The following is a 115343-nucleotide window of genomic DNA, read 5'->3' on the forward strand; positions in this document are numbered from 1 at the left end:
CCGCCACCAAGCTGTTCTCCCATGGCGGCTTCCACACCGCGAGCCTCGCCGATATCGCCGATGCCGTGGGACTGACGCAGGCCGGCCTGCTGCACTATTTTCCGTCCAAGGCGGAACTGCTGCTTGCGGTGCTGCGCCAGCGCGAGGAGCGCGTTCTGGTGGACGAGACCGCCGATGCCGCCAACAAGGGCATCGCCTATGCCGAGGCCTTCGTCGAGACCTTGCGGCGGAACGAGAAGAACCCGGTGATGGTGCAACTCTTCGCGATCCTGTCACACGAGGCGATCTTCACAGACCATCCGGCCCATCCCTGGTTCCGCGAACGATACGCAGCCGTCGTCATCAAGGCGACCGACCAGCTTGCGGCGACGATCGACGAAACGAAGCTGCCGCCCGGCACGACGGTGGAAAGCATCGCCCGGCTGATGATCGCCGCCGCCGACGGGCTGAGACTGCAATGGCTGCTCGATCCGAAAGCGCTCGAACGCCCGAAGGTGATGAACGAGTTCTTCGCTCTCCTCGCCCCCTATATCAAGAAACCGGACTGACGGCCCGTCACGACCGACACCCTCCAGGAGACAATCATGCGCGCCGTCATGGTGATGTTCGATAGCCTCAACCGCCTGTTCCTGCCGGCCTATGGCGCCACGGATGTGGACCTTCCGAATTTCCGCCGGCTGTCAGAGCGCAGCGTGACATTCGACCGTTGCTATGCCGGCTCCATGCCCTGCATGCCGGCGCGGCGCGAGATGCATACCGGGCGCTACAATTTCCTGCATCGCGGCTGGGGACCGATCGAGCCCTTCGACGACAGCGTGCCGGAGATGCTGAGAGGGGCAGGCGTCTACACCCATCTTGTCACCGACCATCAGCATTACTGGGAGGACGGCGGCGCGACCTATCACAATCGCTACTCCACCTACGAATTCTTCCGCGGCCAGGAGGGCGATGCCTGGAAGGGCGAGGTCGCGGATCCCGTGATCCCGGAAACCGTGACCTGGCGCAAGGGCCGGCTCTGGCGGCAGGACTGGATCAACCGCAAATACCTGAAGACCGCCGCCGATTATCCGCAAACGCAGACCTTCGACGCTGGCCTCGGCTTCATGCGAACCAATGCCGATGACGACAACTGGTTCCTGCAGATCGAATGCTTCGATCCGCACGAGCCGTTTTTCACCGACGAGGCCCACAAGGCCCGCACCGGCGCGCAAGAGGCCGGGCTGCATTACGACTGGCCGGACTATCGGCCCGTTCTGGAGGACGCGGAAACGCTCGCCCGCCTGCGCAAATCCTATGCGGCGCTGCTGACCATGTGCGACGACAATCTCGGCCGGGTGATGGACCTCATGGACGCGCAGGACATGTGGAAGGACACGATGCTGATCGTGTGCACTGACCACGGTTTCCTGCTCGGCGAACACGGCTGGTTCGGCAAGAACATCCAGCCCTGGTTCGAGGAAAACATCCACACCCCGCTGTTCCTCTGGGATCCGCGCACCGGGGCGGCGGGGACGCGCTCGGATGCCCTCGTGCAAACGATCGATTTCGGCCCGACATTGCTCGAATATTTCGGCGTCGACCGCACGCCCGACATGCAGGGGCGGCCGATCGCGCCGGTTCTTTCCGGCAGCGAAAAACCGAGGCAGCACGCGCTGTTCGGCGTCTTCGGCGGGCATGTCAACATCACCGATGGCCGCTATGTCTATATGCGCGGGCCGGCGACCCCATCCAACGGCCCGCTTCACGAATACACGCTGATGCCGACGCGCATGGACCATCGCTTTGCCGTCCCGGACCTGCAGGAGGCGACCCTCTCCCCGCCCTTCAGCTTTTCGAAGGGCGTTCCGCTGCTGAAGGTCCGGGGCATGGCGATGGGCAACCCCTATGCCTTCGGCAGCCTGCTCTACGATCTTGAGACCGATCCCGAACAGCGCAATCCGTTGATCGATGACGAGCGCGAGCTCCTGATGGCGCAACGGCTTGTGGAGGCGATGCGCGAGGCCGAAGCGCCGCCCGAACAATATGAACGCCTCGGCCTGCCCGAGACCGGCGATGTCGGCCCCGAACACCTGCTTGTCCGCAAACAGAGAGAACTCTCGCTGGAAACCCTTGAACAGGACTGGACATCCGCGCCGGAAACGGAGTTTTCGCCGGCGCTCAGGCAACCGATGGAGACGCTCGACAAGGTCCTTCTGGAACAGGCCGCCGCAGCCCTTGGCCTCCCCGCCTACGGGCCGTTTATCGAACGCTTCGGTTACCTCTCCCTCTGGCAGATCTCGGTCATGCTGCCGAGCGTCTCGCCGGAACGGTTAAGGGCGTTTGAACGGACACACGGCCGAGGCGTGATGCAACCGGCAAAATGATGGCCGCCTGAACCAATGCATTTCGTCATCATCCGCCGCGCACTGTCCGGCGCGCGGCGGATGATGGTTTTCAGGTCATCAGGCCGGTTCTGACCATTCGGTCTCAAGATCGACGGCCAGACGCTGGCGGATATCGCCGGCATTGGCGGCCACGAGAAGCGCGTAGCGGCCGGCAGGCGCCATCCATCTCTGGCGTTCCACATCGAAATAGGCGAGATCGCGCGGCACGATGCCGAGGCTGGCCGTTCCGCTCTGTCCTGGCTTCAGGGCCAGACGCGCGAAGGCGCGCAGTTCCTTTTCCGGGCGGGCGACAGGAACGTCTTTAGCCATGGCTTCCGGATGGACGTAAAGCTGCACGACCTCGACGCCATCCGCCGCGCCCGAATTGACGATCGGTACGGTGACGGTGACACCGGCATCGGTCATAATCTCGGTGTCTGCGACGGCCTCGCCCCAGGTAAACTGCGTGTAGCCGAGGCCGAAACCGAAGGGAAAGAGTGGCGGTACATTGTGACTGTCGTGATGGCGATAGCCGACGAAAACGCCCTCATCGTAGCGCACATGCCCGTCCTTGCCGGGATAGGTGAGCGCGTCTTCGCTCCAGGCCGAATTGTCCTTCATGCGGCGTGGGAAGGTCTGCGGCAGCCGTCCGCCGGGAGATGCCGCGCCGCTCAGCACATCGGCAATCGCATTGCCGACCTCCTGTCCCGGGTACCAGAACTGGACGACCGATTTCACCTTGTCGAGCCAGGGCATTTCCACCGGCCCGCCGGTCTGCAGAACCACGACCGTGTTCGGATTGACGGCGGCAACGGCCTCGATCAGTGCATTCTGCCTGCCGGGCAGGGTCATGTCCGGCAGATCATACCCCTCGCTGTCCCATTCCTCCTGGCGGCCGACGAACAGCACCGCCACATCCTGCTCCGCCGCAAGCCTGACGGCATCATCGATTTCCGGCTGCCCCATCGTCTTTTCAATCCCGAACCTGAGCGCGCGGACGGTGATGCCGTTATCGGCGGTTGCCGGGGAACAATAGTCGATGACCAGCTGATAGGTGGTCCCGGCCTGAAGTTCGATATCCGCCAGCCTCTCATCATTGGCCGTGCCGAAAAAGTTCTGTCCGTGCGCCCAGTCGCTCTCGCCGTCGATCAGCAGTTCGCCATCAAGATAGGCGCGCGCAAGGCCGGCATTGGTCATTCCGGCGCGGTAGGTCCCGCTCTCCTCCGGAGTGAAGGTGGCGACGGCCCGCACGGAAAAATCGTTCTGGTCCAGTTCCGGTGCGGGCAAGTCGAACCAGAAGCAGTTGAGCGCCTCCTCGGTTGCGATGTGAGCGGGCTTGCCTTCAAGCCGGCGGCCGTGATGGAACCGAAGCTCGATATCGCCCTGCAGGACCTGCGTCAGCCTGTTGTTGGTGCAGCCCTTGGCATGGGAAACGCGATTGTCACCGAAGGCGGCCTTCAGTCCCTCCACCGGCGTCACCCGGTAGGGCGCGTTGATCTGCGCCGATCCGCCGCCCATCAACCGCGCCACGCCGGCATTGGGTCCGAGGGCCGCGATCGATACGGTGTTTTCCAGCGGCAGCAGGTCGCCTTCATTCTTCAGAAGAACGGCGCCTTCCGCACCGAGGCGACGGATCAGCGCACGGGTCTCCGGCGCATCACGCGACGTTTCCGCCTCGGGACCTGCGCTGTCGAAGGCGCCGACACGCTCGAACAGGACGAGCAGGCGCCGCGTTGCGGCACGGATCGTCTCGGGATCAACCTCCCCGGCCTTCACCGCGTCAAGAAGCCTGGTGCCGCGATAGCGTGCCGGCCCCGGCATTTCGAGGTCGTGCCCGGCATTGACCGAGCTCGCGACCGAATTCGTGCCGAACCAGTCCGACATGAAGATGCCGTCATAGCCGAACTCACCCCGCATCACGTCCTGCAGCGCCCATTTGTGGCTGTCCATATGGATGCCGTTGAGCCGGTTATAACCGGTCATCACCGCCCAGACGCCCGCCTTCTTGACCGCGGCCTCGAACGGCGGCAGGTAGATTTCGCGCAGCGTCCTCTCGTCGACATCGGAGGACACCGTCTGCCGGTCGATTTCGGAATCATTGGCGACGAAATGCTTGATCGTCGCCCCGACTCCATTGTCCTGCAGGCCCTTGATATAGGCGACGGCCAACATGGATGTCAGCAGCGGGTCTTCCGAATAGCATTCGAAATTGCGCCCGTTGAGGCCCGAGCGGTGTATGTTGACCGTCGGTGCCAGCAGCACGCGCGCCCCCTTCGAACGCGCCTCGGCGGCGAGCGTCGCCCCCATTTCATAAGCCGCGTCGCTGTTCCAGCTCGCGCCAAGCGCGATGGCGCAGGGGAAGGCAGCGGCCGGCGTGCCGTTGGTCAGCCCGCCCGCGCCGCGTGCGCCATTGGGGCCATCGGAGACCTTCACGGCCGGGATGGCGAGGCGCGGGATCGGAACGGTGGTCCAGAAATCCGCGCCCGCCATCAGCGAGACCTGCTCCTCCAGGGTCAATTCGTCCAGAAGTTGCTCGATATTGACGGCAGCGCCGCGCGTCTGCTCGCTGTTCATACTCGCCTCCCTTGATATCCGGCATGCTCGTTCCTGACCGACAACCACCCGGTCGGCGTGGCGTCGATCACTGTCGCGACACGAAATCATAAAAATCTACCAATTACTAGGTTTTTAAATCGGGCGCATTTCGTGTAATCTGAGAGCCGAATGGAGACGCCATCGCATGCCGAGGAAAAACCTGACGCAACCCGCCCCTCAAAAGCCAGAGAGCCGTGCGCGCGGCCCATATGGAAAGGGCCGGCAGCGGCGTGCGGAAATCGTGAAAGCGGCAGTTCGGGTGTTCAGCCAATCGGGCTATCAGAATGCGGCCATTGCCACCGTCGCCGCGGAGGTGGGGCTGACGCTTCCCGGCCTGCTGCACTATTTCCCGAGCAAGACCGATTTGCTGCTGGCTGTCCTGGAACAGCGCGATGAAGTCACCGCCGACATGCTGCCGAAGGAGAGCGCCGACTGGCGCACATTCCTCGGTTCGCTGGTGGACATCGTCCGGTATAACGAGACGATCCCGGGCGTGATCCGCGCCTTCGCGCTTCTGTCGGTGGAAAGCCTATCGGCCGACCATCCAGCGGCGGACTGGTTCGCGGACCGATCGGCAAAGACGCACGCCATGATCGCCAGAGCGCTCAGATCCGGACAGGCCGAGGGGACATTCGACCCGGCCGCCGATGCGGGCGCCCTCGCCTTCGAAATCATCGCCATGATGGACGGCCTGCAGGAGCAATGGCTGCGCTCGGGCGAAACCATCGACATGGCCGGCATCTTCGAAACCTACATCAACCGGCTTGCTGCGCGATACAGCCGCTGATCGCTCGCGATTTGGGCCGTCCAGCGATCGCGCTGAATGACACTGGAAACCATCGCCACAATGAGCGTTGATTCCAAAATCAGCCTGCCCGCGGCGAGCTGGTCCGTTTCCGGCTCGAGAGCCCCTCAGCGATTACGCTATGTGGTGTAGCTTGGACGACCACGTTTGGACGGAGGCGATGGTGACATTGTCGCCTCTCTGACAACAGACTTATCTGGATTGCTGAACGCGTCGACGAGGCCGGACCGGAATTGCTCCGGAAGCTCCCGGGCGGTCAACCGATCGACTTGACCAGCCGTTTCAACCCCGGGAGTGCGGTCAGCACCAGAAGCAGGACCGAAATCGCGATCATGACGGCACTGCCCGGTCGCTGGAGGAAGATCATCGGGTCGCCGCGTGACAAAAGCATGGCCCGGCGCAGATATTCCTCCATCATGGGCCCGAGGATGAAGCCGATCAGAAGCGGCGCGGGTTCGTAGCGGTAAAGCCTCAAGACATAGCCGAGCAGGCCGAAGCCGAGCATGGTCCAGACATCGAAGAGCGAGTGATCAAGGCTGTAGACGCCGATCGAGATCAGGACGACGATCGTCGGATAGAGGAAATAATGCGGAATACGCAGCAGCCTCACCCAGATGCCGATCAGCGGAATGTTGAGCACCAGCAGGAAAAGATTGCCGAACAGGAAGGAGACGATCAGGCCCCAGAACAGCGCCGGGTGATCGGAGATCAGGCGCGGCCCGGGGGTGACGCCGTGGATCATCAGGGCGCCGATCATCAGCGCCATCGTCGTGGATCCCGGTATGCCGAGCGTCAGCGTCGGGATGAAGGCGGTCTGGGCTGCGGCATTATTGGCCGATTCCGGCACCACCACTCCCTCGATCGCGCCCTTGCCGAAATTGGCGCGGTTGGGCGAGACGCGCTTTTCCACGGCATAGCCGATCGAAGAGGCGACCGTCTGGCCAGTGCCCGGCAATGTGCCGAAAAAGCTGCCGATCAGGCTGCCGCGAAGCGCCGGGCCGAGGCAACGCAGCCATTCGCCGCGCATCGGCAAGAAACGCTGCCAGGAGACCTTTTCCATGGCATAGGAGGCCGATGCCCCGCGCGCGGAAAACATCGCTTCGGAGACGCCGAAGAGCCCCATGGCGACGACCACGAGATTGATGCCGTCGCGGAGATCCTGAACGCCGCCGGTAAAGCGGGTGGCGCCGCTGTTGACGTCGACGCCGATCGTGCCGAGTAGAACGCCCAGCGTCACCATCATCACGCCGCGCAGCGTGCCGGAACTGGAGACCACGGATGCCGCGACAAGGCCGAGCAACATCACCGCGAAATAATCCGCCGGTTCCAATAGAAGCGCGAAATCCGCGAGCAGCGGCGCGAGCGCGGCAATCACCAGAATGCCGAAAACGCCGCCGAAGAACGAGGCAAGCGCGGTGACCAGAAGGGCGACGCCGGCGCGGCCCTCGCGCGCCATCGGATAGCCGTCGAGGCAGGTGATCGAGGAGGACGGCGTGCCCGGAATATTGAGCAGGATGGAGGCGATCGAGCCGCCATATTCCGCGCCGTAATAGACCCCGGCGAGCATGACGAGCGCGGTTTCCGGCGGCAGGTAGAAAGAGACCGGCAGCAGCATCGCAACCGCCGCCAGCGGACCGAGGCCAGGCAGAACGCCGATAAAGGTGCCGAGAAACGTACCGAGGAAACAGTAAAGAAGGTTGGAAACCGTGGTGGCGGTGGCAAAGCCGAGGGCGAGATTGTCGAGCATGGTTCAAAATCCCCGGAACGCTTCAAGCGGCAGCCTGAGACCGAAAATGAAGACGAGCCAGACGCCGAAAACGGCGCCGAGGACGAAACCCGCGCGTCGCAGCGGGGAGAGCGCGTCGACCGCGAAGCTGGCGATGAGGACGCAGACGCCAGCGCCCGGCAGCACGCCGAAGCGTGGTGTGACCAGCGCAAAACTTCCCACCGCAAGCACGATCGGAACGACCGCGCGCCAGTCGACCTTCTGATGTTCGGCGCGGTCCTTCATGTCGCCGACAAAGGCGACGGCTGCAAGGATGACGAGAATGCCGCCGGCTATCAGCGGAAAGGCGCCGGGACCCATGCGCCGCGGCGTGCCTAGGTCGAGCACGGTCAGCGAACCGAAGATAAAAACGAGGGCGATCGCGCCGATGAGAAGCGTGCCCGCCTGCGCCGAAAGCTTCTTCAGCATCGCCCGGTCTCCGTTTCAGGTTCGAACTCCGCCCCGTCATAGGTCTCGGAAACGATGATGCTGCGATCGCGGATAGCCCCTGCGGCGGTAGCGACCCGTTCGGCGACGGCATCAGGAACATCCGCGCCGAGCGCAAGCGAAGCATAATCGCCTTCCGAAAGACCCAAAATGACCGGTGCCCGTGGCAGCCTTCCCGCCGCGACATCGGCAATGGCACGCTCCACGCCAAGATCGATCCGCGCCAGTGCCGAGGCGACAAACACATCAGGCGCCAGCGCCGTCCAGTCGAGCGCATTGCCGATCTGTAAAGTGCCGGCGGCCCGGCAGGCCTCGATCGCGCCCTGTCTGGCGCCGTTCAGCATGGTGAAGATGATGTCTGCACCGGCCTTGATCTCGGCATCGGCCCAGCGCCGGGTGATCGCATTATCGTCCTGCGAGCCGCAGAAGACCGTCAGAACGTGGACGGCGGGATCGGTCTCCATCACGCCCTGCACGAAGGCGGCGCGACCCTTCAGGCCCGGTCGGACGCGGTGACCGGAAAGATGGCCGACCGTGCCGGTCTTCGTCATCAGCGCCGCCAGGCATCCGGCAAGATAGGCCGAATGCTCCTGCGCGACATCATAGCTTGCCAGATTTTCCGCATGGGCGTGGCCCTGGACGATGGCGAAGGACTTTTCCGGCCAGTCGAGCGCGAGCACAGGCATGACCCGATCGCCCTGCCCACCGATGAAAACCAGCCCGTCGAAATCCGGCAGTATTCCGCCGAGGCTTTCGAGGATTTCGGCCGTGTCATAGGCAAGCCCGTCGACAATGCTGATCCGGCCCTTGCCCGCACGCGCCGCCTGGCGCGCGCCGGCAAGACCGCTGGCATTGAAGCCCGCATCCTCCGCCTCGCCGATGACGACGACGGCGATCTGCGGCAAGTCGGGTTGCTCCGCGGCAAGCGGCCTGATGCGCATCACTGGTTCGCCTGCTTGACGAGCGGGGCCCATTCGGCAACGCCTTCCGCGACATAGTCTGTGAATTCTTCGCTCGTCATCTTGCCGCCGACAATACCCCATGTGTCGAACTGGGCGACGACATCATCGGAGGCGAGCGCCGTGTCGAGCGCGTCCTGAAGCGTGGAGACGACCTCGGGGTCGACGCCGGCCGGACCGGAAATACCGAGCCAGTTCTCCGCAACGATATCATAGCCGAGTTCGGTAAAGGTCGGGGTATCGGGCAGGGTTTCGAGCCGTTCTGGCGAGGAGACGGCGAGCGGGAGTGCTGTCCCATCCTCAACGGCCGGCAGGTTCTGCGGCACGGCATCGAAGATCACCGGGATAACGTTCGCGCGGAAATCGAGCCGCATCGGGCCGGAGCCCTTGTAGGGAATGTGCGAGAGTTCGACGCCTGCCTCGTTCTCGAAGGCAACGGCCACGACATGGCCCCACGAGCCGACGCCGGAGGAGCCGTAGTCCAGCATGCCGGGCTCGGCCTTTGCCTTTTCGACAAAGGCGGCCATATCCGGCGTCTCAAGCTCGGGCGAGACGAACATGCCGAGATGGACGGCGCCGATATAGCCGATATGGGTGAAGTCTTCGACCGGATCATAGGGCGTATCCGGGAAGCTCGTCGGCGCGACATTGAAGGGCGTCAAGTTGGAGAGCATCAGCGTGTAGCCGTCACTGTCGGCATTCTTCAGCTCGGTTGCGGCGACCGTGCCGGCAGCGCCCGGCTTGTTCTCGACAACGAATTGCTGGCCAAGCGCGGCCCCGAGCTTTTCGGTGAGAAGGCGGGCGACGAGGTCGCTCGAACCACCCGGCGGGAAGGACACCAGGATACGAACGGGCCTTTCGGGATATTCCGCGGCAAGTGCCGCGGGCGCGAGCGCAGCAAGGGCGGTGGCGGCGAGGATCAAGGATTTCAGCGGACGGGCCGGCATGTCGGGACTCCAGTTTCTGCTGTCGTGGGTCGGGGCGAATGCATTGACGAAATTCAAGTTCCAACAAAAGAAACTACAGTTTCAAAAATCACGCAAGTAAAAAATAGGCATATATCGCAATTGATTATTATTTAGGCAATTTGAATTTTCCTTGAGCACTTGAAGCAGCAAAAAGCCCGCAGATACGGCACTTTCCCGCGGCCGTTTACAAAACGCCGCACTGAAATCATGATTTCGAAAACGCGCTGCTTGCATTTTCCGCCATGCAATCATTAATGAGAATCATGAAATCAGAATTTCAAAACCCTGCCGACGACGCTCCTTTTCTCACCCGCGTGCAACGGGTGTTGCCGCAGTTGAGCCCCGCCGAGCGTCGGCTGGGTGAGTTCCTGCTGGATTTTCCCGGCGAGCTCGGCAGTTATGACGCGCAGGAGCTGGCCCGGCTTTGCGATGTCTCGAAGGCGACCGTTTCGCGCTTTATTCGCAAGCTCGGCTTTGCCAGCTATGACCAGGCGAAAAAGGCGGTGCGCGATGAGCGCCAGACCGGTTCGCGCGTGTTCTTCGCCCATGCCGAGCCGGAAGCCAATGCCGCAGCGCTGGCCCTCGACATGCGTGAGGACAAGGACAATCTCGACTGGACCTTCGCCAATCTCGATCCGAGCGAGCTGGAAGCGCTCGCCGCTGCCGTGGTCGATAGCCGAAAGGTCTGGATCACCGGCCAGCGCATCAGCCAGTCCTTTGCCCATTACATCTACTGGCAACTGACCAAGATCGTCGGCGAGGTCGCGGTTTTCCCGCAAGGCGGCGAAACGCTGGGCGAGCATGTGGCCCGGATCGAGGAAGGCGACCTGGTGATCGCCATCACGCTGCGCCGCCGCATTGCCGGCACGCGGCAATTGCTGGATTCGATTGCGGAAAGCGGCGCGCGCCTTGCCTTGATCTCGGATGAGACCATGGCCCGTCATCCCGCCGCCCGCTGGCATTTTCCCTGCCGGATCCATTCCGACGGGCCGCAGTTCAACCATGCGGCCGTGCTGGCGCTCTGCCACCAGATCGTGGTGCGCGCGACGCTGAAGGCCGGGCGCACGGGCCGCGATCGGCTAAGAAGAGTCGACGCGGTCAACGAAAAGCTGGCGCAGTACGAGTAGGCTGGCAGAGATCAGCCGGGCGCCCTGCCGAGCGCAAAGGCGACATCGGGGTTGTCGTTACGCAGGCCTTCGGGGCCTGGGACGAGGGCGCCTGCGTTGCGACAAGAAACTTCAAAACCGCTCTTCTGGCAGGCACGAAACCGAAAGCAGGCAATCGGTCTTTGGCCGCCCGGTGCCCGGCTGCAAACCCGATCCAGCGCGACCACGACATGTCACGCCTTGATCACGGTCAATTTTGGACCGCCGACTTCAATGTAGATTGAATGCCGAAGATGGTCTGTTTCGCACCATGCGGCAGAACCGGACAGCAGGCCGACTTCCGTTGCGCAGACGCAAGGTCTGGACCGCCGTTCCGGCCACGGTGTGTATCTGATGAGGAGGAGAGATCGGATGAAACGCAGGGAATTCCTCGGCCTGGCAGCCCTCGGCGGCGCTGCGGCCGCACTGCCGGTGACCGAGGCAAAGCCAGCCCGGGCGCAGGTGTCAACCTCGGCCAGTATCGTCATCGTCGGGGCCGGGGCCGCCGGCACGGCGCTGGCCAACCGGCTGAGCGAACGGCTCGCGGGCGCCCGGATCACGATCATCGATCCGCGCACCACGCATCTTTATCAACCCGGCCTCACGCTGGTGGCAACCGGACTGAAGCCGGCCTCCTACGTCACATCGGACGAAAGCCGCTGGTTACCCAAGGGAATAGACTGGATCAGGGAAAAGGTCGCCGCCGTGGATGCCGAGGCCAGGACGGTCTCGACGGAAAGCGGGCGGACCATCGATTATGACTGGCTGGTGCTCGCCCCCGGCCTGGTTCTGGATTACGGCGCAATCGAAGGCTTTTCCGTGGACATGATCGGCGAGAACGGCATCGGCGGACTTTATGGCGGACCGGAACAGGCCGCGCGCACCTGGCAGGCGGCGCGGAAATTCACCGAGGAAGGCGGCATCGGGATATTCACCCGTCCCGCGACCGAGATGAAATGCGCCGGCGCTCCGCTCAAGCACACCTTTCTGATCGACGATATCGCCCGCCGGGCGGGCAATACCGGCAAGATGAACATGATCTATACCGCGCCGCAATCCTCCCTCTTCGGCGTGCCGATCGTGGCCGAGAAGGTCCGGATGCTTTTCGAGGACCGCGGCATCAACACGATCATGCAGCGCACGTTGACGGCGGTGGACGCCGGCGCGAAACGCGCGACCTTCGCCACCGGCGACGGTAACGAGGAAATCGATTACGACTATATTCACGTCATCCCGCCGCAGCGCGCGCCGGACTTCATTCGCCGGTCGGGCCTGTCCTGGTCCGACAAATGGACCGACCAGGGCTGGGTCGAGGTCGACATGCATACCCTGCGTCATTTGCGCTACCCGGACATTTTCGCGCTTGGCGACGTGGCGGGCGTGCCCAAGGGCAAGACCGCGGCGAGCGTGAAGTGGCAGGTCCCGGTGGTCGAGGATCATCTCGTCGCCGCCATCGACGGCCGCGAGGGCACCGCGAGCTATAACGGCTACACCTCCTGCCCGCTGATTACCCGGATCGGCCGGGCCATGCTGGTCGAGTTCGACTACCGCAACAATCTGACGCCCTCTTTTCCCGGTATCATCGCCCCGCTGGAGGAACTCTGGATCAGTTGGCTGATGAAAGAGGTTGCGCTGAAGGCGACTTACAATGCAATGTTGCGCGGACAGGCCTGAGGAGGATCGGACATGAAAGACATGACGCTCTCGACGCTGATCGCCGTTCTCGAGGAAATTTTCGGCCGGGGCGTGTTCTGGGCCATGGTCGCCGCTGCGGCAATCGTTACGCTCGCCTATTTCTACGTTCTCGTTCGCGACCGCTCGGTCAGTTGGAAAAAATTCCTGCTGGCGCAGCTTTCCATGCCGGTCGGCGCCATCGCCGCGGTCTGGTTTCTGATGGTCATGACCCATTCGCGCCTGTCCGACATGGGCGGGCCGATAGACGTCATCGTCCTGCTTTGCGTAGCCGCGGCCGGCGCCATCGGCATGGCGATCCTCGTATACACCGTCGAAGCGCTCATCGGCTCCGACCGGACCACGGACGAGGGCAAGTGAGAACAAGTCAGGATCACGAAGGAGGAAGCCGCAAGCAGGCATCCGCCATGGAGGGAATTCGCCATGCAGATCAACGTAACCTTGCAGACGTCGCATGCCGCCCCTTGCTCGGCGGTCGATGCCTATGCCGCGCTGCGCCCGAAACAGGCCGTAAGACGGGCCGTCAAGGGTCGCACCGTCGTGCAGGAGTCCGACTACGCCGCCCATTCGATGTTGCTGTTGGACGGCTGGGCGGCCCTTTCCAAGACAATGCCCGAAGGCGAGGTACAGATCATCGACGTGATGCTGCCCGGTGATTTTGCGCTGGTCGGCGCGGAGGTCGCCCCCGTCGCTGCCTTCACTGTCGAGGCACTGACCGATATCAGCTATCTCGCCGTACCGCTCGAGCACGTCAATGGCCCGGGCCCGGAACACGCCGAGCTGCGCCGGCTGTTCACGGCGTTGCTCGTGACGACACAGGCCCGCATGTCCGAACTCCTGTTGCGAATGGGGCGAAGCGGTGCGTGCCGCGTAGCCTATACCCTGCTGGAGCTTTATGTCCGGCTGGAGCAGATCGGTTTGATCCGGAACGGGCGATTCCGCCTGCCCATGAACCAGCACAAGATCGGAGAATTCACCGGCCTCAGCAACGTACATGTGTGCCGCACCATGCGCCGGTTCGCGCGCGACGGGCTGATCACGAATTTCGACAATCAGGAGATTTCCCTCAACGATCTGAACGCCCTGAGCGACTTTGCCGGGGTTGACCTCACGCGGCTCCGTAAGGAAATCTTTCTGCGCAGACCGCAATAGAGCATTTCGCGGACCTGGGACGATCCAGCTTGGCCGCGCCATGCTTCAGCGCGTCTCGACCACCTCTCCGAGCGTTTGCCCCGCAAGTTCCTCATCGGCGTCGTTGGCGATGTCGCCCAGCGACATGATGCCCGCAACAGCGCCCGCGTCATCGACGACGACCAACCGGCGAATTTGAAGATCGCCCATGCGGTGCGCCGCTTCGCGGACCGTCTGTTCGGGGCGACAGGTGGCAACGTCGCGTGTCATGATCGCGGCGATGGGCCCATCGGACACAGCGTTGGGAAGATAGCGCGTCACGATGTCCCGGTCGGTGACGATGCCGACAACCTTCTCCGCCTCGCAGATCACGACGGCGCCTATGCCGCACTCCTTCATGAGCGCCGCTACCGCCCGGACGGATGCCGCGGGACCAACGGTGGTTACGGGGCGGCGCATGATGGATTTGACAAACATCTCCAATCTCCACATCGGAAACTAACCCTGGTTGCTGGCATTGCATTGCGGGCCTTGCCTACTGTTAACGCAACCAGCGCCGAAACGGATCCTTTGGTCAGGATTTTAGCCCGAAGGGCTTTACCCCCGCCGGTCAGCTATCCTTATCGTCGCTCCGTTTGGTGCGATGCGATTTCAACGCCTCGAAACCGATGATGACATCAAGCAGTTCGGTGGTGATCTCGCTCTGCCGCAGCTGGCGCATTTCTCCGGCGAGTTCCTCGCGCCGGTCATCGATCGCGCGTTCGGCCTGCTGCATGCGGGCCAGACGCGCGGCGTTTTCGGTTACCAGCGCCTCGGCCGCTGCGAGAAAGAGTTCGGTGAAAAGAAAGCTTCGCACAAGCGCGGCGAGCATATGCCCGGGCGAAAGAGAAAAGGTCGGCAGGCTGCGCGATGCCCAGGGGCGCGCGGCCAGCGCCCCGGTCATGGCCGGGTCGAGCGGCAGCAGCCTGCGCGTCACCGGCGCCTGCCGGCCATGCTCGACCCGCTGCATGAACACCAGCGACACCGTCATGCCGGCACCGCCCCTGGCGCCCTGGATATCGTCGATGAGGGTGATCAGCCTTCCGGCAAGCCGGCCCAGCCCGTCGACATTCGCTGGTGGCAGAAGGGCGGTATCGGCGGAGATACCCTGCCCCGCCAGCGCGTCCTCCAACTGCGCGCCGATACAGATCACCCGCGTCGGGGCTTCATCGCCCGGGCCGCGCTGAACCTCTTTCGCCAGCAATTCATTGTAATTGCCGCAAAGCCCGTGATCGGAGCCGAAGGCGATCGTGACCCGCTCCGCGGCGTTTTCGGAAACTTCGGGCAAAGGTCCCTCGACAGTGAGGAACGCGTGCAGACCGTCCAGAACCGTGGCGCGATAGGCCTCGATGGCGTGAGCGGCCTGCTCGTAAGGCGCGGCGTTGATCGCCGACATCGTTTTCATTGTGCGCACGATACCGCGAATGCTGTCCATGGTTTCGGCGCGGCGGGTGAGAAGCTCAAGCGTCTGCGTCATCGCCTTTTCCCATCGCTTCGACAGCTTGGCGCGCCCTGGCCGTGACACCCGCGCGAATCTCGTCCGTCAGGGCCTCGTCGGCTTCGAGGCTTGCCGCAAGTCCGGCATCGTCTTCGCGCACGGCGCGGCGGATCGCCGCCATTGCAAGCAGCGTATGCACCTCGTCCAGTCCGTCCAGCAGCCCCTCCATCGCGGCAAGCAGGATGGCAAGCTGTTCGGCTGCCGGCATCGGATCGCGCTCGGGCTGGCGCAGCGCCGCGCGCACCGCCGCCCCGCGCGCCAGACGCGCGCGCGTATCCTCGTCCAGCCTTGTGCCGAAGCGGGCGAATTCCTCAAGCTCCTCGAATTGCGACAGCGTGACGCGCAGATTGCCCGCGACCGCGCGAAAGGCCCGCGCCTGCGCCTTGCCGCCGACGCGGCTGACCGACACGCCGAGATCGACCGCCGGGAACTGGTTGCGCCGCACAAGGCGCGGTGACAGGTAGATCTGCCCGTCGGTAATCGAGATCAGGTTGGTCGGGATATAGGCCGAAAGGTTCTCGGCCTGCGTCTCGACCACCGGTAGGGCGGTGATCGACCCGCGCCCCTCACCGAACTGGCCGGCGCGTTCCAGAAGCCGGGCATGGATGAAGAAGATGTCGCCGGGAAAAGCCTCGCGTCCCGGCGGACGGCGCAAAAGAAGCGACAGCTCGCGATAGGCGCGGGCGTGATGCGTCAGGTCGTCCAGCACCAGAAGCACGTCCTGCCCCCTGGCCGCAAACGCTTCGGCCATCGCCATCGCGGCATAGGGCGCGACATAGACAAGGCCGGGCGCATCCTCGTCGCCTGCCGCCATGATGACGGTGCGCTCCATCATGCCGCCCTCGCGGATCGCGCCGATGACCTTGGCCACGGCATCGCCCCTTTGGCCGATCGCGCAATAGATGCAATGCACCCCGGTCGTGCGCTGGTTGAGGATCGCATCCACCGCGATCGAGGTCTTGCCGGTCTGCCGGTCGCCGATGATCAGTTCCCGCTGGCCCATGCCAACGGGCACCGCCGCGTCCACCGCCTTCAGCCCGGTGGCGAGCGGTCGCGACACCGCCCGCCGGTCGAGAATTCCCGCCGCCGGCCATTCTATGGGGCGGTGATGGTTCGTCTCGATCGGCCCCTGACCGTCCCGCGGCCGGCCGATCGGATCGACGACCCGCCCCAGAAGCGGCGCGCCGACCGGCACGCTCACCACCTGGCGGGTGCGCCGCACCGTCTCTCCCGGCGTCAGACGTTCCGTCGGGCCGAGCAGAACGACGCCCAACCGGCCCGGCTCCAGATCGAACACGATGCCCTTCACGCCCGAGGCGAATTCCAGCACTTCATCGGCCAGCGCCGAGCCAAGACCGGTGACGATCGCGACGCCATCGGCGGCTTCCTCCAGACGACCTATCTCGCTGACGCGCGGAGGCGGCGCGGGCGCATCCAGGAGTTTGCGAAGCAACGCGCCCGCACCGGTTTCGGCAGCGCCTTCATCCGTCATCGCGCGCGCTCCCGGCCGGCAGGTCGTCCATTGCCTTGTCGAGCATCGCCTCGAGGTCCTCGAGATAGTCGCTGATCGTCCAGTCTATCTGCACGCTGCCCAACTTCAGGCTAAGGCCCGGCGACCGCGTCTCATCGGTCTCGAAACTGAGCTGCGCGCCCGGCGCAAGCCTGTTCAGCGCATCGCGCAGGCCGGCGCGCACATCCTCGGGCAGGGGATTGCGGGTCACGGCCACCGCGTATTGAGGCTCGCCATGCAGCCTGTCGGCCACCTCGGGCAGGCGCGCAACGGCGCGGGCCACGATGCGGCTCTCCAGCGTCTCGTCGGCCAGGTCCGTCAACGCCTTCCGGGTCAGCGACAACAGCGCCTCGGCACCGGTTTTCTGCAACTCGGCCCGGTAGGCGCGCGCATCCTCGGCGCGTTGCGCGGCCCGCTCCGCCTGTTCGCGGTCTATTTTCCGGCGGGCCTCGGCCAGCATTTCGCGGCGCTCCTTCTCGGCCGCCTCCCGCGCCGCTTCCAGCGTTTCGGCGCGGCTGGCCTGCAACGCCTCGATCCGCGCTTCATATTCGGCCTTCTGCTTCTCAGCCGCCGCCTCGACCCGGGCGGCTTCGCCCATGCGCGTGGAGATTTCCCGCTCGCGCGCGTCGATGCCGTCGAGAATGGGCCGGTACAGGAAGCGCTTCAGCAGCCAGACCAGGACCAGGAAATTGCCGATCTGCGCGCCGACCGTGATCCAGTCGATCGACATGGCGTCAGCCCCCGGTCCCGCGCGCCGCCGCCTCAAGCGCCGCGTTCCAGAACGGGTTGGCGAACAGCAGGATCATGGCGACAACGAAACAATAGATGGCCGTCGATTCGATCATCGCGAGACTGACGAAAAGGGTGCGCGACAGGGTCGATGCGGCATCGGGCTGCTGCGCGATGGCGCTGAGAGCGGTCGAGGCGGCGCGCCCTTCGCCCAAAGCGGGTCCGAGCGCGCCGAACGAAACCGTCAGACCGGCGGTCAGGATCGAGATGAAGGCGATGATGGAAAGGTCAGTCATGGGGTATGTCCTTGTTGTCGTCGGCGGCATCGGAAACGGCGGTGGCCGAGGAAATGTAGACGGTCGCCAGAACGGCGAAGATGTAGGCCTGGATGACGCCCGTGAGCAGGCCGAGCATGTCCATCACCACCGGAAAGAAGAACGGCGCGATGGACAAGAGGATGGCGGCGATGACGGCGCCGCTCATGATGTTGCCGTAAAGGCGGATGGCGAGCGAAACCCCGCGTGACGCCTCGCTGACGACGTTGAACGGCAGCATGATGATCGAGGGCTCAGCATAGGTCTTCAGGTAGCCGCCAAGCCCCCGGCTGCCGATGCCAAAGACCGGAACCGCCACCAGCACGGAGATTGACAGCGCCACCGTGGTCGAAAGCGACGCCGTCGGCGTGTCGAAACCGGGCACGACCATGAGAAGGTTCGCGGTCACGATGAACAGGAACAGCGTGCCGACGAAATAGAGAATGCGCGGGTCGCGCCGCTGCGTCACCTCGGCGATCTGGCCGACGATGCCGCTGACGATAACCTCGAGCGCGGTGCGCCAGCGGCTCGGCGGCACATCCGGGCGCAGGCGGCGCGTGACCAGCGCCGACGCCCCGACAAGCAACGCCATGATGATCCAGGTATTGACGACCGTGGCGTTGATGCCAATGCCGAGGATGGTGAAGACGATCGTGTCGTCGGGCGTCAGTTGCATCTCGGCGCCTCGCCCGATCGCACCACCGCCACAATGATCGTCCGCGTGAGGAGAAAGCCGATGGCGAAGGCCGCGATCGCCTGGAGACCCAGCCCCGCGACCCACCAGCCAAGCCCGAGCAGTGCCGCCATGCGCAGCGCCGCGCTGAGAAACAGCACCAGCGCCGGGCTCTGCCGGCGCAGGGCAAACCGGATGCCGAGCGCCAGGCCGCCGAGAAACAGGGCAGCCGCCACGGCGCCGGCCAGAAAGCCCGGCACAACCAATGTCCAGTCAAGAGCGATCATCGTCATTTCCTTCCTTCAACACCCAGCCCCAGGCGATGAACACGCCAATGACAACGCCGCCGAGCAGGAGCGCCAGCGTCCACGAAAACCCCTGCGGCGCAACGCGATCCAGCCAGAGACCCAGCAGCGCGCCGCCCACCGTCGGCACGGCAACCGACCAGCCGATCATGCCGAAGGTTCCAAAGCCTCTGAGCGGGCTCGGACCCGGCTTGTCGCGCGCGTTCTTCATCCGGCCGGCGCGGCGGCCGATCTCGCTGGCGGCGCGGTCGTCCTCGTCGTTCATGGCTGCATCTTTCTCAGGCTGGCGAAGCGGCGCACCATCTCGGCCTCGAGCCGCGACAGGGCGGTGCGCGCCACGCGCTCCTCGTCCTCGATTTCGGCGAAGCTGCGGACCACGCGCGCGCGCAGGCTGTCCAGATCGTCGCTCTCGATCCCGCGGTGCACCGCGACGTCGACGGCATGCCCCTTCTTGACCAGAAGCCCTTCATCGATGCCGAAGAACCGTTCCCGCCCGTCCGGCTCGCTCAGCAGGAGAACCGACGGCACCAGGGCCGTGACGAAATCCACATGGTTGGGGAGAATGCCGAAGCCGCCATCCTCCGCCTCCGCCCTGAGGCGCGTGGCCGCGCCGTCAAACAGCACACTGGAGGGCAGGCGCAGGTGAACCTGCATTTGCGAGGCCGTGCTCATGCCGCCGCCTCCCCGAGCTCTTTCAGGCTGCCGATCATGTAATAGGCGCTTTCCGGGCGGTCGAAACTCGTTTCCGACAGGATCGCCTCGCAGCCCTCCAGCGTCTCGGCGATGGAAACGAGCCTGCCCGTGGTGCCGGCCGAAGCGCCGACGGTGAAGAAGGGCTGGGTCAGGAACCGCTCGAGCCGCCGGGCGCGGGCGACGACGGCGCGGTCATGCGCCGACAGTTCCTCGATGCCGAGCATGGCGATGATGTCGCGCAGATCCTCGTATTCGGCAAGCGTCCGGCGCACCGCGCGGGCGACATCGTAATGGCGCTGCCCCACCACGTTCGGCGTCAGCATGACCGAGGTGGAGGCCAGCGGATCGACCGCGGGGTAGAGTCCCTCGCTCGCGCGCTTGCGCGACAGCACAACCGAGGCGGAAAGATGCGAGAAGATGTGGGCCGCGGCCGGATCGGTGAAATCATCAGCCGGGACATAGACCGCCTGGATCGAGGTAATCGCGCCCTTGCGGGTCGAAGAAATCCTCTCCTCCAGTTCCGCAAGCTCCGTCGCGAGCGTCGGCTGATAGCCCACGCGACTCGGCATCCGGCCCAAAAGCCCGGAGAGTTCCGAGCCCGCCTGCACGAAGCGAAAAATGTTGTCGATCAGCACCAGCACGTCCTGGCCGCGCGTATCGCGGAAATATTCGGCCATCGTCAGGGCGGATTTTCCGACGAGATAACGCACGCCCGGGGCTTCGTTCATCTGGCCGAACAGCATCACCATCTTGTCGCGCACGCCGGCCTCGCCCATCTCGCGCCAGAGTTCCTCGGCCTCGCGCGAGCGCTCGCCGATGCCGCAGAACAGGCTGACGCCGTGATGATGCTCGACCGTGTTATGGATGAGCTCGCTCAAAAGAACCGTCTTGCCCACGCCCGCGCCGCCGAAAAGCCCGGTCTTGCCGCCGCGCTCGATGGGAGACAGCAGGTCGATCGCCTTGATGCCGGTTTCCAGCACCTCGGCGCGCAGCACCCGGTCCGACAAATGCGGCGGCGCGGCGTGAATCGAACGGCGATCCTCGGCCTCCGGCGGGGGCAAGCCATCGAGCGGCCTGCCGAACATGTCGAGCATCCGCCCCAGAACCGCCTCGCCCACCGGAACGGCGATGTCGCCGCCGGTATCGCTCACCGCAGCGCCGAGCGCCAGGCCGCCGACGACGCCGAGCGCAATGCAGCGCACGGTGCGCTCGCCCACCAAGGAGGCAACCTCCATCGGAATGTCGCCAGCCATAAGAAGACTGTTGATGCCCGGAACCCTCTCCGAAAACGCCACATCGATGATCCCGCCCCGGATCGCCACGACGGTCCCGCGGGCTTCTCCGGCATCCACGACGCCTTCATCCGCCGTTACATCCTGCATGGGCGCTCTCCCGGGCGACGTTCGGTCATCACGTTGCGGCCATGCCTCCGTCCACCGGATATTGCGCGCCGGTGATGAAAGCGGATTCATCGGAAGCAAGGAACAGCACGAGATTGGCGATATCCGCGCTTTCGCCATAACGGCCCAAAGGAATGGTGGAGGCAAGCTGATTCTTGATCTCCTCGCCATGGCCGGGGCTGAACCCGTCTTCGAGCGAGCGCATCATGCGCGTGTTGACCGGCGAGGGATGCACGGAATTGACCCGCACATTGGCCGCCGCCGCCTCGACCGCGGCCGCGCGCGTCAGGCCGACCACCGCATGTTTCGAGGTGATGTAGGGGGCGACATTGGGGCTGCCCTTCAAGCCGGCAATCGACGACATGTTGACGATGCTACCGGATTTCTGCTCGATCATCACCGGCAGAACATGTTGCAGGCCCAGGAAGGGACCGCGCACATTGACGGCGATCACGCGGTCGAAATCCTCGATCTTCTGCTCGGTCAGCGGAGCGACCTTGCCCTCGATCCCGGCATTGTTGAAGAAAATGTCGATGCGGCCGAACCGCTCCACGGTTTCGCGGACGTAGCGCGCGCTGTCCTCCGGCGAGGACACGTCGGCCGCTACCGTCAGAACATCGGACGAGCCGAGACTTTCGGCCGCCGTCTTCAGATCCTCCTCGCGCAGGTCGACCAGCGCCACGCGCGCGCCCTCCTGCAGGAAGAGCCGGGCGGTCTCAAGCCCGATCCCGGCGGCCCCGCCGGTAATGAGCGCGATCTTGTCCTTCAAACGAGGCATGGTCTTCCTTTCCTTATCTTCCATCTTTGACGATGCGGGTCCCGGCCCGCTTTTCCAGAATTGCGGTGGCCTGGTCGAGCCGGCCGATCCCGGCCAGTCCGCCATGGCTTGCGAAATCCGCCGCGGCCTTGATCTTCGGCCCCATTGACCCGGCCGGCAAATCGAGCGCACGGGCTTCCTCGCGCGTAAGTTCTGCAATCGCCGCCTCGTCCGGAGTGCCGAAACCGCGATAGACCGCGTCGACATCGGTCAGCAAAAGCAGGGCATCGGCCCCGAGTTGTTGCGCCAGAAGGGCGCTGGCGGCGTCCTTGTCGATCACCGCCTCGATGCCGGTCATGCTGCCATCGGGCAGGCGCAGCACGGGAATACCGCCGCCGCCGGTGCAGATCACGATCACGCCCTGATCCAGCAGCAGCCGCAGCACGCGGATATCCGGGATTTCCTGCGGCGCGGGCGACGGCACGACCCTCCGCCACTTGTCGCCATCCTGCGCAATCGTCCAGCCGGCCGCCTTGGCGCGCGCCTCGGCCTCCTCGCGATCATAGACCGGCCCGATGAATTTTGTCGGCTTGCCGAAAGCCGGGTCGCGTGCGTCGACGACGACCTGGGTCAGGAGCGTGGCGACCGGCTTTGCACGATCGAGCGCGTTCTCCAGCTCCTGCTCTATCATATAGCCGATCATGCCGCCGGTTTCCGCGCCGAGCACGTCCAGCGGATAGGCCTCGTCCGGCTTGTAGGCAGCACCCTGCAGCGCCAGAAGGCCCACCTGCGGGCCGTTGCCATGGGTGACGACCAGACGGTGGCCGGCCCTGACGATGGCGGCCAGCGCCTGCGCGGCCTCGCGGACATTGGCGCGCTGGTTTTCAGCCGTCAGAGGTTCGCCCCGTTTCAGGAGCGCATTGCCGCCCAGTGCCGCCACGACAAGCATGGTCAACCTCCCAGCGTGGCGACGAGAACCGCCTTGATGGTGTGCATCCGGTTTTCCGCCTGATCGAAAACGATCGATGCCGGGCTTTCGAACACTTCCTCGGTGACCTCCATCGCATCGAGGCCGAACTGTTCCATGATTTCCTTGCCGACGCTGGTATCGGTGTTGTGGAAGGCCGGGAGGCAATGCATGAATTTCGTGCGCGGATTGCCGGTCTTTTCCATGACCTCCTTCGTGACCTGATAGGGCTTGAGAAGATCGATACGCTCGGCCCATTTCTCCTTGGCTTCGCCCATGGAGACCCAGACATCGGTGTAGAGGAAATCCGCGCCCTTCACCGCCTCGTCCACATCCTGCGTCACGGTGATGCGCGCGCCGGTTTCCGCCGCGATACCTTCCGCCTCCTTGCGGATCGCCGCCGTCGGCCACAGGCTTTCCGGCGCGCAAAGCCGCACATCCATGCCCATCTTGGCCCCGCCGATCAGCAGGCTGTCACCCATATTGTTGCCGGCATCGCCAAGGAAGCAATAGGAGACCTGATGCAACGGCTTTTCGGCGTGCTCCTGCATGGTCAGGAAGTCGGCGAGAATCTGCGTCGGATGGAACTCATCCGTCAGTCCGTTATAGACCGGCACACCCGACCATTTGGCGAGCGTCTGCACCACTTCCTGCCCGAAGCCGCGATATTCGATCGCATCATAGACGCGGCCGAGCACCCTTGCGGTGTCCTTGACGGTTTCCTTGTGGCCCATGTGATTGCCGGACGGGCCGAGATAGGTGACCGTCGCCCCCTGATCATGGGCCGCCACTTCGAAGCCGACGCGGGTGCGGGTGCTGTCCTTTTCGAAGATCAGCGCGATTTCCTTGCCCTTTAGCGTCGGCACCTCGGTGCCTGAATATTTCGCGGTCTTCAGATCGGCCGCGAGCTTCAGAAGGAAGGCGATTTCCTGCGGGTTGAAATCGCGCAGGGTCAGGAAATGGCGGTTCTTCAGATTGTAAGCCATGGTTTATCTCCTCAGGCCGGATCGCGCATCGTCGGGCAGGACATGCAGCGGCTGCCGCCGCGCCCGCGCCCGAGTTCCGCGCCAGGCAGCTCGATCACCTCGATGCCTTCGGCGCGCAGCGCCGCATTGGTATCGTCGTTGCGGTCATAGCCCATCACTACACCGGGCCGCAGCGCCAGCACGTTGTTGCCGTCGTTCCACTGCTCGCGCGACTGCTCGAACGGATCGCTGCCGCCGGTGGGAATGACCTTCAGCCGCTTGAAGCCCATCGCATCGGCCACGACCTCGAACAGCGGGCGGGTGTCATGGCGCATGTCGATCGGCTTGCCGCCCTCGCCGGGATGCAGGTCGTAGCAGGTCATTTCTTCCGCAACTTCCTTGAAGCTGGTCACGACATCGCCGCCGCAGAAGGTGAAGACCGTGTCGAGATGCATGGCGGAACGTTCCTTCGGCATCTGGCAGGCGATCACCCGTTCGGCGCGGCCCTGGCTGAACAGCGCCTCGGCCAGAAGCCCCACGGCTTGCGGCGAGGTGCGCTCGCCCATGCCGACCAGAACCAGGCCGTTGCCGACCGGCATCTGGTCGCCGCCTTCAAGCGTGGCAAGCCCGTGATCGGCCAGCGGATCGCCCCAGATCACCTCGACCTTGCCGGCGAATTTCGGATGGTACCGGTAGATCGCAGCGGTCAGCAGGGTCTCGGGGCGGCGCGCCTGCCAGTACATCGGGTTCAGCGTGACGCCGCCATAGAGCCAGGCCGAGTTGTCGCGGGTGAACAGAAAATTCGGCAAAGGCGGCAGGATGAAGCCGTGATAGCCGAGATAGCTGCCGAACATGCCATCGGCGGCAAACGGCAGATCGGCGACCGTCAGCCCGCCGATCAGATATTCGGCCAGCGTGGCACCAGGCAGCGTGTCCATCCAGCCCCGCAGTTCCTTCTGCATGCCGATGCCGACATGCTGGGCCGAAATACGGTGATCGAGCACCCATTTGCGAGCCTCGGGATTGTCCAGAACCTCGGCCAGCATCGCGCCGGTTTCCAGCACCTCGACGCCCTCATTGCGCATCGCCTCGCCAAAGGCGTCGTGATCCTTCTGCGCCTGCTTGACCCAGAACACGTCGTCGAAAAGCAATTGTTCGCAATTGTCGGGCGTCAGCCGCCGGTGCGCCAGCCCGGGCCGGCAGATGATCACCTGCCGCAACCGGCCACTCTCGGAATGAACCCCTAATTCATGCGTGGTCATGAGCGACCGCTCTTTCAAAACAATGCACCGATACTCAGCACGACCGAGATGAAGATCAGCAGGATCAGCATCAGCGGCCAGATGAAGACAATCCAGCGGTCATAGGACACCCGCCCGATGGCAAGCCCGCCAATGACCACTGCGAAGGTCGGGTTGATCAGGTTCACCAGCCCGTTTGCGGACTGATAGGCCGTGACCACAAGGTCGCGGCCGACGCCGGCAAAGTCGGAAAGCGGCGCCAGAATGGGCATCGACAGCACCGCCAGACCCGATGATGACGGGACGAAGAAGCTCATGCCGAGCTCGATCCAGAACATCACATTGATGAAGGCCAGCTCGCCGAGCCCGCCAAGCGTCTGTTCGGCGCCGTGCAGGATCGTGTCGGCGATCAGCCCGTTCTCCATGATGACGACGATGCCGCGCGCCAGCCCGACCACGAGCGCTACGCCCAGAAGATCGCGCGCGCCGTCAACGAAATTACCGGTGAGGTGTTTTTCGCCCTGCCGCGAGATCAGTCCGATGACGATGGCCGAACCGAGGAACAGCGCGCTCATCCGCGCCATCCACCAGCCCTGGCTGGAAACGCCCCAGATCATCACCGCGAAGGTGGCGGCGAAGATCACCAGAACGATCTTCTGGATGCCGCTCAGCTTCGCCTCGATCTCTTCCCCGGACCTGTCCTGAAGAAAGAGCTTTTTATGCGCTTCAAGCTGTTTGGCGACGACCGAGCGCGACGGGTCGGTCCTGACCCGATGGGCATAGCGCATGACATAGGCCGCGCAGATCGCAAGACCGCCGAGCAGTAGCACCAACCGCAGGATCAGTCCGTCGGTGAAGGGAATGCTTGCCGCATTGGAGGCAATCACGGTGGCGAAGGGGTTGATCGTCGATCCGAGCACGCCGATGCCCGCGCCGATCAGGATGATCGCGACGCCCGTCACCGCGTCGTAGCCCGCCGCGATCATGACCGGGATCAGGATCGCGTAGAAGGCCAGCGTCTCCTCGGCCATGCCATAGGTGGTGCCCCCCAGCGCGAAAAGACCCATCATGATCGGAATGATCCATATCTGGTGTCCCTTCATGTCGAACATCGCCGCCCTGATCCCCTTGTCGATCGCGCCGGTGGCATTCACCACGCCGAGGAAGCCGCCGAGAAACAGGACGAACAGCGCCACGTCGATGGCGTTGGCCGCATAGCTGTCGGGATTGTAAAAGCCGGCAATGGGCGCCAGCATCACGTCGACGAAGCCCTGCGGGTTGGGATCGACCTCGTGATAGGTGCCGGCGACCGCGATTTCGCGCCCGACCTCCTCATTCATCACCCGGTCATACTGGCCGGCCGGAATGATCCAGGTCAGCGCGGCCACGAACACGATCAGAAGAAACAGGATCGTGTAGGCTGTCGGAAAACGGGATGTAAGCTCTGGCGCCGGTTCGCCCGGCGGCGTGGTCTGATCGGTCATGTGCGGTCCTCCGGCTGACAAGGGAGCTCCCCCGGCTTGCGCCCTGAAGGGTCCTTTCGAAATGGACCTGAGCCGAATTCCCGCGGCATCGCATTGACCGAGGTTAACGCCCGCCAACAAGCCGCCTTCGGCATCCTGGTTAATTCCAAAGCCGAAAACCCGGCATAGGGCCGTTCTGATTTCCCGCGCCGAACCATTGCGCGGCGCGTCGAAAATTTGGAACGCCCGCGCCTTTGAGGCGTTTACCCGGCAGATGGCGAAGCCCGGAAGGGCCGCCGCCTTGAACGCGAAACAACACAGGAGGCCACCATGCCTGGCATTACGCAATCCAAGATTCTTATTCTGGCCACCAATGGTTATGAACGCTCCGAACTGCGCGTGCCCCTCGATAGCCTGAAGCAGAAGGGGGCATCCGTGACCATCGCGTCCCTCGAAAAGGGCCCGATCAAGAGCTGGGACGAGAAGGACTGGGGCGACAGCGTCGACGCCGACCTGACGGTGGATGACGTCAATGTCGCCGATTATGACGCGATCGTGCTGCCGGGCGGCCAGATCAACCCGGATGTGTTGCGCACCAGCGACAAGGCTGTCGCGATCGTCAAGGAATTCGTCAGAACCGGCCGCATCGTCGCTGCCATCTGCCATGGCCCGTGGATGCTGGTCGAGGCCGATGTGCTGAAGGGGCGCGAGGCGACTTCCTATCCCTCGATCCGCACCGACATGAAAAATGCCGGCGCCAACTGGGTCGACCGCGAGGTGGTCACCGACAACGGCATCATCACGTCTCGCAACCCCAAGGACCTGCCGGCCTTCGTGGACAAGATCGTCGAGGAGGTCGAAGAAGGCCGCCATCCGCGCAAGGCCGCCTGAGGGAAGTCCTGCCAAATGTGGTCATCTGTCAGCAAGATGGCCTCAGCGACCCGGGCCCAGGCCCGGGTCTTTTTTTTCGCTCAAGTTGAGCGCGGATCAGCCGAGTTGATGCTCCGCTGTCAGCAATTCGAAAAGATATCTTCCATAGTCGGTCTTGCGGAAGGTCTCGGCGTGCTGGCGCAGCATTTCCGCATCGATCCAGCCGTTGCGATAGGCGATCTCTTCCGGACAGCCGGACTGCATGCCCTGGCGCACCGAAAGCGTGCGCACGAAATTGCCGGCATCGAGCAGGCTCGAATGCGTGCCGGTATCAAGCCAGGCATAGCCGCGCCCCATCCGTTCCACCGCGAGCTTGCCCTCGTGCAGATAGCTCTCCAGCAGCGTGACGATTTCCAGTTCGCCGCGCGGCGATGGCTTGACGGCGCGGGCGCGTTCCGGGGCCTCGCCATCAAGGAAATAAAGCCCCGTCACGGCATAATGCGAGGGCGGCACCTCCGGCTTCTCGATGATCTGGCTCGCCTTGCCTTCCCTGTCGAAGGCGACCACGCCGTAGCGCTCGGGATCGGCGACGTGATAGCCGAACACCGTGCCGCCGGATGTCTTGGCATCGGCCGCGGCCAGCAGTTCCGGCAGGCCATGGCCGAAGAAGATGTTGTCGCCAAGCGTCATCGCCGATGGCGCGCCATCGAGGAAATCTTCCGCGAGAATATAGGCCTGCGCAAGTCCATCCGGGGACGGCTGGGTAATGAAGGTGAGGCTCAGGCCCCACTGGCTGCCATCGCCCAGAAGCCGCTTGAACTGGTCCTGATCGTCCGGCGTGGTGATGATCGCGATCTCGCGGATGCCCGTCAACATCAGCACCGACAGCGGATAATAGATCATCGGCTTGTCGTAGATCGGCATCAATTGCTTCGAAACCGCCATCGTCAGCGGATAAAGCCGCGTGCCCGACCCGCCGGCCAGAATAATGCCCTTGCGTGGCTTCATGATATTGCCCCCAGTTCAGTCAACACTTGCGCGAGATCCGCCCGCCAGTCCGGTCGCGCGAGACCAAAGGCGGACAGCGCCGAACAATCGAGCCGCGAATTCAGCGGCCGCTTGGCCGGAGTCGGATAATCCGAGGTCGGAATATCCGTGACCGTGACCGCCCTGCCCGCCATTTCGAAGATCGCGCGCGCGAAATCGGCCCAGCTCGTATCCGGCGCGCCGGAGAAATGATAAATCCCGGATTTTTCCGGGTTGTTGATCAGCTGCTCGGCCATCACCTTGCAGGCAAGCGCGATCGCGCGCGCCGAGGTCGGCCCGCCGATCTGATCGGCGACGATGGTCAGGCTGTCGCGGCTTTCGGCGAGCCGCAACATGGTCTTGACGAAATTGCCGCCATGAGCGGAAAACACCCAGCTTGTGCGCAGCACCGCGAACGGGCCGCCCGCGCGCACCACAAGCTGTTCGCCGGCAAGCTTGGTGCGGCCATAGGCGCCGAGCGGCGCCGTCGGATCGTCCGGCGAAAACGGCTTCTCGCCCGTGCCGGCGAAAACGTAATCGGTCGAAATGTGAACAAACGGAATGCCGAGCCCCGCTGCCGCGCGCGCCATCGCGCCGGGCGCCGTGGCGTTGACGTTCAGCGCCGTTTCCTCATCGCTCTCGGCTTTGTCCACCGCGGTATAGGCGGCTGCGTTGATGACGGCGGCAGGCCTGTGCTCGGTAATTGCCGCGGCGCAGGCGGCGGGGTTCGCCAGATCGGCCTCCTGCCGCGACAGGAACACCGCATCCGGCAGGATTCGCTTCAGCTCGGTCGCGACCTGGCCGGATTCTCCGAAAACCAGGATCATGCCTTCACCCCGAGCCGCTGGCCGACGCCCTTGCGGCTTTGCAACGCCTGCCACCATGCCTCATTGTCGAGATACCACGCGACGGTCTTCGCAAGCCCCTCCTCGACGCTGACCGAGGGGCGCCAGCCGAGCTCCGCGCCGATCCGCGCCGGATCGATCGCATAGCGCAAATCATGGCCCGGCCGGTCTGTGACGAAGGTGATGAGATCGGCATAGCTGCCGTTTTCCCGCGGCCGCTTCTCGTCCAGAATGGCGCAGATGGTGCGCACCAGTTCCAGATTGGTGCGCTCGTTCTCGCCGCCGACATTGTAGCTGCGGCCGACCTTGCCCTTGGTGATCACGGTCAAAAGCGCGTCGGCATGGTCTTCGACATAGAGCCAGTCGCGAATGTTCTCACCCTTGCCATAGACCGGGATCGCCTTGCCGGCGAGCGCATTGAGGATCACCACCGGGATCAGCTTTTCGGGGAAGTGATAGGGCCCGTAATTGTTGGAGCAGTTGGTGACCAGCACCGGCAGGCCATAGGTCTCGTGCCAGGCGCGCACCAGATGGTCGGATGCCGCCTTGGAGGCCGAATAGGGCGAGCGCGGATCGTAGGGCGTCTCTTCGGTGAACATGCCCTCCGGACCAAGCGAGCCGAACACCTCATCAGTCGAGATATGGTGGAAGCGGAAGCTCTCGGGCCGGCCACGGGCGACCCAATAGGCGCGCGCCGCCTCCAGCATGTTGTAGGTGCCGTTGATATTGGTCTCGATGAAATCGCCCGGCCCGTCGATCGACCGGTCGACATGGCTTTCGGCCGCCAGATGCATGACGGCGTCGGGCTGATGGTTGGCAAACACGCGATCGAGTGCCCCGCGATCGCGGATATCGGCCTGCTCGAAGGCGTAAAGCGGGCTGTCGGCCACGCTTGCGACATTGTCGAGACAGGCGGCATAGGTGAGCGCATCGAGATTGACGACGTGAAAGCCGCGCGCGACGGCAAGCCGCACCACGGCCGAACCGATAAAGCCTGCCCCGCCGGTGACCAGGAGTTTCATGAGCGGACCTCAGAATGTGAAGGGATTGTCGAAATCCGCAAAGGACGGCGCATCGCGATCCTTGGCGGAAACGGTGAAGTCGATATCCTTGAGCGGCCAGTCGATGCCGATATCAGGGTCGTCGAAGCGTACGCTGCCGTCGCATTCCGGCGCATAGTAATCCGAGCACTTGTAGATGATCTCGGTATCGGGCTCCAGCGTCATGAAGCCATGCAGAAAGCCTTCGGGGATCAGCAACTGCTTGCCATTGTCGAAGGAAAGCTCCGCCCCGAACCACTGGCCGAAGGTCGGCGAGCCCTTGCGCGCATCCACCGCCACATCAAAGAGCCGGCCCCGTCCGCACCGCACCAGCTTCGCCTGCGCATGCGGCGGCGCCTGAAAATGCAGCCCCCGCACCGTGCCCACCGTCTTGGAAAGCGAATGATTGTCCTGAACGAAATCGATATCGATGCCGTGGCCGGCAAGCACCTTGCGATTCCAGCTTTCGGAGAAGAACCCGCGCTCATCGCCAAAACGGCGGGGCGTGATGAGCAGAAGCCCTGCAATGTCGAGTTTCTGAATGTCCATGGCCGGCCCCCGGTCTCGCATAAAATTCCCGTGCTTCCGATTACACGAGGTGGCGAGGGGGAACAAGTTGCCTTCGCAAATTGCTATATGATGTTTCAATGTCAGACTCGCGGCGTGGATTATATGTGGACTTACGCGGTCCGCCCTGCTGAGCTGTCGCCTTTGCGCTCCCTGGCCATAGGCAGACGCATGTGAAATCCTGTAAGGGAATATCGGTGAACATCAGGAACGCGTTGCCTTGAAAAACATCTTCATCTCCGTCGTCTATTTCAAAGCGGCGCCGCTGATCAAAACCGGGTATCTCAATCCCATCCAGGCCGGCCGGGCGCTGGGGCGACATGCATTTCCGGAGGCGATCGGGGATGATACCGGCGTCAATATCTCGGAGAAGAACGTCAGCTGGAATGAGCTGACGGCGCTTTACTGGATGAGGCATAATGTCGATGCCGAGTTCTATGGCCTGATGCATTACCGCCGCCTGCTGGTGTTTGCCGAAAAGCCGCCCAAGCGGCTTGCTTTCTCTGAGGTCACCGAACGCGAGATCGAGCGCTACGGCTGGAAGGACGATCTCATCGAGAAGGCCTGCGAAGGCGCCGATATCCTGACGCCGCAGATGCGCGATATCTATCTGCCGGGCCTGCCCGAGGTGCTGATGTCGGCCGGCGAATTCTATGCCCACCAGCATCACGCCAAGGACATGGAGATCGTCGAGGAGATCGTGAAGGCCCGTTTCCCGGCGATCTACCCGTTTCTGGTGCAGGTACTGGCCGGCCGCAAGGTTTTCTTCAACAGCATCACGGTGATGCGCAAACCGCTGTTCCAGGAGTATTGCGATTTCCTGTTCGAAACGCTGGAAACGGCGGAACAGCGGATCGATACCAGCGGCTATGACCCCTACCAGAAAAGGATATGGGGCTTCCTTTCGGAATATCTGACGAACGCCTATGTGCATTACGCCAAGGCCGTTCACGATGCCAGGGTTCGGGAACTGCCGCTGACTTGGGGCATGCGGCCCCGCCCGCAAGTCGCCCCCGAAGAGGTACTTGAAACGGCACGGCGCAAGCGCGATGCCGTCGCGGCCCGGGCAACGGCTGAGGGCGACGACATCAATGTGGTGCTCTCCGTCGATGACCGCTACGCGCCCCATGCCGCGGTAACGATGCTTTCCGCCCTGAAGACGACCGAAACGCCCGGTCGGTTGCGTTTCTTCATTCTGAATGGCGGCAATATTTCCGAGGCGAACCGATCCAAGCTCACCGAAACGGTCACGGCGGCCGGCGGCCGGCTCGAATTCGCCGATATCGACGACCGAGATCTCCGCTTTCTGCCGCTCAACCGCGACTATGTCTCGATCGCCACCTATTACCGGCTGGTGATGCACCGCTACCTGCCGGCAGAGGTGGACAAGGCCATCTATATCGACGCCGACACGATCGTCGTCGAGCCGCTCGAAAACCTCTGGGATATTGATCTCGAAGGCCATCCCGTCGCCGGCGCGCCGGATGACGCCGGCTTCCACCAGGCGCGGCGGCTGCAGCTTTCTGCCGATCACCGCTATTTCAATGCCGGCGTGATGGTGTTCGACATCGCCCGTTTCCGGGAGATGGATATCGCGGACGACGTGCTTTCGGCCTTTCGCAGAAAGGGGCCCTATATCGTCTCGCAGGACCAGGACCTGCTCAACATCCTGTTCGAGAATGACGCGAAAATCCTGCCGCTGTCGTGGAACGCCGGCACGCGCATCTATCGCGCCAATCCGCTGGAGCCGTCCTATAGCGAGGAGGAGGCCTATGAGGCGGCGCGGGCGCCCTCGATCGTGCATTTCACCGATGTCAAAAAGCCCTGGCACACCAAATGCACCCACCCCTTCACCGAGCTCTACTGGGACTATCGCAATCTGACGCCCTGGGCGGAGACCGCCGGCGAGGCCCGCAAGCGGCGGCTGATCCAGAAGGCGCGCAAGCTGCTCAGGGCGCGCGACCGGCGGTTCGAGCGGACGGTTTCAGGGGCATAGGACCCGCTTGCCCTGCCTCATTAATGCTTGAAAGGCGCCCTCAAGGAGCTGCCGGTATCGCCGTATCAAGGAAGCTCTCAACAAGGACCAGCACCTCGCGGTGAATATCCTCGCGGCCGCGCGCACCGCCATCCTTGCAGACGATCCCCTCGCCCGGCGTCTCCTCCTCGATCAAAGCGGCAGCGCCCGGCTTGCAAAGCTGCATGAAGCTGAAATGCATGGCATCGGGAATTTCGACATATGTTGTGGAAGCGGCCGGCAGATATTGCGCGAGATAGCCGCTTTCGAGCTCTGCCGGCAGATCGCCTATATCGGTGCCGGCGCCGATGACGAGCGCCGGAATATCCACGGCGGCAAGGCTCTTCGGGGTGAAGCCGCGCGCCATGCCGAGATCGAGAGAGACGAAGGCGCCAAGCCGCGGATCGCCCATATCCGTCTCGAGTTCCGGATTTTGCAGCCCGAGCTCGGCCGATAGCCCGCAGACCCGGGGATTCGGATGGGCCCGGCAATCCGCTTCGAAACTGGCGGCGTCGAACCGGGCGCCGGCCAGAGCCGTGACCGTCCATCCGCCAAGGGAATGACCGATGGCCGCGATTCGCCCCTCATCCACGCGCCCGCCCAGCCCGGGATCGGCAATCAGGGCATCGATGACCCGGCTGAGGTCATGCGGTCGCTCCCATAGCCGGGCGGCCTGTTCGGGCGCGGTGTCGAACGTCGTGGTGCCGGGATGGTCGGGTGCAGCGACAATATAGCCCTTTTCGGCAAGCGAGCCCGCCAGCCAGTTCAAATTGCGCCAGCTGCCGCGATAGCCGTGGGAGAGAACCACCAACGGATGTTCGCCGGCGCCAGGCGCTGCGTCCCGGATCGCGGGAACCCCGAAGAATGCGGGATTCTCGCCGACGACCGTCGCATCGCCTCCGCCCGCGGCCGGATACCAGATGGCGACGTGAAGCGGCCGGGTTCCGTCCAGTTCGGCATCGCGAAACCCGACGGCATCAGCGGAACAGGCAAGAGAGGCGAGCGACAGGAACAGCCCACACGTTACAGATAGAAATTTCAGCATGAGAACCCCCGGTTGGATACATGCGGGCGACATAACCCTTAAACCGGAAACACGAGAGACCTGAAACGCAATTCAGGACGAAAATAATCAACGCCGGCGCCTGCGGAGCGGAGGCTTTCCGCCGCCTCACCCGCCGCCGAGAATCTGCATCAGCGTCCGCCGCTTCGGCGTCGAGGGCGCGGCGGCGGCGGGCGGCGGCTCTTCTCCGAGCTGACCGAGAAGCTCGACCAGCGTCTTCGGGTCATTGTCATTTGCCGGCGGCGCAGCCCTCGGTTCGATAATTCTGCCGCCGCCATAAAGCGGCTGCGGTTGCAGGCCGCGATGCGCGGTCGCCATGTAATCCTGCCATATCCGGGCAGGCAGCTTGCCGCCGGTGACGTGGCGCATCGGGGAATTGTCATCATTGCCGACCCAAACGCCGGTGGTCAGGTTGGCGGTGAAGCCGACGAACAGCGCATCGCGGGAGGATTGCGTCGTGCCGGTCTTGCCGGCGACCTGCCAGCCGGGGATCTGCGCGGCCTTGCCGGTGCCCTCGGTCACGACCCGCATCATCATGGCGTTCATGTTCGCTGCGGTCTGGGGCGAAAGCACCCGCTCAGGCGCCGGCGGCACGGTCTGGTAGAGCGACTGCCCGCCCGCGGTCTTCACGCTTTCGATCAGGTAGGGCGTGGCCTTGAAACCGCCATTCATGAAGGCGGTGTAGGCGCCGGTCAGCTCCAAGAGCGAGACCTCCGAGGTGCCGAGCGCCAGCGAGGCATTGGCGGTGATATCCGAGGTGATGCCGAGCCTGTGGGCAACGTCCACCACATAGCCGGGGCTTGCCTCCATCACAAGCTGGGCGGCGATGGTGTTGACGGAATGGGCCAGCGCATTGGTCAGCGTCATCGGGCCGGAATAGGTCTTCTCATAGTTCTCCGGCGTCCAGTCGTCGATGGTGATCGGCGCATCGTTTCTGACCGAGCCCGGCCGGTCGCCGATTTCGAGCGCGGCGGCATAGACGAAGGGTTTGAACGCCGAGCCCGGCTGGCGCTTGGCGGTCACGGCGCGGTTGAACTGGCTCTTGGAATAATCGCGCCCGCCGACCAGCGCCCGGATCGCGCCGGTGGCATCGACGGAAACCAGCGCCCCCTGCTCTACCCGGTCCTTCTCGCCGTTCGCATCAAGCGCGCTCTTCAGGCTTTCGCCGGCGGCGCGTTCGAGACCGGGGTCGATCGTGGTGGTCACCAAGATATCGGTCTTCACTTCGCCGATCATCGGCTCGAGACGCTGCATCACCATATCGGCGACGTAGTTTTCCGGCCCGGTCCAGTAGCTTGGCGCGCGCGTCGGCTCGCGGGCCATGGCGGTCGTCATGTCGCTGTCGTCGATCATGTTCTGGTCGTGCATCGCGGCCAGCACCACCTGGGCACGCTCTTCCGCCGCCTCCGGATCTCGGGCGGGCGAAAGCCGCGACGGCGCTTTCAGAAGCCCCGCCAGCAGCGCCGCCTCGCCAAGCGTCACATCGCGGGCGGATTTATCGAAATAGCGCTGCGAGGCCGCCTCCACGCCATAGGCGCCAGACCCGAAATAGACCCGGTTCAGATACATCGCCAGGATCTGATCCTTGGTGTATTCATGCTCCAGCCACAGCGCCATCAGCGCCTCCTGCACCTTGCGCTCCAGCGTCTGGGCGTGGGAGAGCAGCACGTTCTTGGCCAATTGCTGGGTCAGCGTCGAGCCGCCCTGAACGAGGCCGCGATGCTGGAGATTGGTGATCATGGCGCGGGCGATGCCGACCGGGTCGACGCCGAAATGGGAATAAAAACGCCGGTCCTCGATGGCGACGACGGCCATCGAGATAAAGGGCGACATCTCGTCGAGCGACAGCGCCTCGCCTCCGGTCGCGCCGCGATTGGCGATCAGCGAGCCGTCGGTGGCGACGATCTTGACGTTGGGCGCGCGGTCCGGCACCGCCCATTCATCGACAGGCGGCAGTTTGGAACCGTAATAGATGACGATGCCGACAACCGCGATCGCGCCCCAGACGGCGGCGACCATGCCCCAGTAGAACACGAAGCGGAATGCGCGCATCAGACCGCCGCCGGACGCGGCGCGCGCCCTCTTCTTCGACTTCCGTTTTTTCTTTTTGGCAGGCTTCGCCGGCGCTCCGCCGCCAAGGCCGAAAAGCGAGGGTTCGGTTCTTTCGCGCTTGTTCTTCTTGCTTGCCATGACGGGCCGCAGGCACCTTTCGTTTCCGTCTCCGGTCTACCCCGGTCACTTTAAGGTGGTATTAAGGCGCGGGTGGTTCGGCAGACGCATTGCGGCAAAAGATATCAACGAGGGTTAACGCAGGCTGAACGGGTTGGCGTCGCGCATGACAGGCTCTGCCCCATTAACCTTCCAGCTTTCTGCCCAGTTTGCTTTGAAGCCTTTCAACAACTTTCAGCCCCAGTTTGGTTCACGCGTCATGCAGAAAACAATCTCCCCCCTTGAGGGCAGGGGAATCGCGTATGGCTTTTAAGCTATTGAATATTTGACGCAAATCGATTCATCTTCAGCCTTTCTGTTGTGGAGGGTTGGATGGACGGATTTGCGTCTCTTTTCGGGTCGGTTCCGGACCCTCGGGCGGCCAATGTCCGCTATTCGCTGAACAGCGTTTTGTTCATTGCCTTGGCCGCGGTGCTGTGCGGGGCCGAAACCTGTCAGGACATGGCCGACTTTGGCGTCTCCAAGCACAAGCTTTTGAAGGAGATCGTGCCTCTGCCTTACGGCACTCCCAGTCACGACGTTTTCTCGAATGTTTTCAGACATATCGACCCTGAGGCTTTCGAAACGGTCTTTGCACGCTTCGCGCAGGCTTTCGCAAAATCCATCAGCGGCGTCATCGCCATCGACGGCAAGGCCGTGCGCGGGGCCTACAAACGCGGCGACAAGGCCTCGCCCCTGCATCTGGTCAACATCTGGGCCGCCGACCAGCGCATGGTCATCGGCCAGCAGCTCGCGCCGGGCCGCAGTGAAGTCAAAGGCGTTCTGCAAGCTCTTTCATGCTTGTCGCTGGATGGCTGCATCGTCACGGCTGACGCGCTGCATTGCAGGGCAGACACAGCCTCTGCCATTCTCAAGACCGGCGCCGACTATGCGCTTGCACTCAAGGGCAACCAACCGGCCTTCTCAACCGGGCGATCGCCCTGCTTGAAAAGGAAAGCAACCCCGACAGAGCCGAAAAGGCCGATGGCAAGGCCCATGACAGAACCGAAACCCGACGCGCCGTCATCGTCAAGGCGGAAGGAATGGATTTTCCCGGCGTCAAGGCGATCGCACGGCTTGAAAGCATCCGGGTGGAGCCCGATGGCCGGCAAACGCGTCACATCCGACATTTCCTGCTGTCCAGGTCAGTCAGCGCTACCGCCTTTCTGGACATCGCCAGAGCGCACTGGACGATCGAGAACCAACTGCACTGGGTGCTCGACGTCGCCTTCTGCGAAGACGCCGCCAGAAACCGAAAGGATCACGGGCCCCGGAACCTCTCGATCCTTCGCAAGCTCGCTCTCAACATCATCCGACACCACCCGGACAAGGCGTCCATCCGGCGCAAAATGAAAAAAGCCGGATGGGACGATACCTTCCTAATCTCAATGATCGCTCATATGCGATAGCCCTGCCCTTGAGGGGGAGATGTCGCGAAAGCGACAGAGAGGGGTATGGGCATAAGCCGCAAGCTCCGAACGAACGGAAAGATTTCACCCCTCTCTGCCCCTGTCGGGACATCTCTCCCTCAAGGGGAGAGATTATGAACTGAGGGCCCGCGCTCATCGCGAAAGCGCGTCGAGGATCCGGATCCAGGAGCGGATGCCCTTGTGGAAGGAGGTCAGCTCGTATTTCTCGTTGGGCGAATGGATGCGGTCGTCGTTGAGGCCGAAGCCGACCAGCAACGAATCCATGCCGAGTTTGCGCTGGAAATCGCCGACGATCGGGATTGAGCCGCCCATGCCGATCACCACGGCGGGTTTCGGCCATTCCTGCGAAAGCGCCGTCTGCGCCTTCTTCAGGAACGGCGCGTTGTAATCGAGATGGATCGCGGGCGAACCGCCATGGGGATGGAATTCCGCGCTGCAATCTGCCGGCAGTTTCGAGCGCACATAGGCGCGGAAGCTTTCGCGGATCTTCACCGGGTCCTGTGTGCCGACGAGGCGGAACGAGACCTTGGCGGAGGCCTGTGCCGCGATCACCGTCTTGAAGCCCTCGCCGGTATAGCCGCCGGTAATGCCGTTGACCTCGGCCGTCGGCCGCGTCCAGGTCAGTTCCAGCACCGAGCGGCCCTTTTCGCCGGCGGGCACCGAAAGCCCGATCTCGCCGAGGAAACGGCTATCGGTCTCGCCAAGCTGTTCCCAGCCTTTCTTGACGTCCTCTGGCGTTTCCTCGACGCCGTCGTAAAAGCCCGGCAGCGTCACCCGGCCGTTCTCGTCATGCAGACCGGCGAGGATATCGGCGAGGATATGGATCGGGTTCGCCGCAGCACCGCCGAAAAAGCCGGAATGGAGATCGCGGTCGGCGGCCTTGATCACCACCTCGTCGCCCACAAGGCCGCGCAGCGTCGCCGCGATCGCCGGCGTCTCGCGGTCCCACATGCCGGTATCGCAGACCAGCGCGAAATCGGCCTTGATCAGGTCGCCATGCTCCTCGATGAAGGCCGGCAGCGATGGCGAACCGGATTCCTCCTCGCCCTCGAACATGATCGTGATCTTCACCGGCAGTTCGGCATTTTCCTCGCGATAGGCCCGGCAGGCCTGGAGGAAGGTCATCAACTGGCCCTTGTCGTCGCTGGTGCCGCGCCCGGTGATCACCTTGGTGCCGGCGGCGCTGTCCTTGACCTTGGGGTCGAAGGGATCGTCTTCCCACAGCGACAACGGATCGACGGGCTGAACGTCGTAATGGCCGTAAAACAGCACATGCGGCGCGCCTTCCGGCGCGTTCTCGCTGGTCGCCACCACCATCGGATGGCCCTTGGTCTTGTGGGCCTCGGCGAGAAAACCGAGCGTCTTCAACTCCGCGACCAGCCAGTCAGCGGCTTCAGCGCATTTTTCCTTGTAGGCCGGATCGGTGGAGATCGACGGAATTCGCAGAAGGGCGAACAGCTTGTCGAGGCTTGAGGGCAGGTTGTCGTCGGCGCGCTTCAAAATCGCGTCTAGCTGGGCCATGGGGAACCTCCGATAGGCGGGCAAATCATGGTCGGACCATAGGCCAGCAAGCGGCGAATGAAAACCTCGATCAGGGCGGGAAGCGGGCAAAGAAAAAGCCGCCATGGCCTGGAGGGGGGGACTGACCATGGCGGCTGCTTTTTGGGACAAAGGCCGGAGAGGGGGATGGAGCCTTTGTCCTTTTGTCCGAAGAGGCGGGGGACGGGCCTTCTTCGAACAGCGGCGTGATCAAGCGCCGTTGGTTATTAGATGTACTTCGAAATGTGTCGATTCAAGGGAAGCGAGCGCCCCGTTTCGTTACAAATCAGTAATCTGAGCCGATTTTTTCGCGGATTGCCCGGTCAATGCCCGGCGGCACTGGAGAAAAGGTTCATCACCAGCACGCCGCCGACGATCATGGCAATGCCGACCCAGGCGGCAAGATCGAGGTTCTGGCGCAGGACGATGACGCTGACGGCCGCCGTCAGCACGATGCCGAGACCGGCCCAGATCGCATAGGCAACGCCGAGCGGTATCGTCTTCAGCGCCTGCGACAGGCAGAAGAAGGCGATGATGTAGAACACCGCGACGCCGATCGTGGGCAACAGCCGGGTGAAGCCATAGGATTTCTGCAGAAGGGTGGAGCCGATCACCTCGCAGACGATCGCGATACCGAGGGCGCCATAGGCCGCGAGCGCAGGGTTCATTTCCATTCCTTCTCCAAAAAACTCAGTGCGCCTCGTCCCAGTTGTGGGCGGCGCGGGCATCGACCTTGAGCGGAACCGCCATCGAAACGGCGGGCATGGCGGCGTTTTCCATGATGTCGACGATCACGGCGCGGGTCTTGTCGACTGCGTCGTCCTCGACCTCGAAAATCAGTTCGTCATGGACCTGAAGCAGCATCTTCGCCCGCTCGGCAAACCCGGCTTCGCCGAGCGCCGGCTCGATCCGGGTCATGGCGCGGCGGATGATATCGGCGGCCGAGCCCTGGATCGGCGCGTTGATGGCCGCGCGCTCGTTGAAACTTCTGACCTGATGGTTGGAGGATTTGATTTCCGGATAATGAATCTTGCGGCCGAAGATCGTCTCGACATAGCCGACATCGCGCGCCCGTTCCTTGGTGGCTTCCATATAATCGCGAATGCCGGGGAAGCGCTCGAAATAGCGCTTGATATAGTCGCTCGCCTCCGAGCGCTCGATGCCGAGCTGGTTGGAGAGCCCGAAGGCGGAGATGCCGTAGATGATGCCGAAATTGATCGCCTTGGCGCGCCGGCGCACATCGCCCGGCATGCCTTCCACCGGCACGCCGAACATTTCCGATGCCGTCATCGCATGAATGTCGATGCCATCGGCGAAGGCCTGGCGGAGCTGGGGAATATCGGCGACATGGGCGAGCACGCGAAGCTCGATCTGGCTGTAGTCGGCCGACAGCAGCTTGTGGCCCGGATTGGCGATGAAGGCGGTGCGGATCTTGCGGCCCTCGGCGGTGCGCACCGGAATGTTCTGCAGGTTCGGCTCCGACGAGGACAGCCGCCCGGTCGTGGTCGAGGCCAGCGAATAGGAGGTGTGGACGCGCTTGGTCTGGGGGTGGATATAGCCCGGCAGCGCATCGGTATAGGTCGATTTCAGCTTGGTCATCTGCCGCCAGTCGACGATCCGGCTTGGCAGCGGCAGCCCCTCTGCGGCGAGATCGTCCAGCACCTGCACGGCGGTGGACCACTGCCCGCTCTTGGTCTTCTTGCCGCCGGGAAGCCCCATCTTGCCGAACAGGATGTCGCCGAGCTGCTTGGGCGAGCCGATGTTGAATTTTTCGCCCGCCAGTTCGTAGATTTCATCCTCGAGCGCGGCGGCCTTCTGCGCCAGCTCGCCGGAAAGCCGCGACAGGATCTGCCGGTCGACGGAAATGCCGCGTTCTTCCATGCGCGCCAGCACCGGCAGAAGCGGCCGTTCGAGCCGCTCGTAGACGGTCATCACCCGTTCGGCGGCAAGCCGGGGCTTCAGCACCAGCCAGAGCCTGAGCGTCACATCGGCGTCTTCCGCCGCGTAAGCCGTGGCGCGGTCGATATCGACATAATCGAAGGTGACCATGTTGCGGCCGGAGCCGGCAACCTCCTTGTAGGGGATCGGCTGGTGGCCGAGCCATTTTTCCGAAAGCGCGTCCATGCCATGCCCGCCCATGCCGGAATCGAGCACGTAAGAGAGCAGCATGGTGTCGTCGAAATTCTTCACCGTGATGCCGTGGCGCAGCATTACCAGGTAGTCATATTTGAGGTTCTGGGCGATCTTCATGACCGCCTCGTCCTCGAGCAGGCCCTTCAGCGCGGCGAGTGCCGCATCGAACGGAATCTGCCCCTCGGCAAGCCCGCCGCCGAGCAGATCGTCCTGACCGGCCTTGTGGGTGAGCGGCACATAGGCCGCGCGGATCACCGCGCCGTCATCGGCGGCGTCCTCGTCGTAGAGCGCCAGCGAGAAGCCGACGAGTTCGGCCTGCATCGCGTCGAGCGAGGTGGTCTCGGTGTCGAAGGCGACAAGGCCGCGTTCGCGCGCGGTCTCGATCCAGCCTTCGAGCGCAGTCAGATCGCGGATCGTCTCGTAGTTGTCGCGGTTGATCGGCAGCGATGCAAACCGCGCCGCCCTTGCCGCGGCGAGGTCCGCCGGGCGCTTGCCGTCGGTCGCACCGGGCGCGGTCACTGCGGCCGGCGCCTTGCCCTCACCCGGATCAAGGTCGGGCCCGTGGGCGTCAGCGCCCCATTCGACGTCGACGGGCGCGGCCTCGATCGCCTGCGCCTCGGCGCCGGTCGCCTCGGCCACGCGACGGGTCAGCGAATTGAACTCCATCGCCTTCAAAAACGAGACCAGCTTCGGCCCGTCCTGCGGCTCCAGCGACAGCGCATCGAGCGGCACGTCGACCGGGCAATCCTGCTTCAGCGTCACCAGTTGGCGCGAGACCAGCACCAGGTCGCGGCTGGCGATGATGTTTTCGCGGCGCTTGTTCTGCTTGATCGATTCTGCATTGGCCAGCAGATTGTCGAGATCGCCGAATTCCTCCAGCAGCGTCGCCGCCGTCTTCGGCCCGATGCCCGGCACGCCGGGCACGTTATCCACCGAATCGCCGGTCAGCGCCTGCAGGTCGATCATCTTTTCCGGCGGCACGCCCCATTTCTCGATCACTTCCGGCACGCCGATCTGGCGGTCCTTCATGCCGTCATACATGTGGACCTTGGGGCCGACGAGCTGCATCAGATCCTTGTCGGAAGAGATGATGGTGGCGTCACCGCCCGCTTCCACCGCCATCCGGGCATAGGTGGCGATGATGTCGTCGGCCTCATAGCCTTCCATCTCGATGCAGGGAAGGTTGAAGGCGCGGGTCGCCTCGCGAATCAGCGCGAATTGCGGCACCAGGTCCTCCGGCGGCGGCGGGCGATGGGCCTTGTAATCCGGGTAAATCTCCTTGCGGAAGGTCTTCGAGGAATAGTCGAAGATCACGGCCAGATGCGTCGGCGTGACGCCCACGGAGGTGTCGCGCGCCTGTGTCAGAAGCTTCCACAGCATGTTGCAGAAGCCGGAAACCGCGCCCACCGGCAGGCCATCGGATTTGCGCGTCAGCGGCGGCAGCGCATGGAAGGCGCGGAAGATGAAGCCCGAGCCGTCAATCAGGAAAAGGTGATCGTCTTTTTTCATGGCGAATCCATAGCCGCTCGGGCGGCAAAGGTCCATGGCCCGCAATCCCGGTCACCCGGCTTTTGAAGCCGCCCCGAGGCATCCGGCAGAACCAGCGGGAAAACCCGCCGGGGAAAATCGATGGTCTGTCCGGGCTCTACCCGCCCCGGCGTTTGCGGGTCTGCACTTCCGAGAGGAACATGCCGAGCGCGATGGCGACGCCCTGGAACATCATCTGCCAAGAGGTTTCCAGACCCAGCACCTTCAGCGCCTGTCCGAGCTGGGTGAGGAACAGGGCCGCGCCCGCCACCGCGATCATCGAGCCGATGCCGCCGGAAATCGCCGTGCCGCCGAGCACCGCCGCGGCGATCGGGGCCAAGAGATAGGGATTGCCGACATCGAGCGTCGGGTTGCGGATGAAAGCCGAGAGCAGCACGCCGACAATGCCGTAAAGCAGCGAAGCGGCGACGAAGGCGCCCGCCTGATAGCGGCGGATTTCGACGCCGGTGGCATAGGCCGCGCGCGGATTGGCGCCGACGGCCTCGAACCGGCGTCCAAGCTGGGTGCGGCGCAGGAGGACGGTCAGCACCAGCGTCAGCGCGATCGTGATCCAGATCGTGGTGTTGAGGCCCAGAAAGCGGGCCTCGCCGAATTCGGCAAGCACGGTCGGCACCCCGGCTTCCGCCGGAAGCGAGCCGCGATACCAGAGCGTGAGACCGGCCACGATCGCGCCGGTCGCCAGCGTCACGATCAGCGCGTTCAGCTTCAGCCACGCGACCAGCACGCCGTTGACGAGGCCGACCATCATGGCGAAGGCCAGCGCCAACGCCGTGCCGATCACGGCCGAGCCTTCCGCGCCGCCGGACGTTCCGAGCAGCACCGTGCTCGACAGCGTCACGATCGCCGGCACGGACAGATCGATGCCGCGCGCCATCAGCACCAGCGCCTGCCCCATGGCGGCAATGGCGAGGAAGCTTGCGAACGGCAGGATGCTGGTGACCGACGTGCCGGAAATGCTGCGCGGCAGGAACAGAGCACAGAGCGCCACCAGTATGGCAAGCGCGATCCAGATCGCGGCGAACTGCATCTGGATCACGGGCACCCGTCCCTTGCCGCCGCGCCCGGCCCGTGAAGTGGGCCGATATGATGACATGACGCTTGTTTCGGTCATTTTATCCTCATCGCTGTTGGAGGTCCGGGCCGGCATCACGCCGCTCGCTTCTCGGCCGGCGCAACCACCCTGCGCCGTCGCATGGCCGAGAGCAGCAGCGCCTCAAGCTCGCCGAGCCCGGAATAAAGGAAGATCGCAAGCAGGGTCATGACGCCGCCGGCGATGATGCCGAACGCGGTGGAAAGCCCGAGAAGCGTGATGACGTTGACCATGAGCGCGAAGAACAGCGCGCCGAACAGCGCGCCGACGAACGAGCCGCGACCGCCCGAAAGCGCCGCCCCGCCAAGAACCGCAGCCGCGATCGAGGTCAGCGCGTAATTGGCGCCAACCGTCGGCGCGCCGACCCCGACTTCCGAGCCGAGGAAAAAGCCAGCGACCGTCGCCATCAGCGCGGCGAACACATAGGCGCGGACATGGACGAGGTTGACGCGCACGCCGTTGCGCTGGGCCGCGACCTCGCGAAACCCGACCGCCTTGGCCTCGAGACCCGAACGGGTCCGGTGCAGCCAGAAATCGAGCGCCATGGCAACGGCGACGAGCACGAAGATCGAGGCCGGCAGGAAGCCGATCCGCTCCTTCATCAGCCCGGTGAATTCCTGCGAGATCATGCCGCCCGGGATCGGACGCGCCAAGAGCGCCGCGCCCTGAAGAACGGAGAGCATGGCAATCGTGGTGATCACCGCGTTGATATTGGCAAAGCGGATCAGGCTGCCATTGATGAGACCCACAACCAGACCGATGCCGAGGCAGGCGAGAACGCCGAGGATCTGCATCGGGATCGGCATCTGGAAGGCGATCATGTAGGAGGCGGCGACCACGGTGAGGCTCATCATCGAGCCGACCGAGACGTCGAGCCCCCTGACGAGCAGCACATGGAGCTGCGCCATGGCCGCGAGCGCCGCCGGCGCGGTCGCCAGCAGAATGTAGCGGATGTTGACGGTGCGCAGGAACACCTTGCTCTCCATCGCCGCATAGCCGCCGACGATCAGCGTCAACAATGCGAGGAAGACCAGCGGCACCCACCAGATGTTCGAGCCCGAAATCAGCGTGCGGAACACCTGTGATAGCGCGCCTGGTGCCTCCTCGCTTGCCTGCTTGGCATCGCGGGCGCGCAGGAAGCCGGAGACGATGTTTTCCTCCGTCACCTCCTTGCCCGTGAGTTCGGCAACGATGCGCCCGCGCGAAAACACCAACACCCGGTCGCAGATGCCGGCAAGCTCCTGGGCGTCGGAGGAATTGATCACCAGCGTGCCGCTTTTGCCGAGATTGGCGCGGATCGCCTGATAGATATCGTGGCGCGCGCCGGCATCGACCCCTTGCGTCGGCTCGTCGATCAGCACGGCATCGGCCTCGGCACGGAACGAGCGCGCCAGCACCGCCTTCTGCTGGTTGCCGCCGGAAAGCCCGCTGACGGGCGTCTCCAGTGTGGCGGCGACGACGCCGAACTCGTCGCGCATTTCCTCGGCGCGGCGCTGCTCGTCGCGTGACGATACCAGGCCGCGCCGGACGAAATCACGAAGCCGCGGCAGCGTCATGTTCTTGCGCACGCCGAGATCGGGAAAGATCGATTCCCCGGCGCGGTCGGCCGAAAGGCAGAGCACGCCGGAGCGCAGCGCGTGGCGCGGCTCGGTGACGTCCACGGCGCGTCCGAGACAGGTCACGGTTCCGGCATGGCTCGGATGAAGGCCGGCAATGGCGCGCAGCGCCTCGCGCTGGCCGTTGCCCTCGGCGCCGGCAAAGCCGACGATCTCGCCACGATGGGCGACGAAGGAAATATCGTCGAAGCCATGACCGCTCAGACCATCCACGACCAATACCGGATCATGCACGATTGTGCCGGGTTTTGCCGGATATTCGCTTTCCACATCGCGGCCGATCATGCGCGAAACCAACTCGTGCTCGGAGGTCTCGCTGGTGACCTCGAACGTGCCCTCATGGACGCCGTCCCTCAAGATGGTGACGCGATCGGCGAGGTCGAGGATTTCCGGCAGGCGATGGCTGACATAGACGATGCCGGTGCCTTCCGCCGCGAGTTCGCGCACGATCCGGCTCAGATGAACCACCCCGTCATGGTCGAGCGTCGAGGTCGGCTCGTCGAGCAGCAGAACGCGCGGCCGCGACAGCAGCGCCTTGACGATCTCGACGAACTGGCGATGGGCGGGCGTGAGATCGCCGACCAGGCTTCTGGGAGAAATGCCGAGACCGAAGGGCGCGAGCTTCTCCTCCGCCCAGGCCGTCATGGCACGATAGGGCACCTCGCCGGGCGCGGTGGCGAGATAAAGGTTCTGGGCAACCGTGAGTTCGCGCACCAGACTGTCGTCCTGATAGACAGTCGCTAGACCGTAGGACAGCGCCTGTCGCGGATCGGCGCGTTCCAGCATCCGCCCCGCGATCTCGACCGTGCCGCCATTGGGCGCGATCGCCCCGGAGGCGATCTTCATCAGGGTGGATTTGCCCGAGCCGTTTTCGCCGAGAATGGCGTGAACCTCGCCCGCGCGGCAATCAAAGCTGAAACCATCCAGCGCCTTCACGCCCGGATAGGTTTTGGAGACGTCGCGCATCGACAGGACGATTTCGGACATGGGTTACCCTCCCCTCATGAACAGAGCGCATGGCGGGCAGCGAGCGCCCGCCATGCCGGATGCGACAATCAGTTGAACATGGCCCGGAGCGTGTCGGGATCGACCATGGTCGAAACCGAAACCTCGTCCGGCAGGCTCGGATCGCACTGGTCGACGGAGGCCTGCTTCATCGAGAACGGCACATCGAGATTGGCCGGGATTTCCTCGCCGGCAAGCGACATCATCGCTGCCGTCAGCGCCAGGCGCGCCTGGTAGTTCTGGCCGGAGGAATAGAAGATCTTGAAGTTCGGGTTTTCGGCCGCCTTCATGTCGCAGAACAGGCCCTGTTCGTCGGTACGCAGCGCCACCACGATATCGAGCGGCTTGCCGGCCGACTGGTAGGCGCGCACGCCGCCGCGGAAACCGTCGGCATAGTCGTAGATATAGCCGTCGATGTCATCGAAGCGCGACAGGATGGCGGAAACGGCCGAGAACGTGCCCTCCTGGGTCCAGTTGGTATCCTCGGTGGCGACGATATCCAGACCGCCGATTGCGGCCGCTTCTTCCTTGGCGCAGCCCTGCCAGGTGGAGGACAGCGGGTTGCCGGGCGTGCCGCCGAGCGCCGCGATACTGGCGGCATCCGGGTTGCCGGTGCGGATCGCCTTGACGAATTCCTTGCCGAGATCGCAGATGTTTTCGGAGATATTGGTGACGTAGTCCTCGCCCGGCGTGCCGGCCACCGTGCCGTTATGCAGCACGACGGTGATGCCGGATTCGGTCGCTTCCCGGATCGACGGGGCAAGCGCCTCGCCATGGTCGGCGAAGGTGACGATCACATCGACGCCCTGCGCGATATAGGCGCGGAAGTCGGACAGCGCCTTGGCGGCGTCGCCACGGGCCGATGTGTAGGAGATGTGGCCGATCTCCGGATAGGTAAGCGCCTGCATGATGAATTCCATCTTGGTGACTTCGCGCCAGACGTTCTCGCCGAAGCCATCGGCATAGGCGACCGTCAGCTCGCCGCCGGTTCCGGTGTCGCACTGGTTGTTCTTCCAGCATTCGATGGCCTTGGCGCGCATCTCGTCGCTCACCGGAAGCGCGGCCCTGTCGAAGGTCTCGATGAAAACCGGGCCGACATCGGTGGTGCCGAGCCGCGATTGCAGAAGCTCTTCGGCCGACTGGGCGTGCGCCGCCGCCGGCAGGCCGATAGCGAGCAATGCGAGCGCTGTCGCGCGGACAGGCCTCTTCAGGCCGTTAAGATAGGTCATGGCAATTCCTCTCCCTGGTTTTGAGGCCGGTCCATTCTGGCCGGCCGGATCGCCGCCCGCTTTGCCTCCTTGGCCTCGGCGGATCGGCGACCGGGCGGCCATACCCCTCGGATGGCCGCCGTCGATTACGCATACTATATTACGGTATTACGGTCATACGTCAATATGAATTAAACCCCTCCCGCCGATCGCGCCCCCCCTGAATGTGCCAACGCCGCCGGCATTGCGGCGGCGCAAGATTCCCATTCCGGAAATTTTTGCCGCGTCCGGCTACTGCGCCAGATAGCCGCCATCGATGACGAGTTCCGCGCCGGTGACGAAACTCGCCTCGTCGGAGGCGAGGTACAGGCAGCCATTGGCGATCTCGCGGGGCGTGCCGGCGCGACCCATCGGCGTCATCCCGATGACGAACTTGTTGATTTCCGGATCCTGCGCCTGGGTCAGCGGCGTATCGATGAAGCCCGGATGCACCGAGTTAACGCGGATGCCGTCGCCGACATGGGTAATCGCCGCATTCTTGGTCATCATGACAACCGCACCCTTGGAGGCGTGATAGGCATGAGCGCCGGGCACAGCGCCCTTGCCCCAGATCGAGGAAATATTGATGATCGATCCGGATTTCTTCGACTGCATATGCGGGATCACCGCGCGCATGCCGAAGAACACGCCGTCCTGGTTGACGCCCAGAACCTTGCGCCAGTTCTCCGTGGAGCCGTCGGCGACGCCGTCATAGACGGCAATGCCGGCATTGTTGACGAGGCAGTCGATCCGGCCCTGCTCGGCGATGATCCGCTCGATCGCATTGGCCCAGTCATCCTCGTTTGCCACATCGAGCTTCAGCCCGGTGACGCCCTCCGGATAAACTCCGGAGGGATTGCTGGTGCTGCCGGCATAGACGATCGCCCCCTCCTCGCTGAAACGCTCGACCACGCCGAGACCGATCCCACGCGAGGCGCCCGTCACCAGTGCCACTTTTCCTTCAAGCCGCATATTTTCTCCTCCCGATAATTTTAAAAGCGCCTCCGCGCCATATTCGTGTAATACCGTATTATGATACGATGCGATAGTCCCGATCCGGAAGAGTTCAGCGCAAGTTTTGCCGCGCCCGCGATGAAATTTTTCCAGATTGGTCGAAACTGCTCGCCCAAGACCAAAGCCGTGGCCGTAGTTTCCGAGAAAACGCATTTCAGGGAGGACGGGCATGTCTGCCACAAACGTTGTCGGATGGATCGGCGTCGGAAAAATGGGCGCGCCAATGGCGGGCCATCTTCTGAAGGGCGGCATCGACGTGACCGTTTTCGATGCCCGGCCGGAAAACAGCGCGGCCATGGAAGAGCGGGGCGCGCGGACGGCGGAGAGCATCGAGGCCGTCGGCTGCGCCTGCAATGTGATTTTCACCTCGATCCCCGATGACCCGGCGCTTGCAAGCGTGGTCACGACACTTGCGCCGGCCATGCGGGAAAACGCGATCCTGATCGACACCAGCACGGTCAGCCCGAAGGCTTCGTCAGAAGCCGCGGGAGTGCTTGCCGACCACGGCATCCGCTATCTGCGCGCGCCGGTTTCCGGCAGCACCACGATCGCGGCCGCCGCAAACCTCACCATACTCGCCTCCGGCGACGAGAGCGCCTGGAAGGAAGTCGAGCCGCTCGTGACGCTGTTCTCAAGCGAGCGCCTCTATCTCGGCCCCGCCGACGAGGCGCGGTTCATGAAGCTGGTGCTGAACACGCTGGTCGGCGCCTCCGCCTCGGTTCTGGGCGAGGCGATCCTGCTTGGAGAGCATGGCGGGCTCGACCGCGCCCAGATGATGGACGTCATCCTCAAAAGCGCGGTAAGCTCGCCCCTGCTCGGCTACAAGCGCGAGACCGTGGTGGTCGATGCGTCGGAGCCCGCCTTCCGGCTCGACCAGATGGTGAAGGATTTTTCGCTGATCCTTGCTGCGGCCAAGAGCGAGCATATAGATATGGATGTGAGCGCCCTGGTCCTGAAGCAGTACGAAGCGGCGGCGCAAGACGGCATGGAGGGGCGCGATTTCTTCGCGCTGGTGGACTGGATCAGGGACCACGCGCCGCGCACCGGCTGAAGCGCATGGACGGGCCCTTGGGAGGGGGCCGCCGGATGACCGAATATGAGATGCTGCGCATCATCGATTTCCTGAACGACCTCAACGGGCCGTTCAGCGCGGTCGTGGCCGAAAGCCGGGGCGACCCGGTTTTCGCGCTGACCCTGTCGCTGATGCAGGCCCACCTGACCGGCCGTGACATCACCAAGAGCGCGCTCGCCGAAAGCGGCGGCGTACCCTTTGTCACCGCCATGCGCCATGTCAGCCAGATGATCGAGGACGGCAATATCGTGCTCGATCCGCGCACCGCCACCGGCCGCAGCTTCTACGTCCGCCCGAGCGAGAAGCTGCAGGAACGGTTCATGGCCTATTGCCGCAGCGTCAAGGCCGTGATCGGCCGCACCTTCGGCACCATCAATTCCGACGAGGATGTCGACGGCTTCTATTTCGGCGGCTCCAATTTCTCACGCGTCGTCATCCCGCCGCCGCGGCTGCAGAGCCACCATGTTTCCGGCGGCAAGGAACTGCGCTTCCTGTTCCGCAAGGACAATTATTTCGAGGCGCTGCGCAACACCTGGGCCGATCTCCGGGCCAATATCGGCTCGATCCAGAATGTCGATCTGCTGCCGCTACCGCAGCTCTACGACCGGATCATCGAGAACGGCCAGCGCAAGAGCTCCGAATTCGACGTCATCTGCGTCAACAAGCCCTGGGTCGGCGACCTCGTCGATCGCGGACTGGTGCGCCCGCTTGACGAGTTGATTGCAGGCAGCCGGATCCAGCCGCTCGACTTCTCGCCGATGGTCTGGGATTCCGGGGGCTGGCAGGGCACGCAATACGGCGTGCCGATCTACACAACGGTGGAGCTGTTTCTTGCCCGGCAGGACATTTTCGAGCGCGCCGGCCACCCCTATCCCCGCACCTTCGATCAGGTGATCGACGCCGCCCGCGCCCTGCAGCGCCCCTCCGAGGGGCTATACGGCGTGGCGTGGAACGCGGCGGAGGGCATGCCGATCGCCAGCACCTTCATGGTACTGCTCGGCTCCTGCAACGCCGCCTGCCTCAACCTGCCGCGCCGGCGCATCCATATGCCCATGCATGATCTGGTCTCAGACAAGCTGCGCGGCCAGGTGCTGACCGACCAGGCTTTCGAGGTGCTGGACTACATGCACCGCCTCGTCGACGTGTCGGAACCCAACATTCTGGAGATGGACTGGGACCGCAGGGTGGAGGCGCTGCTGACCGGCAAGGCGGTGATGGGCTATTGCTGGTCGATGCATGCGGCGCTGATGGAATATCACGTCAAATCCGTGGTCTCGCGCCGCATGCGCTACCTGGAACAGCCCAAGGGCAAGGCCGGCATGCATGCCAATCCGGTCGGCGGTTTCCACCTGATGATCCCGACCAATCTCGACGAGGACCGTGTGGCCCTCGCCTTCGACGCGATCAGCTGGATGTGCTCGCCGGAGGTGATGAAGGAGCATGTGTCGGAAGGCTTTCCGGTCGCGCCCCGCTTCTCGGTCGCCGCCGATCCCGAGGCCGCCGCGAGTTCGCCGGTCATGGGCGTGGTCGCGCGGCTGCTGAAATCCAATTCGGTGTGCACCTGGTCGCGCCCGGCCGTGCCGGAATATCATGGGATCGAGGCCGTTCTCGGCCGCGAAATCCACGCCGCGCTGCGCGGCGACATCACCGACCGCGAGGCGCTGGAGCGCGCCCAGCGCGCCATCGACGGCCTGCTCTCGACCCGCCCGGCGGCCGCCGAGAGCTACGCCTGAGCTTCACCGCGCCTGAAGAAATAGCCGCGCCTAACTGGCCAGCATCTTTGCCAGCATGAAGCCGGAGCCGGCGCCGGTTCCGGCACCCGGCCATGTCGCCGCGCCGCACATGTAGAGCGAGGGCACCGGCGTCTTGTAGCGGGAATAGCCGGCGGCGGGGCGGAACAGGAAATTCTGGTCGAGATGGTGCGAGCCGGACAGGCTGTCGCCGCCGATCAGGTTCGGGTTTTCCCGCTCCAGATCGCGCGGCGAGAACACGGCGCTTGCGCGGATCTTCGCCCGTGTCCCCGGCGCATGGGTCTCGATGATGTCGAGCACGCGCTCGGCATAGGCATGTTTGGCCTGATCCCAGTCGGTCTCGCTGATTTCACCGGACGCATCGCCCTTAATCTCGGCCGGCAGCACCCGCACCTGCACCCACAGCACATGCTTGCCCTTGGGCGCACGGGAAGGGTCGACCGCCGAGGGCTGGCCGACCACAAGCGCCGGTTCAGCGGGCAACAGCCCGTCCATCGCCTCGGCATAAAGCCGCGACATCATCCGCATGTCGGGCGCGATGTGGATATAGGCATAGTCGCGAAGTTCGGCCCCCGCCGACCAAGCCGGCAGCTCGTCCATCGCCAGATGGATCATCATCGTGCCGGGGCCGGCGCGGAAATCGTCAAACGTGTCGCCAAGGTCTCCAAGCCGGCTGTTTTTCGGCACGAGATCGTCGAACAGCAGCTTCGGGTGCACATTGGCAATCACGGCCTTGCGGGCGGAAATCGTCCGGCCGTTGGCGAGAGACACGCCCGTCGCCTTGCCGGCCTCATCGAGTTCCACGCCCACGACCCGCTCGCCGAGCAGGATTTCGCTGCCGCGCTCCTCCACCACCTTGGTCATCGCGCGGATGATGGTGTCGGCGCCGCCCTTGCCGATGACCATGCCGAAGGCCTGGTTGGCCATCGATTCCAGATAGGGAAACAGCGCGCCGCCGGCGACATCCGGAGCGAAATCGAGATGCAGACCCCAGGTCGCCATCATCACCTTCAGCTTTTCGTTTTCGAAATGCCGGTCGAGAAAATCGCGCGGGGTTGCGACCAGCAGCCGCGCCAGCCGGTAAAGCCCCGAAGTACCGAGCGCCCGCCAGGCCTTCCACACCGCCTTTGCCGTCTGGAAGGAGGGGATCGGCGCGCCCATCAGCGCGAAGATATGGGGCGCGTCGCGGGAGAAATCGGCAAGCATCCGCTCCCAGGCTTCGGCGTCCTTTTCTGATAGCGCCGCAATGCCGGCTTTGGTCTCAGCCACATCCGTGCCAACGCCGAGCGCCGTCGCGTCACGGAACACGCTGGCGAAGCAATGGGGGGCCGGCACCAGTTCCAGCCCCGCCGCCGTCAGAGCATCACGATGGGCGGCGAAGAAGGCGGAGCCGGCGAACATCGAGAGATTCATCGCGCCGAAATCATGCCGGAAGCCGGGCTCGGTCAGTTCCTGGGTCTTGACCGCGCCGCCGGCCTCCCCGGCCGCTTCGACGACGCAGACCTTCCATCCCTTGGATGTCAGATGGACGGCCGCCGCAAGCCCGTTGTGGCCCGCCCCAATGATCACCGCATCATAATCCGTCGTCGTCGCCATCCGCGTCCCCTCGAACCAATATACCTATATGCATACATAATTCACGCGGATCAGAAGAGCATTTTTTTGAACCCGAGCGCAATAGTCGGCGACAGAATTGCCCTTTTGCCAATGATTTCGGCAATTGCCTCCGTTTGCGACAGGCATGGAAGCATGGCCGGAAGAAATGCATCCGCGTCACCATGATCCTTGCATTATCATATTTTCTTTCATAGGCTCTCCGGCAACGTCCGCAACAAGACCGGTCGATCAAGACCGCGCGCAGCGCCGGCACCGGTTCCGGACGACAAAGGGGAAGATTATCATGAATGACACATCCGTGCTTGGAAGCCTCGCCTCCGCCCTGTTGTCGGGATCGGTCAAGGTGGTTGACATCACCGCGCCGCTCGGACCGGAAACGCCAGTGCTCTACCTGCCGCCGCAATTCGGCCAGAACACGCCGAATGTGAAGGTGCACAAGATTTCCGAGTATGACGAGAACGGGCCGTTCTGGGCATGGAACTGGATCGAGCTTGGCGAGCACACCGGCACCCATTTCGACGCGCCGTGTCACTGGATCACCGGCAAGGACAATCCCGACAACACCACCGACACGATCAAGCCGCAGAACTTCGTGGCCCCCGTCAACGTCATCGATCGCTCGAAGGAAGCCGAGGCCGATCACGACTATCTGCTGACCGTCGACAGCATCAAGGAATGGGAAGCCGAGCACGGCGAGATCGAGGCCGGAAGCTGGGTGGTGATGCGCACCGACTGGTACAAGCGCAACGGCTCCACCGAAACCTTCCTCAATGCCGATGAGAACGGCCCGCACTCCCCCGGCCCGACGGCCGAGGCGATCGAATATCTGCTTTCCAAGGGCATTATCGGCTGGGGCCAGGAAACGGTCGGCACCGATGCCGGTTCCGCCGGCGGCATGGAACCGCCCTTCCCGGCCCACAACCTGATGCACAAGCACAACAAATACGGCCTTGCCAGCCTCTCCAACCTCGACCAGCTTCCGCCCAAGGGCGCGATCCTGATCGCGGCACCGCTGAAGTTCGTCAAGGGCACCGGCTCGCCGGTGCGCGCGCTGGCGTTGATCGCCTGACGACGGCCTGAAACGAGGCTCCGGCGCGGCGAAAACGCTGCCGCGCCGAAGCACTGACCGGCTTTGAAGAGGAGATCACATTGGCGGATTTCGATCACATCATCATCGGCAGCGGCATCAACGCACTGGTCGCCGCCTCGCTCCTCGGCAAGGCCGGCAAGCGCGTGCTGGTGCTGGAGCGCAACGACACCATCGGCGGCTGCCTGTTGACCGCGGAGGTGACCGCGCCCGGCTACCTGCACGATGTGATGGCGACCACCATGGTGCTGTTCCTCACCTCGCCGGCCTTTGCAGCACTCGGCGATGATCTTGCCGCCCGCGGCGCGGAGTTCTGCCACACCGACACGCCGACCGGCGTGTTGCGCAAGGATGGCAGCCACCTGATCTATGCGATGGACCGCAAACGCAATATCGACGCGTTCAACGCCAGGGCCGAAGGCGACGGCCAGACCTTCGACGCCGAAATGGCGGCGATGGCGGGCGATGCCGATTTCGTGTTCTCGCTGCTCGGCGGCAATCTCTGGTCGGGCGCGACGGCCAAGAAGATGTTGAAGGAAGCCTGGAAGCGCGGCCCGCGCGGCCTTGCCGCATGGTTCGGCGAGGCGCTGACGCCAGCGCGCGGCTATCTGGAAACCACCTATGTTTCGGACGAGGCCAAGGCGCTCTGGGCCCCCTGGGTGCTGCATTGCGGCCTCTCCCCGGAAGCGAGCTATTCGGCCGAGATGCTGAAGGTGATCGGCTTCGCGATCGAACTTGCCGGCTGCCCGATCGTCAAGGGCGGCGCTGTCAACCTGACGCGCGCCTTCGAGCGCCTGATCCGCGACCATGGCGGCGATATCCGCACCGGATGCGATGTCGCCGGCATTACGCTTGGCACGGACGGCAAGGCGAAGGGCGTACGGCTTTCCGACGGCACGGAAATCGGGGCCAAGCGCGGTGTCATCGCCTCCGTCACGCCCGACCAGCTTTACCGCCGCCTGCTTGGCGAGACCGGCAAGCCACTGCCAACCGATGTCGAAAAAGGATTAAAATCCTATCGCTACGGCAAGGGCGACATGCAGATCCACTACGCGCTGAGAACGCCGCCGAAATGGAAAGCGGGCGACGAACTCGGCAAGGTCGCCCTGTTGCACTTGACCGACGGTCTCGACGCGGTGTCGCGTTCATCAAACGAGGCCGAGCGCGGGCTGCTGCCGGCCGAACCCACCGTCTGCGTCGGCCAGCCGACCGCGCTGGACCCGAGCCGCGCGCCCGACGGCGGCGCGATCCTCTGGCTCCAGCTTCCCGATACGCCGCGCCAGATCAAGGGCGATGCGGCGGGCCTTCTCGATTGCCCGCAAGACGAGCGCTGGACGGAGGCGCTGCGCGAGGCCTTCGCCGACCGCATCGAGGCCATGCTTGCCGCCCATATCGAGGGTTTTGCGGACAATGTGATTGCCCGCAGCGTCTCATCGCCGGCCGATCTCGAGGCGATGAACATGAACCTCGTCGGCGGCGATCCCTATGGCGGCTTTTGCGGTCTCGACCAGTTTTTCATCTGGCGTCCGTTCAAAACCGCCGTTAACCACAGGACCCACGTGCCCGGCCTCTATCATATCGGCGCCTCGACCCATCCGGGTCCGGGCCTCGGCGGCGGCTCGGGCTTTCTGTTGGCATCATCGCTGAAATAACGGAGTGGGTTTATGGGTGAGCGTTTTTCGGGTCCGAACGGTGACGGAGAGACGGGCGAGGCCGTCCGCAGCCTCGGCGAAATCGGGCTCAACGCATTTTCGCCCTATCTGATGAACCGGGTGATGGCGCGCTACAATGCCAATCTCGCCGAGGAGTTGAAGCATCTTGGCATGTCCACCGCCAAGGTGCGCACCCTCGCCGTGCTCTCGGTCATTCCCTCGGCCACGATCAACGAGCTGTCGGTTCTCGCCGTCATCGAGCAATCGACGATGAGCCGCACGCTCGATTCGCTGGAGGAACAGGGCTATATCCGCCGCCAGTCGCGCAACGAGGACATGCGGGTGCGCGACGTCTCGATCACCGAGGAAGGCCGCCTCGCCTTCGACGCCGCCTGGCCGACCATGCACAGCTTCGTGCAACAGATGTTCGACGGCATCGACGAGGACGAACAGCGCGCCTTCGTGACCACGCTGCAGAAGATGCTGCGCAATGTGCGGGTGAACGAGATCTGAGGGACAGCGCCCCCGCCGGCTTGATGTAGCCTATTTCGGTTCGGGCCCGGCACCGCCCGGGCAACTTGACCCGGGCGATCTTGACATAAGGTCATCTCATCCGGCTTTCGCCGGATCAAACCTCACACATATTTGTTGATGATATTTTCCAGATATTCCTGGCGGCCCGATTTCGGTTCGGGGTTGATGTCGTCCTTCTCCACCATGGCGGCGATGTCTTCCAGCGTCATTTCGCCGGAGAGCATCTTCTTGGCGCTATCGCCATTCCAGCCCGCATAGCGCTCGTCGAGCGGCTTGGACAGCGCGCCGTCCTCGATCATCCGGGCGGCGGCCTTCAGCCCGCGCGCGCAGCAATCCATGCCACCGATATGGCCGTAAAGCAGGTCCGCCGGGTCGATCGACTGGCGGCGCAGCTTGGCGTCGAAATTGGTGCCGCCGGAGGTGAAGCCGCCGGCCAGCAGAACCTGATAATAGGCCAGCGCCATTTCCGGCACATTGTTGGGGAACTGGTCGGTATCCCAACCGGACTGATAGTCATTGCGGTTCATGTCGATCGAACCGAGCACGCCGAGCGTGCGCGCAAGCGCCAGTTCATGCTCGAAGGTGTGGCCGGCGAGAATGGCGTGGCCCTGCTCGATATTGAGCTTCACTTCCTTCTCAAGCCCGTATTTCTGCAGGAAACCGTACACCGTGGCGACGTCGTAATCATACTGGTGCTTGGTCGGCTCCTGCGGCTTGGGCTCGACCAGGATCTGGCCCTTGAAGCCGATCTTGTGCTTGTACTCGATCACCATCGACAGCATGCGCGCCATCTGGTCGAACTCGCGGCTCATATCGGTGTTGAGCAGGGTCTCGTAACCCTCGCGGCCGCCCCACAGCACATAATTCTCGCCGCCGAGCTTCATCGTCGCGTCCATGCAGGTCTTGATGGTGGCGGCGGAGTAGGCGAACACCTCCGGATCGGGATTGGTCGAAGCGCCCGACATGAAGCGGCGGTGGGAGAACAGGTTGGCCGTGCCCCACAGAAGCTTGACGCCGGTCTCTTCCTGCTTCTTGGCGAAATAATCGACGATCTCGTTGAGGTTCTTCGTGCTCTCGGCGAAGTTGCCGCCTTCTGGGCGCACATCGGCATCGTGGAAGCAGTAATAGGGCGCACCGAGCAGCGAGAATAGCTCAAAGGCGACATCGGCCTTCAGCTTCGCCTTGTCCATGCCGCCATCATACCACGGCCGGTCGAAAGTGCGTCCACCAAAGGGATCGCCGCCCTCCCAGGCCAGCGAGTGCCAATAGGCGACCGCGAAGCGCAGATGCTCCTTCAGCGGCTTGCCGAGGACGACCTCGTCGGGGTTGTAATGCCGGAAGGCCAGCGGATTATCGCTGTCCGGGCCTTCATATTTGATTTTGGCGATATCGCCGAAAAAACCGGTGCTCATATCAATTCTCCCATTCGGTTATTCTCAAATCCGGCCGATTGCCGCATGGGCATGCCGGGTCCATTTCAGTGTGTTGCGTCAGGCTTTCGTAACGGCGCGGATCGCCGGATAAAGCGCGCGGTAGCGCTGATAGGCCTCCTCGAAGGCGGCCTTGTGCGCGGTTTCCGGCTCCACCGTTTCGGCCGTCTTGGGCGGGGTGCAGACGGCGAGCGGATCGCCACCGGTTGCCGCCAGCATGCCGAGCCGGGCGGCGCCAAAGGCCGCGCCGAAATCGCCGTCGGCGGGAATGTCGATCGGCAGGTCGAGCGCGGTGGCCACCGCCTTCAGCCAGTAGCGCGAACGCGAGCCGCCGCCGATCGCGGTGATCCTTGAAAGCTCCGTGCCGGCGGAGCGCAGCGCCTCGAGATTGTCACGCAGCGCAAAGGCGACGCCTTCCATCACCGCGCGGGTCATGGCCGGGCGGTCGCTTTCATGGGCGAGACCGATGAAGGCGCCGCGGATCGCCGCGTCATTGTGCGGCGTGCGTTCGCCGGAAAGATAGGGCAGGAAGGTGACATCGCCAGGTGCCTGTAGCGTGTCGCCGACCTCGGTCGAAAGCTCCGCCGGGCTCTTGTCGGTGATCTTCGCGTACCAGTTCAGCGTATCGGTCGCCGACAGGATCACGCCCATCTGGTGCCATGTGCCGGGCAGCGCGTGGCAGAAGGCGTGGACCGCGCTTTCGGGCTTCGGGCGGTAGCGGTCGTTCGCCGCGAACAGCACGCCGGACGTGCCGAGCGAGACGAAAGCCGCGCCATCGGCAACCGTGCCCATGCCGCAGGCGGACGCCGCATTGTCGCCGGCCCCGCCGGCCACCACCACTGGCCCGGTCATGCCCCATTCTGCGGCAAGCGCGGATTTCAGCGTGCCGCCGACCTCCGAGCCTTCGACCAGCGCCGGCATCTGCGACCGAGACAGATCGGTGGCGGCAAGAAGCTCGTCCGACCAGTCGCGCTTTGCGGTATCGAGCCAGGAGGTGCCGGCCGAATCCGACATTTCGGAAATGTATTCGCCGGTCAGCCAGTAGCGCAGATAGTCCTTCGGCAGCAGCACCTTGCCGACCTTGCCAAAAATCTCGGGTTCGTTCTTCTTCACCCAGACCAGTTTCGGCGCTGTGAAGCCCGGGAACACGATATTGCCGGTGATCGCGCGGAAGCGCGGATCGTCATCAAGCTGGGCTGCCTCGACATGGGAACGGGTGTCGTTCCACAAAATGCAGGGCCGGAGCACCGCACCCTCCTTATCGAGGATCGTCGCGCCGTGCATGTGGCCGGAGAGGCCGATGCCCCTGACCGCCGCAAGCTCGCCGGGATGGCGTTCGGCAAGACGGCCGACGGCGATCCGGCAGGCATCGATCCAGTCCGCCGGGTTCTGCTCCGACCAGCCGTGATGCGGCCGCGCGACCGACAAGGCCGCATCGGCGCTGGCGATCACGGTCTGGCCGTCATCGATCAGCATGGCCTTCAGGCTGGAGGTTCCGAGATCGAGCCCGAGATACATGGCGTTCTTCCCTTTCCCGCCCCTCAGGGCAGATTGTCCTTGATGAAAATGTCGATGCGGATGCGCTCCTGCGCGGCGATTACCGGCACGCCGTCGGCCTCGGCCTTCAGCACCCGGATCGCGCTTCTGACCTCATGGCCGGCATCCTGGTTCAGCACCGCGTCGAACAGGCCGTTTTCGAGCGCGGCGCGCGAATGTTCGGAAAGCTCGTGCGCGATCGTGACGATTTCGCGGCCATTCCCGCGCGCCTTTTCAAGTGCGGCGATCAGGCCGCGATTGCCCGCGCCCAGGCTGTAAATGCCGATGATATCCGGGTCGCGGGCCAGCGCCTCTTCCACCAGCCGTTCGGCAACCGCCGCATCGTCCCGGCCCTCCATAGGTGCGGTGAGCTGGAGGTTCGGAAAGTCGAGCGCCATGCCTTCGGAAAAACCGGAAAGCCGGTTCTGGTGGTCGCGCACCGAAAGCGAGCCAACGAGAATGGCGATGCTCCCGGCGCGCGGACCGATGAACCGGCCAAGCAGGGTCGCGGCGGTGCGACCCGCCGCCTGGTTGTCGACGCCGGCATAGTGATCGCGGCCGCTATCCTCCAGATCGGAGACCAGGGTGACGACCGGAATGCCCTTTTTCTTCAGAGCGCCGACGGCCGCGCGCACGGGATCGGCATCGACCGCGACCAGCGCGATGCCGGCGGGCTCTTCCTCGCCCGCCGCGATCAGCGCTTTCGCCAGCGCATCGCCGTCAAAGGCCGGCACGTCGATAATGCTGATCTCGGTCCGTTCGATCCGCCCGCGTTCGCCGGCCTGTTCGACGGACGCGCGGAGCGCCGCCATGAAGGCGTTGTCGTTGAGCGGCAGGATGAAGGTAAAGGGATAGACCCGGCCCTTGGCGAGATTGGCGGCGGCGACATCGCGAACATAGCCGAGCGAGCGGATCGCCTCCTCGACCTTTGCCTTGGTCTTTTCGCGCACGCCGGGCCGGCCGTTCATGACGCGGTCCACGGTCGCCAGACTGACGCCTGCCTTGATGGCTATGTCATGCACTGTCGGGCGCATGTCTCCCCCCGCCTGACGATTTCCTCCGCGGTCCGCGGTCCGGACCTTGTTATGCCTCCCTTATAGCGCGCCGTTTGATGTACGTAAATCAAAAATTCCCGCGACTAACTCTAGGCGTAGAAATTCACATCAGAAACTGTCCTCGAACAGCTTGTTGAGCCGGCCGATGACGGCGATGGCGGGCGCATCGGTGCGCAACGCCTCGTTGAGCACATCGGAGGCCTCGCGCTGGAACCAGATATAGCCATTGTGGCGCGGCCGCATATAGGCGTGGGCGGCTGTATCGGCGATATTGCGATAGAAGCCGTTGACGGCACCGTTGACGTCAAGGCTTTTCCAGCCATCGGCATGGCCCGGCTGACCGCCGGCTTCTGCATAGAGCGATGCCTGCACCGGCCCGCTGGCGATCCAGTAGGCATAGTCGATCGCCGCGTCGCGGTTTTCGCTGAAGGCGGAGACGGCGATACCCGTTCCGCCGAGCACCGATCCCGCCGGGCCGCGCTCGCCAAGGCCCGGCATATTGGCGAAGCCGAGCCGGTGGTGACGAAACCCGTCGCGCGCATAGAGCGCGTAGCCGGCGACATAGGGCGAGATGCTGGCCTGGGTATCGGGCGCCGAAAGCGCCTCCAGAACCCCGACCGGGTCCATCGCCTGATTGTCCTCGGGTACGAGCTGCGCAAGCTCGACCAGACGTTCATAGGCGGCAATGCCGTCATCTTCGTCGATCAGATTTCCCGCGCCGTCATTGCGGCAGGGCGTGCCGGCATTGGCGGCAAGGGTGAAAAATGTCAGCAGGTTGTGCGGCGGCCGCAGCGGCACCATCACGTGGCCGTCTTCGGCAAGCTTGATGAGGTCGTCCCAGTTGTCCGGCAAGCTCGGCGCGCGGTCGGGGCGGTAGGCCATGACCTGCGCGTCGACATCGATCGGAAACGCCCATTGATGCGCCTTGTAGTGAAAGGCCTCGAAGGCGCCGCCTACCGACCCCTTTTTCATCGCCTCGCGCTCATCCTCCCGGCCCTCGACATCGAGAGGCGCGAGGCAATTGTCGGTGGTGATCTGCCCGAGATGAGGATGATCGATGACGATCAGGTCATAGTCGCGGGCGATATCGACCGGCGTCAGATCCTCCAGTTCCTCAAGACCGGGCTTTTCCCACTTGACCTCGACGCCGGTCTTCTCGCGCCATTCATCCGCGCTCGCCGCCAGCGGCTCGAAGCCGCGCGGATGAGTCCAGGTCATGCCCTTCAAGGTCGTCATACGGTCAAGCTCCACTCCAGCGCCGCACCGGCGGGCGCGATCCTGCTAAAAATAACGGTTTCAGAAATTTCGTTAACAGCAGAAGAAAGCCGCTCGCGGGCGGAATGTTCCAAAGCGCCGGTATTATAGGCCCTACCGATGGGGCGCGTCATGGAGCGGCAAGCAGCCGCCGCACGACGAAGCCGACATCGGCGGGCTCGATGCGGCTGCCGGCATAGGCCCCGAACAGACCGTCGACGCAGGCAAGCACCAGGTCCGCGCGGCGGCTGGCCTGATCGCGCGGCCACCCTTCGCCGGCGAGCAATTCGGCGAGCCTTGCGGAAAGCCAGGCATTGATTTCCGCCAGCGCCTGTTCGGCGAAGGCCTCGGTATTGTCGAGAAGCTCGCCGGCATGCGGAGAGTTGCTCAGCAGCGCCGCCATGCGGGAATATTTGTTCTCCAGCGCCGCGGCCGCGCGCTCCACAGCGCTGCCGGGACCGTCCAGCGTTCTTTCGGCTTCCGCTTTCATATCACCCAGCACCGCGGCAAGCGTCGCCTGAAACACCGCCTCCTTGTCCGGGAAATAGGCATAGAGCGTGGGTTTGGCGACGCCCGCGCGCTTGGCGATGCCCTGCATGGTGGTGGCGCGCAGGCCGTTTGCCAGAAACTCGGCCTGGGCCGCCGCCAGTATTTTTTTCGTTCGCGCTTCTGATTTTGGAGCCGGCACTGTTTTTCCTCTTGCATATCGCCTAAATTGAACGATATGAACATATATAGTTCAAAACGTTCAATTACGGAGTCCGAAATGAACGATATTGTCCTTCTGACCGGCATTACCGGCTTTCTGGGCGGCCATATCGCCGTCGAACTTCTCAATGCCGGTTATAGCGTGCGCGGAAGCCTGCGCAATCCGGGCGCAAACGGGGAGCGGGCGGAAGCGACCCGCAAGGCGCTGGAAGAGGCCGGCGCCGACACAGCGCGACTTGAATTCGTGACGCTCGACCTGACCGAGGACGAGGGCTGGTTTGACGCCGCGCACGGCGCCCGTTTCGTGATCCACAGCGCCTCGCCCTTCGTGACCACGATGCCGAAAGACCCCGACGAACTGGTCTACCCCGCCGTGAGCGGAACCGAACGGGCCCTGGGCGCTGCCAGACGGGCGGGCGTCGAGCGGGTGGTGCTGACGAGTTCCTCCGTCGCGATTGTCAACGGCCGGGGTCCGACGAGCAGGAAAAATGCGCTCGGCCCCGACGACTGGCCGAACCCGGATGAGGGCCGGCTCAACGCCTATCAGCTTTCCAAGGTGCTGGCCGAGCGCAAGGCATGGGAGATTGCCGAACATGATGGCCTTGCCCTTGCCGTCATCAATCCCGGCTTTATCCTGGGACCGCTGCTGGACGACGACCCGGGCACATCGGGCGCGCTGTTCGTCCGGCTGATGAAGGGCGATGTGCCGATGCTCCCGCGCCTTCACCTGCATATGGTCGACGTCCGCGACCTCGCCCGCATTCATGTCGCGGCGCTGACGGCGCCGGATGCGCTCGGCAAACGCAATCCCGCCGCCTTTTTCGAGATGGATATCGCCGGGCTCGCCGCGACGCTCGCCCGCGAAGTGCCAGAACGCGCCGACAGGATTCCGAAACGCAAGGCGCCCGACTTTCTCGTGCGCTTTCTGGCGCTGTTCGATGGCGATATCAGAGCCAATATCAACGAGCTCGGCTACGCGCCCGCGCTGGATTCAAGCCGCGGCGCTGCGCTTCTCGGCCGCCCGCCCCGTTCCGCCGACACCATGATCGGCGACATGGGCCGCTCGCTGGTCGCCCGGGGACTAGCCTGAAGCGGCAACCTGCCGCCCGCCCGACACCACCACGTCCGTCCCCCATTCCCGGCAGCGTTCGGCAAGCGGCGCGGCAAGCGGCTGGTCGGTGAAGAAGGTGGCGATATCGGCAAGGCTTGCAATGCGCGCCGGCGCGGTGCGGGCGAATTTGGAATGGTCGGCGACCAGCACGGTTTTTCTGGCCCGGCGGATCGCTGTCTGGCTGACGCCGACCTCCATCATGTCGAAATCCAGAAGGTCGCCATCGCCATCGATCGCCGAACAGCCGATCACGGCGAGATCGAACTTGAACTGCTCGACGATGCGGTTGGCAAGCGGCCCCACCAGCCCGCCATCGGCGCGGCGCAACTGCCCCCCGGCCACCACGATCTCGCAGCCGGGATTGGCGACCAGGATATTGGCGACATTGATGTTGTTGGTGACGACGACAAGGTTCTTGTGGCCGAGCAGCCTCGCCGCCACCGCCTCCATCGTCGTGCCGATATTCATGAAGATCGCGGCGTTTTCCGGGATCGCCGCGGCGCAGGCCTCGGCAATCGCCGCCTTTTCGGCGGCATAGAGCGCCCGGCGGTCGTCATAGCCGATATTGGCGGTCCCCGACGGCAGCACCGCGCCGCCGTGAACGCGGGTGAGCTTGCCCCTTTCGGAAAGCGTCAGCAGATCGCGGCGGATGGTCTGCACGGTGACGCCGAGGCGTCTTGCGGCATCCTCGGCCACAATCCGGCCCTCTTCGCGGGCCATCTGCATCAGATCGTCAAGGCGGAACGTTTGCGACACGGCCTTCCCCGGTTTGGCCGTGGCTTTCACGGCGCGTTCACTCTCTTTCGCAAAAGAGGCATTTTTCGCCGCGTTTTGCAACGGTTTGAACCGGTTATGCGTTGAACGGTGGCGCTGACGGTATTTTGCCTTGATCGCGCGGCTGAAACACTGTCAAAAGCGATAAGCCAGCTTCAACGGACGGGAAGATAAAGTGAGCGGACTTGAAACAGCCATCAGGACAGCGCTGGAAAACACGGACCGGCGGGACGCCAACCAGCGCGCCCGGGTCTATCAATCCGCACGGCAGGCGCTTGAAAAGGGCCTTGCCAACCAGAACATAACCGAGCCCGGCGCGGTTGCCCGCCAGCGCCGGAGGCTCGATGACATCATCACCGCGATCGAACAGGAAGAGGCCGCCGCCGCCCGCAAGGCGCGCGAGGCCCAGAAGGCCCCTGCCCGGCCTGTGTTTGACGATCCCTTCGCCGTTGGCCGCGCGCCGGAAAAACCGGCCCCCTCGCTCGAAGACGAGATCGGCGCGATCACGCCCGGTGACAGCTTTACCGCCGAACCGGCTTTCGAGGCGGAACCGGACGCCCATTTCGCCTACCCCGAAAGCCCGGTGATCGCCTCGGAGGAGGCCGACAATGTCGATTTCACCGAGGCCGGCTTCACCATGGCGCCGCAGGTGGAAAGCGGTCATCTGGACCGCGAGGCGCTGTCGCCGATGGGCGATATCGCGGTGACGGACGAGGATCGTGCGCCGCTTGCCGGCAGCGTGAAGGCCGACCCGCGCCCGCGCCGCATGACGCGCAAACAGCGCAAGGCGGCAGCGAAGGCCGAGAGGCACCAGAAGCCGGTGCGGCGGCGGCGGACGCTGACCGCTGTGATGATCGGCGTGATCCTGATCGCCTTCCTTCTGCTCGGCGGATGGTGGGTGGTCGATTCCAATTTCGCGCTCAACCCCGAACGCCTCGATACCGCCGTTCCCAATCCCGCCCCGCGCATCGAGGCCGAGGATTTCGAAGGCGCTTCGGGTTGGACCACGATCTTCCAGCCGGGCACGGCGAATGTGCTGACGCCCGGTTCGCAGGCAAGTCTTGAGACCGTTACATTCGATGATGCCCCCGCCGTCGAGATTGCCTCCAATGCGACCGGCGATGCCGGCGCGGTGGCAATCGCGCTGCCGGTCGCCGTGCGAAACATGCTGGAAAGCGGACCCGTGCTGATCGAGATCAGCTCGGTCGCGCCCGATGGCGGCGGCCAGCCGGTCGGCATCTATTGCGCCGACGGCACGATCGAGGGTTGCCAGCGCCACCGCTTCACCGCCACCGCCCATCGCGACAGCATGGTCATCCGGCTCGATCCGAGCCAGGGCGTACTGCCGAGCCGGCTGATGATTTTAAGCGACCTCAACGGCGCCGGCGCGCCGCTCGACATCTTCGCCATCCGCGCGCGCGAAGCCGAGTAAGGCTCCCACCCGCCTCCCCAGCCCGAGCCGCCATTCCGGCGGCTCTTTCTTTTTGTGCGACCAGAGCGTTTCGCGCACCCATTTTTTCATTTCGGTAATTTTTTCGGGCAGTATCGTGTCCCGAACGGCCATTGATGGGGAGAGCAAGGCCGGCGTTGACGCAGAGGAGCGTCACGTCGCCGGCCGCAAGAACAATTCGGCTATGGAGGAGGCCCGCATGTCACGCAAGGTCATCAGAAACGCGTACATCATCTCGATCGACCCCGAAATCGGCGTCATGCCGCGCGGCGATATTCTGATCGAGGGTTCGAAGATCGCGGCGATCGGCCCCGATCTCGACGCCGGCGACGCCGAGGTGATCGACGGCGAAGGCCGGATCGCGATTCCCGGTTTCGTCGATACCCACCGCCACACCTGGCAGGCGCTGCTGCGCGCCACCGGCGCGGACTGGACGCTGGCGCAGTATTTTGCCGGCGTGCGCGGCGTGATGGGCGACCTCTACACCCCCGACGACATGAAGATCGGCAACCATCTGGGCGCGATCGCCGCGCTCGATGCCGGCATCACCACGCTTTACGACTGGTCGCATAACAACAACACGCCGGACCACGCCTCCGCCGCGGTGGAAGGCCTGAAGGCGGCCGGCATGCGCGCCGTGTTCGGCTATGGCAACTCCAATGCCGAATGGGTGCCGGTCAGCGACAAGCCGACCGATTTCGAGGACGTCGCCCGCGTCCGGCGCGAATATTTCTCCTCCGACGATCAACTCGTGACCATGGGCTTTGCCGCCCGCGGCAACCAGTTCGCCACAATGCGCGTGACCCGCGAGGATTTCATCAAGGCGCGCGATCTGGGCCTCAGGATCAGCGTTCATGTGGGCGACGGGCTCTGGGGCATGAACAAGCCGGTGGTCGAGCTCCATGGTGAAGGCCTTGCCGGGCCGGATGTCACCTATGTCCACTGCAACTCGCTGCATGACGAGGATTTCCGGGTGATCGGAGATACCGGCGGCACGGCCTCGATCTCGCCCGAACTCGAGCTCCACATGGGCCATGGCTTCCCGGCGACGCTTGCACTTCTGGCCGTCGGCGTGCGCCCGTCGATCTCGATCGACGTGGTCACCACCGTGCCGGACGACATGTTCTCCGCCATGCGGGCGCTGCTTTCCAGCACGCGAGCGGTGGTCAACAACCAGGCGCTGATCGACAAGGTGATCGTCGATCCACTGCCGCTGATGGCGACCGACGTGCTCGAATTCGCAACGCTTCAGGGCGCGCTCGCCTGCGGGCTTGGCCACCGGACCGGCTCGCTGACCGTCGGCAAGGAGGCCGATATCGTGCTCATCAACTGCAACGCCCTCAACACCATGCCGATGAACAACGCCTATGGCATCGTGGTCGAGGCCGCCCATACCGGCAATGTCGAAACGGTGATCGTCGGCGGCACGGTGCGCAAGCGCAACTTCAAACTGGTCGATTTCGACCATGCCGGCTTCAAGACCAAGGTGGAGACGGCCCGCGACCGGCTGTTCGAACGCGCCGGCGTTCCCGCGGACGGCTCCTGGCTGCCGCGCCCGTTCGAGGCCGCCGACGACAGCGAGTTTTAGGCCATGACGCGTGACCGACCCACGCTTTCCGTGATCGGCGGCGGGCTTGGCGCCGGCAAGTCGACGCTGATCGCCGGCCTCCTGGCGCGGCCCGACATGGCGAAAACCGGCGTGGTGGTGAACGAGTTCGGCGCATTCGGCGTCGACGACCTGCTGCTTTCCGCCGCCGCGCCGAGGACCAGCCTGGCGCTGCTGCAGAACGGCTGTATCTGCTGCCGGCCCGGAAACGACCTGTCGGAGGTCGTCCGCAACATGATAACGGCGGCCGAGACGCCGCTCCGGCGCATCCTGGTGGAAACCTCCGGCGTTGCCGATCTTTCCGCCGTCATAGCCCGCATCGGCGCCGATCATGCGCTGCGCGCGCTGGTGCGCCTCGACGCGGCGGTCGCCGTCGTCGACGCGACCGCGCCGGACGACGCCCGACCGGAACATCTCGCCGCCGCCGACCGGATCGTTCTCTCCAAGACCGACCTCGTCCCGGCATCGCGCGCCGAGGAAATCCGCCGAAATCTTGCCGGCATGAACCCGACCGCGCCGCTTTTCGATGCGGCCGCCCTGCCCGGCCCGGAGGAGTTGTTCAATGCCGGGCTGATCGACAGCGCAACCGGCGCGGTGCAGCCGAACCGTTGGCTGCGGGCCACCGGAACCGTGCATGTCCATGACAAGGACGCCATCCGGTCCTGGGTGATCGAGTTCGCCCCGCAGCGCTGGACCGTGCTGACCGAACAGATCGCGCGCATGAGCCGGGCGGCCGGATCGGCGCTTCTCCGCCTGAAGGGGATCGTTGTCGATCGCGACGATCCGCGTCCGCTCGCCATCCAGATGGTGCGCGACCAGATCTACCGTCCGGTGCGGCTCACGCCGGAGACCGGCGGCGGCGTCAGCCGGATCGTGGTCATTGCCCGCGCGCCCGCGGCGCCTGCGATCGAAGCCTTCGCCGCCCGTCTCGGCGCGGCGCCTGTCCATCACAAGGAGTGATCTTCATGCATTACATCGTCCATTGCCTCGATTACGAGGGCAACGTCCAGAAACGGCTGGATCACTACGAGGCGCACAAGGCCTACCTCGCCAGCAACCCGATCAAGACGCTGATCTCCGGCCCGCTGCTGGCCGATGACGAGGAAACCATGATCGGCTCCTGTTTCCTGGTGGAGGCCGACAGCATGGACGCGGTGATGAAATTCCATGAAAACGATCCCTTCCACGCCGCCGGCCTCTGGGAAAAGGTCTCGATCCGCCCGTTCAACAAGCGCGTGGACAACCGCTCATGAGCGCCCCGGTCCGTATTGCGCTCGTCGGCCTCGGCTGGTGGGGCCAGAAAATTACCGCCGTGCTGAAGGCCGCGCCCGACGACGTCACCATCGTTCGCGCCGTGGAGCCGAATAGCGAGATCGCCAGCGCCTTTTCCGCCGCCCACGACGTGCCGGTGAGCGCCGATCTCGAGACGGCGCTGGCCGATCCGGCGGTGGAGGCCGTGCTGCTGGTCACCCCCCACAAGCTTCATGCCGCACAGATCGCAGCATCGGCTGCCGCCGGCAAACACGTGTTCTGTGAAAAGCCGGTGGCGATGACGCGGGCGGGCGCGGAGCGCGCCGTCAAAGCCGTGGATGCCGCCGGCCTCATCCTTGCGACCGGCCACGAGCGGCGCTACGAGCCGCCGATCGCCGCCATGATCAGGGCCGCCGATGCCGGAGATTTTGGCCGACTGATGCAGTTCGACGCGACCTTCAGCCACGACAAATTCCTGGCGCTCGATCCGACCAACTGGCGGCTCGGAGCAGAGGACGCGCCGGCGGCCGGCATGACCGCGACCGGCATCCATCTCCTCGACCTCGCCGTCCGGCTGATGGGACCGGCCAAAAGCGTGGTCGCTTCCTGCGAGACGCTCGCGTCCAGCCTGCCGCAGGGCGACACGATCTCGACCTTCATCTGCTTTGAGGGCGGCGGCACGGCCACGATTTCGGCCAATCTCGCCATGCCGTTCGTGTCGCGCTGCTCTCTGTTCGGCTCGAAGGCCTGGGTGGATATCCGCGACAAGGCCCATGTCGAAGCTCCCGATGGCTGGATCGTCACCAGCGCCTCGACCGGCAGCAAGATCGCGGTCGAGGAAATCGGCCCCGCCGAACCGGTGCGCGACAACATCGTCGCCTTCGCCCGCGCGATCCGCGGCGAGGCTCCCTACCCGATCACCACCGCCGAGATGATCGACACGGCGGCGCTGCTGGAAGCGGTGATCGAAAGCAGCCGGACCGGCGAGCGGGTTTTGCTATAGAGCAACCCTTCAGAGCGCAGATGGGCGCGGCGCCCATCGCGCCTTAGAGTGTCGCCACGGTCTTGAGCGCGCCATCGAGGGCAATGCCGCTCTCATCGATCAGGGCGGCCTGGCGCAGGCGGCGCAACCAGTCGGCGCCGTCCTCGCGCGGTTGCAGCATCGGCACGGCGGAGAGCACGCGGTCGAATTTCGACAGGCCGCGGGCATGAGTGTCCGAGTAGCCCTTGACCAGACGGCGGGTGGCGATCACTTCCACGGCGAGGTCGTAATTGGTGGGCAGCACGGCGAGCGCGGTTTCGAGCCAGGCCTCGCGGTGCTCCGCCTCGCGGAAATGGCGCAGGCTGCCGCGGCGGATACGGCGCATGGCGGAGAGAAGATAGAGCGAGGAGAACCAGAACAGCGTGCCGGTCTTCACCCGCCTGCCCTTGTTGACGCGACGATCGAGCCATGAGAACAGCTTCGGCCGCCCCTCGATCCAGAGCCCGAGCCCTTTCGGCAGCGTGCCGCAGACTTCGTCCATGCGCGGATGCATATATTCCGTCATGTAGAGGATCTGGCCGTCCTTGACGCCAACCTCGTTATGGACGCGTTCGAAACGGGTGCCGCGCACTTTCAGATCGGCGACCCGCACGACATCGTCATAGGCCATGGCGACGGCGACATATTTGGCCGCGGCCACCGTGAAGGCAAAGTCCTTCGCCTCGCCGCCATTAGCGCGGTCGGCGGCAAGGAGGGCTGCCATGCGGGTCAGATATTCATCGGCATAGGCCGGGTCCTGAAAATCTGTGAGCTTCTTCACCCCGGCAAAGAGCATGGCATGGGCGACCTCCGGGAACTCGGCGCGGATGCGGTTCACCAGCCTGTCGAGCGCGGGATGGCCGGCCGTTTCGGGAAGGGCGTCGAGCCGCTTTGCCGGCGTTGCCGACACCTTGTCGTTTTCGCCCTGAAGGGCGCGATTGTAAGCCGCCTCGAAGGCCTTGAGGCTGGCGGCAACGCCGCGTCCGCCGGCCTTGATGGTTTCCTCATAGGCTTCCTTGGAAAACGGCAGCGCCTTGGAGGCGGCGAATGCGCCGAACATCGATGAGGAGATCACGCTGCCGTTCTTGACCGCCAGCGTATCCATATCGAAGGCGATGGACTTGCGGGCGGCGAAATCTGTGGCATCGACCACGGTTTCGGGATTGCCGATGCCATCGCCCGGCTTTTCCTTCTCCCCAACGGCAAAGGAGCGATGGGTGGAGGCGATCAGCAGCGTCTTTTCCGGCGTCACCAGACCGCGCATCACCGAGCGGCCGGCCTCCATCAGTTCCGCCGCAATCACGACATCGACATCGCCCGGCGTCGGCATCAGCGACAGGATCGGCATCGCGCCCTCGCGCGGCTTGATCAGCTCGAGATAGTAGATCGTCGCACCCGTACGCTGGGCAACACCCGGCACGGAGGTGGTCTGGGCCACCCAGCCCTGGCTTTCGGCCAGGTGCACGATCCAGTCGGCGAGAACGCCGCCGCCCTGCCCGCCCATGGCGAGGATCGCGATCGAGAACGGCTTGTCGGCGGAAAGCGCCGCGATATCGGTCATCATCATGGGTCTACTCGGCAAAAACGATGCGGCGGGACTGGCGGCGGTTCTGCAGCCAGCCGATCACGGCGGCGCGGACGCGGTGGACGAAGCGGTCCCAGCCGGTCGGGTTATGGATGACATCGGCGCGGTAGAAGGAGGGACAGAGAACCGCCGCCTCCGAAACCTCGCCGCAATTGCCGCAGCCGACGCAGGAATTGTCGATCGCCGCCACCGGATCGTCCTTCAGCGGATCGTCGGTGTGCTTGACCGAAAGCGACGGACAGCCCGACAGCCGGATACAGGCGTGATCGCCGGTGCACACATCCTCGTCGACGCCGAAGCGTTCCTTGACCATGCGCTTGCCGTCCTTCACCGCCTTGGCGAATTGCGGCTTCACGCGGCGCTGCTTGTTCAGCATGCATTCGGACGAGGCGACGATGATCTTCGGGCCCTCCTCCTTGGTCGTCAACGCTTCGCGCAGCGTGTCGCGCATCTTGGCGACATCATAGGTGCGGTCGATCTGGCGCACCCATTTGGCGCCGACGCCCTTGACCGCATCGACGATCGAATTGTTGGTCTTGCGGCGCGCATTATTGGCGCGGGAGGAGAGAATGTCCTGCCCGCCGGTGGCCGCCGAATAATAATTGTCGACCACCAGGATAACGCCGTCCTGCTTGTTGAACACGGCATTGCCGACGGAGGTGGCAAGCCCGTTGTGCCAGAACCCGCCATCGCCCATCACCGAGATCGAGCGCTTGTCGGATTCGACGTTGAAGGCCGAGGCGGACGCCGGCCCGAGGCCGTAGCCCATGGTGGTGCCGCCGATATTGAAGGGCGGCAGGATCGAAAACAGGTGACAGCCGATATCGGCGGAGACGTGATGCTCGCCGAGTTCCTTCTCGACGAGCTTCATCGCCGCGAAGATCGGCCGTTCGGGACAGCCGGTGCAGAAACCGGCCGGGCGCGGCGGCACGACCTCGGCCAGCGCCTTGACCTTGGGATCGGCAAGCACCGGGCCGGCATCGGGCACCGGCGGGCGGTTGCCGAGGATCTGCGGGGCATACGCCTCGAAGAAGGCCGAGAGCCCGTTGACCAGCACGGGCGTGGTGTATTCGCCGCCGAGCGGCAGGATATCCTTGCCCGAAACCTTCGTCTGGAGATCGCGGCGGCGCATCAGCGTGTGCAGCGCCTGCTCGATATATTCCGGCGCGCCCTCCTCCAGCATGACCACCGCCTTCTTGCCGGCGCAGAAGTCGATGACCTCCTCGTCGATCATCGGATAGGCGACATTCATGCAGTAGATCGGCACCCTTGCATTGCCGTAGACATCGGCAAGGCCGAGCTGCTGCAGGGCGCGCATGGCGTTGTTGTAGAGCCCGCCCTGCATGATGATGCCGACCTCGCCCTCGGTCGGTCCGAAATATTCGTTGAGCCGGTTCTGCTTCACGAACTCGATCGCGGCCGGCCAGCGCTTCTCCAGCTTTTCCTTCTCATGCTGGAAGCTTGCCGGCGGGAGCACGATGCGGCTGACATCACGCTTCGGGTTTTCCAGCGCCTCGCGAAGCGTGAAGGCCGGGCGCTTGTTGTCCTTGGCGGCAAACTGGCCGTGGACATGGCAGGAGCGAATGCCGACCTGCAGCATGACCGGCGTGTTGGATGCCTCGGACAGTTCGAAACCCTTTTCGACCGCATCGACGATCGAGGGCAGGTTGGGGCGCGGCGTCAGCAGCCACATCTGCGATTTCATCGCGAAGGCATGGCTGCGTTCCTGCATGATCGACGAGCCCTCGCCGAAATCCTCGCCGATGATCACCAGCGCGCCGCCGGTGACGCCGCCGGAGGAGAGATTGGAGAGCGCATCGGAGGCGACATTCGTGCCCGCCGTCGACTTCCACGTCACCGCGCCGCGCACCGGATACATCACCGAGGCCGAGAGCATGGCGGCGGCGGCAGCCTCGGAGGCCGAGGATTCGAAGTGCACGCCGAGATCGGCCATCACATCCTTGGCATCGGCCAGCACATCCATCAGATGCGAAATCGGCGAGCCTTGATAGCCCCCGACATAGGAGACGCCGGACTGCAGCAGCGCCTTGGTGATGGCCAGAATACCCTCGCCCCGGAAGATATCGCCCTCGCCCAGTTTCAGGTCCTCGACCTCGCGTGCGAACGACCGTTCTGCCATCTTGAATTCCCCTTTTCCGTTGACCGGAAATCTGAATTAACATGCATTAGCATATTTTTGGGTTTCTTGAAATGTCAACTGAATTAGCGAATTCCGGCGCAATTTGCCGGCGATCGCCAAATCCCCGCGTCAAAAGACATGCAATTGCATATTTAAGCATCACAGTTGCAAAAATCTGCGCCCAAAACTTTAAACCTCAAATATTTGCCTTGCCGCGCGGCCCGATTTGCTCTTAGACTTGGAACACACAACAAGTATGACCCCGCGGAAATCATCCGACGGGGGTGGGGAACAACTGGAGCATCACCATGACGACATTCACCCGTCGCCAGACACTTGGCCTTGGCGCAGCCGCACTCGTCTCAGGCATTCTCGCGGGCCGCTTGCCGGTCAACGCGGCCGAGACCGACACGCTTACCATCGCATTCAACGTCAACCTGCCGTCCTTCGACCCGACCGTCGGCGCATCCGCCGTCAATCCGACGATCCAGGCGATCTACCGGTCGATCTTCAGCCAGTTCATCGGCCAGAAGACGGACCTTTCCTTCGAGCCCGGCATCCTGACCGACTGGGGCTGGAACGAGGACAAAACCAAGGTGTGGATGGACGTGCGCGAGGGCGTGACCTGGCACGACGGCTCGCCCCTTACGCCGGAAGACGTGGTCTGGTCGCTGGAGCGCGCCGCCAATCCCGAGACCGGCAACCCGATCCAGTTCGTCTGGTCGACCATCGGCAATTTCTCGGTAGACGGCAACAAGGTCACCGCCGACGTGCTGCGCTTCGAGCCGACGCTGTTCATGTGGATGGCGTTCCTCACCGGCTATGTCATGCCGAAGGCCTATTACGAAAAGGTCGGTGCGGAAGGCTTCGAGAAGGCCCCGATCGGCTCCGGCCCCTATATGGTCGAGGAATATGAGGGTAACGCCTTCCTCAAGCTCAAGGCCTATCCCGGCTATTACGGCGACAAGCCCGCCTTCGACACCGTCATCTTCAAATTCGTGCCGGATACGACGAGCCGCGTTGCCGAGATCGAATCCGGCTCCTCCGACGTCACGCTGGAAATTCCCTATGAGGAATATGACCGCCTGATCGCCAAGCCCGGCCTTTCCGGCGTGGCCGAGCCGGTCTCCGATATCGGCATGATCTTCCTCAACAATATCGACGTGATGAACGACAAGAATGTGCGTCTTGCCGCCAATTACGCGATCAACAAGCAGGCGATCATCGACCGGCTGCTGTCGGGCTACGGCGTGCCGCTCGACACGCTGGAAGCGCCGGAATATTCGGCCTTCGATCCCGATATCAAGATACCCTACGACCCAGATCTCGCCGTCAAGCTGCTGGCGGAGTCCGGCTATTCCACCGATAATCCGGTGAAGTTCACGATCCAGACCACGCGCGGGCTGAAGCCCAAGGATTACGAGATGATCCAGGCGATCGTCGGCATGTGGCGCAAGGTCGGCATCGAGGCCGATATCGAGGTCTACGAGATCGCCAAGCATTACGAGCTGCGCGCCGCCGACCAGTTGGCGCCCGCCGCCTTCTACAACTGGGGCAATGCGATCGGCGATCCCACCACCTCGACCGGCTTTGCCATGTTCGGCCCGTCGCCGCATTCGGTCTGGAACACCGACGACCTCGACGGCATGATCGGCCCGCTCTGGGGCGAGATGGATGAGGAAAAGCGCATCGAGGGCTGGAAGGCCGTCAGCAAATACATCGCCGAACAAGGCTATGTCATCCCACTGCTGCAATATGTCCAGCCAATCGTGTTCAAGGACACGCTGACGGTGGAGCCGAACCTTTCGGGCGCGCTGCAGCCGACGCTGGTCGCGCCGAAGTAAGGGCCAATGCGAGGGGGCCAACCTTTCCTCTTTGAGGTTGCAGGAAGGCCCCACCTCTCTGATGAGTCATGCTCGGACTTGATCCGAGCATCCAGGCGACACGGAAAACGTTGCCTGGACCCTCGGGTCAAGCCCGAGGGTGACCCGAGAGGGTGGAGTCGCTTGCGAAAATCCATTGGAAGAGAGCACCGCTCTCCTCCTTTAAACTTGAAGAAATGCGGCGGAGTTTTGATGTCTTTCACCGGAATTTTCAACCGGGCCGTGATGGCGGCCGTGACGCTTTTCGGCGTCGCGGTTATCGTCTTCTGTCTGCTCAGGATCGTTCCGGGCGATCCGATCGCGATGATGATCTCGCCGGGCGCCTCCGCCGACGATATCCTGGCGCTCCGGGTCAAATACGGGCTCGATTCCAGCATTCCCGTCCAGTTCGGCGTGTGGATACGCGAAATGCTGACGGGCGATTTCGGCACCTCGATCTCGCTCAAGCGCCCGGTGCTGTCGCTGCTCATGGAGCGCCTGCCGGCAACGCTGGAACTGGCCTTCGCCGCGCTGGTCTTCGGCGTGATCGGCGGCGGGCTGATCGCGATCCTCGCCACCCTTGCCCGCCGCACACCGCTGGAATCGGTCATCGACGTGCTGAACGGGCTGTTTCTCGCCGTTCCGGATTTCGTCTGGGCGCTGCTTCTGGTGCTGGCGCTCGGCGTCGCTATACCGATCTTCCCGACATCGGGACGAGTCGATCCCTCGCTTTCGGGCGATTTCGCCACCAATTTCTATCTGATCGAAAGCCTCGTCACCCTGCGCTTTTCGCTGTTCTTCAATGTGCTGTCCCACATGGTGATGCCGGTGCTGGCGCTCGGCCTGCCGCTGGCCGCCGTGATCATCCGCACGCTGAAGGAAGCGCTGAACGAGGCGATGCTGCAGGATTACGTGCTGCTGGCGCGGCTCAAGGGCATGTCGGAGACCCGGCTGGTGGTGCAGGAGACGCTCAGGAACGCGATCGGCCCGACGTTGACGCTGACCGGCGTGCAATTCACCTTCATGATCGGCGGCACGGTGATCGTGGAGAGAATATTTTCCTATCCCGGCATCGGCAATATGGCGATCGACGCGGTCATCAACCGCGACCTGCCGCTGATCCAGGGGATCGTGCTGATGTTCGGCCTGACCTTCGTGCTGATCAACATCGCCATCGACCTTGCCGGCAATTTCTTCAATCCGAGGCTCAAACATGGCTGACACCACGCTTGCCGGCGCCCCGCCCAAAAAACGGCACCCGATGCTGTCGGCGCTTCTCGCCGAACAGCGCGTGCTGTGGGGCGGCGGCATTATTGCCCTGCTGTTCCTGATCGCGATCTTCGCGCCGCTGATCGCCCCGCACAACCCGCTGGAGCAGGACCTGATGCTCTCGCGCATCCCGCCAGTGACATCGCCCGGCGCGGAGCCCGGCTATTATCTCGGCACCGACGATCTCGGCCGCGATGTGCTGTCTCGCCTGATCTACGGCACAAGGATCGCGCTGACCGTCGCCGTCATCGCCGCAGGCCTTGCGGCGATCCTCGGCTCGCTGCTCGGCCTGCTTGCCGGCTGGTACGGCGGCTGGACCGACCGGGTGATCTCGCGCCTCGTCGATATCTGGATGGCGTTCCCGCCGGTGCTGCTGTCGGTTCTGCTGGTGGCCGTGCTTGGCGCCGGGCTGCATTCGGTGATCGCCGCGATCGTGATCATCGACTGGACCCGCTTCTGTCGGGTGGTGCGCGCCGAAACCATCGCGCAGGCCAGCATGGACTATGTGACCGCCGCGCGCACCGTCGGCTTCGCGCGCATGCAGATCCTTGTCAAGGAGATCGTGCCCAATATCATGCCGGTCTTCGTCGCGCTTCTGAGCCTGGAAATGGGCATTGCCGTCGTGGTCGAGGCGATCCTCTCCTTCGTCGGCCTTTCTGTCTCATCCGACACGCCGACATGGGGCGGAATGATCGCGGCCGGCCGCCAGACCATCCATCATACGCCCTGGGTGCTGATTGCACCGCTCGCGATGCTGCTCGTGACCGTGCTTTCTTTCAACCAGCTCGGCAACGGCCTGCGCCGGGCGCTGGATCCGGTGATGCGCCGATGACCCTCTTGACCATAGACGCGCTCAGCGCCGTTTCGCTGCGTGACGACAACCGCCCCGTGCTCTCCGACGTCTCGCTCACCCTTGAGCCCGGCGAGGTGCGCGGGCTGGTGGGCGAGAGCGGGGCCGGCAAGTCGACCATCGCCAAGGCGCTGCTCGCCATGCTGCCGGCAACGGTGAAGGTCACCGGCGGCCATATCCGCTTCGAGGGCCGGGACCTGCTGGCGCTGCCCGGCCGGGCGCTGCGCGAGATCATGGGCAACGAGATCACCCTGATCCCGCAGGACCCGCAGACGGCGCTGAACCCCGGCAGGCGGATCGAGGCGCAGCTCACCGACGGGCTCAGGCTGAAACGCGGCTTGAGCGGCAGCGAGGCCCGCAAGGTGGCGCTTGCCATGCTGGAAGAGGTCTATATCCGCGACCCGGAACGGGTGATGCGCGCCTATCCGCACGAGCTTTCCGGCGGCATGCGCCAGCGCGTACTGATCGCAGCAGCCTTTGCGATGCGGCCGAAACTGGTGGTCGCCGACGAGCCCACCACCGCGCTCGACGTCACGGTGCAAAAGCAGATCCTCCGCCTGATCCGCCAGATGCAGAAGGCCCATGGCACCGCCGTGCTGTTCGTCACCCACGATCTCGGCGTCGTCGCCCAGATATGCGACAGCGTCACGCTGCTCTATGCCGGGCGGGTGATCGAACAGGGCCGCACCACCGACGTTCTGACCAATCCCCGCCACGCCTATACGCGCGCTCTGATCGCGGCCGGTCCGCGCTATGACCGGCCCGATGCCGGACTTGAGCCGGTGCCCGACGCGGTTTTCGCGCAGTTGCGCGCCGAGATCGGGGAGGTTTCGCGATGACTGAACCACTGCTTGCCGCGACCGGCATCAAGGTCACCTATGGCGCCGGCACATCCTTGTTCGGCAAGAAGCCGGGCAATACCGTGCTTCACGGCGTCGATATCGCGGTTGCCGCCGGCGAGACCGTCGGCATTGTCGGCGAGAGCGGGTCGGGCAAGACCACGCTCGGCCGCGCCCTGTTGCGCCTGGTCGATGTCGCCGATGGCGAAATCCGCTTCGACGGGCAGGACATCACGCGGCTGGATGACAATGCCATGCGCCCGCTTCGTCGACGCATGCAGATGATCTTCCAGGACCCGATGGCCTCGCTCAATCCGCGACATTCGATCGGCCGGATTCTGGGAGAACCGCTGATCCTCCACGGACTTGCCGAAAACCGGAAGGCGGCGCGCGATCAGGCAGCCGCCATGCTGGACCGCGTGTCGCTGCCGGAAGAGGTGCTGGCGCGCAGCCCGCACGAGCTTTCCGGCGGCCAGCGCCAGCGCATCGGCATCGCCCGCGCCGCCCTCCTGCGCCCGGATTTCGTGCTGGCCGACGAGATCGTCTCCGGCCTCGACGTTTCCACCCAGGCGCAGGTGCTGAACCTGTTGAAGGCGCTCAGCCGCGAGATGGGGCTTGCCATGGCCTTCATCAGCCACGATCTCTCGGTGATCCGCGCGGTCTGCGACCGGGTCTATGTCATGCAGTTCGGCAAGATCGTCGAGCATGGCCCGTGCGCTGAAGTGTTCGACAATCCGCAATCAGCCTATACCCGCACGCTGCTCGATGCCATTCCGCTGCCGGAAATCGATCCGGACTGGCTGGACCGGGTGGCCGTCGACGAGGCATAAGGCCTGAGCATATCAGTTTCCGGAGGACTTATGAGCGGCTTTCGCCAGAACTGCACCGCATTCGACGGCGTGATCGGAACCTTTTCGGCAATCCCTCATCCGGTGGCCGTCGAGATCACGGCTGCGGCCGCGCCGGATTTCATCTGCATCGACTGCGAGCATGCCCAGATCGGGCGCGAACGGGTGGAGGACATGATCCGCGCCGCCGACCTTCACCGCGTACCGGCGATGGTGCGGGTGCCGGGCCACGCGCCGGAGGCGATCGCCAGCGCGCTCGACGCCGGCGCGGCTGGCGTTCTGGTGCCGCGCGTTTCCAACGCCGACGAAGCGCGCGCCGCCGTTGCCGCAAGCCGGTTTCCGCCAGCGGGCCGGCGCGGGGTCGGGCCGGGACGGGCGGCGGGCTATGGCTACCGCATTGCCGAGACCCTGAAATCCGCAAACGAGACCGTCGTGCTCGCGATCCAGATCGAGACCGCCGAAGGGCTGGCGAACATCGAGGAAATCGCGGCGGTCGAGGGGATCGACGTGATCTTCATCGGCCCCGGCGACCTGTCGGTCACGATCGACGCCATGGGCCCCGCAAACGCCGACAGGCTCAATGCCGCGATCCGCCGGATCGCCGACGCCGCGCGCGCCGCCGGCAAGGCGGTCGGCCTGTTCCGTCCGGACGGCTCCGATGTCGCGACATGGGAAAAGGCCGGGATCAGCTTCTATATCATCGGCTCGGACGCGATGATGCTTTCCGCCGGCCTTGCCGCCGGGCTGAAACAGGCGCGTTCGGAAACCTGACCTCGAACCCGGGCCTGACCGTCGGCGCTGTCTTGCCGCTGCGCACCGGCGTCAGACCACCCCGCTTTGTAGGGCCCCGGAAATCCGGCGCCCTTTTTTGCTACCCTAAAAGGCAGGTAAAAAACTGCACTTTACATGCAGGCAAATACCTGCATAATGGTGAATGTTGAAAGTGAGACCCATGGATACCGATACCGTTTTCAAGGCGCTGGCCGATCCGACACGCCGCAAGCTGCTCGACCTTCTGTGCGAGCGGAACGGACAGACCCTCGGCCAGCTCTGCGAAAACCTCGACATGACCCGCCAGTCGGCCACCCAGCATCTCGGCCTTCTGGAAAAGGCCAATCTCGTCACCAGCGTCCGGCGCGGACGGGAGCGGCTGCATTTCATCAATCCGGTACCGCTCTACGAAGTCTACGAGCGGTGGGTGCGCAAGTTTGAACATCAAAGGCTCAACCTGCTGCACGACCTCAAGAGAGAGCTCGAAGGAGACAGCAAATGACAGATGCAACGATCAGGGAAACGACCCAGTTCGTCTACGTGACCTACATTGCCTCGACGCCTGAAAAAGTATTCGAGGCCATTATCAAGCCGGAGGTGGCGCGCCGCTACTGGGGCCACGAAAACGTGTCCGACTGGCGTCCGGGCTCGCGCTGGCAGCATGTCCGCGCCGATGACGCCCGCACCGTCCAGCTCGTCGGCGAGGTGATCGAGAGCAGCCCGCCCTCGCGGCTCGTCATAAGCTGGGCCAATGAATCGGAGGCCGCGGACCCGGCAGCCTATAGCCGCGTGAGTTTCGACATCGAGCCCTATGACGACATGGTGCGGCTCACCGTGACCCACGACGATCTTGTGGTCGGCAGCGGCATGGCGAACGGCGTCACCAAGGGCTGGCCGATCGTGCTGTCCAGCATGAAATCCTATCTCGAAACCGGCCGCGGCCTCGACGTTTTCGCCAAGCCCAAGGCGGCCTGAAGAGAGGAGGCCGTGATGACACGCTATAGCGGAGGATGCGCCTGCGGCGCCATACGCTACGAAACGGACGCAAGCCCCGTCTTTGAAAACCACTGCCAGTGCACCCAATGCCAGAAGCGCAGCGGCACCGGCCATGGGTCCTACCTGACCTTTCCCGAAAGGGCGCAGATGCGGATCACCGGAACCGCGTCCGAATGGAGCCTTGCCGGCGACAGCGGAACGCAGAAGACCCATGCCTTCTGCCCTGTCTGCGGAACGCCGGTCTTCCTGACCTTCGCCGCCATGCCGGACATCATCGCGGTCCATGCGGCAAGCCTCGACGATCCGGACCTGTTCCGGCCGAAAGTGGTGACCTATGCGGCAAGAGCGCCGGCCTGGGACGTTGCCGGCCCGGGTCTCGCCCGTTTCGAGGGCATGCCGGGCTGACCCGCGCGCCCTCTCCAGCGGCGGAGATCGGGAGCCGCATGGCAAAACAGCGAATACGAAAGGACAACAAACTGGCACGACACTGGAAGAGATAGTTGAAATCTGAAATATCTTGTGATCAAATAATCAAAACAACAATATTCAGGCGGGCGGCGGTTGTCGCCTGCCGGGAACGACACAGGATAACCCGATGAATATGCAGACCGAATCTGCCCCGCTCAGCAACAGCTTTCCGGTTGACGAGATCCGGTCCCTGTTCCCCGCAATCGCCAAGGCCGGCGATTTCATCTTTCTCGAAAACGCCGGCGGCGCGCAGGTGCCGCAGAGCGTGGTGGATGCGGTCACCAATCACCTGATCGATGCCAACGTCCAGCGCATGGCAAGCTACGAGCACAGCGCCCGCGTCGACGCCGGCCTCGAAGCCGCGCGCGAAAGCGTTGCCGTGCTGATCAATGCCTATCGGCCGGAGGAGATTTCCTTCGGCCTCAACGCCACCTCCTTCATCCGCCTCGTGAGCCTCGGCATCGCCAGAATGCTGGATGAGCGCAACGAGATCGTGGTCACCGACATGGACCACGACGCCAATATCGCCACCTGGCTGGCGCTCCAGGAAAACGGAGCCAAGATCGTCTGGTGGCGGATGCGCGAGGACGGAACGCTCAACCCGGAAGACCTTAAGCCGCTGGTCAATGAACGGACCCGGCTGGTCGCCTGCACGGCGACCTCGCATGCGATCGGCACAATCGTCGATGTCGCCGCCGTCGGACGCATCGCCCATGCCGCCGGCGCGGAGGTTTTCCTCGACAGCGTCCATTTCGGCCCGCACGGATTGATCGACGTTCAGGCCTGGGACTGCGACTATCTGGTCTGCTCCGGTTACAAGAATTTCTCGCCGCACATGGGCTTCCTGTGGGGGCGCTATGACGCACTTTGCCGGCTGCCCACCTTCAAGGAGGACTTCATCCCCGACGTTCCGCCCTACAAGATCGAGGTCGGCACCTTTCCCTATGAGAACGTCGCCGGCATGGACGCCGCCGTGCGCTATCTCGAAAGCGTCGGGGAACGGTTCCTGCCTTCAGGCGAGCACGGCCGCCGCGCGGCGATTGTCGCGGCGATGGGCGCGATCCGCGACTACGAAATGATCCTGGCCAGGGAAATGCTTTCCGTGCTGAAGCGCCACGGCGCTGTGATCTACGGCATTTCCGACAATGACAGGCTCGAGCAGCGGGTGCCGACGATCTGCTTCAACATTCCGGACCTCGCGCCGAAGACGCTTTCCGTCGAGATGGGCAAAATGCGCATCGGTATTCGCGACGGGCACATGTTCGCGCCGCGCCTGATGGCCCGTCTCGGCCTTACGATGGACAGCGGCGCGGTGCGCGTCTCGCTGCTGCACTACAACAAGCTTGAAGAAATCGAACGCTTCGACACAGTGCTTGGCGAGATCATCGCCGCGCACAAAAGCTGAAGCGTCGCGATGCCGGCGGCGCGAGAGAGCGTCGCCACAAACCGCATGCGGTCACCACCAGAGGGAGAATGAAAAAATGATGCTTACCCGCCGCCACGCCATCATGCTTGCAACGGCCATCGGACTTGCTGCCGGAAGCCTGTCGGCAGCCTCCGCCGAGCCTTTCCGCATCGGCGCCTATCCCAGCAATCCGCCGTTCGAATACAAGAACGCCAGCGGCACTTTCGAGGGCTTCGAGGTGGATATCGCCACCGAAGCCGCCAAGCGCGCCGGCCTTGAGCCGGAAATCGCCGATTACGGTTTCCAGGCGCTGTTCGCCGCCACCACTTCGGGCCGTATCGACGGCGCCATCTCCTCGATCACGATCACCCCGGAACGCCTGGAATCGCAGTCCTTCACCCAGCCCTATTACGATTCCGACATGGGCATCGCCGTCAAGGAAGGCGTTACGCTTTCCGGCACCGAAGAGCTGAAGGACAAGACCGTCGGCGTGCTCTCCGGTTCCACCGGCGCGAAATGGGTCGATGAAAACAAAGAGAGCCTCGGCATCAAGTCGGTCAAGGGCTACAACGCCCAGCAGGACATGTTCCTCGATCTCGGCGCGGGCCGCGTCGATGCCGTCGTCTCCGACATTCCGGGCATGGAGTACCTGTTCACCAAGATGAAGGGCTTCGAGGTCGCAGCCCGGATCAAGACCGGCGAGCAGTACGGCATGATGATGGGCAAGGATCATCCGCAGCTCGACGCCATCAACGAGGCGATCACCACGATGAAGGAAGACGGCACCATGGCCAAGATCCACGAAAAGTGGTTCGGCTCGGCGGCGCCGGCCAATTCCTCCACCGTCACGGTCTTCGCCATCCCGTGATCACGCATGACGGAGGGCGTCGCGACGCCCTCCTCTCTTTTTGCCGCCGCGAGGCATGGCCGGAAGACGTCGCGCCTAAAAGGCGCGGCAAGACGCATGTCACGCTCACCGAAAGTTGCCGCCGATGACCCTCGTCGAAACCTTCTTCAATACCGAAGTGCTCGCCGCGAGCATACCGCTCCTGTTGCGCGGGCTGATGAACACGCTGATCCTCGGCGTGCTCGCCATCGTGATCGGCGTCAGCGCCGGGCTGCTGATCTGCGTATTGCGTCTCTACGCGCCGAAGCCGATCCGGTTTCTGACGGTCGCCTATATCGACGTGTTCCGCGCCATGCCGGTGCTGGTGGTGCTGATCCTGGTCTATTATGCCCTGCCCTTCGTCGGCATCCGCTTTTCCGCCTGGACGTCCGCGATCCTGTCGTTTTCGATGGTGATGGCGGCCTATTCGGCGGAGGTGTTCCGCTCCGGCATCGAAAGCGTGCCGGACGGGCAGTTCGAGGCCGCCTCCGCGCTTGGCCTTTCCTTTCCCGTCACCCTGTGGAAGGTCATCCTGCCGCAGGCGATCCGGATCGTGATCCCGCCGACCACCAGCAATTGCGTGTCGATGTTCAAGGATACCGCGCTCGCCTCTACCGTGGCGATGCCCGAGCTCCTGAAGGAGGCGCAGGACGCCCAGGCGTTTTACGCCAATCCGACGCCGCTGATCGGCGCGGCGATCATCTATCTGGTGTTTCTGCTGCCGCTGGTGCGTCTCGTCGGCGTTCTGGAACAGCGGTTCCGGCGGGCGAAAACCCGCTGAGGCGCTCGCACGCTTGACTTTGAGGCCTCTTGCCCCGACAGACGGTGAAAGGCTCGCACCACCACCGGGGAGAGAGGCGCAATGAACAATACGGGGCTTTCCAGGATTTCGTCGCGGATGACCGTTCAGGACGGGGTGTACGAGCAATTGCGCCATGCCTTGATGTGGGGCCAGTTCGAACCCGAGCAGGTGACGACGATCTCGTCGCTCGCCGCCGAATTCGGCACCAGCCATATGCCGGTGCGCGAGGCGCTGCGCCGGCTTGCCGCCGAAAAAGGCCTGGAGATCAGCCGCAACGGCTCGGCCCGGGTGCCCGCCGTTTCGCGCCAGCGTCTCGATGATCTCTGCCGCGCGCGCACCGCGCTGGAGGGGCTTGCGACCAAGCTTGCGACGGAGCGCATGAAGACGGCCGAGATCGAGCATTGCCTGGCGCTGGCGCGCGAGCATGAGGCGCTGGGCCGCGATGGCCATGTCCACGAGATGCTGCGCAAGAACCAGGAGTTCCATTTCGCGATCTATGAGCTGTCCGGCTCGGAAATCCTGCCGCAGATGATCGAGACCCTGTGGCTGCGCTTCGGACCCTATATGCGCATGCTCTCCGATCTCGTGATCCATCAGATCAACGAGGGCACGATCCACCCCTATTCGACCTATCACTACGAGATGATCGAGGCCTTCCGGCGCGGCGACGCCGAGGCGGCCGCAGCACTCATGGTCAAGGATATCGAGGCGACGCAGGCCCTGCTGCAGGGCATGTGCCCGATCTGAGGTTCGCTCGCGCCTGACCGGGAAGCGCCCCAACGCTTACGTCGGAGAAGCGGCTTCATACATTGTTCATGAGCGCCGGATAGAGGCGGCGGGCCGTATCGTCAGCACCACGAAGCAAATGAAAGCGAAGCCAGACCATGTCGCATAACAGCGGACTCCATCTTGAACTGAACGGCCGCAGGACGCGGCTGAAATGGCACCAGTTGCGCAAGCGCCTCGCCGATCCCGTCTTTTCGCTTGCGGTGATGGCGGAAGGCTTCGCGGTCGGGGCCTCGATGGAGCTTGATCTCAGGGTGCGCGCCGATGGCGGTTTTGCCGTCGTGCACGACGACACGCTGGAAAGCGAGACCGATGGCCGGGGCCTCGTCTCCGCATCGCGCCGTGAGGACCTTGAGGGCGTGCGCTATGCCGTCGGCGGCGAGCCGCTTATCCTTTCCGAAGACCTCGCCCGGCTGCTCTCCGGCGCGCATCCCGACACGCTGGTGCAATTCGACATGAAATCGGATCTCGGGGTGATCGGGAGCGCCGGACTTGCGCATCTGGTCCAGATCATCGGCGCCAATGCCGCCAACATCATCGTCTCGGCGACCGACCTCGCGCTGATCGCAGCGATGCGCGAGACCATGCCCGAGGTCGCGCGCGGCATCGACCCCTCCGAGGACATCTGGGAGGCCTGGGAGAAGGACGGGCTTTCGGCCGCCTCCGATGTGCTTGATGCGGCGCTTGCGGGACCGACCGCAGCCGGCACCATCTACCTGCACTACCCACTGGTTCTGAAAGCGGCGGATAACGGGCTCGACATGATCGCCGCCAGCCATGATGCCGGCCTTCTGGTCGACGCCTGGACCTTCAATCCCGCCCGGCCCGACGAGGGGCTGACGGAGGCGGAGATTGAAACGGTCAGACGTCTCCTCGAACTCGGCGCCGACCAGATCACCACCGATGAAGCGCCGCTGCTCGAAGCCGCATGGCGCGCGGCAGGGCACACCGTTTCCGCGCCCGACTGAGGCGGCTTCCGCTCCAGAAAGGTCCATACCGGTATTTTTTTGTACACGTGTACATTTGTCATGTACACGTGTACAAAATGTCACGTGGGCGTCATGAGGAGGACATAGGTCATATCGTGCGTCCGATCAGCGAAGGCCAATTTCCGCGGTTTGGAGGACGTGCGCGGGTGGTTTCGCTTCACCGGCATCGTGCTGTTCCGGCAGGCCCGGAAACAAGAAACGGCCGATGCGATATGACAACACGGGCGGGGCTTCCGTGACAATTTCGGGGGAGCCTCATGCTCAGGGACCTGGAGAGACCCGCATGAATATCAAGGCATTTATCGGTACGGCTGCCATCGCGATCGCGGCCGCCACGTCAGGTGCGGCGCATGCCGAGGACTACACCATCACCGTCTGGTCGGGCGGCACCGACGACAACTCGCTCTATCGCGTCGACGCCATCGAAATGGCGGCTGACTATCTCGAGCGCCAGGCAGCCATTCGCGGCGACGATCTCAACATCACCGTCGAAAAGCAGGTCTGGTCGAGCTGGGACGATTTCAAGCAGGCCGTGACGCTGGCCGCCGAATCCGGCACCGCTCCCAACATCATCGTCACCGGCCATGAAGACATCGGTCCGTGGTCGCAGGCGGGTATTCTGCGCCCGATCGAGGACTATGTCGACTTCGACGCCTGGCCGCTCAACCAGCTCTATGACAACCTCATTGACGTATCGAGCTATGACGGCATGATCTGGGGCATCCCGCAGGATGCCGAAGCCCGTCCGTTCTTCATGTCCAAGCCGGACCTGAAGGCGATCGGCTACAGCGATGCCGATATCGACGCGCTGCCTGGCAAGATCGAGAGCGGCGAATACACGCTCTACGACATGCTCGACGATGCTAAGAAGATGCAGGATGAGGGCGTGGTCGAACCCGGCTATGGCTTCGCGCCGCGCGTCAACAACGGCGCCGATTACTGGCAGTTTTATCAGTCCTTCGGCGGCGAAATGGTCGACCCCGAGACCGGCAAGCTGGTGTTCGACAAGCAGGCGATCACCGACATGTACCAGTTCTTCGTCGACGCGGTCGAAATGGGCGTGACGCCGAAGACCTATCTCGGCGGCGAGTGGGACACGTTCCACACCAATGTCGCCACCGGCAAATACGGCGCCTGGCACGGCGGCACCTGGCACAAGCTGCAGTGGGAAAACCAGTACGGCCTCGAGGATTTCTTCGACACCGTCTCGTTCTCGTTGATCCCGGCCGGCAATGAAAACGGCAGGCCGAACACCATCACCCATCCGCTGGTCTACCTGATCTCGACCCAGGGCACCGATAATGACGCGGCGATCTCCGCCGAGCTTGTCGCCGTTGCGTCCGAGCCGCGCATCAACGCGCTGCATGCGGTCCAGTCCGGCCATCTGGCGATCGGCGAAGCCGAGACGACCATTCCGTTCTACGCCAATGACCGCTGGGCCAGCGAAGCCACCGAAAAGCTGCTCCCCTACGCCAACTCGATCCCGAACAATGCCGATTTCGGCATCTACTGGGAAGCCATGTTCAAGGGCCTGGAATCGGCCTGGGCCGGCACGACCTCGGTCGAAGACGCCGTCAATCAGGCTCAGGCGACGGTCGAAAACGGCCTCGGCGACCAGATCATCATTCGCTGAACGGAGCGAAGATGACCGACAACACCTCCGTCGAAAGAGGTATCAACCCGGGCGTGGAAACACGCCCGGGCGATGCCGAGACCGTGAAAGCCGCACGCAAAGGCGGCCCCCGCATCAGTCCGTTCGGCATCCTGATGCTGTCGCCGGCGCTTCTGTTTCTGCTCGCCTTCTTCTTCGCACCCGTGGTGCTGACGGCGGTCTTTTCCTTCACCAACATGACCAGCGCGACCGGCATTACCGGCGGCGCTTACGTGATCAGCCCCAACACGCTGCGCAATCTCGAATGGCAGGGCATGGACAAGGCCGTGACCGAGAGCCTCAGCGGCACGTCGATCACCGTCGACGAAGCGGCGCTTTCCCGCGCAGCCGAAGCCGGCGTCGACCCGGATTTTCTGGACGATATCGAAAGCCGCCTGATGGGCGCGCATTTCGAGGATGCCCGCAGCTTCGAACGCGAGTTGAAGACGCTGCCTAACCGCCCGCGTCGCATCCGCGACCTCAAGCTGGCCGCTGAACCTTTCGGCCAGTCGATCCTCAATACCCGCTTTGCAACGCGCGACCAGGCGGTGACGGCGATCGATGCGGTCGCGCCGGACCTGACCGAAGACCAGCGCGACGCGGTTCTGACCCAATCCTATACCGGCTGGGTCTGGACCACGGACAATTTCAGACGGCTTGCAACGACGCCGGCAACCGGGCGACTTCTGACCAACACCGCGCTTTATGTCGGCCTGACGCTTTCGATCTTCAATGTCGGGCTCGGCCTGTTCCTGGCAATCGCGATCTTCTACATGCCCAAGGCCAGTGGTTCGGTGTTCAGCGTGCTCTGGCTTCTGCCGCGCATCACGCCGGTCGTGCTCTACGCGGTCATGTGGCGGTGGTTCACGTGGGATGACGGGTTTCTGGCGACAATCGCCGCCCATCTCGGCCTCCCCTCCTTCAATTACATGAAAGGCTCCGTGCCGACGGCCTGGGCGACGATCATCACCCTCAACGGCTTCATCGGTGCTTCCTTCGGCATGATCCTGTTCAGCGGCGCGCTCCGGGCAATCCCCGTACAGCAGCTTTGGGCGAGCGAGGTCGACGGCGCGAACCGTTGGCAGCAGGTCCGCAAGATCATCCTGCCGCAGTTGAAATGGCCGATCCTGTTCGTGACCTGCTATCAGTCGCTGTCGCTGCTGTCGTCCTATCAGGAGATATGGCTGACGACCAATGGCGGTCCAGGCAACACCACCAATGTGTGGGCGTTGGAAGCCTTCCGGATCGCGCTGTCGAACTTCACCGGCAATCTCGAATATGGCCTCGGCGCTGCCATGGCGCTGGTGCTGGTCGTCGTCGGCCTCGCGCTTTCCATCATTTTCCTCCGACTCTTCAAGTTCGGGGAAATGCTGGAAAAGCCGAAGATCGAATTTTAAGGGAGGTTGGAAGATGTCACGCAATTTCGCTGCCTGGCCGCTCATTCTGGTGCTGGGGCTGCTCAGTCTCCCGCTGGTGATCATGTATGCCTTCGTATTCATCGACAGCTTCACGAATTCGCCACCGGGCTCGATGATCCCCGACGAGTTCACGCTCGAACACTGGCAGTTCCTGATCGACCCCTCGATTGCCGGCAATGTCTGGTCGGCCACCCTCAACACGCTGATCTTCGCCTGCTCGATCGGCGCGATCGTGGTGTCGCTGTCCTCCATGGGCGGTTATGCGCTTTCGCGCCTGAACATGCCGTTCCGGCAGTTCTTCCTGGCCGGCATCATGGTGATGCACGCCTTCCCCTCGGTGACGCTGATCATCGGGGTGTTTCTGGTCCTGCAGTTCATCGGTCTATACGACACGCTGATCGGCGTGGTCTTCGTCAAGGCATCGCTGATGCTGCCCTTCGGCATCTGGATCATGAAGGGGTTTTACGACACCGTGCCCTGGGAGATCGAGATGGCGGGCGTTCAGGACGGCGCCTCGCGCTTCACCGTCTGGCGCCGGCTGATCCTGCCGCAGGTCAAGCCCGGCCTGATCGCCCTCGTCGTGTTCTCCTTCCTCGATGCCTGGGGCGAATATGTGCTGCCGCGCATTCTGGCTCCCACGGCGGATTACCGGGTGCTCTCGGTCTATCTCGAGCGCGTCTCGCAGAAGGATTCGATCACCTATGACTTCAACCTCTTCAAGGCGGTGGGGCTCTATTACACCCTGCCCGTCATCATCCTGTTCATCATCTTCCAGAACCGGCTGATGAACATCTTCAGCGGAGGCACCAAAGGCTGATGCGTATCAAGCTCGAAAATTTCACCAAGACCTTCGACCACACCACGGTCATCGACAAGATGAACCTTGAAGTGAACGACGGCGAAATGCTGGCGCTGCTCGGCCCTTCCGGCTGCGGCAAATCGACGACGCTGCTTGCCATTTCCGGCATCCACCGCATCAATGGCGGGCGGATCCTGTTCGGCGACAAGGACGTCTCGGGCGTGCCGAGCCAGAAGCGCAATGTCGGCGTGGTGTTCCAGAACTATGCGCTCTATCCGCATATGACGGCGTTCGAGAACATCGCCTTCCCGCTGGAAGTGCGCCATGCGAGCCGCGATGAGATCGACCGCGAGGTTCGCCAGATCGCCGAACTCGTGCATATCGACCGCTATCTCGATCGCCGCCCCGGCCAGCTTTCCGGCGGCCAGCAGCAGCGCGTGGCGCTTGCCCGCGCACTGGTGCGCAAGCCCGCCGTGCTGCTGTTCGACGAGCCGCTCGCCAATCTCGACGCCAAGCTCCGCCTCGAAATGCGCTCGGAAATCCGCCGCATCCAGATGGAGACCGGCATCACCGCCATTCTCGTCACCCATGACCAGGTGGAAGCGATGTCGATGTGCGACCGGATCGCGATCATGAATGAGGGACAGATCATCCAGATCGACACCCCGACCGACATGTACCGCAATCCGAAGACCCAGTTCGTCGCAGGCTTCCTCGGCAATCCGCCGATCGCCTTCGTCAACGGACGGGCGGAAGCAGGCGTCATCCGGCTCGACGAGGACGACGTCATCCTGCCGATGCCTTCCAATGCGAAAAAGACCGAGGACGGCGCGCCGATCATCGTCGGCATCCGCCCGGAGATCTTCGGCAGCAATGATGGCAGCCCGGTCGGCGGTCGCGTCAGCTTCGTGGAAACCCAGGGGCGCGAGAACCTCTACGACGTTGCCCTGCCGTCGGGCGCGGTGCTCCGCTCCATCCAGCCGGTGCGTCACGACATCGCGATCGGCGACGAGGTGCGCTGGGGCGTTCGCCCGGACGATCTGCTGGTGTTTCAGCAGGACGGGACGCGCCTATGAGCGGCGCGCCCGGACTTGCAGATTTCATCGCGCGCTATGGCTGGCCGGAGACATCCGGCCCGCTCTGCATTGCCCATCGCGGTGCGAGCGACCATGCCGTCGAAAACACTCTCGCGGCCTTTCGCCTCGCCTCCGAGCTGGCGGCCGACATGTGGGAGCTCGACACCCAGTTGACCCGCGACGGCGTCGTGGTCGTCTCCCATGACGATCACCTCGAACGGGTGTTCGGTGTCGATGCCCGGATTTCCGCGATGACGGCGGCTGAACTGACCGACCTCGATAGCGTCGATGTCCCGACCTTCGCCGAGGTCGCAGCCCTCGGGCGCGAACTTGGCACCGGCCTCTATGTCGAGCTGAAGGCGCCGGGCACCGGGCTGAAATGCTGGCAGGAACTCAAGGACCAAGACCAGCGCTATGCCTCCCTCGGCTCGTTCGACACGGCGCAGGTGCGCGAATTGCGCGACGCCGGCTGCGACCACCCGCTTGCCGTCCTGGTCGGTATGGGCAAGGACCCGATGGCGCTGGCCGAAGAGGCAGGGGCCGATCTGGTGCATCTATGCTGGGAAAAAGACGGGCCGCGCCCGCAGGACAAGGTGACAGCAGGGCTCTGCGACCGTATCTTCCGCTCACAACGGCAGATTGTTCTCTGGCATGAGGAGCGGGCGGATATCCTGAAAGACATGATCGACCTTCCGGTTCTGGGCATCTGCACCAACCGGCCGGAGATGATGCAGACCGGCGAGGCATCCAGCGATATTACATGAGCGATCCAGTATTTCCGAAACGGGCCGTGACGTCCCATGATGTCGCCCGGCACGCCGGCGTTTCCCGCGCCGCCGTGTCGCGCACCTTCACGCCCAATGCCTCCGTCTCCGAGGAAACCCGGCAGAAGGTCATCAAGGCCGCCAACGAGCTCGGCTACCGCGTCAATTATCTCGCTCGCAGCCTGATCAACAAGCGCTCCGATCTCGTCGGCGTGGTCGCCGCCGGCCTCGACAATCCGTTCCGGACGATGCAGATCGACCACCTGACGCGCGGCCTGCTGGCGCGCGACCTGCGGCCGATCCTGCTGCCCACCTCGCGTTCGGAGGATGTGACGACCTTCATCCGGCAATTGCTGCAATATTCGGTTTCCGGCGTCATTGTCACATCGGACACCCCGCCGACGGAGCTTTGTGAGGAATGCGCCGGCAATGGCATACCGATCGTCCTGATCAACAAGGGCGAGAACATTCCCCTGGTGGATCGCGTGGTCAACGACGACGATGCAGCTGCCCGGGCGGCGGCCGATTATTTCTTCGATGCCGGCTGTCGGCGGCTGGCCGTCATGGCCTCACCGCATCTGTCCTTCACCGGCCGCAGCCGCAGGCAGGCTTTTGTCACGCGTGCTGAGGAACTGGGCGCTGCTCTTGAGGTGATCGACGTGCCGGTCAACGACTACAAATCGGGCTTCGAACAGGGCGCAGCACTCGCCGACAGCGCCGCCGAGGCGCTGTTCTGCGTCAATGACTACATGGCCTGCGGCGTCATCGACGCGCTGGCCCGCCTTGGACGCGACCGCGACCATCCCGGCCTCAGGATCATCGGTCATGACGATATCCCCCAGGCGGGATGGGACGCCTATCGACTGACCACGTTCGCCCAGGCCTGCGACCTGCAAACCGAGGCCGCGATCGATTTCCTTGAAAGCCGCATCGCCGATCCCGAGCTTCCGGCGCGGCTGGAGACCACGCCCGTGCGGCTGGTCGAGCGGGTATCCGCCGCATGACCAGCCTGTCCGAACATGACATTGAAGCACGCTATGCGTTTGCGCGAGCGCTGGCCGAAAGCGCCGGCGCGCGTGCGCTTGAAATCCAGCGGCGCAAAGACGCGATTTCGGTCGCCAACAAGGGGCTTCAGGATTTCGTCACCAATGCCGACCGGGAATGCGAGGCGCTGATCCGCGCGGCGATCGCCCGCGACTTTCCCGATGACGGCTTCGTGGGCGAGGAGACCGGCCGGACGGGTGGCGACGGCCCGATATGGGTGATCGATCCGATCGACGGCACCAACAATTACATGCGCCGCCTGCCCGACTGGGGCGTATCGATCGCGCTGGTGGCCGATGGCGAAATCATGCTCGGCGCGATCTTCGACGCGACCACGCAAACCGTGTTCCACGCCCGCCGTGGCCATGGCGCGTTCAATGGCGACAACCGCCTTGCCGCTTCGACAATCGATGACCCGCAGACCGCATTGGCGCTCACCGGCCATTCCCGCCGCACTGCGATCGACCCTTATCTCGACCTGCTCCTGAAGCTGCACGAGCACGGCTTCGATCACCGCCGCATCGGTGCCGCGGCGCTCGGACTGTTGCGTGTAGCTGAGGGCAAGGCCGAGCTCTATTACGAGGCCCACCTTAATTGCTGGGACGTCCTGGCCGGCATTCTGATCGCGGAAGAGGCAGGCGCCATTGTCGAACGCCCTGCCCTTTCCGACCTGCTCCGCCAGGGCGGACCGGTGCGCGCCTGCGGCCCCGAAATCGCGTCCGCCGTCAGCGCATTGTTCCACCCCTCGCCGCAACGCCGCCAAACGCAGGGTCGGGGCTGACCGCTCGCCGGCCATCCCCATTCGCGCGACGGTTTCCAGCCCGGCTAAAGCGCCTCGCCGGTCTCGCTGTCGAAGATGTGGACGCGTTCGGGGTCGATCTTGGCCTCGAAGAGCTGGCCGTGGTGGATTTCGCGTTCGCCGTCGACGATCGCCGTCACATGCTGGCCGCCGAGTTCGAACACGACATGGCTCTGCGCACCGGTCGGCTCCACCAGCAGCGCCGTGCCGTTGATCACCGAACCGGTTCCGATATCGGGATTGAGGTGTTCGGGGCGCAGCCCGACCGTAACCTTGCGGTCGGGCGTGAGGCCGGCATGGTCGCCAGAGATCGCCAGCACCGTGCCATCGGCAAAGCGCACCGCCGGCGCGCCGTCCGCGGCAACGATCGTACCGGGCAGAAGGTTCATTGCCGGCGAGCCGATGAAGGCGGCAACGAACAGGTTGGCCGGCTTCCTGTAAAGCTCGATCGGCGTGCCCTGCTGCTCGATCCGGCCCTGGTTGAGCACCACCACCCGGTCGGCCAGCGTCATCGCCTCGATCTGGTCATGGGTGACATAGACCGATGTGGTCTCCACGCGCTGATGCAGCGTCTTGATCTCCGCGCGCATCTGTACCCTGAGCTTGGCGTCGAGGTTCGACAGCGGCTCGTCGAACAGGAACACCGCCGGATCGCGCACCACCGCGCGGCCCATGGCGACGCGCTGGCGCTGGCCGCCGGAAAGCTGCGAGGGCTTGCGGTCGAGCAGCGCCGTCAGGTCCAGCATCCGCGCCGCCTCGCCGACGCGCTCCTCGATTTCCGCTTTCGGGCGCTTGGCGAGGCGCAGGTTGAAGCCCATGTTTTCGGCCACCGTCATATGCGGATAGAGCGCGTAGGACTGGAACACCATGGCGATGTTGCGCTCGCGCGGCGTCAGATCGTTGACGATCTCGCCGCCGATCGAAATATCGCCGCCGGTGATTTCCTCAAGGCCGGCGATCATGCGCAGCAGCGTGGATTTCCCGCAGCCCGACGGCCCGACAAGGGCGACGAACTCGCCATCCTCGATGGTCAGCGAAACGCCGTGGATGACCTCGAGAGCGCCGTAGGACTTTCTGATATTGCTGAGTTCGACGGATGCCATTTTCGACAAGCTCCCGGAGGGTTCACGATTTCACGGCGCCGGCGGTGAGCCCGGCGATGATGTGTTTCTGGGCGATAAAGAAGGCGATGATCGTCGGCAGGATGGTCAGCGTGATGAAGGCGAGCACAAGCTGCCATTCGGTCGCGAATTCGCCCTTGTAGACCATGATGCCGAGCGGCCAGGGATAGCGGCTCTCCGTGTTCAGCATGATCAATGGAATGATATAGCTGTTCCAGCTCTGCACGAAGGCGATGATGCCGACCGTGGCGATGATCGGCCGCGACAGCGGCATGGTCACATGCCAGAAAAAGCCGATATAGCCGCAGCCATCGACAAAGGCGGCGTCGAACAGCTCCTCCGGCAGGTTGCGGAAATAATTGCGGAACAGCAGGATGCTCATGCCGAGCCCGAAGGCCACCTGCGGCAGGATCACGCCCCAATAGGTATCGAGCAGGCCGAGATCGCGGATGCGGATATAGAGCGGCAGGATGGCGGTGGCCGCCGGAAACATCAGCCCGATCAGGAAATAGTTGAGCAGGTAATCCGAGCCGAAGAAACGGATATGGGCGAAGCAGAAGGCCGCGCAGGCGGCGAACACGATGGTGAGAAACACGGTGAACACCGCGATCAGCAGCGAATTGCCCATCTGCAGCCAATAGCGCTTCGAGATCAGGATATCGGTGTAATTGCTCCACTGCCATTGATCAGGCAGGCCGAACGGACTGCCGCGCAGATCCGGCAGCGTCTTGAAGCCGCCAAGCGCGGTGGTGATGAGCGGGATGATGACAATGCCCGCGACAAGCAGCAGCGAGACATAGAGATAGGTCTTGGTGCCGGCATTGAGCTTGCGGCCTTCCCCGCCGGATTTTGCCGCATCGATCGGCGCGCTTTCGGAAATCTCAGTCATTTTTCATGAATATCCGTTTGTAGCTGAAGGCCAGCGTGACGCAGATGATGAACAGAATGACGCCGACGGCGCTGCCGAAGCCGACCTGCATGCGGGTGACGCCGAAATTGTAGAGGAAGGTCACCATGGTCTGGGTCGAGTTGGCCGGGCCGCCGCCGGTGAGCGGCATGATGAGATCGAAAAGCTGGAGCGAGCCGATGACGGCGAAGAATACCGAGAGCCGCACGGTGGAGCCGAGCATCGGCAGCGTCACAAGCCGGAATTTCTGCCAGCCGGTCGCCCCGTCGATATCGGCCGCTTCCAGAATGCTGCGATCGATCGCCTGCAGGCCGGCGATGAACAGCATCATGTGGAAGCCGAAATATTTCCAGACCACAACGGCGAGGATGGCCGACATGGCGGTATCGGGGTTGGCGAGAACGAACGGCGGCTCCGCGCCGAAGAAATGCCAGATGCCGGCCACCAGCCCGAAATCGCCGTCATAGACGAAACGCCAGATCATGCCGGCGGCGACATCGGCCAGCACATAGGGCAGGAAGAAGATCAGCCGGAAGAACAGCGCGCCCCTGATCTGCTTCGTCACCATGGAGGCGAGCCACAGCGCCAGGGGAAGCTGGATGACGATCGAGACGGCGATGATCAGGCCGTTATTGATCAGCGCCTTGGTGAAGGCGCTGTTGCGGAAGATAAGCTGGTAGTTGCGGAAATCGACCCACTTGCTCGGTTCGCCATAGCCGTTCCAGCTGAAGAAGGAGTACCAGGCCGCCTCGCCGATCGGCAGGATGACCAGCAGCGTGAACAGCACCAGCGCCGGCGGCAGGAAGATGATCAGCACCGGCCATTTGGTATGGGCCAGCGAGCGCCGTCTTCTGGACCTGCCCGGAGCAGGCCCGACCGGCGCGGGCAGGATGGAGTCGGTGGTCGTCATTGGCATTTTCCCGCATGCAGTGCGGCGGCGGTATGCCGCCTTGCCCGTGCAGCCGGAGATCGCGCATTTAAGCCGGGCTCAGTGAAAAAGGCCGGCCGGGCACATCCCCGAACATCAGGAGCCTGGAATGCCGGGCGCCGGCAAGGCGGCGCCCGGAACAACGAGCTACATGTTTTCCAGTTCGTAGGTGTCCTGGATCTGCTGGGCGGCGTCTTCCGGCGAGGTCGCGCCGGAGACGATCGCGACGCTCATGTCGTTGACGACGGCGCCGACATTGGGGCCGAGATCCTGGTCGAGATAGTTCTGGTGCCAGGTTTCATCGGCCAGCGCCTCGGCGCTGCTTTTCAGAAGCGGATCGGTGATCGAATCGGCGACGCCGATCGTGACCGGAATCACCTTCTGAACCTCGGAAATCCTGCGGGCGACATCCGGGCTGGTATAGTATTCGAGGAATTTCTCGGTCTCGGGCGGCGCGTCCTTGGTCACGGCCCAGCCGGTCAGCCCGCCCATATTGTCGGTGACCACGCCCGGCGCGCCCTCGATGACCGGAAAGGCGAAGCGGCCGATATTGTCTTCCGCAAGCCCCTTGCCGTCGGTGGAATTGCTGATCTGGGTCCGGCCGGTGTTCTCGAAGGACAGGATCATCGCCGCGCGCCCGTCGCCGAAGGCTGCCAGCGCATCGTTCCAGGTCGCGCCGAGATAGCCGTTCTGGAAGGGTTCAAGCGCGCCAAGCGCCGCAAGCTTCTCGCCGGCCGCGACGAAGGGCTCGCCCGCGAAACCGCCATTTTCGCCAGCCTTGGCCGCCATGAAGCCGTCATGGCCTGCCTCGCGCATGGCGAGATAACCCCAGTAGAAATGGATCGGCCACTTGTCGCCGCCGCCGCCGGCAATCGGCGTGATTCCGGCATCCTTCAGGGTCTTGACGGCCCCCATGAAGTCATCCCAGGTTTCGATCGAGGTGCCATCCACGCCGGCCTTGTCGAACAGTTCCTTGTTGTAGAAGAACGAGACGACGCCGTTCAGCACTGGCGCGGCCCAGACTTGGTCGTCAAACGTCATCCCGGCAATCGACGACGGTTTCAGCGTGTCGCGCCATTTGTTGTTGTCGGCATCGAGCGCCGGCGTGATATCCCTGAGGACGCCGGTCTCGGACTGCGCCTTCAAAACGCCGCCGCCCCATGTGTAGAACAGGCTGGGGATTTCCGATGATTGCAGCAGGGTCGGCAGTTTCGCCTTGAAGGCCTGGTTTTCAAGGAACTGCATCTCGATCTTGACGCCCGGATTGGCCTGCTCGAACTCGTCGGCGACCTGACGCCAGACTTCCACGACCGGCTCCTGGTTTTCCAGATGGAGCCATTTGATGACGGTCTCGGCCGATGCCGTGTTCGCGGTCACCGCGAGGGCCGCAAAGCCTGCGGCGGCAGCGCCGTAACGAAGCCATTTGGCAGTAATTGACATATCGCACTCCTCCCAAAGTACTTTTTGCACACTCCGGATTAAATAAATGTCGAGACCTGAGTTTTGTCAACCCGAAACTGCCCGCGCCGGGGCAGACTGCCTTTAAAATAGCCAAATCGCGGAAAAATCGCTTGCAAGGCGCGCGGGACCGGGACTAAGAACAGACATAAATTATTTCGTGATGCGGAAAAATTAAACCCCTGCCCTGAAGCTGCCCGACGAGCCTCCATGAAGACCGCTGATCCTGAATTGATGCGAGCAATCAACCGGTTGAGCGTGCTGGACACGATCCGGCGCAACGGCCCGATCGCGCGCATCGAGATCAGCAAGCGCACCGAGCTTTCGACCAGCACGGTTTCGGCGATCACCGGCTCGCTGATAGACGATGGTCTTATTCTGTCGCGGCATGAGGGCGACCTGCGCAATGCCGCCGCGCGCGGCCGCCCCCGGGTGATGCTCGAGCTCAACCCCGAGGCTTCCCGGGTTGTCGGCGCCAAGATCGCGGCGACGCGCATGACCTTCGTGGTGTCCGATTTCTGCGGCGAGGTGCTTTCGGAATTTTCGCTCCCGGTGCGCATCGACAGAATGCCGATCGACGTCATCGCCGATCTGGTGGAAGACGGCGTGCGCGCCTGCGTGATGGATAGCGGGCTGACGCTTTCCGAAATCGACATGATCTGTCTCGGCATTCCCGGCGTGGTCGAGCACCGCACCGGCGTGGTGCGCTCCAGCCCGATCTTCAGTGACGAGAATGTGGATTTCGCCGCCGTCATGTCCCCGCGCTTCGGCATCCGCACGATTATCGAGAGCGATGTCCACGCCGTCACGCTCGCCCATCACTGGTTCGGCAAGGCCCGCCATCTCGAGGACATGGTGCTGATCTCGCTGGAGCGGACCCTGGGGCTCGGCGTGCTGCACAACAGCCAGCTGTTTCGCGGCGCGGGCGGGCTCAGCCACAATCTCGGCGACCTCGTGCTCGGCAGCAGCGCCGACAGCATGTCGCGGCTGGCAAGCCTCGCCGGCGAAAGCGCGATCCTCGGCGACGGCCCGCGCGAGGGGCTTTATGCCGACGCCGTCCGCCTTGGTCGGGGCATTTCGCATGCCCAGACGCTGATCAAGGCCAAGGACGCGCAGATCATGTCGGCGGCGGAGCGCGCCGGCGATGCCATCGGCGTGACGGTCGCCAACATCGTCACCCTTTTCGCCCCGCCGCGCGTTATTCTCGTGGGGTCCAGCCTTGCGCTTGGCAAACCCTTCATCGACCGGCTGACAAAGGCCTTCAACAGCGCGATCCCGCCATCGCTCGCCGATGTCAGCGAACTGGTCTTCGACGACGCCGAGGATTTTTTCTGGGCGCGGGGAGCGGCAGCGGTAGCACTTTACGAACTGTATGAATCGCCATGGAGCACAACCGGCCCTGCGCTTTGAACGCCGGGCTTCGCGCTTTGGGAGGAGTGAGAAATGGAAAAAGTAGGTATCGGCATCATCGGATGCGGCAATATTTCGGGCGCCTATCTGAAGGCGATGGCCGGATTCGACATTCTCGACATTCGCGGCGTCGCCGACCTCAACCAGGCGGCAGCCGAGGCGAAGGCGGCCGAGTTCAATGTGCCCGTCAGCACGATCGACGCGCTTCTGGCCGACCCCAAGGTCGAGATCATCCTCAACCTGACCATTCCGCGCGCCCATGTCGCGGTGGGCCTCAGGGCGCTTGAGGCCGGCAAGCATACCTATTCGGAAAAGCCGCTCGGCATCACCTTCGCCGAGGGCAAGACGCTCGCGGACGCCGCCGCCAAAGCGGGACTCAGGATCGGCGCGGCCCCCGACACGTTTCTCGGCGGCGGCCACCAGACGGCCCGCGCGCTCGTCGACAGCGGCGCGCTCGGCCTTGCGATCGGGGGCACGGCGAGCTTCATGCGGCCGGGCCATGAATCCTGGCACCCCAATCCCGATTTCTACTACGATATCGGCGGCGGGCCGATGCTCGACATGGGGCCCTATTACATCACCGACTTGGTCAACCTGTTCGGCCCAGTGAAGAAGGTTGCCGGTTTTGCGACCATGCTGCGCCGGGAACGCGAGATCACCAGCGAACCGCGCCGGGGCGACATGATTTCCGTCAAGGTGCCGACCCATATCGCCGGCACGCTGATCTTCGAAAACGGCGCGGTCGTGCAGGTGACGATGAGCTTCGACGTGGCGGGCCACAAGCATCTGCCGATCGAGATCTACGGCACCGAGGGAACGCTGCTGGTTCCCGACCCCAATTTCTTCGCCGGCCCCGTCTCGCTTCTGAAGAAGGGCGGAGACTTCGAGGATCAGCCCGTCGACCAGCCCTATGCCGACGGCAATTACCGCTCGATCGGGCTTGCCGACATGGCCTATGCGATCCGCAACGACAGGCCGCACAGGGCGAACGGCGATCTGGCCCTGCATGTGCTGGAGGTGATGGAGGCCTTCACCACCGCCGCCGAAACCGAAAAGACCGTCGGGATCACGACCACCGTCGCGCGGCCGGCGCCGCTGTCGGATTCGCTGATCGACGGCGCGCTCGGCAAGTAGGCCGAAGGGCGAGAAACCATCAACCCGGCCGGCGGAGCGCCGGCTGACGCGAGAGGAGAGATATCATGCGCGAAGCACTCATTGTCTGGGGCGGCTGGAGCGGCCACGAGCCGGAGGAATGCGCCCACATCATCCGCGACATGCTGCAGGAGGATGGGTTCAAGGTCTATCTGGAACATTCCACCGAGGCCTTCGCCGATCCGCAGATCAAGGATCTGAGCCTGATCGTTCCGATCATGACCATGTCCAAAATCGAGAAGGAGGAGGTCAAGAACCTCTCCGCGGCCGTGGAGGGCGGCGTCGGCATTGCCGGCTATCACGGCGGCGCGGGCGATGCCTTCCGCGATTCGGTCGACTACCAGTTCATCATCGGCGGCCAGTGGGTCGCCCATCCCGGCAATATCATCGACTACACGGTCAATGTGACGAAGCCGGACGATCCGATCATGGAGGGGATTTCCGATTTCCCCTATCATTCGGAGCAGTATTACATGCATGTCGACCCATCGAACGAGGTGCTGGCGACCACCACCTTCAGAGGCGACCATGCGGAATGGATCGACGGCGTGGTCATGCCGGTGGCGTGGAAGCGCCGCCACGGCAAGGGCCGGGTGTTCTATTCCTCGCTCGGCCACATCGCCAGCGAGTTCCAGGTTCCGGAAATGGCGACCATCTTCCGCCGCGGCGCCAACTGGGCGGCGCGCTGAGCCGCGCGACCGCCTTTGCCATCAGTCAACAGAAAGGAAACGCTCATGGATTATCGCAGACTAGGAAACAGCGGCGCGGTGGTGACCAATCTCTGCCTCGGCACCATGACCTTCGGCGACGAGGCCGACGAGGCGACCTCCTTCCGGCTGATGGACGCCTATGTCGAGGCTGGCGGAAACTTCATCGATACCGCCAATGTCTACTCGACCGGACTCTCCGAAGAGATTGTCGGGCGCTGGCTGAAACAGAAGCCCGGCATTACCAAGGACCTGGTGATCGCCACCAAGGCGCGGTTTCCCATGGGCGACGGGCCGAACCGCATCGGCCTGTCGCGCAAGAACCTCGCCGAAGCGCTCGATGCCTCGCTGGCCCGCCTTGGCGTCGAGCAGATCGACCTCTACCAGCTTCATGCCTTTGACGCGCTGACGCCGCTGGAGGAATCGCTGCGCTTCCTCGACGATGCCGTCTCGAGCGGAAAGATCGCCTATTACGGCTTCTCCAACTTCCTTGGCTGGCAATTGACCAAGGCGGTCTGGATCGCCAGGGCGAACGGCTTCTCCGCCCCGGTCACCCTTCAGCCGCAGTATAATCTGCTGGCGCGCGGCATCGAGCACGAGATCGTCCCGGCCTGCCAGGATGCGGGCATGGGGCTTTTGCCATGGTCGCCGCTCGCCGGCGGGTGGCTTTCGGGCAAGTACAAGCGCGACCAGATGCCGACCGGCGCCACGAGGCTCGGCGAAAATCCGGCGCGCGGCATGGAAGCCTATGACAAGCACAATGCCAAATCGGTGACCTGGGAGGTGCTCGGCGCGCTGGAGGACATCGCCGGTGCGCATAATGCCAGCATGGCGCAGGTGGCGCTCGCCTGGCTCGCGGCGCAGCCCGCCGTCACCTCCGTCATTCTGGGCGCGCGCACCGAGGCCCAGCTTGCCGACAATCTCGGCGCGGCTGAGCTTCAGCTTTCCGCAGACGAGATCAAGCGCCTCTCTGACGTCTCCCACCAGCCGATGCCGGATTATCCCTATGGAGAGGCCGGGGCCGCACAGCGCTTCCGCAAGATCGAAGGCGGCCGCTGAGAAATGCCGGATATTCAAGGCCGGCGGCTTGCTGCCGGCCCCGCTGCTTTTTGGGGCAATTCGGGGCGGGCAGACCCGCGTACCGGGATCTGCCGTTCACGTGTCGAGAAATTTGACCGCGCCAAGAATCCTGATATGAACGTTTTTTGACAAACGCCTCCCAGCAGCGAACCACATCCATGCCACGTAACTTTCTTGTCGTTGATCCTCAAAAGGACATGCATGTCATCAAGGGGCTTGCCGCGCCCGCGCGCATCTCGGTCCTCAAGCTGTTGCGTCGCAAGGGCGCGCTCAACGTCAAGGAAATCGGCGAGCTTCTGAACCTGCCGCAGTCGACGGTGTCGCTCAGCGTGCAGTTGCTGGAGGAGGCCGGGCTGATCCGCACCGAAAGCCATCGGGCGCGCAAGGGCAATCAGAAGCTCTGCACCAGCATTTATGACGAGGTCGTCATCATGTTCGGCGATGCGGCCGAAGAACGTCGCAATGACGCGATCGAGGTGGCAATGCCGGTCGGTCTCTATACCGCCTGCGAGGTCAGCGCGCCCTGCGGGTTGTGCACCGATGAAGGCATTATCGGACTTCTTGATGTGCCCGATTCCTTCCTCGACCCGGCGCGGATGAAGGCGGGACTGATCTGGTTCACGCGCGGCTCGGTGGAGTACCAGTTTCCCAACAATGCCCGGCTCGACAACCGCGACGTCGCCGAGCTTGAGTTCTCGCTGGAGCTTTCCTCCGAAATGCCGGGCACCAATCCGGACTGGCCGTCCGATATCACGATCACCGTCAACGGCGTTGATATTGGACAGTGGACCTCGCCCGGCGATTTCGGCGATCGCCGGGGCGTGTTCACCCCCGACTGGTGGAAGCTGAAGGGCTCGCAATACGGCATGCTGAAGCGTTTTCGGGTGACCGATGCCGGCTCGTTTGTCGACGGCGTCAGGATGTCGGATGTCTGTCTCGCCGATCTCCGGCTCGATCAGAAGCATTCGATCCGCCTCTGTCTGAGCGTGCGTGATGACGCCCGCCACCCCGGCGGCATCAATATCTTCGGCAAGGGATTCGGCAATTACGATCAGGATATCGTGCTGCGCCTGACGACCCGGTAGCCCCGCCCGGGGCTAAAACGAACCCACCCGCCTCCGGAAAACCGCTTGACGAACGGAACGATCGGGTCTTTATTATCCATAAATATTGGTTTGCACCAAAAAACAAAATTTCGAGGAGGAAGCATGCAGGCCCGCGTCACCGCGCACAAGAATTTCACCATATCCACGATCGATCCGAGGCTCTACGGCTCGTTTCTCGAGCATCTCGGACGGGCAGTATACACCGGCATCTATGAGCCTGACCATCCGACCGCGGATGAAAACGGCATGCGCCGCGACGTCATCGATCTTGTGCGTGAACTCGACACCCCGATCTGCCGCTATCCCGGCGGCAATTTCGTCTCGGCCTATAACTGGGAGGACGGCATCGGCCCGCAGAGCGAGCGCCCCACCCGCCTCGACCTTGCCTGGCGGACGGCGGAATCCAACCAGGTCGGCATCCACGAATTCGCCCGCTGGGCCGAGGCCGCCAATACCGAGATGATGCTGGCCGTCAATCTTGGCTCGCGCGGGCTCGATGCGGCGCGCAACTTCGTCGAATATGTCAATCATCCGGGCGGCAGCTACTGGTCCGACCTGCGCCGCAAGAACGGCCAGGCTGATCCGTGGAACGTCAAGCTCTGGTGCCTCGGCAACGAGATGGACGGCCCCTGGCAGGTCGGCCACAAGTCGGCCGCCGAATACGGCCATCTCGCCAACGAGACCGCCAAGGCGATCCGCGCCTTCGACGACAAGCTGGAGCTTGTGGTCTGCGGCTCTTCCCATTCCGACATGCCGACCTTCCCGCAATGGGAGGCCACGGTGCTGGACGAGACCTATGACCAGGTCGACTATATCTCGCTGCACATGTATTTCATGAACTACGAGAAGAACACGCGCGAATATCTGGCGCTGCCGGAAAAGCTCGACCGCTATATCGGCACGGTCAGCGGCGTGATCGACTATATCAAGGCCAAGAAGCGCTCGAAGAAGAACGTCAAGATCTCCTTCGACGAGTGGAACGTCTGGTATCACGAGCGCGAGGCGGACGAAAAGCGCATGAAGGAGTGGGACTGGCCGCACGCGCCGGTGCTTCTTGAGGACATCTACAATTTCGAGGATGTGCTGCAGGTCGGCTGCATCATCAACACCTTCATCCGCCGTTCGGATGTGGTGAGCATTGCCTGCATCGCCCAGCTCGTGAACGTGATCGCGCCGATCATGACGGCGCCCGGCGGCGCTGCCTGGAAGCAGACGATCTATCATCCCTTCCAGCTCGCCTCGCGCTATGGCCGCGGCACGGCGCTGGCGCTCGACGTCGACTGCGCGACCTATAACGCCGATATCGCGGCCAATGTGCCCTATCTCGACATCACCGGCGTTCATGATGCCGATGCGGGCACGCTGACCTTCTTCGCCATCAACCGTCACGGAGAGGAGCCGATGACGATCGATCTGGCGCTGGAGCGCTTCGGCGAAATCAGGTCGGTCGAGCATACCCTGATCAAGCATGACGACCTCGAAGCGGTGAATACGAAGGAAAATCCGGACAATGTCAGCCCTGTGAAGCAGGACGGCGCGAGCGTGTCCGGCGGCAAGGTTTCGATTACGGTGCCTGCCTATTCCTACTCGATGATCCGGGTGAAGCTGTAGCGCGTCAGCCGCGCCGCCGCAGGGCTCAATCAAGCAAGACGGCGCGCCGCATGCCTCCGTGAACGGGGCCGGCGCGGCGAAAATGCCAACCATACGGCGGGAGGCCGTATTGCAAAGAGAGGAGAAGACGATGGCTAGAATGTTAGGTGCGGCCATGGGCGCGATAATCGCCGCGGGGGTATTCGCCACCGCCGCCCAGGCTCAGGAAACGGTCACCTGGTGGGACTTTCTCAGCGGCGGCGACGGCGTTCGCATGAAGCAGCTGATCTCCGATTTCAATGCCGAACATGAAGGCGAGATCACCATCGACGCGACCACGCTGGAATGGGGCACGCCGTTCTACTCAAAAGTGCGAACCTCCGCCGCGATCGGCGAGGGTCCTGATATCATGACCTATCACGCAAGCCGCATTCCGCTTGCCGTCAGCCAAGGCATTTTGCAGCAGATCACCCCCGAGGACTGGGAGACGATGGGCCTCTCCGAAGCCGATTACGCGCCGGCGACCTGGGACGCGGTAACGGTGGACGGCAAGCAGTACGCCGTGCCCTTCGACACCCATCCGATTGTGCTCTACTACAACAAGGACGCGCTCGCCGAAGCCGGTCTCCTGACCGAGGACGGCAAGCCGATGGGACTTGATTCCCGCGAAGGCTTCGAGGCCACGCTGAAGGGCCTGAAGGAAGCAGGCGCGGAATTTCCGCTCGCCTCGACCACTGCGGACGGCACCTTCATGTTCCGCACGATCTACTCGCTCATGGGCCAGCAGGACGGCGAGCTGATGTCCGACGGTGAATTCCTCGCCGGCGACAACGCCGAAAAGCTGCAAAACGCGCTGGCCGTGCTGCAGGGCTGGACCAATGACGGGCTTCAGACCACCTATACCGATTATCCCGCGACCGTGGCGCTGTTCACCTCCGGCGAATCGCCGCTGATGATCAACGGCGTCTGGGAAGTGCCGACCATGATCGACCTCAAGGAGCAGGGCAAGCTGTTCGAATGGGGCGCCGTGGAACTTCCGGTGATCTTCGACCACCCCGCGACCTATGCCGACAGCCATTCATTCGCCATCCCCGCCAATTCCGGCAAGGAGATGAGCGCGGAGAAGAAGGCGGCGGTTCTGGAAGTCATGTCGTGGATGGCGAAGAACTCGCTGTTCTGGGCGACGGCCGGCCACATCCCGGCCTACGGTCCGGTCACGGAATCGGCGGACTACCAGGGCATGCAGCCGAACGCCACCTATTCGAGCGTGACGGAGAACATGATCTTCGACCCCAAATCGACGCTCGCGGGCGTTGCCGGGCCGATCTATGACGTGATGTCCACCTATTTCGTGCCGACGCTCAACGGCGAAATGGAGCCGGCCGAGGCCGTGGAGGAAATCAAATACGAGCTGAACGATCTGCAATGATCGCTGCGGGCCGCCGGCATCACCGCCGGCGGCCGTTTCGCATACCAGTTCTCCGCTTTTGAGGCCTCATGATGCTCCGCAACAAACGAAACGAAGCGATTGTCGCCCTGCTTCTGGTCGCGCCGTTCGTCGCAATCTACGGATTGATCTTCATCTATCCGACCATCCGGCTGCTCATCATCTCGTTTCAGGATGCGCCGCTGATCGGCAGCGGCGAGTTTGTCGGCCTCGAGAATTATACGCGGCTCTGGGGTGACCGACGCTTCAACACTGCGTTCTGGAACACCGCCTATTTCGTCGCCATCACCGTCATTCCCGGAACATTGGTGGCCTTCGCCATCGCGCTCGGCATCAACCGGCTGAAGGGCCGCGTGCAGGCGCTGGTGCTGGCGATGTTCTTCCTGCCCTATATCCTGCCGGTATCGGTGGTCTATCTGATCTGGGACTGGACTCTGAACTTCCAGTTCGGCATCGCCATGTATATCTTCGATATCCTCGGGATCGACCGGGTGCCGGTGTTCAAGTCGACGGTCTGGTTCATGCCGGCGGTCGGCCTCATCACGATATGGTGGACCGCGGGCTTCTCGATCCTGCTTTTTCTCTCCGGACTGCGCGCCATCCCTGCCGAGATCTACGAGGCGGCCGCCTTGGACAACGCATCCCGCCTGACGACCTTCCGGCAACTGACCTGGCCGCTGATGTGGCCGGTGACGGCGCTGGTGCTGACGATCCAATTGATCCTGCAATTGAAGATTTTCGACCAGGTCTATCTGTTTTCCGTCGGCGGACGGCCAAACGACAATCTGGTGCTTGTCTATTACGTGTTCCAGCGGGCCTTCCAGTATGACCAGGGCGGCCGGGCCGCTGCCGCTGCCGTCGTCCTGTTCATCATCGTCATCGTGGTGTCGGTTCTCAACTTCCAGCTGACACGGCTTTCGAAGGGGCGCGAATGATGAACGCAACAACCGCAAAACGTCTCAACCTCGCCGGTCTCGTGATCACGCTGCTGACAGTATTCATCGCCGTATTGTGGGCTTTTCCGCTCTATTGGGGGGTGATTTCATCGCTCAAGCCGGAAGACGAGGTGGTGCGCCGCTATATCGAATTATGGCCGGACACCCTGACCTTCTCGCATTACTATTTCGCGCTCACCCAGACCCAGATCGGCGTCTGGTATCTGAATTCGATTGTCACCGCGCTTGCGATCACGGTGCTGACCGTCGGTTCCTCGATGTTCTGCGGCTATGCCATCTCGCAGCTTCAGTTCCCGTTCCGGCGGGTTCTGTGGTGGCTGATCCTGGCCAGTTTCATGGTGCCGATGCAGGTGCTGATCGTGAACCACTTCGAACTGATGGCGCGTTTCGGCCTCATCAACACCTGGGCCGGGATCGTTCTGCCGCAGTTGATCCACCCGGTGGTGATCATCGTCTACAAGCATTTTTTCGACAACGTGCCCAAGGATTTCCGGGAAGCGGCGGCCATGGATAACGCCTCCGAATGGCGCATTCTCACGCGCATCTACATGCCGATGAACTGGGGCGTCACCACCGCGCTTGCAATCGTCACCTTCATCTGGTCGTGGAATGCGTTTCTGTGGCCGTTCCTGGCGGTTACCAAGACCGAAATGATGACGATCACCGTCGGCATCACCCAGGTCAACGACGCCTTCGGCGTCTATTACGCCCGCGAACTGTCAGCCGCCGTGCTGGCCGGTCTCCCGGTCGCGGTCGCCTATCTGATCTTCCAGCGTAGGGTGACCCAGGCCATCACCCTTTCCGCCGGTATCAAGGGGTAGCCTGTGTAAGGCCGGCTCACGCCGGTTGCATTCAAACGAAAACGCCGCGGCATTCTGTCCGCGGCGTTTTCGTGAGGGGCCGAAGCGCCCCCGATATCGTCAATGAACGTGATAGGCGTTTCCGGCGTCATCGAAGAGGTGAAGCGCGGTCGCGTCGAAGGCGAGCTTCACCCGATCGCCGGTTCTGGCTTCGGAACGTCCCTTGTCGGTGGCGATCAGCTCCGTGCCGTCTTCCAGGGTGCAGTAGAGCAGGGTTCGCTCGCCGAGACGCTCGACAACGCCAACCGTCGCGGTGGTGGTGACCGCATGGCGCTCATCCTCATCCACCGCCTGCACGGCTTCCGGCCGAATGCCCATCTCGTAGCGTCCGGGTTTCATCTCTGGAATGTCGATCTCAACCGTCGAACCATCCTTGAGACGGGCCACACGGTCGTCGGCTGAAAGATCCACCTCCAGGAAATTCATGCCGGGCGACCCGACAAAACCGGCCACGAAGCGCGAGGCCGGCCTGAGATAGACCTCCATCGGCGTGCCGATCTGCTCGATCCGGCAATTGTTGAGCACCACGATCCGGTCGGCGAGCGTCATCGCCTCGGTCTGGTCATGGGTCACATAGATCATCGTCGCCTGCATGCGGTTATGCAGCCGCGCAAGTTCGACGCGGGTTCTGACCCTGAGCGCCGCATCGAGATTGGAGAGCGGCTCATCGAACAGGAAGGCCTTGGGTTCCTTGACGATCGCCCGGCCGATCGCGACCCGCTGGCGCTGGCCGCCGGAAAGCTGGGCGGGTCGCCGTTTCAGCAGTTCCTCCATCTCCAGCATGCGCGCGGCTTCAAGCACCCGGGTCTCGATCTCATCCGCGCTCATGCCGATATTGCGCAGGCCGAACGCCATGTTGTCGTGCACGGTCATGTGCGGATAGAGCGCGTAGTTCTGGAACACCATCGCGACATTGCGCTGGCCCGGCGCGAGATTTTCGCTGCGGACCCCGTCGATCGTCAATGCCCCGTCATCGATGGTTTCAAGCCCCGCGATCATCCGCAGCAGCGTCGACTTTCCCGAACCCGACGGCCCGAGAAACACCATCAGTTCACCGGATTCGACGGCGAGCGAGATATCGTTGATAACGTTGACGTTCCCGAAGCTCTTCGAAACACTGTCGAGCTTGATTGGAGCCATCTTTTCCTCCCGAACGGCTTTTGAACCATTGTTTCCGGTCCAGACCAGAAGTCAAGATGTCATATGCCGTTCCGCGCGATCATTCACGCAAGCAGGCTGCCCGAAGGTCGCCCGCGCGGAACGATCGGTTCGGGTAGACACAACTGAATGCATTTCAGTCTGAAGAGAGGTGTGGACTGCGTGAGAGCAGCCCCATCCCTTGCCGCGATGGCAAGGGATGGAGATATCGCGGCGGGGCCCGGTCGATCAGACCTCGTAGCCGTAGATTTCCTTGGCGCGTTCCGGCGTGAGATACTCGTTCTTTAGGTCGCGTTCGATATCGGCACGGCTGCGCAATTTCGGGTCGCCATATCCGCCGCCATTGCCGGTGACGACGCGGATGATATCGCCTTCGTTGACCGTGAGGTTCGTTGTGAAGGCGTGGCGGTCGCGGGTCCCGTCACGGCGCATCACCTCGACATAGTTGACCGAACCGTCCAGCCCGCCCGATGCGCCCCAGGGCGGCATGCGCGAGCGGGTGTAGCCGACCGAGAGGAAATTGTTGTCGGCGCGAACGCGGTAATGCACCTCGATGCCCTTGCCGCCTCGCCACTGGCCCTCGCCACCGGGTTCGGAATTCAGCGCCACCTGCTCGATCCCCAGCCCGTAGCGGGCCTCGGCGACTTCGGCCGGGCAGTTGAAGGTCTCGCCGTGGAAGCCGGAGAACTGGCCCGACACGCCATCGGAACCTTCCCATGCGCCCCAGCCGCCGACCTGCGGTTCGACGATGGTGTAATGGCGGCCGGTATCGGGGTGCGGACCGCCGATATTGGTGCCGCAGATCGAGGCGAAATTGCCGGCCGGCACGGAGCCCGGGAAATGCTCGGCCATCGCCCGCAGCAGCATGTCGAACAGCCGGATCTCGACCTCGGCATAATAGCCGAGCGCGCCGGGGGCCTCGACATGATAGATCGTGCCGGGTTTGGTCACCACCTTGAGCGGCCGGAAGAAACCGCCATTGCCGGGCGCGTCGGCATCGGTGAAATCCTTGAAGGCAAGCTGCACGGCAATCTCGGTGCCCTCGCGCGAGCAGTTGAGCGAGCCGGACTGGGCCGGGTTGTCGGTGAGGTCGACGATGAATTCGTCGGCGGTGACCGTCAGCGTGACCTTGTTGACCACGCCGCTGTCCTGCTCCTCGGCAAAGCTGTAGCTGCCCTGCGGAATGTTCGCCAGCGCCGCCCGGGCCCGGCGTTCACCGAGGTCCATATAGTCGGTCACGGCCGCCGCAAACGTGTCCGCGCCGTATTTCGCGACCAGTTCCAGCACCCGGCGCTCGCCGATGCGCAGACCCGCGATCGCGGCCCACAGATCGCCGTTCAGGTAATCCGGCAGACGGGAATTGACCTTGAGAATATCGAAGACGGCATGGTTCTCGACGCCGGCGGTGAACAGCTTCACCGCCGGAATGCGAATGCCTTCCTGGAAGATTTCCGTGGCCTCGGCCGACATCGAACCGGGCACATTGCCGCCGACATCGTTCCAGTGAGCGATATTGGCAACCCAGGCGACCATAACGCCATCATGGAAAACCGGCGCCGCCAGCACCATGTCGTTGAGGTGGGTGACGCCGCCGAAATAGGGGTCGTTGGAGGCGAAGACATCGCCTTCGCGAATATCCTCGAGCGGGAACTTGGCGAGAATGCCAGCAATCGCCTTGTCCAGCACGCCGATGAAGGCCGGGATACCGGCCCCCGAGGCGGCGATCTCGCCTTGAGGGTTGAGGATCGAGGTCGAGAGGTCGAGCACCTCGTAGATGATCGCGCTCATCGAGGTCTTCACCTGGGCGTAGAACATCTCGTCGGCGATCGCTTCCAGCGCGTTCTGGATGATGTCGAAGGTGACGGGATCAAAGGTCTTGTCGGTCATGGTTCAGCCCCTCGTCTCGATATGCGTGTTGCCGAAATCGTCGATGAAGACGCGGTTGCCGGGATGGACGACGATGGTCGTGCCCGGATCCTCGATCACCGCCGGCCCGGTAAAGCTCATGCCCGGCTCGAATTTCGTGCTGTCATAGATGGTGGCCTCATGCCGGCCTTCGGTGGCGTAATCGACCATGCGCCTGCCCTTCACCGCGTCTTCCAGCTTCGCGCCAGTTTTCGGCAGCGCCACCAGTTCGAGCTTGCCAACCTCGGCGGCGGCGACCAGATGCAGGCCGATGATCTCGACGCCGGCGGCAAGGCGATAGGTATATTCGCGCTCATAGATCTCGTGGAATTCCGAGACCATCTTCGTCAGGGTTTCCTCGGTCACGGGGCCGGCGGGCACTGGCACCTCGACGGCGAATTCCTGGTTCTGGTAGCGGCAGCGCACCATCGGCTTCAGCGAAACCTTGTCGGCGCCGAAACCCTCGCGGGCATATTCGGCGCGCGCCCGCTCCATCGTGTGGGCGAGCAGGGCATCGAGGCCCTCGCGGTCGGCGCTGTCCATCAACCGGGTGACGAAATAGTCGCGGCGCAGGTCCGACATCATCATGCCCCAGGCGGAGAACACCGGCGCGCCGCGCGGCACGACAACCTTCTTGACGCCGAGTTCCTGGCCAAGCGCCACGCCATGCATCGGCCCGCCGCCGCCGAACACCACGAGCGTGAAGTCTCGGGGGTCGTAGCCACGGTTGACCGAGACCAGCTTCAGCGCGTTGACCATGTTGGAATTGGCGATGCGGATGATGCCGCGCGCGACGTCCTCGGGCGAATTGCCCATGCGTTCGGCCAGTTTTCCGAGCGCTTTTTCGAGCGCCGGGATATCCGCCTCGACCGAGCCGCCGCAGAAATAATCCCTGTTGATCCGCCCGAGCGCGAGATTGGCGTCCGTGGTGGTCGCCTCCTCGCCGCCGCGTCCATAGGCGGCGGGGCCGGGCGTGGAGCCGGCCGAATGCGGGCCGACATGCAGTTTGCCGAAATCATCGACCCAGGCGATCGACCCGCCGCCATTGCCGATCTCGACCAGATCGACCACCGGCACCATGATCGGGTAGCCGGCGGACTTACCGTCGCGCTCGATCCAGTAATCGGTCTTGATCGTCACCTGGTTGTTTTCGATCAGCGAACATTTGGCGGTGGTGCCGCCAATGTCGAGCGCCAGAATATTGGGCTCGCCGATGATCCGGCCGAGCTCGGCCGCGCCCCAGAAGCCGGAGGCCGGGCCGCTTTCGACCATGGTGATCGGAACGGCCTTGATGGCATCGAGGGAATCGACGCCGCAATTCGACTGCATGATGAACAGCTGGCCGGCATAGCCCTTGCCGGTCAAACCGGCCTCCAGCTTCTCGAGATAACGCTGGGCCTTGGGTTGGACATAGGCCGAGAGGATGGCGGTGTTGGTGCGCTCATATTCGCGCCACTCGCGGGTGATCTGGTGCGATGCGACCACCGTCACCTCGGGCCAGCACGCCTCGACCTCGGCCTTCAGGCGGATTTCGTGTTCGGGGTTGGCATAGGCGTGCAGAAGGCTGATGGCGATAGCCTCTATGCCCTCGGCGCGGAACAGCGCCAGCGTCTCGTCGAGCGAGGCGAGGTCCAGCGGCGTGACCTCGTTGCCGTGATAATCCATCCGCTCGACGATCTCTCGGCGGAGGTAACGCTCCACGAAGGGAGCCGGCTTCTTGTATCTGAGATTGAAGAAGTCCGGCCGGTTGCCGCGGCCGATCTCGATGGAATCGCGGAAGCCCTTGGTGGTGATCAGCCCGACCTTCGCGCCCTTGCGTTCCGTCAGCGCGTTGATGACGACGGTGGTGCCGTGGGCGAAGAAATCGACCGAACCGACATCGACCTTCGCCTTTTCCAGAACGTTGAGAACGCCCTTTTCGAAATCCGGCGGCGTGGTGTCGGATTTTTCCGTGCGCACGGTCTGGACGCCGGTTTCAAGGTCGGTCTCGAAATAGACGAGGTCGGTGAAGGTGCCGCCGACATCGGTCGAGACGCGCGTGATTTTGTCAGTCATGAAAAGTCTCTGTTCAATGCGTGAAGGATGTCAGCGGCTGCGCCGGCCCGATGCGGCAAGCGCGACCGCGACGACGATGATCACGCCGGTGGTGAGGTCCTTGAAGAAGGGGTTCACGTTGAGAATGTTGAAGCCGTTGCCGATCAGCGCCATCAGCAGCACGCCCGCGACCGAGCGCCAGATCGCGCCGGAACCGCCCATGATCGAGGTTCCGCCGAGGATCACCGCCGCGATCGCCTCGAATTCCATGCCGACGCCGGCCTGGGGCGATGCCATGGAGATGCGAGACACGGCGATCACGCCGGCGAGACCGGCGGCCATGCCCGACAGCGAGAAGGTGACGATCTTGATCAGATTGGTGCGGATGCCCGAAAGGATCGCGGCCTCTTCATTGCCGCCGACGGCGAAGACGCGGCGGCCGAATGTGGTGCGGTTGAGCAGCACCATGAAGATCACCATGAAGATGATCAGCACGACCACGGCGATGTTGACCATGCCGATGCGTCCGCGGCCGATCCAGGAAAACTCCGCGATCCGGACCGGGATCAGCGCGCCGCCCGTGATCAGGATTGCGATGCCGCGATAGACGAGACTGGTGGCGAGCGTGACGAGGAAGGAATGCACCCCGAAGCCGGTAATGATCGCGCCGTTCAGCGTCCCGAGCGCAAACCCGATCAGCGGTCCGGCGATAATGGCCGTGTAAGGATCGACATGAACGGCGATCCAGCCGGCCGCGACCGAGGCCACGCCGAAAATCGCCCCCGTCGACAGGTCGAACCCGCCGCCGATGATGACGAGCGTCAGCGCGCAGGCGATGATCGCCAGCGGCGCCGACTGGTTGACAATGTTGAGCAGGTTGCGGGCTGTCAGGAAACTGTCGGAAATCAGGCTGAGGCCGACCATCAGGATGACGATGATGGTCAAAACGCCGTATTCGCGGGCGAAATCGCCGGGCGTGATGGAAAAACGCCGGGCAGGTGTCTGAACGTCGCTCATGGTTGGGTGACCTCCTTGCCGCGGGAGACGGCGCCTTGTTCTTCAAAGATGCGGTGCAGTGCCTCGTCGACCGTGGTGTCCCGGCAGTCGGTCTCCGCGAAGATACGGCCGTCGCTCATCAGATAGCCGCGATGGGAAAGGTTGATGACCTCTTCGAGTTCCGAGGAGATCAGAAGCACGGCCACGCCGTTCTCAGCCATTTCGATGATGAATTCGTGGATGCTCTGGCGGGCGCCGATATCGACGCCCCGGCTCGGTTCATCGAGGATCAGCAGGCGCGGCTTTTCCACCGCCCATTTCGACAACAGCACCTTCTGCTGGTTGCCGCCGGAATAAAAGGCGACCTTGCCGTCGATGGCCGAGGGCACGATGCCGAAATGGTCGATCATCTTGCGCGCCCGGCTGCGTTCCAGGCCGTGGTTGATGAAGCCATGGCGCGAGATGTTGCCGAGCGAGGCGAGCGAGATGTTGGGACGGGTCGTCTGGGTGAGCACCAGGCCCTGCTTGCGCCGGTCCTCGGGCACGAAGGCGATGCCTTGGGCAATAGCGCGCGGCACCTTGAGCCGGCGGCTCTGCACGACGCCCCCTATGGCATAGCGGCCGGAGACGATCGGATCGGCGCCGAACAGGGCGCGCGCGACCTCCGAGCGGCCGGAACCGACAAGGCCGATCAGGCCGACGATCTCGCCGGGGAAAATCTTCAGGGTGATATCGGAAAGGCCGGTGGCCGTGGCGACATTTTCCATCTCGACGATCGGCGTCGCCTGCTCGGCGGGACGCGGCGGAAGAGTGGGCCAACTGATCTCCGAGGCCTCGCCCAGCATGGAGTCGACGAGGCTGTTCTTGGTCTCGCCGGCAATGGCGTCGGTACG

Annotated in this window: 101 protein-coding genes and 1 pseudogene (2 of these 102 cut by a window edge); 51 read left to right on the plus strand and 51 right to left on the minus strand. The window is 63.6% G+C overall.

The window, feature by feature from the left end; genetic code table 11:
- A protein-coding gene (locus tag Mame_RS01090; protein WP_018063347.1) for a TetR/AcrR family transcriptional regulator crosses the window boundary here: on the plus strand, positions 1–548 show its 3' portion. It extends 73 nt beyond the left edge of the window; the window shows 548 of its 621 coding nt (coding positions 74–621); its start codon lies beyond the left edge, outside the window; it ends in the stop codon at positions 546–548.
- Positions 549–584: 36 nt separating this feature from the next.
- Entirely contained in the window at positions 585–2363 is a 1779-nt protein-coding gene (locus Mame_RS01095; RefSeq protein ID WP_018063346.1) for a sulfatase, read from the plus strand.
- A 78-nt stretch (positions 2364–2441) separates the two neighbouring features.
- Here the strand turns inward: Mame_RS01095 and Mame_RS01100 are convergent, their stop codons facing one another.
- Entirely contained in the window at positions 2442–4937 is a 2496-nt protein-coding gene (locus Mame_RS01100) for a beta-glucosidase (protein ID WP_018063345.1), read from the minus strand.
- Positions 4938–5199: 262 nt separating this feature from the next.
- Here Mame_RS01100 and Mame_RS01105 point away from each other — a divergent pair, with 262 nt between their 5' ends.
- Complete coding sequence (locus Mame_RS01105) at positions 5200–5745, plus strand: TetR/AcrR family transcriptional regulator (RefSeq protein WP_235726789.1); 546 nt, start codon at positions 5200–5202, stop codon at positions 5743–5745.
- Positions 5746–6019: 274 nt separating this feature from the next.
- Here the strand turns inward: Mame_RS01105 and Mame_RS01110 are convergent, their stop codons facing one another.
- Genes Mame_RS01110 through Mame_RS01125 form a run of 4 tightly spaced genes read right to left on the minus strand, consistent with a single transcriptional unit; the run spans position 6020 to position 9881 of the window.
- Positions 6020–7510, minus strand: a complete 1491-nt coding sequence (locus Mame_RS01110; protein ID WP_018063343.1) for a tripartite tricarboxylate transporter permease — start codon at positions 7508–7510, stop codon at positions 6020–6022.
- 3 nt (positions 7511–7513) lie between these two features.
- Positions 7514–7957 carry a tripartite tricarboxylate transporter TctB family protein gene (locus tag Mame_RS01115; RefSeq protein WP_018063342.1) on the minus strand — a complete coding sequence of 148 codons (444 nt, stop codon included), beginning with the start codon at positions 7955–7957 and terminating at the stop codon, positions 7514–7516.
- Positions 7951–8916, minus strand: coding sequence for a BMP family ABC transporter substrate-binding protein (locus Mame_RS01120; protein WP_018063341.1), 966 nt, complete (start codon positions 8914–8916; stop codon positions 7951–7953). The genes Mame_RS01115 and Mame_RS01120 overlap by 7 nt, the downstream gene beginning before the upstream one ends.
- A complete protein-coding gene (locus Mame_RS01125) occupies positions 8916–9881 on the minus strand; it encodes a Bug family tripartite tricarboxylate transporter substrate binding protein (RefSeq protein WP_026173228.1) in 966 nt (321 codons plus the stop codon). The genes Mame_RS01120 and Mame_RS01125 overlap by 1 nt, the downstream gene beginning before the upstream one ends.
- A 284-nt stretch (positions 9882–10165) precedes the next feature.
- Between Mame_RS01125 and Mame_RS01130 the strand changes: the two genes are divergently transcribed.
- The 4 genes from Mame_RS01130 to Mame_RS01145 all read left to right on the plus strand — a co-directional run bounded on the left by Mame_RS01130 (position 10166) and on the right by Mame_RS01145 (position 13891).
- On the plus strand, positions 10166–11029 hold the full coding sequence (locus Mame_RS01130) for a MurR/RpiR family transcriptional regulator (RefSeq protein ID WP_018063339.1): 864 nt from the start codon (positions 10166–10168) through the stop codon (positions 11027–11029).
- A 390-nt stretch (positions 11030–11419) separates the two neighbouring features.
- Positions 11420–12721, plus strand: a complete 1302-nt coding sequence (locus tag Mame_RS01135) for an NAD(P)/FAD-dependent oxidoreductase (RefSeq protein ID WP_018063338.1) — start codon at positions 11420–11422, stop codon at positions 12719–12721.
- A gap of 12 nt (positions 12722–12733) precedes the next feature.
- Complete coding sequence (locus Mame_RS01140) at positions 12734–13099, plus strand: DUF5368 domain-containing protein (RefSeq protein ID WP_018063337.1); 366 nt, start codon at positions 12734–12736, stop codon at positions 13097–13099.
- Between the two features lie 63 nt (positions 13100–13162).
- Positions 13163–13891, plus strand: a complete 729-nt coding sequence (locus Mame_RS01145; protein WP_018063336.1) for a Crp/Fnr family transcriptional regulator — start codon at positions 13163–13165, stop codon at positions 13889–13891.
- A gap of 45 nt (positions 13892–13936) precedes the next feature.
- Here the strand turns inward: Mame_RS01145 and Mame_RS01150 are convergent, their stop codons facing one another.
- From Mame_RS01150 to Mame_RS01220, 15 genes are all read right to left on the minus strand, one after another.
- Positions 13937–14347, minus strand: coding sequence for a CBS domain-containing protein (locus tag Mame_RS01150; RefSeq protein WP_018063335.1), 411 nt, complete (start codon positions 14345–14347; stop codon positions 13937–13939).
- Positions 14348–14480: 133 nt separating this feature from the next.
- Positions 14481–15386 (minus strand): F0F1 ATP synthase subunit gamma, encoded by a 906-nt coding sequence (locus Mame_RS01155; protein WP_018063334.1) that lies wholly within the window; start codon positions 15384–15386, stop codon positions 14481–14483.
- Positions 15370–16899: a F0F1 ATP synthase subunit alpha gene (locus tag Mame_RS01160; protein ID WP_018063333.1), complete on the minus strand. Its 1530-nt coding sequence runs from the start codon at positions 16897–16899 to the stop codon at positions 15370–15372. The genes Mame_RS01155 and Mame_RS01160 overlap by 17 nt, the downstream gene beginning before the upstream one ends.
- Positions 16889–17647, minus strand: a complete 759-nt coding sequence (locus Mame_RS01165) for a F0F1 ATP synthase subunit B family protein (protein ID WP_018063332.1) — start codon at positions 17645–17647, stop codon at positions 16889–16891. The genes Mame_RS01160 and Mame_RS01165 overlap by 11 nt, the downstream gene beginning before the upstream one ends.
- 4 nt (positions 17648–17651) lie before the next feature.
- A complete protein-coding gene (locus tag Mame_RS01170; RefSeq protein WP_018063331.1) occupies positions 17652–17942 on the minus strand; it encodes a F0F1 ATP synthase subunit C in 291 nt (96 codons plus the stop codon).
- Positions 17935–18636, minus strand: coding sequence for a F0F1 ATP synthase subunit A (locus tag Mame_RS01175; RefSeq protein ID WP_018063330.1), 702 nt, complete (start codon positions 18634–18636; stop codon positions 17935–17937). The genes Mame_RS01170 and Mame_RS01175 overlap by 8 nt, the downstream gene beginning before the upstream one ends.
- Positions 18627–18920 (minus strand): ATP synthase subunit I, encoded by a 294-nt coding sequence (locus Mame_RS01180; RefSeq protein ID WP_018063329.1) that lies wholly within the window; start codon positions 18918–18920, stop codon positions 18627–18629. The genes Mame_RS01175 and Mame_RS01180 overlap by 10 nt, the downstream gene beginning before the upstream one ends.
- The gene (locus Mame_RS01185) at positions 18907–19203 is read right to left on the minus strand and encodes an AtpZ/AtpI family protein (RefSeq protein ID WP_018063328.1); all 297 of its coding nucleotides are present in this window, start codon (positions 19201–19203) and stop codon (positions 18907–18909) included. Before Mame_RS01185 ends, Mame_RS01180 begins: the two co-directional genes overlap by 14 nt.
- Positions 19200–19610, minus strand: coding sequence for a hypothetical protein (locus tag Mame_RS01190; protein ID WP_018063327.1), 411 nt, complete (start codon positions 19608–19610; stop codon positions 19200–19202). Before Mame_RS01190 ends, Mame_RS01185 begins: the two co-directional genes overlap by 4 nt.
- The gene (gene atpD / locus Mame_RS01195) at positions 19607–21013 is read right to left on the minus strand and encodes a F0F1 ATP synthase subunit beta (protein WP_018063326.1); all 1407 of its coding nucleotides are present in this window, start codon (positions 21011–21013) and stop codon (positions 19607–19609) included. The genes Mame_RS01190 and atpD overlap by 4 nt, the downstream gene beginning before the upstream one ends.
- Positions 21014–21041: 28 nt before the next feature.
- Positions 21042–21809, minus strand: coding sequence for an SDR family NAD(P)-dependent oxidoreductase (locus Mame_RS01200; protein WP_026173226.1), 768 nt, complete (start codon positions 21807–21809; stop codon positions 21042–21044).
- 13 nt (positions 21810–21822) lie between these two features.
- The gene (gene arcC / locus Mame_RS01205) at positions 21823–22737 is read right to left on the minus strand and encodes a carbamate kinase (protein WP_018063324.1); all 915 of its coding nucleotides are present in this window, start codon (positions 22735–22737) and stop codon (positions 21823–21825) included.
- Positions 22738–22739: 2 nt separating this feature from the next.
- Positions 22740–23741: an ornithine carbamoyltransferase gene (argF, locus tag Mame_RS01210; protein WP_018063323.1), complete on the minus strand. Its 1002-nt coding sequence runs from the start codon at positions 23739–23741 to the stop codon at positions 22740–22742.
- Between the two features lie 11 nt (positions 23742–23752).
- Complete coding sequence (locus tag Mame_RS01215) at positions 23753–24982, minus strand: arginine deiminase (protein ID WP_026173225.1); 1230 nt, start codon at positions 24980–24982, stop codon at positions 23753–23755.
- Between the two features lie 14 nt (positions 24983–24996).
- On the minus strand, positions 24997–26445 hold the full coding sequence (locus Mame_RS01220) for a YfcC family protein (protein ID WP_018063321.1): 1449 nt from the start codon (positions 26443–26445) through the stop codon (positions 24997–24999).
- 309 nt (positions 26446–26754) lie between these two features.
- Here Mame_RS01220 and Mame_RS01225 point away from each other — a divergent pair, with 309 nt between their 5' ends.
- Positions 26755–27315, plus strand: coding sequence for a type 1 glutamine amidotransferase domain-containing protein (locus Mame_RS01225; protein WP_018063320.1), 561 nt, complete (start codon positions 26755–26757; stop codon positions 27313–27315).
- A 96-nt stretch (positions 27316–27411) separates the two neighbouring features.
- On the opposite strand, the gene rfbA is transcribed toward Mame_RS01225, so the two are convergent.
- Genes rfbA through rfbC form a run of 4 tightly spaced genes read right to left on the minus strand, consistent with a single transcriptional unit; the run spans position 27412 to position 30754 of the window.
- Positions 27412–28302 carry a glucose-1-phosphate thymidylyltransferase RfbA gene (rfbA, locus tag Mame_RS01230; RefSeq protein WP_018063319.1) on the minus strand — a complete coding sequence of 297 codons (891 nt, stop codon included), beginning with the start codon at positions 28300–28302 and terminating at the stop codon, positions 27412–27414.
- Complete coding sequence (rfbD, locus tag Mame_RS01235; protein WP_018063318.1) at positions 28299–29147, minus strand: dTDP-4-dehydrorhamnose reductase; 849 nt, start codon at positions 29145–29147, stop codon at positions 28299–28301. The genes rfbA and rfbD overlap by 4 nt, the downstream gene beginning before the upstream one ends.
- On the minus strand, positions 29144–30187 hold the full coding sequence (gene rfbB, locus Mame_RS01240; protein WP_018063317.1) for a dTDP-glucose 4,6-dehydratase: 1044 nt from the start codon (positions 30185–30187) through the stop codon (positions 29144–29146). The genes rfbD and rfbB overlap by 4 nt, the downstream gene beginning before the upstream one ends.
- A 9-nt stretch (positions 30188–30196) precedes the next feature.
- The gene (gene rfbC / locus Mame_RS01245; protein WP_018063316.1) at positions 30197–30754 is read right to left on the minus strand and encodes a dTDP-4-dehydrorhamnose 3,5-epimerase; all 558 of its coding nucleotides are present in this window, start codon (positions 30752–30754) and stop codon (positions 30197–30199) included.
- A 238-nt stretch (positions 30755–30992) separates the two neighbouring features.
- On the opposite strand from rfbC, the gene Mame_RS01250 reads away from it, so the two are divergent.
- Positions 30993–32768: a DUF4422 domain-containing protein gene (locus Mame_RS01250; RefSeq protein ID WP_018063315.1), complete on the plus strand. Its 1776-nt coding sequence runs from the start codon at positions 30993–30995 to the stop codon at positions 32766–32768.
- Positions 32769–32808: 40 nt separating this feature from the next.
- Here Mame_RS01250 and Mame_RS01255 read toward each other — a convergent pair whose 3' ends face one another.
- Both Mame_RS01255 and Mame_RS01260 read right to left on the minus strand, forming a co-directional pair.
- Positions 32809–33831, minus strand: coding sequence for an alpha/beta hydrolase family protein (locus Mame_RS01255; RefSeq protein ID WP_018063314.1), 1023 nt, complete (start codon positions 33829–33831; stop codon positions 32809–32811).
- Positions 33832–33957: 126 nt separating this feature from the next.
- Positions 33958–36039 carry a transglycosylase domain-containing protein gene (locus tag Mame_RS01260; protein ID WP_018063313.1) on the minus strand — a complete coding sequence of 694 codons (2082 nt, stop codon included), beginning with the start codon at positions 36037–36039 and terminating at the stop codon, positions 33958–33960.
- Positions 36040–36390: 351 nt separating this feature from the next.
- Between Mame_RS01260 and Mame_RS01265 the strand changes: the two are divergent.
- A pseudogene (locus tag Mame_RS01265) lies at positions 36391–37466 on the plus strand (ISAs1 family transposase).
- A 153-nt stretch (positions 37467–37619) separates the two neighbouring features.
- Here Mame_RS01265 and Mame_RS01270 read toward each other — a convergent pair.
- From Mame_RS01270 to Mame_RS01300, 7 genes are all read right to left on the minus strand, one after another.
- On the minus strand, positions 37620–39008 hold the full coding sequence (locus Mame_RS01270; RefSeq protein ID WP_018064751.1) for a M20/M25/M40 family metallo-hydrolase: 1389 nt from the start codon (positions 39006–39008) through the stop codon (positions 37620–37622).
- 341 nt (positions 39009–39349) lie between these two features.
- Positions 39350–39694 carry a DMT family transporter gene (locus Mame_RS01275; protein WP_026173463.1) on the minus strand — a complete coding sequence of 115 codons (345 nt, stop codon included), beginning with the start codon at positions 39692–39694 and terminating at the stop codon, positions 39350–39352.
- Between the two features lie 22 nt (positions 39695–39716).
- Positions 39717–42668: a DNA polymerase I gene (gene polA, locus Mame_RS01280; RefSeq protein ID WP_026173462.1), complete on the minus strand. Its 2952-nt coding sequence runs from the start codon at positions 42666–42668 to the stop codon at positions 39717–39719.
- Between the two features lie 136 nt (positions 42669–42804).
- Positions 42805–43818 (minus strand): ABC transporter permease, encoded by a 1014-nt coding sequence (locus Mame_RS01285; protein WP_210162246.1) that lies wholly within the window; start codon positions 43816–43818, stop codon positions 42805–42807.
- A gap of 35 nt (positions 43819–43853) precedes the next feature.
- The gene (locus Mame_RS01290) at positions 43854–46400 is read right to left on the minus strand and encodes an ATP-binding cassette domain-containing protein (RefSeq protein WP_018064747.1); all 2547 of its coding nucleotides are present in this window, start codon (positions 46398–46400) and stop codon (positions 43854–43856) included.
- A 68-nt stretch (positions 46401–46468) separates the two neighbouring features.
- Positions 46469–47647, minus strand: coding sequence for a substrate-binding domain-containing protein (locus tag Mame_RS01295; protein WP_018064746.1), 1179 nt, complete (start codon positions 47645–47647; stop codon positions 46469–46471).
- A 270-nt stretch (positions 47648–47917) separates the two neighbouring features.
- Positions 47918–48637 carry an SDR family NAD(P)-dependent oxidoreductase gene (locus Mame_RS01300; protein WP_018064745.1) on the minus strand — a complete coding sequence of 240 codons (720 nt, stop codon included), beginning with the start codon at positions 48635–48637 and terminating at the stop codon, positions 47918–47920.
- Between the two features lie 211 nt (positions 48638–48848).
- Here Mame_RS01300 and Mame_RS01305 point away from each other — a divergent pair, with 211 nt between their 5' ends.
- Together Mame_RS01305 and Mame_RS01310 are read left to right on the plus strand one after the other, a co-directional pair.
- Entirely contained in the window at positions 48849–49730 is an 882-nt protein-coding gene (locus Mame_RS01305; RefSeq protein ID WP_018064744.1) for an NAD(P)-dependent oxidoreductase, read from the plus strand.
- Between the two features lie 35 nt (positions 49731–49765).
- Positions 49766–51484 carry an extracellular solute-binding protein gene (locus tag Mame_RS01310; RefSeq protein ID WP_018064743.1) on the plus strand — a complete coding sequence of 573 codons (1719 nt, stop codon included), beginning with the start codon at positions 49766–49768 and terminating at the stop codon, positions 51482–51484.
- 30 nt (positions 51485–51514) lie between these two features.
- Here Mame_RS01310 and Mame_RS01315 read toward each other — a convergent pair whose 3' ends face one another.
- The gene (locus Mame_RS01315; protein ID WP_018064742.1) at positions 51515–53098 is read right to left on the minus strand and encodes a phytoene desaturase family protein; all 1584 of its coding nucleotides are present in this window, start codon (positions 53096–53098) and stop codon (positions 51515–51517) included.
- A gap of 304 nt (positions 53099–53402) precedes the next feature.
- On the opposite strand from Mame_RS01315, the gene Mame_RS01320 reads away from it, so the two are divergent.
- The 3 genes from Mame_RS01320 to Mame_RS01330 all read left to right on the plus strand — a co-directional run bounded on the left by Mame_RS01320 (position 53403) and on the right by Mame_RS01330 (position 56371).
- Positions 53403–54188 (plus strand): cyclase family protein, encoded by a 786-nt coding sequence (locus Mame_RS01320; protein ID WP_018064741.1) that lies wholly within the window; start codon positions 53403–53405, stop codon positions 54186–54188.
- 80 nt (positions 54189–54268) lie between these two features.
- Complete coding sequence (locus Mame_RS01325) at positions 54269–55858, plus strand: phytoene desaturase family protein (RefSeq protein WP_018064740.1); 1590 nt, start codon at positions 54269–54271, stop codon at positions 55856–55858.
- A gap of 12 nt (positions 55859–55870) precedes the next feature.
- Positions 55871–56371 (plus strand): MarR family winged helix-turn-helix transcriptional regulator, encoded by a 501-nt coding sequence (locus Mame_RS01330; RefSeq protein ID WP_018064739.1) that lies wholly within the window; start codon positions 55871–55873, stop codon positions 56369–56371.
- Positions 56372–56493: 122 nt separating this feature from the next.
- Here the strand turns inward: Mame_RS01330 and xylA are convergent, their stop codons facing one another.
- From xylA to Mame_RS01355, 5 genes are all read right to left on the minus strand, one after another.
- On the minus strand, positions 56494–57804 hold the full coding sequence (gene xylA / locus Mame_RS01335; protein ID WP_018064738.1) for a xylose isomerase: 1311 nt from the start codon (positions 57802–57804) through the stop codon (positions 56494–56496).
- A 78-nt stretch (positions 57805–57882) separates the two neighbouring features.
- Positions 57883–59340, minus strand: coding sequence for a xylulokinase (gene xylB, locus Mame_RS01340; protein WP_018064737.1), 1458 nt, complete (start codon positions 59338–59340; stop codon positions 57883–57885).
- Positions 59341–59363: 23 nt separating this feature from the next.
- Positions 59364–60392 carry a LacI family DNA-binding transcriptional regulator gene (locus Mame_RS01345; protein WP_018064736.1) on the minus strand — a complete coding sequence of 343 codons (1029 nt, stop codon included), beginning with the start codon at positions 60390–60392 and terminating at the stop codon, positions 59364–59366.
- A 129-nt stretch (positions 60393–60521) separates the two neighbouring features.
- On the minus strand, positions 60522–61649 hold the full coding sequence (locus Mame_RS01350) for an extracellular solute-binding protein (protein WP_018064735.1): 1128 nt from the start codon (positions 61647–61649) through the stop codon (positions 60522–60524).
- 148 nt (positions 61650–61797) lie between these two features.
- Positions 61798–62355, minus strand: a complete 558-nt coding sequence (locus Mame_RS01355) for a TetR/AcrR family transcriptional regulator (RefSeq protein WP_018064734.1) — start codon at positions 62353–62355, stop codon at positions 61798–61800.
- Positions 62356–62433: 78 nt separating this feature from the next.
- Here Mame_RS01355 and Mame_RS01360 point away from each other — a divergent pair, with 78 nt between their 5' ends.
- Positions 62434–63465 (plus strand): NAD-dependent epimerase/dehydratase family protein, encoded by a 1032-nt coding sequence (locus Mame_RS01360; protein ID WP_018064733.1) that lies wholly within the window; start codon positions 62434–62436, stop codon positions 63463–63465.
- Here Mame_RS01360 and Mame_RS01365 read toward each other — a convergent pair.
- On the minus strand, positions 63457–64242 hold the full coding sequence (locus Mame_RS01365) for a DeoR/GlpR family DNA-binding transcription regulator (RefSeq protein ID WP_026173461.1): 786 nt from the start codon (positions 64240–64242) through the stop codon (positions 63457–63459). The two genes, Mame_RS01360 and Mame_RS01365, sit on opposite strands and share 9 nt — an antisense overlap.
- A gap of 193 nt (positions 64243–64435) precedes the next feature.
- On the opposite strand from Mame_RS01365, the gene Mame_RS01370 reads away from it, so the two are divergent.
- The 5 genes from Mame_RS01370 (at position 64436) to Mame_RS01390 (ending at position 69570) form a co-directional block, all read left to right on the plus strand.
- Positions 64436–65692 carry a hypothetical protein gene (locus tag Mame_RS01370; protein WP_018064731.1) on the plus strand — a complete coding sequence of 419 codons (1257 nt, stop codon included), beginning with the start codon at positions 64436–64438 and terminating at the stop codon, positions 65690–65692.
- A gap of 217 nt (positions 65693–65909) precedes the next feature.
- Entirely contained in the window at positions 65910–67298 is a 1389-nt protein-coding gene (locus Mame_RS01375; protein ID WP_079920979.1) for an amidohydrolase family protein, read from the plus strand.
- A gap of 3 nt (positions 67299–67301) precedes the next feature.
- Positions 67302–68276, plus strand: coding sequence for a CobW family GTP-binding protein (locus Mame_RS01380; protein ID WP_018064729.1), 975 nt, complete (start codon positions 67302–67304; stop codon positions 68274–68276).
- Between the two features lie 5 nt (positions 68277–68281).
- Positions 68282–68569 carry a YciI family protein gene (locus tag Mame_RS01385; protein WP_026173460.1) on the plus strand — a complete coding sequence of 96 codons (288 nt, stop codon included), beginning with the start codon at positions 68282–68284 and terminating at the stop codon, positions 68567–68569.
- A complete protein-coding gene (locus Mame_RS01390) occupies positions 68566–69570 on the plus strand; it encodes a Gfo/Idh/MocA family protein (protein WP_018064727.1) in 1005 nt (334 codons plus the stop codon). Before Mame_RS01385 ends, Mame_RS01390 begins: the two co-directional genes overlap by 4 nt.
- A gap of 43 nt (positions 69571–69613) precedes the next feature.
- Here Mame_RS01390 and Mame_RS01395 read toward each other — a convergent pair whose 3' ends face one another.
- Together Mame_RS01395 and Mame_RS01400 are read right to left on the minus strand one after the other, a co-directional pair.
- Entirely contained in the window at positions 69614–71155 is a 1542-nt protein-coding gene (locus Mame_RS01395; protein WP_018064726.1) for an indolepyruvate oxidoreductase subunit beta family protein, read from the minus strand.
- A 4-nt stretch (positions 71156–71159) separates the two neighbouring features.
- Positions 71160–73313 (minus strand): indolepyruvate ferredoxin oxidoreductase subunit alpha, encoded by a 2154-nt coding sequence (locus tag Mame_RS01400; RefSeq protein ID WP_018064725.1) that lies wholly within the window; start codon positions 73311–73313, stop codon positions 71160–71162.
- A 308-nt stretch (positions 73314–73621) separates the two neighbouring features.
- Here Mame_RS01400 and Mame_RS01405 point away from each other — a divergent pair, with 308 nt between their 5' ends.
- From Mame_RS01405 to Mame_RS01505, 21 genes are all read left to right on the plus strand, one after another.
- On the plus strand, positions 73622–75157 hold the full coding sequence (locus tag Mame_RS01405) for an ABC transporter substrate-binding protein (protein WP_018064724.1): 1536 nt from the start codon (positions 73622–73624) through the stop codon (positions 75155–75157).
- Between the two features lie 231 nt (positions 75158–75388).
- Positions 75389–76396, plus strand: a complete 1008-nt coding sequence (locus tag Mame_RS01410; protein ID WP_018064723.1) for an ABC transporter permease — start codon at positions 75389–75391, stop codon at positions 76394–76396.
- A gap of 40 nt (positions 76397–76436) precedes the next feature.
- Positions 76437–77276, plus strand: coding sequence for an ABC transporter permease (locus Mame_RS01415; protein WP_033410097.1), 840 nt, complete (start codon positions 76437–76439; stop codon positions 77274–77276).
- Positions 77273–78133: an ABC transporter ATP-binding protein gene (locus Mame_RS01420; RefSeq protein WP_018064721.1), complete on the plus strand. Its 861-nt coding sequence runs from the start codon at positions 77273–77275 to the stop codon at positions 78131–78133. Before Mame_RS01415 ends, Mame_RS01420 begins: the two co-directional genes overlap by 4 nt.
- A complete protein-coding gene (locus Mame_RS01425) occupies positions 78130–78963 on the plus strand; it encodes an ATP-binding cassette domain-containing protein (RefSeq protein ID WP_018064720.1) in 834 nt (277 codons plus the stop codon). The genes Mame_RS01420 and Mame_RS01425 overlap by 4 nt, the downstream gene beginning before the upstream one ends.
- A 30-nt stretch (positions 78964–78993) precedes the next feature.
- Positions 78994–79752, plus strand: coding sequence for an HpcH/HpaI aldolase family protein (locus Mame_RS01430; protein ID WP_018064719.1), 759 nt, complete (start codon positions 78994–78996; stop codon positions 79750–79752).
- Between the two features lie 181 nt (positions 79753–79933).
- A complete protein-coding gene (locus Mame_RS01435) occupies positions 79934–80254 on the plus strand; it encodes an ArsR/SmtB family transcription factor (RefSeq protein WP_018064718.1) in 321 nt (106 codons plus the stop codon).
- Positions 80251–80727: an SRPBCC family protein gene (locus Mame_RS01440; protein WP_018064717.1), complete on the plus strand. Its 477-nt coding sequence runs from the start codon at positions 80251–80253 to the stop codon at positions 80725–80727. Before Mame_RS01435 ends, Mame_RS01440 begins: the two co-directional genes overlap by 4 nt.
- 15 nt (positions 80728–80742) lie before the next feature.
- Entirely contained in the window at positions 80743–81153 is a 411-nt protein-coding gene (locus Mame_RS01445; protein ID WP_018064716.1) for a GFA family protein, read from the plus strand.
- 190 nt (positions 81154–81343) lie between these two features.
- Entirely contained in the window at positions 81344–82621 is a 1278-nt protein-coding gene (locus tag Mame_RS01450; RefSeq protein ID WP_018064715.1) for a cysteine desulfurase-like protein, read from the plus strand.
- A gap of 76 nt (positions 82622–82697) precedes the next feature.
- On the plus strand, positions 82698–83489 hold the full coding sequence (locus Mame_RS01455; protein WP_018064714.1) for an ABC transporter substrate-binding protein: 792 nt from the start codon (positions 82698–82700) through the stop codon (positions 83487–83489).
- Positions 83490–83613: 124 nt separating this feature from the next.
- Positions 83614–84288 (plus strand): amino acid ABC transporter permease, encoded by a 675-nt coding sequence (locus Mame_RS01460; RefSeq protein WP_018064713.1) that lies wholly within the window; start codon positions 83614–83616, stop codon positions 84286–84288.
- 81 nt (positions 84289–84369) lie between these two features.
- Positions 84370–85056: a GntR family transcriptional regulator gene (locus Mame_RS01465; protein WP_018064712.1), complete on the plus strand. Its 687-nt coding sequence runs from the start codon at positions 84370–84372 to the stop codon at positions 85054–85056.
- 137 nt (positions 85057–85193) lie between these two features.
- Positions 85194–86063 (plus strand): glycerophosphodiester phosphodiesterase, encoded by an 870-nt coding sequence (locus Mame_RS01470; RefSeq protein ID WP_018064711.1) that lies wholly within the window; start codon positions 85194–85196, stop codon positions 86061–86063.
- A gap of 304 nt (positions 86064–86367) precedes the next feature.
- Positions 86368–87717 (plus strand): extracellular solute-binding protein, encoded by a 1350-nt coding sequence (locus Mame_RS01475; RefSeq protein ID WP_018064710.1) that lies wholly within the window; start codon positions 86368–86370, stop codon positions 87715–87717.
- A 134-nt stretch (positions 87718–87851) separates the two neighbouring features.
- Positions 87852–89132: a carbohydrate ABC transporter permease gene (locus tag Mame_RS01480; protein WP_026173457.1), complete on the plus strand. Its 1281-nt coding sequence runs from the start codon at positions 87852–87854 to the stop codon at positions 89130–89132.
- 13 nt (positions 89133–89145) lie between these two features.
- The gene (locus tag Mame_RS01485) at positions 89146–89970 is read left to right on the plus strand and encodes a carbohydrate ABC transporter permease (RefSeq protein WP_018064708.1); all 825 of its coding nucleotides are present in this window, start codon (positions 89146–89148) and stop codon (positions 89968–89970) included.
- On the plus strand, positions 89970–91028 hold the full coding sequence (locus tag Mame_RS01490) for an ABC transporter ATP-binding protein (RefSeq protein WP_018064707.1): 1059 nt from the start codon (positions 89970–89972) through the stop codon (positions 91026–91028). Before Mame_RS01485 ends, Mame_RS01490 begins: the two co-directional genes overlap by 1 nt.
- Positions 91025–91792 (plus strand): glycerophosphodiester phosphodiesterase, encoded by a 768-nt coding sequence (locus tag Mame_RS01495; protein WP_018064706.1) that lies wholly within the window; start codon positions 91025–91027, stop codon positions 91790–91792. Before Mame_RS01490 ends, Mame_RS01495 begins: the two co-directional genes overlap by 4 nt.
- The gene (locus Mame_RS01500; RefSeq protein ID WP_018064705.1) at positions 91789–92796 is read left to right on the plus strand and encodes a LacI family DNA-binding transcriptional regulator; all 1008 of its coding nucleotides are present in this window, start codon (positions 91789–91791) and stop codon (positions 92794–92796) included. Before Mame_RS01495 ends, Mame_RS01500 begins: the two co-directional genes overlap by 4 nt.
- On the plus strand, positions 92793–93617 hold the full coding sequence (locus Mame_RS01505) for an inositol monophosphatase family protein (RefSeq protein WP_018064704.1): 825 nt from the start codon (positions 92793–92795) through the stop codon (positions 93615–93617). Before Mame_RS01500 ends, Mame_RS01505 begins: the two co-directional genes overlap by 4 nt.
- A gap of 44 nt (positions 93618–93661) precedes the next feature.
- On the opposite strand, the gene Mame_RS01510 is transcribed toward Mame_RS01505, so the two are convergent.
- From Mame_RS01510 to Mame_RS01525, 4 genes are all read right to left on the minus strand, one after another.
- On the minus strand, positions 93662–94738 hold the full coding sequence (locus Mame_RS01510) for an ABC transporter ATP-binding protein (RefSeq protein WP_018064703.1): 1077 nt from the start codon (positions 94736–94738) through the stop codon (positions 93662–93664).
- Between the two features lie 22 nt (positions 94739–94760).
- Positions 94761–95645, minus strand: a complete 885-nt coding sequence (locus Mame_RS01515) for a carbohydrate ABC transporter permease (RefSeq protein WP_018064702.1) — start codon at positions 95643–95645, stop codon at positions 94761–94763.
- Positions 95638–96573: a carbohydrate ABC transporter permease gene (locus tag Mame_RS01520; RefSeq protein WP_018064701.1), complete on the minus strand. Its 936-nt coding sequence runs from the start codon at positions 96571–96573 to the stop codon at positions 95638–95640. Before Mame_RS01520 ends, Mame_RS01515 begins: the two co-directional genes overlap by 8 nt.
- A gap of 165 nt (positions 96574–96738) precedes the next feature.
- Entirely contained in the window at positions 96739–98031 is a 1293-nt protein-coding gene (locus Mame_RS01525; protein WP_018064700.1) for an extracellular solute-binding protein, read from the minus strand.
- A gap of 228 nt (positions 98032–98259) precedes the next feature.
- On the opposite strand from Mame_RS01525, the gene Mame_RS01530 reads away from it, so the two are divergent.
- From Mame_RS01530 to Mame_RS01570, 9 genes are all read left to right on the plus strand, one after another.
- Entirely contained in the window at positions 98260–99459 is a 1200-nt protein-coding gene (locus Mame_RS01530; protein ID WP_018064699.1) for an ROK family transcriptional regulator, read from the plus strand.
- A 33-nt stretch (positions 99460–99492) separates the two neighbouring features.
- A complete protein-coding gene (locus Mame_RS01535; protein WP_018064698.1) occupies positions 99493–100593 on the plus strand; it encodes a Gfo/Idh/MocA family protein in 1101 nt (366 codons plus the stop codon).
- Between the two features lie 65 nt (positions 100594–100658).
- Complete coding sequence (locus tag Mame_RS01540) at positions 100659–101300, plus strand: ThuA domain-containing protein (protein ID WP_018064697.1); 642 nt, start codon at positions 100659–100661, stop codon at positions 101298–101300.
- Between the two features lie 45 nt (positions 101301–101345).
- A complete protein-coding gene (locus Mame_RS01545) occupies positions 101346–102377 on the plus strand; it encodes an aldo/keto reductase (protein WP_018064696.1) in 1032 nt (343 codons plus the stop codon).
- 179 nt (positions 102378–102556) lie between these two features.
- Positions 102557–103483, plus strand: a complete 927-nt coding sequence (locus Mame_RS01550; RefSeq protein WP_026173452.1) for an ArsR/SmtB family transcription factor — start codon at positions 102557–102559, stop codon at positions 103481–103483.
- Positions 103484–103606: 123 nt separating this feature from the next.
- Positions 103607–105115 carry an arabinosylfuranosidase ArfA gene (gene arfA, locus Mame_RS01555; protein ID WP_018064694.1) on the plus strand — a complete coding sequence of 503 codons (1509 nt, stop codon included), beginning with the start codon at positions 103607–103609 and terminating at the stop codon, positions 105113–105115.
- Positions 105116–105245: 130 nt separating this feature from the next.
- Complete coding sequence (locus tag Mame_RS01560) at positions 105246–106523, plus strand: extracellular solute-binding protein (RefSeq protein ID WP_026173451.1); 1278 nt, start codon at positions 105246–105248, stop codon at positions 106521–106523.
- A 68-nt stretch (positions 106524–106591) separates the two neighbouring features.
- Positions 106592–107476 carry a carbohydrate ABC transporter permease gene (locus Mame_RS01565; RefSeq protein ID WP_018064692.1) on the plus strand — a complete coding sequence of 295 codons (885 nt, stop codon included), beginning with the start codon at positions 106592–106594 and terminating at the stop codon, positions 107474–107476.
- Complete coding sequence (locus tag Mame_RS01570) at positions 107476–108318, plus strand: carbohydrate ABC transporter permease (RefSeq protein WP_026173449.1); 843 nt, start codon at positions 107476–107478, stop codon at positions 108316–108318. The genes Mame_RS01565 and Mame_RS01570 overlap by 1 nt, the downstream gene beginning before the upstream one ends.
- 99 nt (positions 108319–108417) lie before the next feature.
- Here Mame_RS01570 and Mame_RS01575 read toward each other — a convergent pair whose 3' ends face one another.
- From Mame_RS01575 to Mame_RS01595, 5 genes are all read right to left on the minus strand, one after another.
- Positions 108418–109497: an ABC transporter ATP-binding protein gene (locus Mame_RS01575; protein WP_018064690.1), complete on the minus strand. Its 1080-nt coding sequence runs from the start codon at positions 109495–109497 to the stop codon at positions 108418–108420.
- 246 nt (positions 109498–109743) lie between these two features.
- On the minus strand, positions 109744–111402 hold the full coding sequence (locus tag Mame_RS01580) for a hydantoinase B/oxoprolinase family protein (protein ID WP_018064689.1): 1659 nt from the start codon (positions 111400–111402) through the stop codon (positions 109744–109746).
- A 3-nt stretch (positions 111403–111405) separates the two neighbouring features.
- Complete coding sequence (locus Mame_RS01585; RefSeq protein ID WP_018064688.1) at positions 111406–113475, minus strand: hydantoinase/oxoprolinase family protein; 2070 nt, start codon at positions 113473–113475, stop codon at positions 111406–111408.
- Positions 113476–113505: 30 nt separating this feature from the next.
- Positions 113506–114471, minus strand: a complete 966-nt coding sequence (locus tag Mame_RS01590; protein WP_018064687.1) for an ABC transporter permease — start codon at positions 114469–114471, stop codon at positions 113506–113508.
- Positions 114468–115343, minus strand: partial view of a sugar ABC transporter ATP-binding protein gene (locus tag Mame_RS01595; RefSeq protein WP_018064686.1) — the 3' portion only. 657 nt of this gene lie beyond the right edge of the window; the window shows 876 of its 1533 coding nt (coding positions 658–1533); the start codon falls outside the window, past its right edge; its stop codon occupies positions 114468–114470. Before Mame_RS01595 ends, Mame_RS01590 begins: the two co-directional genes overlap by 4 nt.

Source organism: Martelella mediterranea DSM 17316 (genome assembly GCF_002043005.1).
Lineage (GTDB): Bacteria > Pseudomonadota > Alphaproteobacteria > Rhizobiales > Rhizobiaceae > Martelella > Martelella mediterranea.

What these genes read in the sequence shown, in the direction of transcription:
- Mame_RS01225 (WP_018063320.1), top strand. Translation starts at nt 26,755, where the DNA reads ATGCCTGGCATTACGCAATCCAAGATTCTTATTCTGGCCACCAATGGT.
- Mame_RS01305 (WP_018064744.1), top strand. Translation starts at nt 48,849, where the DNA reads ATGTCTGCCACAAACGTTGTCGGATGGATCGGCGTCGGAAAAATGGGC.
- Mame_RS01275 (WP_026173463.1), bottom strand. Translation starts at nt 39,694, where the DNA reads ATGAACCCTGCGCTCGCGGCCTATGGCGCCCTCGGTATCGCGATCGTC.
- Mame_RS01520 (WP_018064701.1), bottom strand. Translation starts at nt 96,573, where the DNA reads ATGACGACCACCGACTCCATCCTGCCCGCGCCGGTCGGGCCTGCTCCG.
- Mame_RS01380 (WP_018064729.1), top strand. Translation starts at nt 67,302, where the DNA reads ATGACGCGTGACCGACCCACGCTTTCCGTGATCGGCGGCGGGCTTGGC.
- Mame_RS01285 (WP_210162246.1), bottom strand. Translation starts at nt 43,818, where the DNA reads ATGACCGAAACAAGCGTCATGTCATCATATCGGCCCACTTCACGGGCC.
- Mame_RS01405 (WP_018064724.1), top strand. Translation starts at nt 73,622, where the DNA reads ATGACGACATTCACCCGTCGCCAGACACTTGGCCTTGGCGCAGCCGCA.
- Mame_RS01310 (WP_018064743.1), top strand. Translation starts at nt 49,766, where the DNA reads ATGACCGAATATGAGATGCTGCGCATCATCGATTTCCTGAACGACCTC.
- Mame_RS01350 (WP_018064735.1), bottom strand. Translation starts at nt 61,649, where the DNA reads ATGACGACCTTGAAGGGCATGACCTGGACTCATCCGCGCGGCTTCGAG.
- Mame_RS01175 (WP_018063330.1), bottom strand. Translation starts at nt 18,636, where the DNA reads ATGCAACTGACGCCCGACGACACGATCGTCTTCACCATCCTCGGCATT.
- Mame_RS01510 (WP_018064703.1), bottom strand. Translation starts at nt 94,738, where the DNA reads ATGGCATCCGTCGAACTCAGCAATATCAGAAAGTCCTACGGCGCTCTC.
- Mame_RS01505 (WP_018064704.1), top strand. Translation starts at nt 92,793, where the DNA reads ATGACCAGCCTGTCCGAACATGACATTGAAGCACGCTATGCGTTTGCG.
- Mame_RS01130 (WP_018063339.1), top strand. Translation starts at nt 10,166, where the DNA reads ATGAAATCAGAATTTCAAAACCCTGCCGACGACGCTCCTTTTCTCACC.
- Mame_RS01425 (WP_018064720.1), top strand. Translation starts at nt 78,130, where the DNA reads ATGACTGAACCACTGCTTGCCGCGACCGGCATCAAGGTCACCTATGGC.
- Mame_RS01100 (WP_018063345.1), bottom strand. Translation starts at nt 4,937, where the DNA reads ATGAACAGCGAGCAGACGCGCGGCGCTGCCGTCAATATCGAGCAACTT.
- rfbC (WP_018063316.1), bottom strand. Translation starts at nt 30,754, where the DNA reads ATGGACATTCAGAAACTCGACATTGCAGGGCTTCTGCTCATCACGCCC.
- Mame_RS01455 (WP_018064714.1), top strand. Translation starts at nt 82,698, where the DNA reads ATGATGCTTACCCGCCGCCACGCCATCATGCTTGCAACGGCCATCGGA.
- Mame_RS01565 (WP_018064692.1), top strand. Translation starts at nt 106,592, where the DNA reads ATGATGCTCCGCAACAAACGAAACGAAGCGATTGTCGCCCTGCTTCTG.
- polA (WP_026173462.1), bottom strand. Translation starts at nt 42,668, where the DNA reads ATGAAAAAAGACGATCACCTTTTCCTGATTGACGGCTCGGGCTTCATC.
- Mame_RS01490 (WP_018064707.1), top strand. Translation starts at nt 89,970, where the DNA reads ATGCGTATCAAGCTCGAAAATTTCACCAAGACCTTCGACCACACCACG.
- Mame_RS01450 (WP_018064715.1), top strand. Translation starts at nt 81,344, where the DNA reads ATGAATATGCAGACCGAATCTGCCCCGCTCAGCAACAGCTTTCCGGTT.
- Mame_RS01385 (WP_026173460.1), top strand. Translation starts at nt 68,282, where the DNA reads ATGCATTACATCGTCCATTGCCTCGATTACGAGGGCAACGTCCAGAAA.
- Mame_RS01155 (WP_018063334.1), bottom strand. Translation starts at nt 15,386, where the DNA reads ATGACGCAGACGCTTGAGCTTCTCACCCGCCGCGCCGAAACCATGGAC.
- Mame_RS01300 (WP_018064745.1), bottom strand. Translation starts at nt 48,637, where the DNA reads ATGCGGCTTGAAGGAAAAGTGGCACTGGTGACGGGCGCCTCGCGTGGG.
- Mame_RS01570 (WP_026173449.1), top strand. Translation starts at nt 107,476, where the DNA reads ATGAACGCAACAACCGCAAAACGTCTCAACCTCGCCGGTCTCGTGATC.
- rfbD (WP_018063318.1), bottom strand. Translation starts at nt 29,147, where the DNA reads ATGATCCTGGTTTTCGGAGAATCCGGCCAGGTCGCGACCGAGCTGAAG.
- Mame_RS01190 (WP_018063327.1), bottom strand. Translation starts at nt 19,610, where the DNA reads ATGAGCACGGCCTCGCAAATGCAGGTTCACCTGCGCCTGCCCTCCAGT.
- Mame_RS01110 (WP_018063343.1), bottom strand. Translation starts at nt 7,510, where the DNA reads ATGCTCGACAATCTCGCCCTCGGCTTTGCCACCGCCACCACGGTTTCC.
- Mame_RS01290 (WP_018064747.1), bottom strand. Translation starts at nt 46,400, where the DNA reads ATGTCCGAAATCGTCCTGTCGATGCGCGACGTCTCCAAAACCTATCCG.
- Mame_RS01495 (WP_018064706.1), top strand. Translation starts at nt 91,025, where the DNA reads ATGAGCGGCGCGCCCGGACTTGCAGATTTCATCGCGCGCTATGGCTGG.
- Mame_RS01270 (WP_018064751.1), bottom strand. Translation starts at nt 39,008, where the DNA reads ATGGCCCAGCTAGACGCGATTTTGAAGCGCGCCGACGACAACCTGCCC.
- Mame_RS01580 (WP_018064689.1), bottom strand. Translation starts at nt 111,402, where the DNA reads ATGACCGACAAGACCTTTGATCCCGTCACCTTCGACATCATCCAGAAC.
- Mame_RS01095 (WP_018063346.1), top strand. Translation starts at nt 585, where the DNA reads ATGCGCGCCGTCATGGTGATGTTCGATAGCCTCAACCGCCTGTTCCTG.
- Mame_RS01530 (WP_018064699.1), top strand. Translation starts at nt 98,260, where the DNA reads ATGAAGACCGCTGATCCTGAATTGATGCGAGCAATCAACCGGTTGAGC.
- Mame_RS01590 (WP_018064687.1), bottom strand. Translation starts at nt 114,471, where the DNA reads ATGAGCGACGTTCAGACACCTGCCCGGCGTTTTTCCATCACGCCCGGC.
- xylB (WP_018064737.1), bottom strand. Translation starts at nt 59,340, where the DNA reads ATGTATCTCGGGCTCGATCTCGGAACCTCCAGCCTGAAGGCCATGCTG.
- argF (WP_018063323.1), bottom strand. Translation starts at nt 23,741, where the DNA reads ATGGCTTACAATCTGAAGAACCGCCATTTCCTGACCCTGCGCGATTTC.
- Mame_RS01320 (WP_018064741.1), top strand. Translation starts at nt 53,403, where the DNA reads ATGAATGACACATCCGTGCTTGGAAGCCTCGCCTCCGCCCTGTTGTCG.
- Mame_RS01200 (WP_026173226.1), bottom strand. Translation starts at nt 21,809, where the DNA reads ATGCCTCGTTTGAAGGACAAGATCGCGCTCATTACCGGCGGGGCCGCC.
- Mame_RS01410 (WP_018064723.1), top strand. Translation starts at nt 75,389, where the DNA reads ATGTCTTTCACCGGAATTTTCAACCGGGCCGTGATGGCGGCCGTGACG.
- Mame_RS01180 (WP_018063329.1), bottom strand. Translation starts at nt 18,920, where the DNA reads ATGATCGCTCTTGACTGGACATTGGTTGTGCCGGGCTTTCTGGCCGGC.
- Mame_RS01395 (WP_018064726.1), bottom strand. Translation starts at nt 71,155, where the DNA reads ATGATGATGACCGATATCGCGGCGCTTTCCGCCGACAAGCCGTTCTCG.
- Mame_RS01585 (WP_018064688.1), bottom strand. Translation starts at nt 113,475, where the DNA reads ATGACTGACAAAATCACGCGCGTCTCGACCGATGTCGGCGGCACCTTC.
- Mame_RS01460 (WP_018064713.1), top strand. Translation starts at nt 83,614, where the DNA reads ATGACCCTCGTCGAAACCTTCTTCAATACCGAAGTGCTCGCCGCGAGC.
- rfbB (WP_018063317.1), bottom strand. Translation starts at nt 30,187, where the DNA reads ATGAAACTCCTGGTCACCGGCGGGGCAGGCTTTATCGGTTCGGCCGTG.
- arcC (WP_018063324.1), bottom strand. Translation starts at nt 22,737, where the DNA reads ATGCTTGTCGTGGCGGCACTGGGCGGCAATGCGCTCCTGAAACGGGGC.
- Mame_RS01535 (WP_018064698.1), top strand. Translation starts at nt 99,493, where the DNA reads ATGGAAAAAGTAGGTATCGGCATCATCGGATGCGGCAATATTTCGGGC.
- Mame_RS01145 (WP_018063336.1), top strand. Translation starts at nt 13,163, where the DNA reads ATGCAGATCAACGTAACCTTGCAGACGTCGCATGCCGCCCCTTGCTCG.
- Mame_RS01430 (WP_018064719.1), top strand. Translation starts at nt 78,994, where the DNA reads ATGAGCGGCTTTCGCCAGAACTGCACCGCATTCGACGGCGTGATCGGA.
- Mame_RS01465 (WP_018064712.1), top strand. Translation starts at nt 84,370, where the DNA reads ATGAACAATACGGGGCTTTCCAGGATTTCGTCGCGGATGACCGTTCAG.
- Mame_RS01140 (WP_018063337.1), top strand. Translation starts at nt 12,734, where the DNA reads ATGAAAGACATGACGCTCTCGACGCTGATCGCCGTTCTCGAGGAAATT.
- Mame_RS01315 (WP_018064742.1), bottom strand. Translation starts at nt 53,098, where the DNA reads ATGGCGACGACGACGGATTATGATGCGGTGATCATTGGGGCGGGCCAC.
- Mame_RS01475 (WP_018064710.1), top strand. Translation starts at nt 86,368, where the DNA reads ATGAATATCAAGGCATTTATCGGTACGGCTGCCATCGCGATCGCGGCC.
- Mame_RS01480 (WP_026173457.1), top strand. Translation starts at nt 87,852, where the DNA reads ATGCTGTCGCCGGCGCTTCTGTTTCTGCTCGCCTTCTTCTTCGCACCC.
- Mame_RS01215 (WP_026173225.1), bottom strand. Translation starts at nt 24,982, where the DNA reads ATGACCACGCATGAATTAGGGGTTCATTCCGAGAGTGGCCGGTTGCGG.
- Mame_RS01545 (WP_018064696.1), top strand. Translation starts at nt 101,346, where the DNA reads ATGGATTATCGCAGACTAGGAAACAGCGGCGCGGTGGTGACCAATCTC.
- xylA (WP_018064738.1), bottom strand. Translation starts at nt 57,804, where the DNA reads ATGAGCACCGGTTTTTTCGGCGATATCGCCAAAATCAAATATGAAGGC.
- atpD (WP_018063326.1), bottom strand. Translation starts at nt 21,013, where the DNA reads ATGCAGGATGTAACGGCGGATGAAGGCGTCGTGGATGCCGGAGAAGCC.
- Mame_RS01435 (WP_018064718.1), top strand. Translation starts at nt 79,934, where the DNA reads ATGGATACCGATACCGTTTTCAAGGCGCTGGCCGATCCGACACGCCGC.
- Mame_RS01550 (WP_026173452.1), top strand. Translation starts at nt 102,557, where the DNA reads ATGCCACGTAACTTTCTTGTCGTTGATCCTCAAAAGGACATGCATGTC.
- Mame_RS01525 (WP_018064700.1), bottom strand. Translation starts at nt 98,031, where the DNA reads ATGTCAATTACTGCCAAATGGCTTCGTTACGGCGCTGCCGCCGCAGGC.
- Mame_RS01255 (WP_018063314.1), bottom strand. Translation starts at nt 33,831, where the DNA reads ATGCTGAAATTTCTATCTGTAACGTGTGGGCTGTTCCTGTCGCTCGCC.
- Mame_RS01185 (WP_018063328.1), bottom strand. Translation starts at nt 19,203, where the DNA reads ATGAACGACGAGGACGACCGCGCCGCCAGCGAGATCGGCCGCCGCGCC.
- Mame_RS01135 (WP_018063338.1), top strand. Translation starts at nt 11,420, where the DNA reads ATGAAACGCAGGGAATTCCTCGGCCTGGCAGCCCTCGGCGGCGCTGCG.
- Mame_RS01400 (WP_018064725.1), bottom strand. Translation starts at nt 73,313, where the DNA reads ATGGCAGAACGGTCGTTCGCACGCGAGGTCGAGGACCTGAAACTGGGC.
- Mame_RS01420 (WP_018064721.1), top strand. Translation starts at nt 77,273, where the DNA reads ATGACCCTCTTGACCATAGACGCGCTCAGCGCCGTTTCGCTGCGTGAC.
- Mame_RS01500 (WP_018064705.1), top strand. Translation starts at nt 91,789, where the DNA reads ATGAGCGATCCAGTATTTCCGAAACGGGCCGTGACGTCCCATGATGTC.
- Mame_RS01485 (WP_018064708.1), top strand. Translation starts at nt 89,146, where the DNA reads ATGTCACGCAATTTCGCTGCCTGGCCGCTCATTCTGGTGCTGGGGCTG.
- Mame_RS01165 (WP_018063332.1), bottom strand. Translation starts at nt 17,647, where the DNA reads ATGTCGATCGACTGGATCACGGTCGGCGCGCAGATCGGCAATTTCCTG.
- Mame_RS01375 (WP_079920979.1), top strand. Translation starts at nt 65,910, where the DNA reads ATGTCACGCAAGGTCATCAGAAACGCGTACATCATCTCGATCGACCCC.
- Mame_RS01390 (WP_018064727.1), top strand. Translation starts at nt 68,566, where the DNA reads ATGAGCGCCCCGGTCCGTATTGCGCTCGTCGGCCTCGGCTGGTGGGGC.
- Mame_RS01560 (WP_026173451.1), top strand. Translation starts at nt 105,246, where the DNA reads ATGGCTAGAATGTTAGGTGCGGCCATGGGCGCGATAATCGCCGCGGGG.
- Mame_RS01515 (WP_018064702.1), bottom strand. Translation starts at nt 95,645, where the DNA reads ATGACTGAGATTTCCGAAAGCGCGCCGATCGATGCGGCAAAATCCGGC.
- Mame_RS01440 (WP_018064717.1), top strand. Translation starts at nt 80,251, where the DNA reads ATGACAGATGCAACGATCAGGGAAACGACCCAGTTCGTCTACGTGACC.
- Mame_RS01260 (WP_018063313.1), bottom strand. Translation starts at nt 36,039, where the DNA reads ATGGCAAGCAAGAAGAACAAGCGCGAAAGAACCGAACCCTCGCTTTTC.
- Mame_RS01360 (WP_018064733.1), top strand. Translation starts at nt 62,434, where the DNA reads ATGAACGATATTGTCCTTCTGACCGGCATTACCGGCTTTCTGGGCGGC.
- Mame_RS01575 (WP_018064690.1), bottom strand. Translation starts at nt 109,497, where the DNA reads ATGGCTCCAATCAAGCTCGACAGTGTTTCGAAGAGCTTCGGGAACGTC.
- Mame_RS01120 (WP_018063341.1), bottom strand. Translation starts at nt 8,916, where the DNA reads ATGCGCATCAGGCCGCTTGCCGCGGAGCAACCCGACTTGCCGCAGATC.
- rfbA (WP_018063319.1), bottom strand. Translation starts at nt 28,302, where the DNA reads ATGAAGCCACGCAAGGGCATTATTCTGGCCGGCGGGTCGGGCACGCGG.
- Mame_RS01445 (WP_018064716.1), top strand. Translation starts at nt 80,743, where the DNA reads ATGACACGCTATAGCGGAGGATGCGCCTGCGGCGCCATACGCTACGAA.
- Mame_RS01115 (WP_018063342.1), bottom strand. Translation starts at nt 7,957, where the DNA reads ATGCTGAAGAAGCTTTCGGCGCAGGCGGGCACGCTTCTCATCGGCGCG.
- Mame_RS01220 (WP_018063321.1), bottom strand. Translation starts at nt 26,445, where the DNA reads ATGACCGATCAGACCACGCCGCCGGGCGAACCGGCGCCAGAGCTTACA.
- Mame_RS01330 (WP_018064739.1), top strand. Translation starts at nt 55,871, where the DNA reads ATGGGTGAGCGTTTTTCGGGTCCGAACGGTGACGGAGAGACGGGCGAG.
- arfA (WP_018064694.1), top strand. Translation starts at nt 103,607, where the DNA reads ATGCAGGCCCGCGTCACCGCGCACAAGAATTTCACCATATCCACGATC.
- Mame_RS01345 (WP_018064736.1), bottom strand. Translation starts at nt 60,392, where the DNA reads ATGCGCCCGACAGTGCATGACATAGCCATCAAGGCAGGCGTCAGTCTG.
- Mame_RS01150 (WP_018063335.1), bottom strand. Translation starts at nt 14,347, where the DNA reads ATGTTTGTCAAATCCATCATGCGCCGCCCCGTAACCACCGTTGGTCCC.
- Mame_RS01170 (WP_018063331.1), bottom strand. Translation starts at nt 17,942, where the DNA reads ATGACTGACCTTTCCATCATCGCCTTCATCTCGATCCTGACCGCCGGT.
- Mame_RS01540 (WP_018064697.1), top strand. Translation starts at nt 100,659, where the DNA reads ATGCGCGAAGCACTCATTGTCTGGGGCGGCTGGAGCGGCCACGAGCCG.
- Mame_RS01470 (WP_018064711.1), top strand. Translation starts at nt 85,194, where the DNA reads ATGTCGCATAACAGCGGACTCCATCTTGAACTGAACGGCCGCAGGACG.
- Mame_RS01125 (WP_026173228.1), bottom strand. Translation starts at nt 9,881, where the DNA reads ATGCCGGCCCGTCCGCTGAAATCCTTGATCCTCGCCGCCACCGCCCTT.
- Mame_RS01160 (WP_018063333.1), bottom strand. Translation starts at nt 16,899, where the DNA reads ATGACGGATGAAGGCGCTGCCGAAACCGGTGCGGGCGCGTTGCTTCGC.
- Mame_RS01295 (WP_018064746.1), bottom strand. Translation starts at nt 47,647, where the DNA reads ATGACCTATCTTAACGGCCTGAAGAGGCCTGTCCGCGCGACAGCGCTC.
- Mame_RS01415 (WP_033410097.1), top strand. Translation starts at nt 76,437, where the DNA reads ATGCTGTCGGCGCTTCTCGCCGAACAGCGCGTGCTGTGGGGCGGCGGC.